We start from the raw sequence: 114,997 nt of genomic DNA, 5'->3' as shown, positions 1-114,997 counted from the left end.
GCTATTGTAAAATCACGTTCCCATAAGTTTAATGCCTTCTGCATAATATCGGTATGATGAAAGATTTGTTCATAACCGAGTTTAGCAATAATACAAGTGAAAATCAGCAATGCACATAAAAAAATCTTGGTAATTCGCACCTTTACGCTCCCTCGTATCATTCGCTCACCTCATTACAGAATATGTTAGCTACATGAAATTCATGATAAAAGCTGGCACCCTTTCGCACCAGCTTTTATTTACTCCATTTTTAAACTTATTTGACTATTGGTATCAATCGCAGTTCCTTTCGCAACATTTTGCGAAACCACACGCCCGCTTCCTTCCATTTGAATAGAAATACCGGTTAACTCCCAAAAGGCAGTAATATCCTTCTTGGTCCAATTCGTCATATCTGGCATCGTAATAGCCGTGCCATCACTTAATAAGAAAATATTTTGATTCGATACAATTGTTTGATTTTCTTGCGGATATTGTTTAACAATACTTGTTCCGTTTCCGATCACAACTGTATTTACTGCCATTTCCGCCAATTTTTTCTGTGCGTAGCTTAATGAATGGTTGGTAAGCGATGGCATAGAATATTGCTTCCAATCACTATACGTTTTTTCATCTCCCGTATTTTCCTGCGAGGTAATATTGGCTGCCACTAAGGTCGTACGCATCAATTCCTTCATCGGTTCTCTTGAATAATTGGAAATATTGCTGCTTTGGAAACAATAATACACCATGACCTTTGGATCATCTGCCGGGGCAGCCAGCATGACCGAGTTGGTATATAGTGAGCCATCGTATCCGTTTTCGGTCGCAATTTCTCCGGTTCCGGTTTTCGCAATCACCTGCACGTCCTCCAATGCATAGCTATACCCGGTACCTCCCTGCTCAACAACCTTTGCCATCAGCTTACGCATATATTCACTTGTTTCCTTTTTAATCGGTGTTGCCACCTGTTTCGTATCATACTGCTTAATTATTTTATTGGAATTAGCATCAACTATACGTTCTACCACGTATGGCCGCACCATCTTTCCATCATTCAAAATTGCAGTATAAGCCTGTGCCATTTGCAAAGCGTTGATTGATATCCCCTGTCCGAATCCGGTAGAAAGCTTATCGGAAGCATATTCCCATGCCATGCTTCCGGCACTGTTTGGCACAAAGGGAATAGCAACCTCGCGTAAAAAGCCAAATTTTTTCACATATTCCCGATATACCTCCGGATTCATATAATTGGTTAATAATTCACAAATCGCAATATTACTTGATACCTTAAATCCTTCATCAAAGGTAATTTTTCCAAAATCCTTCCCTAAAGCATCACGAATCGGCGCCAAACCACTCACCGGAGTAGGTGATCGATAAATTTTCCCGCTTGCATCGACACCATAATAAAATACAGTACTGTTATAATAGCTGTCATAAGGATATACACCGCTGTCAATCGCTGCCGCATAGGTGATACCCTTCATAACAGAACCCGGCTCGTATAGAAAGTTAGCAGGAACATCTGTATAATCCTTAAGATTGTTACGGTTGTTTAAATCAAAGGAAGGATAGGAAGCATAGCCTAAAATTCTACCGGTTTCTACTTCCATTACGATTCCCCAGCCAACCTTGGCATTTTCCTGTGTAACGGTTTTTTCCAAGCTGCTCTGTAAGGTAAGCTGCACATTTCGATCTAAAGTCAGATACACATTGTTTCCGTTTTCTGCATATTTTTTAGTATAGCTTGTTCCCGGAAGCACTAAGCCATTCACGTCCTGCTGATAAAAAATTTCTCCGTCTTTACCTGTCAAATAATCATTTAAAGTCGCTTCCAATCCCATTTGACCTACTAACTGATCGCTTTTTTCATCATATTGTGCATACCCTACCAAATGGGAAGCAAACACTCCATTTGGATAATTGCGTCGTACGCTCTTGGTAAATTCAATTCCCGGAAGCTGCAAGATTTCAATTTTTTCCTTCTTAGCATTATTGATATTTTTGCCGATGATTCCAAGCTCCGTCTGATATTTTCCACTATCCTTTGCCTCCTGCAAGGTATTATAAATACTTTCTTCTTCCGCACCAAGCTCATTCGCCAAAAGACGCGCAGTTTTACGAATATCTTTTACATAAGCATCAACATCTCCGATTCCCTTGCGACTTTCATCTAAATAAGCAACAATCGTATAGGTATCCTCGTCTTGTGCAATTACTTCATTATTGCGATCATAAATCGTCCCTCGATTTGCTTTGATAACCTGTGTATTGGATATATCCGCATCTTTAAATTCCTTAATATTCACACCACTACGAAAATGTTTATGTGTAACCATAGTAAAAAGGACATTGGAAATAATAATTGCCCCAATGACCCCGATAATGATCATCATAAAAAACAACGTACGATTGCTTCTTCGAATATCCATATATCCTCACACCTTTTTATCGTTTACTCGCCTTCACCCACAACTACAACATTTTGATTTGTACTGATTCCTTCTCCTTCAACCATACTAAGTACACGATCACGACTTTGCAAAGTATTTACTTCATTTTGTAAGTTCGCCACCGCTTCCTTTAAAGTTTGCTCCTGCTGTTTGATTTGCTGAGCCTCTTTTTGAAGTACGATATTATAAGAATGCAATCCAAATTTTGCTCCCATAAACGCAAATGCGGAAATTGTAAATAATAATGCCGCAATTCCTTCAATTCTTAATTTTCTTTTTCTCTTTACAAGCTTTGCCTTCGTCATGATCTTCTCTCACCCTACTCTTTCAATTATTCGAAGCTTTGCGGAATGAGAACGATTATTCTCTTCCAATTCTTCTTCACTTGCTATAATCGGTTTACGATTTACCAACCGATAATCTACTGTTTCTATATCCTGCGGTAACATAGGAATACGTTTATCCACCTTTTTCGGTGTACTACGCTCATGAAATGCTTCCTTTACGATGCGATCCTCCAAGGACTGAAAGCTTATTACACACAATCTGCCTCCGACAGCGAGCATATCCATCGCATCTTGTAAAACCGTTTCGATTTCCTTAAGCTCATCATTGACCTCGATACGAATGGCTTGGAAAACCTTTTTCGCCGGGTGCCCTTTTTTATTCAATACTTTTGCCGGCAGAGAAGCTTTGATTACCTCCACCAATTCAAAGGTCGTTGCTATCGGCTTAATTGCTCGTTGCTTTTCGATATTTTTGGCAATCTGCTTAGCAAACTTCTCCTCACCATACTGATAAAAAATACGTACAAGCTCGTGATAATCATAAGAATTAACCACATCATAAGCATTTTTCTGTTGGCTTTGATCCATACGCATATCCAACGGCGCATCGTAACGATAGCTAAAACCACGCTCTCCATCATCAAATTGTGGTGAAGATACCCCTAAATCCAACAGCATACCGTCTATTTGATAAATTCCTCGATTACTCAGTTCTTCTTTTAACATGGAAAACTGATTATGTATCAATGTAAAATTACTTGCAATGGATAACAAACGTTCTTTACTTTCCTTAATTGCTGTTTCGTCCCGGTCAAAGGCATAAAGATGTCCTTTGGGAATACGTTGCAGGATTTGGGCACTGTGTCCACCACGCCCCAAGGTCCCATCAACATAAATACCGTCTGCACGTATCGCCAAACCTTCCAAGCACTCTGACAACAGCACACTGTAATGCTTACTCATAGCATAAACTCCGTCAGGCTTTCGGCAATCGTTTCGAAGGCTTCATTGGACTCTGCGTCCATCGCCTCATATTTATCTTTTGCCCAAATTTCCACATAATTCAAAACTCCCACGACCATACATTCCTTTTCCAGATGAGCAAGGGCAATTAAATTCAAAGGAAGCTTAATTCTTCCCTGTGCATCAATTTCAACATGCGCCGTTTTAGCTCCCATTGCACGTACAAATTTACGAGCATCTGCCTTTGTGCTCGGAAGCTTTGTCAGCTGTTCAAGTAATGTATTCCATTGCTCCTTTGTGTATATGTTCAAGCAGCAGTCCATTCCACGTGTTACGACAACCTCTTCACCCAATTCCTCACGGAATTTTGCCGGGATAATAATACGCCCTTTTGCATCTAGGTTATGAGCATATTCACCCATGAACATTGTCAACACCTCCACTTTCCACCACTTTCCGCTACACTACGCCACTATTATATCAATTTATGATTTCTTTGTATAGTTTTTTTAAAGATTTTTCCGTTCTTCCTTCGACCTTTTTTTACAGAAAATATCCCCTCTCTTTCATTTCTTACAAAAAGCCTTTTCTCTTTCCTATTCTTATACAAATTCTTCGAAAACACTAAAAAAACAGACCCTTCGATCTGTTTTTATCTAATAATTATGAATCAACCAAACAAAGACATTTGATTTTCATCTTGCAGTCCTTCCAATACCCCCATAGACTCCAAGGTCTTTATTAGTGTTCCACTTAAACTGGTACGTCGTTGCAAATCTTCTTTCGATAAGAAAGCCCCATGCTTACGGGCTTCAACGACCGTATCCGCAACGTTTTCCCCCAATCCGTCAATACTTGTAAAAGGCGGAATCAGATAATGATCATTATCCGGATCGACAATAAACTCACTGGAAGCGGAACGATTTAAATCAATATTACGGAAGAAATAACCACGCAGCACCATTTCAAGTGCCAGTTCTAAGGTATTGTAAATATCCTTATCCTTCTTTGAAACATCTCTTTTCGTCTCATTGTTACGTAAGCGCTCATCAATATCGTTCATACGACGGCGAATCGCCTGCTCTCCTTGAATCATCGTTTGAATGTCGTAAGCATCGCAACGAATAGAAAAGAACATACAATAATAATATTGTGGCAAATGAACCTTAAACCATGCAATACGAATTGCCATCATAACATAGGCAGTAGCATGTGCTTTGGGGAACATATATTTGATTTTTTTACATGATTCAATATACCAATCCTCAACCCCATGCTTTTTCATCTCCGGTATCCATTCATCACGAAGTCCTTTTCCCTTACGAACCGATTCCATGATTGTGAAGGCTAGTTTCGGTTCTAAGCCTTTATGCAGCAAATACACCATAATGTCATCACGACAACCGATAACACTCTTTAAGGTACAAATATTTTGATCGATCAAATCCTTGGCATTTCCAAGCCATACATCGGTACCATGCGACAAACCGGAAATTTTCAACAATTCATCAAATGTCGTTGGTTCCGTAAGCTCCAAAATACCGCGTACGAATTTTGTACCAAACTCCGGCAACCCGGCAGCTCCGGTTTTATCACATGCTTTTGAAGTATCGATTTTCAAAGCATCTACTTTACTGAAAATACTCATTGTTTCCGGATCATTCATCGGAATCGTAACCGGATCGACCCCGCTGATACGTTGCAGCATACGCATGGCTGTCGGATCGACATGTCCTAAAATATCAAACTTCAATACATTATCATGAATATCATGAAATTCAAAATGGGTGGTTTTCCAATCGGCGTTCGGATTATTGGCAGGATATTGCACCGGTGTAAAATCATGTACGTCCAAATCCAACGGAATAACAATGATTCCTCCCGGGTGCTGTCCGGTAGTACGTTTCACTCCTTCACACCCTTTCGCAAGGCGCAATACCTGAGCGTTTCGCATACCTCCCTCGATCCCCATTTCCTCTTGATACCCTTTCACATAACCAAAAGCAGTCTGTGTTGCAACCGTACCGATCGTTCCGGCACGATAAACATGATCCTCACCAAATACCTCCTTGGTATACGCATGGGCAGTTGGCTGATAATCGCCCGAGAAGTTTAAGTCGATATCCGGAACCTTGTCTCCCTCAAAGCCAAGAAAGGTTTCAAAAGGAATATCATGTCCGTCTCCACGAATCGTTTCCCCACAATTCGGGCATTGAATATCCGGTAAATCAAAGCCATCAGCTACACTTCCATCAGTGAAAAACTTAACATAATGACATTTTGGACAAACATAATGCGGTGCTAACGGATTTACTTCCGTAATCTCTGCCATAGTCGCAACAAAACTCGATCCTACCGAACCTCGTGAGCCGACCAAATAGCCGTCATTCAAGCTTTTCTTCACGAGTAAGTGAGAAATATAATAAACAACATAAAATCCATGTCCGATGATACTGTCCAATTCACGTTTCAAGCGCTCTTCCACGATATCCGGCAAATTAGGTCCATACTTTTTATGTGCATTTTCATAACAAATATCAATCAGCTTTTGATCACTGCCCTCAATATCCGGTGGATATAGGCGATCCTTTACCGGCTTTACAACCTCAATCATATCCGCAATCGCATTGGTATTGGTTACTACATAGGTATATGCCTCTTTCTCTCCTAACCAAGCAAATTCCTTCAGCATTTCCTTCGTTGTCAATAAATGCTGATCCGGAGATTTAAACTTGCGGCGTTTTTCTTGATTGTATATGTATAAAGGGTGTCGGATTCCGCCAATGGCTTGAGAAGAAATATAAATATCACGAATCATTTTCTCATTCGGGTGAGCATAATGCACATCTCCGCTTGCGATGATCCGTTTCCCGCATTTTTTTGCTGCTTCGACTATCGAACGCAAAATTTCCTTTAAACGATCCATGCTCTCAATGGAATCACGTTCGACCAAATGACGATAATTTCCTAATGGCTGCAACTCGATATAATCATAAAACTGCATGACCTTTAACAGCTCTTCCTCCCCGCGAGTCTGTGCAATATCAAAGACCTCACCATTCAAACAGCTTGAGCCAATTAAAAGATTTCCATTTCTTCGACGCTTTTCGATTTCTTCACGTAAAATACGTGGCTCGGCAACAATATTACCGGTACTTTTATCACTATAAGATAAATATTTCGTATGGGATAGGGTAACAAGCTCAAACAATTCCTTCAAACCGGCAGCATTCTTCACCAAAATAGTAACATGTTTCGCTCTGACCTTCGTAAAGCTGCGGGCATTTTGCATATCCTGCAAAGCAGCGAGATTTTGAATATGCTTTAGATCATTCAGCATATTCATATACGTGTTTGCTAAAACTTCCGCATCGTAATCCGCACGATGGGCTACGTCCTCATCATAACGAATTCCATAGCTACGGGCAATCTGTCCCAAGCGATATCCCTTACGATCCTGCATACTACGTGCCAAATCCAAGGTATCAATGACCGGATTATCAAGTGGCTTTCTGCCGATACGAACAAGTTCACTATTTAAAAAGTTATAGTCAAAATCAGCATTATGCGCAACTAAGATACTATCGCCAATAAAATCCAAAATTTGATCCGCACACTCCGCAAACGATTTGGCATTGCGCACATGTTCTTCACTAATTCCCGTCAATTCGACAATATGCGCAGGAATCGGAACTGGAGGCTTAATAAACAGCTGTAAGCTTTTGATGCAAGTACGATCTTTTACAATCTGTCCACCGAATTCAATGATATGATCAAAACGAGAAGAAAGTCCGGTTGTTTCCAAGTCAAATACACAATAGGTGCCTTCCTCTAATCCGATTTCCTTTACATTACGTACAATTTGTAAATATGGATCGACCATATTCATTTCAATACCATAGATCATTTTAAATGGTGTTTCCCTTTTCTTGTTAATGGCAGCTACTTTATGCTGTGCCTTTGGGAAGGCTTGTACAACCAAATGATCGGTACAGGCAATCGCATTCATGCCCCATTCGTTTGCCGTTTCAATATATTCTTCAATACCGCAAACACCGTCCATTTCCGAAAGCTTGGTATGCACATGAAGCTCTACTCTTTTTTCCTCCGCATCGTCAATTCGTTTTACCTCCGCAACCTTTTCAATTACGTCCGGCATAAATACTAAATCCCGTGTAAAATTATCATACTCCACCTTACCATAGGCAACCACATAATCTCCGGTTTGAATTTCTCGCAAAACCTCTTTGGTAATCGCTCCGCGTTCAAAGCGCTTCATGACAATGGCATCTTGCTCATCGGCAATCCAAAGCATTTGAATATCCTTTTCATTACGCAAGGTACGAATCTCTGTTTCAAAAATCTTTCCCTTGATACGAATGTCATGGCATTCCTCTGTAATATCATGAATAGCAAAAGGCACATACTGATCCAAGCCTTTTTTCTTAGGCTTAAAGCTCATAGCCTTTTTTTCTTCATATACCTTTACCGGCTTTGGTTCTTCTTTCACAGCAACCGTTTGGATACTCATAGTGGGCTTGCGCTCCTCGACAAGAATTTCCAAGCAAAACCCACAGCGTTTTAAAAAGCCCTGTACCTCATGCTTATTTTGAATCGCAAATTCACGCAGATGATCATCACCGATGGAATAAATCAAATACTTGTTTTCTTCTAAACGTGGTAAGAAATCCCGAAAAACCTTAAAAGTAGGGTGTAAAGAAACATAATGATGAACATATTTACTGACATTCAAAATATCACTGGCAGATTGCTTTGCACTTATCGTCATATCTAAACGACATTTTGTCAAGGTTGTTAATCGTGTGCAAAAAATATCCCACACCCCATAAGGCAAAATCGCTTCCAGTGAGAGATCTATTTCCAGTTTATTTTCACGTCCTTTATACACCGGCTTTTGTGTAAATACTCCACCCTCAAAATATTCCTTATCCGGATAATTCTCTTGGATACGTTCTAATAAATCAATCAGCTTTAATTCCATCATATCCCTCATTTCTAGCTCTTATAATGATACCATATTTTCAAATTGATGCAGTATGAAATTCACAGAAAATAATAATCCCTTTTTCTTCTTTATGATATAGCTAAAAAAGACTTCACATACTGCAATCCATTCCCCCTGTTCTTTCTAGCTGTTTATTTAAAAGTACAACAAATATTTCTTTTTTTTGAAGATTGATATGCCAAATTAACAATTTATACAAAAAAATCATAAATTCCTATTGCTTTTTTCCGCCTTTATGTTAGAATATTATAGCACCGTGTTAAAAAAAGAACCGGTTCCGTAGCCAAGTGGTAAGGCAATAGACTGCAACTCTGTGATCACCGGTTCAAATCCGGTCGGAACCTCCAATTTTTTATGGGGTCGTGGCGAAATAGGCAGACGCAACGGACTTAAAATCCGTTGGGAGTTAATCCCGTGTGGGTTCAAGTCCCACCGTCCCCACCATTTGAAATAGAAAGAGCTATGCATTGTATAGCTCTTTTTGTTATTTACTATATCGTTTCCCATTATCTTTATTCGGTTATTGTATAAGGTGTCATCTCTGGCACCTTACCGTTGATGATCTGTACCACCAAAGGCAGCTCACTTGTAACCTGTAAGGGTGTTGTACTCAAATATGTCAAGACCTCCGCATTGACCGAAATTTCCAATACAATTTTCATTAACGTGCTATTAACCCCGTAAGCTTCATTTTCAATCCGTATTTCTCCGTTCACATCATTGATTATTTTCATACGCACCGGTATTGTAGGACCTTTATCATGCAGAAAAAACAAATGACTCAAATATCCCAACGGTATTTCAAAGACAATACCTTCTTTATAAAAAACCGCTTCGGTTGTCGGATCTTCTTTTCCATCTTGTGCCGCTAACAAAGAAGCATCTATTGTATTTAATGCCGTATATAAGATTTGATTCAGTTCATACGAATCATATTCCACATCTACAAACTGCTCCCCTACATGCTTTACTTCTATTAGATCCTCTTGTCGATACTCCATATCCGCTAATACCTCTTTTACAATATTATTGATGGCAAAGCTGACCTTCTGCTTGGCAACTGCTTGTAGCTGCGGCTCCACATAATGATAAACATATTGTGCACCCAAATAAATAGATGCTATCGCTATCAAAAGAATCAACAGCAGGCGAAGCTTTTTCAATCGCTTGATCTTTATTTTTCTCATGTTACAGTATATGTAAAATATTGAAAAGAGATACCCTCTATTCAAACATCTGCAAGAGCTGTCATCACCGGTTTCAATGGAGCGTGCTTTATAAAAACATATTGTTTTCTCAACCTTCAAATGATAAAATGGTACTAGAAATTGATAAAATATATTCGGATATCAGGAGGGTAAGAACCATGCTAAAAGAACAGGATATTCAACAATACCTTTATGCAAAAAATATCTCATATAAGGAGCATACATCTATCATCGGTGTTATCTATCCCAATAAGTTCACCTATGCTCTCGGAGCGATTGCCACTGCCTTTTCTATGCAATATTTTGCATTGCATTTTAATGACAATGGCTTATCCGTTATCGGTTTAAATAATACTACCGGAAAACCAGAGGAAAATGCACTCCTATTTTTGCCCAAGGAAGAAATAAGCAGTGTACAATTTCATAAAAAGCTAATGTCTTATGAATTGGAAATCGTTACTTCCAAAGGAGTTCTGACATTCAAAGTAAACAAAACGATGGTTGGGGCTTCTTGGCATAAACAAAATCTAGCAACACTTTTGGATAACTTATCCATGTAAAGCGATGAAGTACGTTTTTCGTATTCGGATTTATCAATAATAGAGAATATATTTTTCTTCAATCAAGCAGTTTATCTTTAAGATTGACTGCTTTTTGTCTTATAAAATAGCACTGCGTCGAATCTACTTTATTCTGGTTCACAATTACCGGTGTTAATAAATTTAATAGTATTTTGAGTACCTCTGTTCATTATTAACAGTAATTAGAGTATCAATCTTACTGTTTAGTTCAAATCGTCGGTTTTTCTTTGTGAAGCCAATGCAAAAGGTAAATCCTGCATGATTATCTTTCTTTCACAATGTTTATTAGTGCAGTCATATTTATAAGCAATAATATCAAGATATGTGGTTTTATTTCTTATAGGGATTGATTGGATTTTTCTATGATAAGTATTACGGAGTTCAGTAACTTTACTTTCACAAACAGGACACTTATCCTCATGTACAGTTGATTTTAGATAAATAATGATTTCATTAAATTAAAACAGTACAATTTCTTGTGCTGCCATTTCATCATTTACCCAATTTCGAGTAAGATCCCCATTAAGCAATCCTGTCCTCTTATGCAGTTTCTTTTTCTTTAAAATACATGCTCATACGAATTTTTCCTTTTCAAATAACAAAAAATTAGAGCGTCCACAGATCTTAATTAGATAAGCAAACACTCTATGTATTCATAATATTTACTTTTAGATAAGAATAAGCGTACCACTGTTTAATGATACGCTTACCAAATCAAGATTCTTCAAACGCCTAACGATAGTATCTTTCCATTGATTTTTACGAACATAACAACTATTTGTTCTTCTAAAAGCAATAGCTTGTTCATAATTAATTTAAATCAAGGGTTAGAGAATTTCTATCTATTTTTGATAGCAGCCTGTGCTGCCGCTAAACGAGCAATCGGAACACGGAACGGACTGCAAGAAACATACGTCAATCCCATACGATGACAGAATTCAATGGAGCTAGGATCACCACCATGCTCACCGCAAATACCCAGTTTAATATCAGGACGTGTACTGCGTCCTCCCTCAGCTGCCAACTGAATCAATTTACCGACACCCTTCTGATCGATTCTTGCGAAAGGATCCTGTTCAAAGATTTTCTTTTCATAATAATCATTCAAAAAGCCTCCGGCATCATCACGTGAAAAACCAAATGTCATTTGTGTCAAATCATTTGTACCGAAGCTAAAGAATTCCGCTTCCTTAGCAATTTCATCTGCCAATAGGGCAGCTCGTGGGATTTCAATCATCGTACCGACATGATACTTCATATCTACCTTTTCACGTGCCAAGATTTCATCTGCGGTACGCACAACCACATTTTTAACATATTTCAGCTCTGCTTTATCACCAACAAGCGGGATCATAATTTCCGGTTCCATTGTCCAATCCGAATGCTTACGCATGACATTGATTGCAGCTTCCATGACGGCAGTTGTCTGCATTTCCGCAATTTCCGGATAGGAAATAGCCAATCGACAACCACGATGTCCCATCATCGGATTGAATTCATGAAGGCTGGTAATCACAGCACGCAGCTCATTCAAATCAATTTTCATATCCTTTGCCAGCTGTGTAATATCGTAAGAGCTAGTTGGTAAAAACTCATGCAAAGGCGGATCTAAATAACGAATCGTTACCGGACGTCCCTCCATTGCTTCATAAATGCCTTCGAAATCACTTCGCTGCATAGGAAGCAGTTTGGCTAATGCCTTACGACGCTGTCCTTCAGTTTTCGAAACAATCATTTCACGTACTGCTTTAATGCGATCTCCTTCAAAGAACATGTGCTCCGTACGAACCAAACCAATACCTTCCGCTCCGAATTTCACTGCCTGTTGTGCGTCTTTCGGAGTGTCCGCATTGGTACGCACCTTTAATACACGTACCTCATCAGCCCATGTCATGAAGCGTTCAAAATCTCCGCTGATCTCTGCCGGAACGGTCTTAATCTGACGTCCATACACATTTCCCGTTGAACCATCTAAAGAAATATAATCTCCCTTATTATAGCGTTGTCCGCCTACCTCAAAGTATTTTTCTTCTTCGTTGATCTTAATTTCTCCACAACCGGATACACAGCAAGCACCCATTCCTCTGGCAACGACCGCCGCATGACTGGTCATACCGCCACGTACCGTTAAGATGCCCTCGGAAACATGCATTCCTTCAATATCTTCCGGTGAGGTTTCTAAGCGTACCAAAATAACCTTATTTCCAACTGCTGTTTCAGCAATTGCTTCTTCAGCAGAGAAAACAATATGTCCGCAAGCAGCACCTGGAGATGCCGGCAATGCAGAAGCAATTGGCTTAGCACTTTTTAAGTCCTCGTCATCAAAGCGTGGGTGCAGCAAAGAATCTAGTTGCTTAGGCTCTACCATCATCAATGCTTCTTCCTTCGTAATCATGCCTTCATCTACCATATCACATGCAATCTTTAATGCCGAAGCAGCCGTACGTTTACCATTGCGTGTTTGAAGCATAAACAATTTACCTTTTTCAATCGTAAATTCCATATCCTGCATATTTTTGTAATGCTTTTCCAAAATCGAACAAATTTCCACAAATCGTTCATATGCCTCTGGAGCAACCTCTTTTAACTGATCGATCTTTTGTGGTGTACGAATACCGGCAACGACATCTTCTCCCTGTGCATTCATTAAAAATTCACCATACAGCTTATTTTCTCCGGTGCTTGGATTACGCGTAAAGGCAACACCGGTACCGCAATCATTCCCCATATTACCGAAAACCATCATCTGCACATTTACAGCTGTTCCCCAATCGCTTGGAATATCATTCATTTTGCGATAGAAGATTGCACGCTGATTATTCCATGAGCGGAATACTGCCTCAATTGCCCGATAGAGCTGTTCTCTTGGATCTTGTGGAAAATCTTCATGCAAACAATCCTGATAAAATGCCTTAAAACGTTTTACAAGCTCCTTCATATCCTCGGCATCTAAATCCAAGTCCTCTTTAATTTTTTTCTTTTCTTTAATTTCGTCTATGATTTCTTCAAATTTTGCTTTATTTAATCCCATAACAACATCTGCGAACATCTGAATAAAGCGGCGATAAGAATCATAAGCAAAGCGTGGATTATCCGTAAGAGCAGCGACTCCCTCAACCACTTCATCATTCATTCCCAAATTTAAAATAGTATCCATCATACCGGGCATAGATGCACGTGCTCCGGAGCGTACGGAAACAAGTAATGGATTTTTCGGATCTCCGAATTGTTTATTTGATAGTTCCTCCAATTTCATCAAATATTCAAAGATCTGCTTACGAATTTCATCGTTAATTTTTTCTTCGTCCGCATAATATTGGTTACAGACCTCGGTTGTTACCGTAAAGCCATAAGGTACAGGCATTCCAAGCGTCATCATCTCCGCAAGATTTGCTCCTTTTCCACCAAGAAGCTCACGCATGGTCTCATTACCTTCTGAAAAAAGATAAACATATTTCTTAGACATGAAACATTCCTCCTCTTTGCAATCGTTTACATTTCATATTTTATATTATACATGAAAACGCTATACTTTTCTATCAAAACATTGAAAAAGCGACTGTAAAGTGCACAGTCGCTTATTTGATTACCTCATAATTGCATATTTCTATGCTTTTTCATTTATCAAAGAAGCTATTACGATTATTTCGTCGCATAGCGTTTCTTTCTGATATATACTATACAGCCGGCAATCATAGATACCATCATCAAAACAATCCAACCGTTCATGGCAGTAGTATCACCTGTATGAACGTTCCCCACTTCATCTTTTTCCTGCTCATTAGGATTCGCCTTTTTAACCAATCCACTGGCAGCAGCTTCGATTCTTTTAATCTGTGATGCAATATCATTTTCGCTTGCATTGCCTTCTAAAATCATAAATCGACCGATTTCTAATTCCGCTAACAATGCATTTCTGCTATCCTCTGTATAAGCGTTTAAATCCATATTTGAATATTTGTCAATAAGAGCTTGTAGCTTATCCACACTTGCTTGTTCTACCAACACTTCTTTCGCAGCCCTTAAATCCTGCAAAGCATCTTGAATTTCGGTAACACTGCCATTAATTAACAGCTTCTCGATATCGTTTATAATAGCTGTATATTTTTCAAAGGAAGAAGCTGTGTATAGTTCACTGTCAATGTTTTTTGCTTCCTCTAATGCATGCAACAATTCCGTTGTATCCACCAGCATCGCTTTCGCTTTTTCCAGCTTCTCTACATAAGACTGCAACAAATCCATTGTCATTTGATCCTGCTTACTTTCAATTTCTTCCAACAGCTTCTGCATTTCCTTTTTACTGTTTTCAGTATAGTTTCCATTTAACAATACAGCAAAATCTTTTATCTGTGCTTGAACGTAGTCGGCATTCAAATACATACGGTTTACTTCTTCAGAAATAGTCTTTATCATCTCAGCAATTGCTTTTTCACTGCCATCTACATAAAGCTCTTTTGCTTCTTTCAACAGAGCATGTAACGCATCAATGCTATCTTGAGCATACATTTGCATATCCATCGCTTCCGTTGTTTGAATGACGTTACGCAATTCTACAATGCTTACTAAGTTCTTTTCTGCCTCTCGCAATGCCTTTAAATACGCATCATAATCTGTACCATTGTTTCGTAATGCTTCTTCTACTCGATTGATTTCCTTTTGCATAGCTTGATAAGAAGCCTCTGTATAATCTTCTTGTGCTAAATTCTTCAAACGATCGATTTCTGCACGTACGCCTTCCAATTCTTCCAATGGCAATAACTGTTCGATTGCTTTTTGTAAATTTTCCATTGCACTTACAACATCTTGTTTTACTGCCTTGGTATTTGCTGCAATTTCCTTTGCCTTAGAAATCGCATCACGAAGAATTTGTGCCGTTGCAGGAGTATAAGCACCTAGATCTATTTTTTCTGCCGCAAGAATCGCATCTTCCAATTTCTTTACTTCTGCCTTTGACAACAATGTATTCTTACTGTAAGAAGATAGCTTCTCTGTCATTGCTTTCACAACTGAAGGCAATTGGCGATCTAATGCATCTTTTTCAATCAATGCTTTAGCATCAGATAAAAGACTCTTCAATTGTTCGAAAGTATAAACAGTGTAGTCATCTGCATGTAATTTACTTAACTTTTCATATAAAACTTGCAGCTCTTCGATACTGTTAATTTCATATTCCAACTGTACAACACCGTTTTCCAGTTTTTCCAACAAAGCATCTAATTCGGCTTGTGAAATATTTTCATCACTTTTCGCTGCCTGTGCATTTGCTAAACGTTCTTCATAAACTCGCCATGTTCTATACAAATAATTTTCTTGTGGTAAAACGTCTTTGATGATCTCCTCTAGTTTTGCTGCATAAGCATTCAGATCCGGTTTTACGACCTTATGTTCCATTGCTGCCTTTAATTGCGCAACAGCAGAATCTACCATTGTTTGTGTGGCATAGATATTGTCCTTGATTTCCTTACCTAAAGCAATCGCATCATTTAATGCCTGCACGCTTGCCGGTGTAAGATTATCAAGTTCTATCTTTTGTGCATTTTCCAACGTTGCAATTAACGCAGTCTTATCTACCTTTGTCATAACAGACTTCGCTGTGATGATTTCATGAATAACCGGTGGCATATTCTCATTCCATTTTACCGTAACAGACAATAAATGATCAAATGCCGATACATCGAATTCATTTAGGCTGCTCATTAAACGTCCTACGGATACCTTTTCTACTTTACCATCTTTCTCAACCTCAACAATGACTTCGGCATTCGATAATGTAGAAGGACTTTGCAAAATAGAAACTTTCGTAACATCTGTATTTTCTGATAAATAGTAGGTGAAAGAACCTGCTTTTTTAGATGTAGGTTGGAAGGTTGTGGAAACATTGCCATCAATCATTTGCAGCATCGTGTTATGATTGCTTTCAATCAATTCCTTGCTGTCGCTGAGAATGGTCGGATCATTGCTAGATGGCAAGTACATATTACCGCCATTCAATTCGATTTCTCGAATTCTCACCCATTTATCCGCACCGGCTTTATTTCTTGTTATTTCAAACTTAATATAACGCGCCTTTGTATTTAAGTCTTTGGCTTCCAGCGTATTATAAGAGATTTCATGATTTGGGAATAAATCCGTAATACTGTCTGTGTTTTCAGCTTCTCCCTTATTATCGGCTTCTTGATTTCCGATCATCATGATACCCTTCCATGCTTTACCATCTGTCGATACGGATACTTTCGCATGACGAGGGAAATCCGTCGTTCCATCATGTAATACAAGCTTTAAGGATTGTAAATCAATTTCCTGTCCCAAATCATAAGTAATATAGCTTCCTTTCACTTGACTTCCCTGCCATACAGCTTCTGTCGTACGATCTTTATCAAAGGCATTCAAATGTGAAGCTTCATCTTTAAAATTGGTGCTTACTACCGAAATCGGTTCTATTTCATGTGAGGATACGATAAATTTATCAAATGTGCATGTTATATCACGATCAGAGGTATTGATTGCTCGAACATAACGCGCATCATCTAAATCAGTCTTAGCGGAAACATCGTTCCAAACAATGGCATTTTTAGAGCTTTGAATTTTTAAACCGTCAACAGCGGAAACATCAATATTTGTAATATCCTTAATACGACTTAGTTTAACTCCGATATAATCATTTGGCTTTAAGATTACATCTTTTACACCTTTTAATTCCGTTTTATCATTTTCGGCATTCACAAATACTTGTGTTAGCATATCTACATTCAAGTTTGTAAATAAATTTTCCAATCCGCGATACATCTCGGTTGCTCCCGTTACCTGAAATTCATTAACCTTCAACCATGCTTTTTTGGTCTTTTTATTTACCATGCGAACATAGCGTGCTTTAATATTCTGCTTTGTCAAATCAAGATTGTTCTTTTGACCGTTCAAAGTTTGAATTTTCTTATATGTTTGTCCGTCCAATGAATATTCCAAATCATAGGTATCCCAGAAATCACTTCCCATACTGAAATAAACAGTATGCAAATACACTTCTTTTCCAAGATCCAAACCTACATAATCATCTACCTGTGCTGTATCACCGGAATAGCTAAACCAAGCAAAAGTTCCTTCATTGCCATCTAACATATTCTCTTTTACATTAGAGCCGTAAATTTGGAAACGATCTGAAACAAATACGCTTGGCGAAATAGCGTTTGCTTTTAAGCTTGCGGTAATTTCTCTGACGCGCCACCAAATATTCTTCGCTTGTTTGTTCACAAGGCGAATCTTTTTCGCTGTTACCGTACCGAAGGATACTTCTACTTTCGCTCCTAAATTCGAAAGCTCACGAATGGTTTTCCATTCCGTACCATCTTCACTATATTCTAAAGTAGCTATATCAATACGATCGTTGGAAGCATCTGGTGTTGCCTGCTCAATAACGATATGGTTCACTTTCGTTGGCTGATCAAACTCAATTCCTACCCATGCACCTTCCAATGTAGTATCCTTATCATTTCCTTCGTATGGTGCTTTCGCAAACCCTACATATTCACTTGTATTTCCATCGGTTAATTGAGAAATCTGACCATTACGAATTGTCATATTTTCAGTATTATAAATACCTTTTCCCGTTAATATTTGATCTTGATCGGAAGGCTGATCTTTCTTATTTACAATAATATCTTTGCAACCCAACCACATATTCGTTTGTTTCTGTGTAGAAATCAAACGAATTCCTTTAACCTGAAGATCTAAACCTTCTACGCTAACAACTGCTCTTCGATCCGTATATGCACTGCCTTCAATGTCCTTCCATGTTTTCCCATCTTCACTGTACTGAATTTTTGCACTTTGGAATGTATCGCTGGCATTTCCGGATTGTCCCATTTTAAACGTAATATCACTCACATGAATAGGCTTATTATAGGATAACCCAATATACGTACCATCTTCCACAGAATTTGGATTTGACCAAATAACTTCGCTCTTTTCATTATTATCTGTCAAGTTTTCCAAGGCATTGTTTGGTGTATCCGTACGATTTGTAATCAAAGAGGTTACTATTTTTGTATCATCAATCACAGAATTTACCTTCGGTGCTAATAATTCATTTAGCTTGGTAATGAAAGGTGTAATTCTTTTAGAGCCCGGCATTGCTACCTTATTGCCATCTAATACCGGTCTTTGGTATGTTTGAGAAGATGCAATTTTGGCAGTCGCCTGTGAATAATTGCTCCAAACATCGAATGAATTGTTAGCATCTAATGCCATTTGCGTTTGGATTAAATATATAGCTGCGTCCATTTGATCCGATAAAGCATTGGTAAACGGCAATAATTCCTCTTTTAAATCTTCATTCTTTGATTTCTTATGGAAATCTGCACAGGCTTGTTTGATAACAGTAAATTCATTTAATAAACGCTCATAATCCGTCTGCTGCAATCCTCCATTATTAAATTTATCTAGGAAATCATCTAACAGTGGAGCAAGTTCTTCACTTTCTTCCAATACTAACCCATGTCCGTTCGGACTTGGATCAGACATGTGTTTGGCAAGTGTATAAAGTTCTTCATAAGCATCTTCATCAATATACTTGAAGCTATCCTTCCAACTCTTATCGGCATCAAAAGCAGAAACATTCCATGCAAAATCAGCAACTGCAAACAAGGCTACCTTGGAAGCATGTGCATCTTGCATCGGATTGGTAACGACTCCGGACAAATCCTTTGGTTTTACATTGTTATGTAATAAGCTGCCCTTTCCCATCAGCAATCTATTCATGTTAATGTCATTTACCGGCCAATTCAACCAAAACAGCGGTGCACGACGGGATTGCTTACCTGATGGAAGATTATGTTTACGGAAATGATCTAAGGTTTTTTGTTCTACCGGCTGACAAACAGCTTCTCCCGTCCAAAATATTTGCACATTTTGCGGGAAGCCTTCATCATACGCATTTAATTCACTATAATCCCCTTGCCAGCTATGATTATATCCGGCAGGACAGAATACAGGATCATAAACATCTCCTTTTGCTTCTCCCCACTCGCTGACAGCATTCATCATTTTAATCACAACATTGCGATCCAAATTACCGACATCATCGCCAAGCACACCGAATTGACGTACTCCGGCAGCATACAGCTGTTCAAATTTGTTTAATAAGGCTGCGATTTCTTCATCAACTCGATTGGCATCAAAGCCTCCCATAAACGGGTGAGCTGTCCATACAAAGCGACATTTAGAAGCCAATCCCACTTCAACCATTTTTTTGATTTCGTTCAATTCCGCTTGCGGATATTCCTCTCTCCACAAGTTTTTATGATAAGGATCATCTTTCGGTGCAAAAATATACGATGTCATTTTGAAATTACCACCGAATTCCATCAACGCCATACGATCCTCATTGCTCCAAGGAATACCATAATATCCTTCGATAAAACCACGAGTCTGCGTATCGGCATAATCGTTGATTGTTAAATTACGTACACGTTTTCCATCAATTTGATTCAAAATATGCATCAAGGATACGATACCGTAATAAGCACCATCAGAAGATTCACCTAAAATTGTGATAACACCATCTTGAATATCCAATACATAAGGATCAAATGTGCCCTCAAAAGTACTGGCATCAAATGCAACATTGTTTTTTGCATAGGTATCCACGTATTTTCCTGAATCCTTAATTCCTACAAGAATATTTGTTGTAGCATCTGTTTTTTCGCTACCTACATTCATCTGGATTCCTTTGTTTTTCAATACATCGGTAAGTTTTTGCTGCGTATAGGTATCAATACCTTCCTCAAAAACTACATTTACACTATTTTGGATAATAAAGTTTCCTTCTTTATAATCCAATTTCTGTACTGTCGGATAAATTTCATATTCTTCCGATGTAGTGGCTTTTACAGAAACAACATTAGGAAATATCGTTGTAATTAGCATCGCTACCGACAGTATAATTTTTGCCCATTTGTTTTTCATACGTTTCCTCCTCATTTTCCTTGTGTATGAATCTTTAGCATTTAAATACTTCTTCTTATCTGTGTTTTATCTTTTCCTACGTTCCACACCTCAATCCTTTCATTGAAACCGTTTTCCTACTGCGACATAGTATATCATGAAAGCGCTGTAATTAACAATATCCTTGCTTCTTTTTTTACAAATTTTGATATTTTAAAAACTAAAATCCTGAGCAACTAAAAAAGCAATCGAAAAAAATACAATGATGATTTGCAACTGATCGCATACTATTTCTAATACATATAAGTATAATAAAAAGTGTCTATAATCGACACTTTTATACTATATTTATGATTGTTAGTTCTTACCAAGCAAGCGAAACATGTTTTTCTTATACACTTCAACACCCGGTTGATCAAATGGATTGATATCCAACATATAACAGGTAATTCCACAAGCCTTGAAGAAGAAATAGCACATGTATCCAAAACTTTCCGCACTCATGTCCTCCATGGTGATAATCAAATTAGGAACCTGTCCCGTAACTTCATGTGCTTCCAAAGTCCCCTGACAAGCCATCTTATTTACCCAATCAACTGATTTTCCGGCTAGATAATTCATACCGTCCAAATTATGTTCATCACTTGGGAAAGTTACGTCCAATGTCGGCTTATCTACCAACAGCAAGGTTTCATAAAGCAGCTTCTTACCTTCCTGCACAAATTGTCCTAACGAATGCAGATCGGTTGAAAAGGTTCCACTTGTCGGAAGGTTCCCTTTGCCTTCCTTACCTTCACTTTCCCCAAACAGCTGCTTCCACCATTCCGCAACCATCGTCATCTGCATTTCATAGGTTACTAACATTTCAACATCTTTGCCTTGCTTTTCTAAAATTCTTCTTGCGACCGCATACTGATAAGCCGGATTATAATGCAAATCAGGGTTTTGTAAATCATCACTGGCTTTCTTCAAGCCACGCATCAAGGCATCGACATCAATACCGGCAACAGCCATCGGAAATAAGCCAACCGGTGTAATAACCGAATAGCGTCCTCCGATATCATCGGGAATCACAAAGGTTTCATAACCTTCCTGAAGCGCGATCGTTTTTAAGGTTCCTCTCGCCTTATCGGTAGTTGCGACAATACGCTTTGCCGCTTCCTGCTTACCATACTTTTCTTCCATAAACTGCTTCAACAAACGGAAAGCCAAAGCCGTTTCCGTAGTCGTACCGGATTTGGAAATAACATTGACCGCTACCTCCTTATCCTTGATATATTCCATCACCTGCGCAATATAGGTTGAGGAAAAAGTATTTCCGAAAAAGATGATTTCCGGTTTATTTTTTCCATATAAACCGTTGATCATTTCGATTGCCGCTCTTGCCCCTAAGTAAGAGCCGCCAATACCACATACCACAAGTACATCGCAAATCTTACGAAGCTCACTTGCCTTTGCCTTCAAGCGAGCAAATTCCTCTCTATCGTAAGTATTTGCCCAATCAACCCAGCCGACATAGTCGTTTCCTCGACCGGTTTTATGATGAAGCATTTCATGACATTGATTTACAACGTCTTGATAAGACAAAATGTCTTCTTTCAAAAAAGCATGAGAAGCATCAAATTTAATCATAATTCATATCTCCTTTTCATTCTATCGCTTCTTTGATCCAAGTATCCAGCTTTGCCGCAAGCGAAGAAAACCCCTTTTTCATTTCCGGAAGCTCTTGAATCATCTTACGTTTTCGCAAAGAACGAGCTTTATTTGCCTCTACGGCCTTTAGCGAAAGCTTAAAGTGAATGCCATCTTCATCAATATCCAATATTTTTACCTTTACACGTTCATTGATTTTCACATACGTATGCACATCTCTTACGAAACGTTCACTAATTTCCGAAATATGAATCAATCCATTATGCTTGCTGTCCAAATAAACAAAGGCTCCGTACGGCTGAATCCCGGTGATGACACCCTCTACGACTTCACCAACCATATAACGCATCTGCTCACCTCGCTTAATCGATTTTATTATAGCATATCTTCCATAAATTTGTGCTATAATAATACGTACAGAAAGAGAAAAACAAATTTTGATGTTTGAGGTGAAAATATATGGACTCTTTTTATCCCTTAGTAGCTGCGCTGCTATCGAACTTTGTAGCACAGGTACTAAAGCCCTTTGTACTCTATATGCGTACACAGAAATTTGATATCCATCAATGCATCGCCTGCGGTGGATTTCCCAGCTCGCATAGCTCTACCGTTACCGGCTTGACCATTGCGATCGGAATTAGCGAAGGCTTTGATTCAACCTTTTTCGCTATTACCTGCGTATTCAGCTTTATCGTTATTTACGATGCCATCAATGTCCGCTATTATGCCGGAAAAAATATCCAGCTTACAAAACAGCTAATCAGCGATTTAGAAGCCATGAAGGGATTAAAGTTTTCCGATCCCATCTATCAGGAAAAAATCAAAAGCGTACTTGGACATAAGTTTGTCGAAGTTATCGGCGGTATGATCCTAGGCGCTTTGGTAGCAGTCATACTGTATGAAATCTTTTTATTATTTTAAGGAGCATAACATTTATGGAAACTAAAATCGAAGAAATTAAACATGTAATCAATAAGATTCGTCCCTATATCCAAAGAGATGGCGGTGATGTCGAATTCGTATCCTTTGACAACGGCATTGTAGCTGTTCGCTTACTTGGTGCCTGCATCGGCTGTGCATCGGTTGATGAAACCATCTCCGGTGGAATCGAAGCTATTTTACTTGATGAAGTGGCAGGGGTCAGTAAAGTTATTCTAGTTGAATAAGAACAATTTAGTTTTGAGCTTTAAAAAGAATGGTGAAGTAAGCAAGTCTTACCAACCATTCTTTTTCGCTTTTATAAGACTACATCGGATAGACTTTCACCATTTGTTTCGATAACCTTCTTGTACCAATAAAAGCTATCCTTCTTATAAAGTGCTCCACTTCCCTTTCCATAATCATCATAATCGACATAAATATAACCATAGCGTTTGGAAATCTCGGCCGTTCCTGCACTGATAATATCAAATGGCGCCCATGAGCAATATGCGAAAATATCCGCACCATCTTCAATCGCCATTTGAAGTGCTCGAATATGCTTACCTAGATAATCAATGCGATAATCATCATGAACGCTATGATCTTCTTCGAGCACATCGACATACCCGAATCCGTTTTCTCCAATCATCATCGGAATATGATAACGATCCCAATACTGCGACATCGTACAATATAAGCCTTGTGGATTGATTGCCCAACCCCATTCATTTGCTTTCAAATATGGATTATCTACCGTATCTGCGGCGTCCATACCGTTTTTCTCATGGGAAACACATCTTGAATAATAATAGCTAACACATAGGAAATCAACCGTATGCTTCTTGATCAGTTCTAAATCCGTTGCTTGAATATCTAAATGAATGTTATTTTCATTAAAATACTGAATTGCAAATTGCGGATATTCTCCTAGAATCTGCACATCACCAAAGAAATACTGCATACGATTTCTGCGCATTGCCAGCTCTACATCTTTTGGGTGGCAGGTAAACGGATTGATGATACAGTCCGCAAGCATCGTTCCCATCTTAAAGTTCGGATTGATGGTACGTGCCAATTCTACGACCTTGGCAGAAGCAACAAATTGATGGTGAATCCCTTGATACTGTGCTTGCAGATAGTTTTCTGTTTTATCCTTTAAAATACCAAGCGATCCAAAGCATTCATATTGAATCAAATTGATTTGATTGATAACGATCCAATATGTAACATCATCTTTATATTCCTTTAACAGCACTTCGCAATATTTCACAAATAAATCAACCAATTCCCGACTGCTCCAACCGTTGTATTTTTCTACTAAATGCAGTGGCATTTCATAATGACTCATCGTTACGATCGGCTCGATGCCATATTTTTTTAGCTCTTGGAATACTTCATGATAATGCTTTAAGCCTTCAACATTCGGTTCCTTTTCATCTCCGTTGGGAAAAATTCGTGTCCAAGCAATTGACATACGGAAGCATGTAAATCCCATTTCATGAAGCAGAGCAAAATATTCCTTGTAGCGATGATAAAACTCTACTCCCTTATGATTAGGGTAATAGTATTCTTCATTGTCTTTAAAACGATAGAAAGTTTCACTATCCAAATGATTAAAGTCAAGCTCTTTACGATTTAAGTTTGGCAGATAAGGGTGAATATCTGCTGTACTCATACCCTTACCGGCCTCCTTCCATGCTCCTTCACACTGGTTAGCCGCTACTGCGCCCCCCCATAAAAAGTCCTTTGGAAAACCTTTTCTTACCTGCTTCATACTAGTTTTCCTCCACCTTCTTTAAACGCTGATCGAATGCTTGAGCAATATCAATCAGTTGGCGAGCAAGCTCATACTCGCTTTTAATCGTCATCAAAGTGTCCTGTGCATGAATGAATAAGATGTGCAGCTCATGCTTAACGCCACCGGCTTCCTCTTGAATCACATTGGTTTGAAACTGATGTGCCTGCTGAAGTTCTTTTTCCGCTTGCTTCATTTTCTCAGCAGCAGCTTCAAAATCAAATTGCTTAACATTCTTCAATGCCTCGGAAATATGCAGTCTTGCATCTCCTGCATGTAAAATCATTTGCATAGCTACGCCTGTCATTTCGTTATCCATTATTTTTACCTCCGTAATCACATAATCGTTTCTTTATTCTAATGATAAATCAAAATCATCTTGCTGCTGTGCTTCTTCCTCAAGACATTGATGCTCATAAGCCTTAAAGAATGGGAACCAAATCAAAGAATTGATTACGACCACAACCGCAAATAAAATCAAGCCCTGTACCTCCGGACATACTAGCCATGTTGCAATTGGTAATGGCATTTGATAAATGCTGAATAAGGTATCCGGAATAGAAACCCAACCTGCACTTAGCACCAAATAAACAATAATCGGAATAATCAGGGAATTCAATAGGAATGGAATAATCAATGTAAAATTCCATGCAATCGGTGTACCGAAGATAACCGGTTCGTTGATATTGAAAATAGATGGTACTAGTGTTGCTTTTCCAACTGCTTTTAAACGCTGCGATTTAGAACGCGACATCATAAGCACCAACGGCAAAGTACCTCCCTGTCCGCCGATAAATACCCAACCACAGTAAATAACCTCAAAGGTCGTGATATTGGTTGCCGGAAGTCCTGCTTCAACAGCTGCGGTATTTGCCGCAATCGCACCTAAGCAGATAGTAAAGGTAATCGGTGTAATAATCCAACTGCTGATACCAAAGGAGTATAAAAGCACCGGCAAGAAGCAAATCAACACAAAGCCCGGTAATGTTTGGGCAATATCTGTAATCGGACTGAAGATCCAAATAACCATTGCAAAGAAGTCAAAATTGAATACATAAATCAAAATATAACCGATAAACAAAGTAATGGAAATCGGAATCATATTGTCAAACCACTGCTGAACGAAATCCGGAATCGGACTGTTTTTTCCAAACAACGAAATCTTCGCAAATAGATTCATAAGGATTGCCGATACCATACCGGAAAATAATGCAACTAGCATACCGGCAGCACCGAAACGGTTAAAATCGAATACGGCACCGGCATCTGTAAATTCCGGACGAATCAGCATCATGAACAAACAGATAGAACTAAAACCGGCTAATACCTTTTTCTTTGATAATCCTTTTTTATCCATAATCTGATATGGTAATAAAAAGGCTACAAAGATTGAGAACAAACCAAAGGAGAATTGGTTGATTGGATTCAAATCCGGCATTGATGGCCAAATATTTTTCAATAAGGAAATTACCGAAATTAAGGAACCGACAAAAATCATCGGTAAAGATAGCATAATCGCATTTTGAATGGATTGGATCCAGACATTTTTGCTAAGTTTATTTACCCTTGGCGTTAAACCGTTGTTTAACCAATCAATGAGTTTATTCATCATTGCTGCTCACCCGCCTTAGAAGCCTTGTATAGCTTGATGGTTTCCGATAATGCTCGTTTTCCATCTAAGATTCCATACGCCTGTTGAGAAATACATGCCACCGGAACACCATAAACAGCAGCTTTTTTCTTTAGCTCTTCTTCTAAATACTTCACATGAGGACCTAACATAATAACATCAACCTTGTCAATGTATTCTGGTATTTCCGAATCGCTGACTGCATGAATGTCCGCATCTACATTGTTTTCTGCGGCCGCCTTTCGCATGTTGCTAGCCATAAAACCACTGCTTGCTCCAGAACCGCAAGCCAATAAAACCTTTAATTGTTTCATAAAACTTTCCGCCTTTCTGCACCCTTCGTTTTTTTCGGTGCACTTTTTACACACCTACTATCTCATAAACATGCATTTTCGACAATTATTGCTGTGCACTGCTAAGGTGAAGCTAAATCCGTTTATCTGTTTTCACCGTTAGGGTGAAAGCGGATAAAACAATTTATATTGGATATATGCTATAATTAAGTTAAATATTTTCATTCTTTCTTTTCTAAAGGCCATACTAATCTATGAATAATGAGAGGTGATTCTAAATGAATGAAATTGCAACAAGTATCTTATCCACCCTTGAAGAAACCGATGCATGGATAACCAGCAGTGAAATCGCACATCGCTTAAATCTTTCTACAAGAACTATAAAAAAGTATATTGCCGAGCTTAACGAAGAAGCAGAAAATTTAATCGAAGCCTCTCGGAAAGGCTATAAGCTTAATAAAGATTGCTTGGCACAATTTCGCTCTCAACTATTAACGCAGCACGATATTCCACAGACACCGGAAGAACGTATTCACTATATCCTCATTCGCCTATTATTTGAAAAGCATAGTTCTAAGCTTTCTGCCTATGAACTGATTGATGAGCTATACATCAGTGAATCAACCTTTCGCTCTGACTGTCAAAAAATCAACACGATCTGTATGGACTTCCACTGTACCCTAGAAGTCGCAAAAGATATGCTTTGGATTTCCGGCACTGAAAAAAACAAGCGTAAAATTCTGAACTCCTTTATCTTCCAAGAGTATCAAAAGCATTTCGGCGATGATTTTTTTATTGATGAGCTATTCCCTGAACTCGATTTTTCTTTTATCAAAAATACGGTAAAGCAGACCTTTGAACAATTTCATTATTTTGCGAACGATTTCTCTCTCAATAATTTTGTCCGTCATGTTGCTATTGCGATTCATCGTATCCAAAACGGCTGCAACGAAGCTTTAACGGAAACTGATGAAATTACCAAGGATACGCTTGAATATCAAATGGCCATTCAACTAACTAAAACATTTGAAGAACATTTCAAAATCACCTTTTCAACAACGGAAATTTATGAACTGACCCTACTGATCATTTGTCGTGGCAATCATTTTAATACCAATCACGTGAATAGCACTGAAATCAGCACTTTTGTCGGGGCAGAACTAATTGATTTTGTACGTGGTATGATTCAAAACACCAAACAAATGTTTGGCATTGATTTAGAATCAGAAGAATTTATCAGCCGTTTTTGTGTGCATTTGCATAACCTGCTGATTCGTAATACCAACAATTTATTAAACAGCAATCCTCTTAAAAACAGTATTAAGCTACAATGTCCATTCATTTATGAAATGGCTGTCTATATGGCAAATCAGATTCAGGAGCACTACCACATTCATTTGAATGATGATGAAATTACGTATATTACCTTTCATATCGGAGGCATTTTAGAAATGCAAAAGCTCATTCAATCTAAGCTTACGGCAGTATTGGTATTGCCGGAATACTATAATCTTACAGCCTCCTTAACCTCTAAAATAGAAGCACAATTTCAAGAGGAACTATTGATTTTAGAGGTTTTTGCGACCATGGAGGAATACCATGCCTCCGGTATTGTTGCCGATTTATTATTAACATCAATTTCTCATAAAAGCTATCACGATACACAGCTTGTTAGTATCACTCCATTTTTAACACAAAACGATATTGTCAAGATACGCCAAAGTATCACGAGCATCAAGGCACAAAAAATGGAGGAACATCGGCAAAGAAATATACGCAAAATCTTCAAAAAAGAGTTTTTTTCCCATAAAAACAGTTATGCAACCGGTGAAGAAGCAATTTTAGATATTTGTTCAAAGCTTCAGCAAAAGCATTGTGTGAACGAAAGTTATGCACAAGAAGTCATGGAAAGAGAAGCACTTTCTTCTACCGCATTTGGCGGCTTTGCCCTTCCCCATTCACTTCACATGAATTGCTTAAGAACAACCATTTATGTGCATATTCAAGAAAAAGGAATCATTTGGGGAAAGCAAACCATTCATGTTATTTTTCTTTTATCGGTATCGAAGCAGGAGCGCAAAATGTTTCGTGAAATTTTTGAATACATCACCGATATTATCAATGATGCCGAAAAGTTTTCCAAGATACGCAAGGCAAAGACCTATGAAGAGTTTATCCATTTATTTCTTGCAAAAGAAAGCTAAATGCTATGCTTGAAAGAGGACTATCTAACACAGACAGTCCTCGATATTTATGCACTCTTTAACATGTTCAATTCCTTCAATCGCTCTTCCATAAACTGGCAAAAGCCTCGCTCATCGGCATCTTGCATACCCATGAAATGCACTTGCTCAATATCCTCATGCATAAACAAAAACAATTCATGTGGATCTAAAATACCTTCCGGATAATAACAAGCACAATAATCGTACACCTTTTGTGTATCCTTATGAACCTGAATACGTCCGGTAATCATTACCTTCTTATTACCGTCTTTCAATGTAACCACGCTGCCAATCGGCAGTATTTTTTTTATGTTTTCTTCTCTCATCGTTTCTTTCTCCTTATCAGTAATTTACGCGAACCTTAAATCCTAAACCTGCTAACAATGACGCACTGGTACCAAAAGTAAACTCTCCTTTCTTACTGGAAAATTCAGCACTTGCGCCTACGGATCCAACCTCTCCGATACCGGTTAATGTAATCTTGATACCGAAAAGTTGAATACTTCCTTCCACCTCACCACGTATTGCACTAGCTCCTACATCAGCCTTTAAGGTAACCTCATCTTTGCGAATGACGGCTTTGGCTTCCCCACGTACACTGCCAACATAAACATCTCCTTTGGCAGCAGCAGATAGCCATGAATTGCCGATATTAGCAAACATACCGACACTGCCAATCGCTGCTTTAAAGCTTGCTTCCAGCTTTGCACTTGGTGAAAAGTGTTTACCGTCAAACAGCATTCCCTTCGCATCAAAGCTGGCATCTACACTTCCAAGTGCTCCTTTTATGCCGCCTCCGACATATTTGCTATGTCCCTCCTTGCGAAAGGATACTACATCTAAACCACCAAAAACACCGACACATACACCGTTTTTTATAAAATCAACCAAACTGCGATCACGATCCAATGTTGAATGCACACGCACATCACTTTTCATAAATTGATATGGTTTTTTTGACATGCGCTCTATCTTTTGTGCCTGCTTTGTTAATCGTCTTTCAGTTTCCATATAAGACTTGATGCTATCCTGCACATAGCAAAGACTTTCATTAACTTGCTTTATCAATTCATGCAATTCACTTTGCAGGCTTTTGGCAAGCGGAAGTTTTTGATGTAGTGAGCATTGCAAATACTGTATGTGTTGTAATGTTTGTTTACATTGCTTAAGGGTTGCAGCAGCCGCTTCTAATTTTCCAGTCTGCACACAAATCATGTGCTAAAGCATGGATAAACAACACCGTCTTTGATTTTGAATATGCTCTTTCATGTAACGAATGTGTAATTTCATATAGGAGAGTTCTTCTTTTTCCATTCCCTGTGCGATCAGCTGTTCCACTTTCGAAAGCTGCTGATCCAATGTCCTTAAATCCGCTTCATAACTTTGAAGCAGCGCTTTGGTTTCAGCGGAAAGAGTCAGCATGCTGATTTAATTTTTGTTCCATATCCTGATAAGTTGCTGCCGTAGTATCTAAAAATTTCGCATAATTATCAATGATCTGTTCGTAATTATCAAAAATCGGTAATAGACTTTGAAAACGTTCGCGAATGGTTGTCGCTGCCGGACTCTGCCACTCATTTGTCAGCTGATTCATACATACGTGGATCTCCATTAAACATTTGCGTAATGTTTGATTCTCCTGACGAATACCACCGGCGGTTTGTGTTAAATCCTCAATGGTTACGGATAATGCTTCCATGCTCAATTCCTCCTAATTTGCAAGACGACGCGCTTGCATCGTTCTTTCTTCCTGTGTTTTACGATATAAATTCGCACCTAGTCTTAGAAAAGCCGCATATTCCAACATCAAATCATGCATTTGGATAAAATCCTTGCGAAAGCCTTCGATTTGTGCGGTAAATGCTTGATTGTCCTTTCCTTGCCACCCTTTTTGCATGGCTTCAACATTTTGCAATAAGCGTTGATAGCTTTTCTCATATAAGCTGCTTTGCTGTTCGATACGCAACGCTCCCTGCTCTAGCTTTTGCGGTTCTACTTGAATGATCATATCCTTTTCTCCTTTTACCAAATCGCAATGATATCTCCATTGCATATACCATATTCCGATAAACTGCTTTCTGCCCTTAACACACAACACAAACGCTTAGCATACAAAACAGAATCAACATCTAAGATACATATATTCTGCATCTGCTTTTGTAATAAGCGAAATAGCGGAATTCGTATCTCCTTAATGGGAATGTGTGTGGGCAATAAAGTTTCTATTGCAAGCGACGCCGCAGGGACGAGCACCACCACAAGTACGCAATCAGACATCGTTTTCTACCTCCCAAATTTGAAATATCTCCCATTTGCTTCCCTCCATATACATTCCTTGATTATGCTTCAGTCGAATAGCTCCGACTTCTAAACACATTTCATAACTATACCTATCCAACATCTCACCAATCCATAAAATACGTTTGTCCTCCAACTGCCAAAACGGCTGTACTGCCAAGTGCGATTCACTCATTTCAAAAAATATATAGTGGCTATGCGAATCTTGCATGCTCTTTTGAAGAATATATTGATATAAGCTTTCTTTACTAAACATATCTTTATCCCATATACAAAGTTTGCTTTTCTCATCAAAAAGCTCACTTTCCTTCTCTACCATGATGGCATCTTGCTTCATCAGCTGCTTTATAAAGAGCTGCTTAAAAGCGCTTGGAAGTTGCTTAGCAGCACATATAAGCGTGTATTTCGTTCCCCTTGTATCAAGATAGAAATCTTCCACATCTTCTATCAGCTTCCCTAAATAAATACCCTCACTTAATACACAATGCGCTACCTTATCCGGTAACATACGTAAACAAAAGTTTTGCTGCCAAGGAGCTTGTGGCAAACAGTTTGCAATATCCTCTGCCTCTAGCGCTAGCGTTTGAAACAGGACAAGATGTTCCTTATACAGCATAATTCCATTTCCTAGCTGCTTACTTGGATAAAGCATATCCTCTTGTTCAAAAAGATGTGATAGACTTCTTTCCTCCTGCATAAAGAATGCAATCGTACGGGCAAAAAAAGGAAGGTAGCGATAGCTTACATTTTCTACACTGCGAACACTGATATAGCAAATTATCTTCAGCTGTTGTCCATCACGTAAATAGCGAACAAAATCATCGCTATATTGAGGATAGCGTTCACAAAACAATTCGAAATTATGAATAACTAAAATAATATAAGAAAAATCTTGTTCGCTTCTTTGCGCTAAACGTTTATTCAGCTGATGAAAAAACATAGCAATGCGCTCATCATCTGCTTCTGTAAAGACTTCACAAACAAGTCGCTTATCCTTCCATGCCAAAAGCTTGTGATCCGCAAAATCAAAAAGATATACAACCATAGCAGCGTCAGCATAGCAGTTGATTAAAGCATAAAGAAAGCTATTAAGATACATCGTTTTAGAGGCTGTAACATCACCACACAAAAGGGTATGGCAAAAATCCTTTTCTTCAATACAGCCATCTTCTTGCTGTTGAAATAAAACATCATCAATCCTCACAATAGCCCCGATTTTATGATCGGTACAAAAATCAATAGATAATGGCTGTTTCCATAATGCTTTGCCAAAGCAGTGATGCTCCTTGGCAGTCTTTGCTATTTGTGCCATAACGGCTTCCATTTGTGTTTTCTTAACTGTTTCCTGTTTTTGCAATGAGCATGTTTCAACAATACTTGCATCACTGCCAAGCAAGCATATTTCACGAAACCTTGGATATATATATTCCTCATGCTTTTCATACGCTGCCTGTGCCCATGCAATTTGCCCATGCTCATAAATTTCATTATGTCCTACTTGTAAAATACAGCTGCCTGTTTCCTTTAAATGCAAGGCATCGCTGTTTTTCAACATATCCTGACTATCTTGCGCACTTTGTACTTTCATGCACAAATGAAAGCGCGCATTGCTCCATATTTGCTCATCAATAACACCGTATGGCTTCTGTGTTGCCAACAGTAAATGAATACCCAAGCTTCTGCCAATACGTGCCATCTGTTTCAATTGTTCCATAAACTGTGGCTGTTGTTGCTTCATTTCCGCAAACTCATCGGCAACAATAAACAGATGCGACAAGATTTCCATATCCGAATGCTCTTTTACAAACCGATTATAACTGTCGATATTCATATTTCCGATATGAAATTGCTTACTGGCATTCATGAAAAGCTGCTGACGATAGATAAGCTCATGCTTTAACGCATATAAACTGCGCTGCAAAAGTGCGGCATCTAAATTTGTAATAATACCAACAACATGAGGAAGATTTGACAAAGTCTGCGCCATAACACCGCCCTTATAGTCAATCAACAAAAAATTGACAGCCTGTGGTGAATATTCTACACACATACTTAAAATATAAGTAAGCAAACATTCCGTTTTTCCCGATCCCGTCATACCGGCAAAAAGACCATGCGGACCATGTCCTTTCTCATGGGCATCTAAAACTAATGGCTGATGATGACTATTATAACCAATGGTACAAGCAAGGCTAAGGGAAGCATCACTTTTTTGCCAACGCTGCCATATCTGAAGTGCATTCGTATTCCCACATTGAAACATATCCAAAAAGCTACATGCTGTTTGCTTTTTCCAAGCAAATGACCAATGCTGATTGGCAATAAATTGCGGTATACAAGTCTGCCATTGCTTACTTGTTACACAGCGATAACGAAACTTCTCACATTGCCTTCCATGATAAAAAATACCAACATCATCATGTACCACAAGACGTGTTTTAGCATATTTCGAAGGATACAATGAAAGACAGCTTACTTTTTCACTTGTTAGTAAATAGCGGTCCAACACATGAAATTCTTCCTTCAATTTCACATAGAGAAATTGTCGATCATCTTTCTCTAATGCACTTGCCAGCTGAGGCAGCTTATGCTGCTCACTTAGCAAATAGCGAATTCCCTCGGTTTGATTATAAAGATGAGCAAGTCCTGTAATCTGCAGGCGTTTCGCTTCTTCATAATCCATGTGAACGATCAACCCAAATTCCTGTTCCTGATGCGTGATCACATATTGCATCAACAGCCCCAATAAATAAACCTTACTCTGCTTACCCTCTACAACGATATACGGGTATTGCTTTCGCCTCCATACAAACGGCATATCCTCCATCGTATAGATCGCTTGTACCAACTTTTCTCGTTCCTTTTCAAGCTCCTCCTTATCCATCACGAAGCCTATTTTTTCTTCTTCAAACTGTATATCATAAATCTCTTGATAAAAGCCTAGAAGCAAATCCTCCTTTTGATGATCAATAAGCATTCGCTTTCCTTTCATTAGCATTTCGCAAAGTGAACAGGCATCGAAATACTGTGCACGTTGCTGTCGATACGTTTGCATTTCTTTTTGTATTCGTTGTTTCATCATTTGCAGATAACCCCGATATTCCTTTTCCACTCGTTGCAGCTGTTGCTTTTGCTTACGCTGTTCATAAAAGTGTAAAACCAAAGGCCAAATCATAGAAGAAAATGCCATCGTAACAGACATCAACACCGTAGGTAACACCTGATAGAGAGTTCCCTGTTGCATACGTATCTGTAACAGCGAAAGCAACCCCATTGATAAAGAAGAAATTCCCATTGTCATAGATGGCGCAAGCACAAGAAAGGCCGGTGTTTGCGGCATTTGCCTGCTTCGAGGCGGGTGGTCGATCGAAACGATTTGTTTCGGTGGAATGGAAGGCGTTAACCAGATCATCTCCAACAATGGCTGTTCTTGCCGCTTCCAATCATACTTTACAATCGCTTTCCAAGCATCTTTTGCCAAAGCCAATCCAAAAGGAACATTCATACACAGTCCATTGGGTGTTACTACAATTCGTAATTCCATAATTTGAATGCAATCCAGTATTTCCAGCTCCTGCCTATCTACACGCTTTGCATTCACATAGGTTTTATTGGTGCTTTTTAAATCCTCGATATACCACGTACCGTTTTGATGATACAAGCGAGCATGATATTGTGAAATCACGTCCTGCCCATATACGATTTCACAATCCGCTGCCCTGCCAATCGTAATTTGCGACTTCTTACAAGCATAGGATTGGAAGCAATGAGTACCCGCTCGATAAAACTTTGCCCATACGACAGCTTTTACATTTCCCTTGTGCAGTTCGTAAAGGTTATTTACCTGCAAAAGAAACCTCTCATTCATGTTCCATTTCCAACCATCAAAGATCAATACATGCCACTTTTCAGAACGTGCTACAATTTGTATTTCTATTTTTTCTTGTTTGACATAAAGTGGATAGCTTCCCTCACAGCATGCAGGAAGGACGATATGAAAAAGCTCATCAGCCCCTAGGAAGAATACTTCGATTCTTTCGTCGAATGACATAGCCTACACCCAATATAAGCAACATTCCTACAATCAATATACTCCACCACCAAACGCCTTGATACTTTTCTTGCTTTGCTGCTTGGCTTTTAGCTTGAATCTCTACCTGTTTATGTACCTTTTTCCCCTCCTTATTGATTCCCTCTATTTCAATATGGTAGGTACCTTCCTTTTTGGGCTGTAATCGGTAGCTTCTTGGATTTGATACCCTGACTCCATTAACACGCACAACCATATCACTTAACTCCATATATGGAATTGTATAAGAATCTCCGATTGCTAATTCAACCTGATCATCGGCTGATACAAGTGTAAATGCAAATGGCTTTTGTAATCGACGCTGATTATGAAACATATCCTCAACAACCAGCTCCAACTGATAGCTTCCTGGTAAACAAATCGGTTCTCGCCAATGATAATCCACACGCTTATGATTGCGATACAACGCTGCATGAATCACTCGATAATTCTCTCCTTCATACAAAATTTCCGGTGTCCATGTACTTAGTGCACCTTGTTGAAAGGCATCTTTAACAATCACAATATCCGGCATTGCAGTATGAATGGCAATCGCAAAATGCTGCTCACTGTAATTTCCTGCCTCATCTTCCGCAAATAAAATAAGCTCATAATCATTATTTTGATTTTTCTCAGCCTTTAATTCAATCGTTTGCATGCCTAGCTTTTGCGGTATTTGATTGTTTTTACGTATGTATAGCTGGGCGAATCGCAAGTGCTCATCTTCAATATGTGGCTGCAAATGTAAGGTATGATTGCTACGCAATATTTGCTTAAGCGGTTTATTTTGATAATATAGCATTAGCTTTGGAGGCGTACGATCTACATGTAAGGAAAGCGTATCGCTGCTTTGATGTGCTAACTCATCTTGTGCATAAGCCGTAATTTGATAATCCCCCTCTTGCTCTGCTTCAAGCATATAAAAATATCTGTTATCACGTTGCTGCCAATCCGGATAAAGCTTTCGCAAAACCCCGTTACGCTCTATCATCAAATAGCTCTCTTCACGATTTAGATTACAATCTTCCATTTGAATTTCAACCTGAAGCTTTTGATCGATCGGCTTACTAAAAGCCTTTAATTGTGCCTTTGGCTTTTGCGTATCCAATAAAATATCATGATAATCGGCAGCTGCCTGATGCTTTGCCAAATCAACAATCGTATAGGACAATTTATAGGTTCCATCTTGCCAAGCGATTTCCGAAACATATTTATCTTTTTCCTTTGTCCACTGAACAGAAATCGGTTGGTCATTTATCATTATTTTGCTGTTTTCAACATCTAGGTTTTGCTCCATGACCTCAAAGCGCAAAACGACCTCTTGATCAAAACGATCAGCAGTATGCAGTGCCTTTCCATTCGCAAACACTTGAACCTGTGGCTTATCAAAATCCAACAGCAGCGTTGTAGACATTTCACCTTTTGCTGTTACCCCCTGACTACTCTCTAGTTCATATTGCAAACGATACATACCTTGCTTAGAAAGCGATATGCGTGCCTGATCTTTATTCTCATTCCACAACAGCTCTACTTTTTCATTTTGATGATAAAAATTTGTTTTTTCAATATTCATTTGTGTAGGAAAATGTACCTGCAATTCTATCGCATGATCATAAACCTGCATTTCTTCTCTTAAGGGTTGCCCATCAACCGAAAACTGTACTTTAGGAGTTGGCAAATGAATTGAAAAAGCTTCACTCTCATACAGCATGGTATCCGCTCGCCAAATCTGCAGCCTCATAAAAGAGCCTTCCTTAACAATCATCGTATCCCATGACCAGCTGTCCTCCTCATTTGTTTTCCATTGTCCTTCCAAAAGACTTTCCTCTTCTCCACATACAAGTAGGATACGCAAATCCTCTACTTGCGTACCACTATCGACTTGGATATGAACCTGCGGAAACTGCTCATAGCTTTCCTGTATAGGTGCTTGATCAAGCAATACCTCAAAACTATCCTCTTGCTTAGCAGCTAACATATTCGAAAACAGAAAACTGCATATCCCCATCGCCAAGAACAGGCTAACTAACACTCTCTTGATTTTCACGTTCTTTCCTCCTCACATCGTTTTTGTTTTTTCACTTGATTGCTTCCAAATCTCATCGGTATACGTAACTTTCTTTTTTCTATGTATATCCACAAAGCGATACAGCACATAAAGCATTATCAATAGAAAGACCACACTTAAAAAGAAGCTGATGATAGCTGCATATTTCCAAAAAATTACTGCCAAAATTCTTGCTCCTGTTTAATTTTTCGTAAAAAATAAGCTTTTTCTTCCGGAATCTCGATTTTTTGCGCATAATACAATGCCTCTTGTAAAAGCGATACATGCGAAGCCTTATGCTCATCGCTTACCCCATAGTAAAAGCAGCTATAAAGCATATCACTTATTCGCTGATACCGGTCCTCACGCGATATCTGTTTCATAAAGTGAACCGATTTTGCATAAGCCTTATTCATTTCTTCATAATTCCCTTTTTCATATTCGCGATATCCGATTTCATACCATGCAAAAGCCTCGCTTTCATCAAGAAATTCTCGCTCCTTCCATGCCAAATGTTCATCATATTCTTGCAGTTCCTTACGCATGATGGCACATAGAGCAAGTACCTTCGATGGTGCTTCTTTATGATTGCGTTCCTGCTGATATAGACTTACCAATAGCTTTTGATAAGCAAAACGAAGCTGAATATCCTTTAATTTCGCACAATGCTTTTCCGCTTGCAGCAGTTGCTGAAACAAGGGCTTTCCATGCACATCTTTTTGCAGCATTTCTAAAATCGTTTTCATTGCCTGTATCACCTCTTTTTCATCTTTCCTTTGTTCCTCAACATATTGAAAATAGTTATAAGCTTTGAATACTCCTTCCTCCTTTTCTAAAAGCAGTGCTTGGGAAGCTAAATAAAATGCAATATCACTATGTCGATACGCTTTGTTTTCCAATGCCAAAGCCTCCACCTGCTGAAAGCCAAAGGAACAAGAAGCTTTTAAACAGCCTTGCTCCATCAAGCCTTTATATGGCTCTAATGCATACGGCTGATACAAAAGCGCTTCTTCAAAGCTTTCCTTTCGCATAGCAGCTAGATATGCCTGCTGCTTGGCAACAGATAGTTTGCTTAAAGAATATATACCAAGCAAAAAACATACAACTGCCGCTATACCTAAAAATAGCAAACTTTTACAAATACGCCGAGCATTTCGCTGCAAAAGGGAAAAGGCTTTCGCAACAGCTGCAAAATCAGAGAAACGCAAAGCAATATCCTCTTGGCAACAAGTCAATAAAAAGCGATCCAATCCATCTTTTGTCTGTGCTTCTTTTGTAGGAAACGATCCATGATACAACACATAAAAGCAGCGTCCAAACGCATAAACATCGCTTTGAACAACACCTCTTTTTTCTTGTATAACCTCGAATGGGGCATAACCTCTTGTTGCACTTTCCACCGGCTCATGAAATGCCGTTACAGAACCAAAGTCCAAAACATACAGCCTATGATCTTTTCCAAGCATTAAATTTTGCGGTTTCATATCAATATATAACAGCCTTTGTTGATGCAAATACCCCATGACATCAATTACCTGTGCAATCCATTGATATAATTGCTGCTGTGAAATCACTGCTCGTTGCTGTATATACTCCATCAACGAAACTCCTTGTAAATATTCCATTACGATATAAGCTATTCCTTGCTCCTCAAACGCATCATAGATATGTGGAATTGCCGAGTGTGACAGCTTTGCCATACATCTTGCTTCCTTTTGGGCATGCTCTTTTGCCTGTGCAATGCATTTTATTGCCACCTCGATATGCAAGCTTTCATCAAGAGCACGATAAACAACGGAATTCCCCCCTTTGCCTATAATCTCAAAAAGCTGATAGCGTTCCTGCAATTTCATAAGTTTAACGCTTTATAAACTGAAAGCTATCCTGTGCAAAGGTTACCTGATCCCCGTCCTGCAGCACCTGCTTATGAATGCGTACACCATTCACAAAGGTTCCATTACTGCTAGATAGATCCTCCAGCTCCATCGTATTCTTATAAAAGCAAGCATGATGTGAAGAAATATACACACTGTCAATACACAATTCATTATCCTTTGTTCTGCCAATGCGATAACATTCACTTTTCACCTGATACCTTTGTTCACCTTGGACAAAAAAGCATTGTTCATCAGCACAAAGTACCATAGTTTCACCGTAAATCGCTGTTTGCGTGCGATATTCTTCACTCGGCTCTCTGATTTGCAGTTGTGGATATGCTTTAGGAAACGGAATATCTTTAGGAACATAAGGAGCTTCTTCCTTTTCCAAATGCAACAAGCGTTGAAAAAGTGTCGGCTTCTTTTTCCCATGCTCATGCAAATCATGTAATCCTTGTAATACCATCGGTAACGTCATTTCTTCATATTTCTGCATATAAGCCAAATAGCCAAATGCTTCATATCCCTCCTGCAAGCGCATCGCTTCCATCAATTGACCTAAAAAAGCAACACTTTCCGCCTTTTGAAAAGCCCATTTATCAACACAAAGCGGAAGTACCAAAAAACGCAATAAACCTCCCTCATGATGCATATACATATATTCGATATTCATCATAACCGGCTTACTTGTATTCACACTCAGCATACTTTCCAATACATAAATCAAAAACTCACAGCTCTCTTGTGCTTCAAAAATATGTGAATGCATATAGGTACAAAGGCTCACATACCCCTTTGTATCATAATAAAGCTTTTTGGTATTATGATGATCTCGCACACAAGGCAGACACCCGTTATCCTTCTGCATCTTCTGATAAATATAATCATCAAAATCATCTGCACTTTTTAACTCAATCTCCAAAAAGCCATCTTCACGCAGCTTTATGTCCTGAAATCGCTCTTCCATGCCCACACCTCCCTTTTCGCGCTTAGGTATTACACAAGGAACTACATAAATAATAAAAATAGTAAAAAATGTATCAAAATAGTACAAAAATAAGGCACTTTTCATTAATTTTTAACATTCGAAAAATAAATTTACACCAAATTTACACCAAAAAAGATCCTTAAGATATTTTATAACGCTTAAGGATCTCAATCATATTATTCAATTTCAAAGCCTTTGAATTTCAGTTGATGAACCAAGGCATAATTAAGAGAATGGGATATGAATAATATCTATATTATTAAAACGTCAAAATAAAAAAACTATTCTCTGTCAAAAGAATAGCAAATTTGAAAAAACATGTCATCTATCATACAACTTATTTTGCATAAAATCAACAAATTATGTGATTTTACACAAAATTGTTGATTTTTTTAAGAAATTACATATAATATGAGTAGAAAGGATAATGCTATCCTTATTGGGCTCGTAACTGCGCGGGCGGAAAAGCTGTTGTTTAACAGCTTTTTTTATGGGAATCGTTTTATTCCATAATTTAAATGTTCTGGATACCCATAAATCTTCGACTTTATTATTTCAAATGCTTTATCCTCTTTATGATTTCTACAATATTTAAAAATCGGATACGCACACAAATCAGCGATCTCTAATCCAAAGTAACTTTTTTTACAATCACTTTGGCATCTTTTTGGATTAAAATATACTCCTATAATTTTTTTAAACTGTTTCTCACTAACATATCGAGTCCCATACTTAATCAAGCGCACTATAGTATCTAAAATAATTGCATCTTCTTTCCTGCCTCGAGATTCCAAAATTATTATTACTTTGTCTGTATCTTTTAATTGCCTTTCGGCTAATCTTTCTAAGATAAATGTAACTGAAATATTATATGGTGATTGAGCATAGCTACCATATCTTTGTTCTAATCTCTCCTTATCAATAAAACTAGAAGTAATTGACATTGGTAGCGAACCCATTAAACTATTTAAATCTTCCATGAAATTTGTAGCACCTATAATATTTTTACTAAATGGACCTGTTTGTTTCCTTATTTCCCTAGAATGTAAACATACTTTTTGATACTTACCATTAAAATCATAACACCCATTGTCAGGCCAATATTTTTCTTTAAATGCATTAATACTGAACATTATATCAATAAAATTATTTTGTTCAAGTAAAACAGAAGTTAATCCAAAGTATTTTGAAAATTCATCAATTTTTTTCCCTTTCAATTTACATTTAGTTATATAACTCATATCAGCATCACCATTTTCATCAAAAAAGGCTACATGGGTCGCTCCTTCTATCCACTCTTCTATAACAGTGGGCCTATCTCTCCACATTATTATTCCCCCGAAGTTTATTTAAAAAAATATACATTGATATCTATACCTCCAATATTTTTTATAAATATAATTATAAAGTAATTTGTTTATTTTTGGTATTGTAAATATATTTTTTATTTACATGAAAAAAACTGTGAAATCTACACCAAAAAAAATTCCTACCCTCGTAATGAGAGTAGGGATAAATTTTTATTTAAATGTTCCGTAAGGTTTTGTGTTATATCCGTTCTTGTTCAGTTCGCCAACTGCCATCCAATGACGTCTCTTAGTTTTGGAGCTAATCCAGCTAATCCATACATATCCTTCACGTTTTACATATCCATCGTATTTAACTGACATTCCATTCTCGTACCAATCCCCTGTCAGCTGTCCTTTCAAGCTTGGAGCAAGTCTAATATTGATTTTATCGACATTACAATAGAATGTTGCGCTTTCTTTGATAAAGTCGCTAGGAATTTCATTCAAAACAGTGCCATTTGATGCACCTCCTACTTGAACATCAGCAAGTTTCTTCCATTTCATACCATTCGCATTCAAGATAGTAGTGCCATCAACAAAACATGCTTGATCCGCGCTAATGCTTCTTGGCAAATGATAAATACCAAATTTATTAAGGTCATATTTATGTGTAAATTTGCCTTTTGCAATTTCAAAGTGATTATGATTTCCTGTTGCATTTCCTGCAGTTCCTTCTTGTCCAATTTGTGCGCCTTGTTTATATGTCGCACCCGGATAAATTCCATTCAAGCTGTTATCATGAAGCACCATAATTGTTGCATAATCTACTGTACCATCGGCAAAACGCACCTGATTAACGGATTGCCAAAACGCAGCATTTCCCTCTGTATTACGATCACCTGTCGCAACGCAGCGTACATCGAAAGGAGCATAGAATAAATCTCTACCTGTATCTTTACCGGCTAGATCTAACGCATTGGCTCCTTGATGGCTATACTGCCCATTATTTCCTTGTGTAATGTTCATATATTCCATTGGGAATAAAATATCTTGAATTCCTCCACGTTTACTTGTCTGTCCTTTTTTCATGTTAATTTCCTCCTACATTCCAATTTGTTTAAAAATAAATCCAATTACAATACCTATGATAGCAGTAGCTATATATCCTACAACTTTACGCCACATTTCACCATCTAGGCTTTCTAATTTTTGCAGTCGCTCACCTTGCGATTTCTGCTCACGTAGCATACTTTCCATAATATTCGACAATCGTTCAATAGAAACGGCTGTTTTCTTCAATTCTTCGACTTGTTGTTCAAGCAATGATAATCGTTTATCTTGACGATCATTCTTCTCCTCAAGTCGTTTTTTAAATTCTTCATGTTCTGCTCTTGTGATAGTCATTTGCATATCCATGATGAGCACCTACTTTGGCAAAGAAGTATCTTTATTCTTTAAGTTTTTAACTACTTCATACGCACCGGTAGCAGCTAATCCGCTAGCTAGTCCACCTAATAGAATTTCGGGAGTAAATGTAAATCCATTCAACCATGTATTCAATAAAACTCCTAAAACACCCATAATTAGCGGAATGTATTTGTTAGGAATAAAATCTAAAGAAGATTTGATGATGTACCCACTCCCAAAACAAATAGCCATTACCGTTACTACAATAAATTCACTTAACATTTCCATTTCTTTTCCTCTTTTCTAGCTAAGTTTAAAGTCATTCTAGGACATAAAAAGACGTACTTTGAAGTACGCCTTATCACTTTGTTCTTAACCACATATTGAACACCGAGGTAAGTTTAACTAACCTCCTTTCCTAGTAATTGTTTAACTAGTTCTTTTAATTCAGATACTTCTTGCTTTAGAGTGTCGATCTCTTCTTGCTGCTTCTTAACAACTTGTGCGGTCATCATGAAATAATGGTCATAAGATAGTGAGAAGTATTCAGTAATATCTTTTGTTATATCGCTATTCTCTTTAACCTCGTCTTCATTATCAGGTGTGCCTATTTTGAACTGTGTTATTAGACTATAATCTCTATAATCTAAATTGTGTTTTTCAAAAGCGGCTATAACATCTTGAGCGATTAGACCAAATTCATTTTTATCTGTTCCGTAGTTAATATCGTTCCATTTAAATGTTTTTGGATTTAATTCTTTCCAAATATCAACATAAACATCGGCAATGTCTTTTATGTCTTTTTTTAAACGCTTATCAGATCCCACTGACCAAGCCTTGTTAACAATACAGCTTCCTCCAGCTTCGTTCTGAATATAGAAATTAGTTGTTCCATTAGGTCCGATATATGTTTTTCGTTTGGTGTTAGTATAAGCATTAGCATTGCTAGAATAAAATCCAATCCATTCTGCTCCGGTTGGATGCAATATAGTACCAGCAGCTAATTTTCCTTCAACTTGTAATGCTCCTGCAATATAGACTTGTGTATTGAACCAATGTGTACTAGCAGTAGTAATATAATGGCAATACGAAGCATTTTCAGATCCTATTTTGATTTCTTTACCGTTTGCTCGTGAATACAAATATCCGCCGTTAGATATAACATGAGAGGCTGCATGTAAAGTAGATGGGATTTCTACAACCCCATTGCTATACACATATACCGATTTTCTATTAGCAGGATCTTGAAGTCCTGTAATAATACGTAAATCGTCATCGCATAATACATAGGCACTTTTTTTTGTTACATCTATAGCTCCTACATTATTAATATAACTGTTGTAAGCTTTGCCCGATGATAAAACGACTACGCCTCCAGAGTTACCTAATACTACTCCATCACCATTTGCGCTACCTGAAACCATAAATAATGGCTGTCTAATACGTCCGCTGGTAAGCATACAAAATGTATTTTCCAATAACATTTTATATGCAACTTCTAAATATCCATCTCTTTCTGCAAACTTGCCAAACGCAATACCTTTTTTATTAGCCTTAACATTCATAACTCGCTCTGCAGTTTGAATTTCGATAGTCGCAGTTGCAGTTTTACCTAAAGCATCTTTAATCGTGGCGGTTAGGGTGTATTTAGATTCTATCGAACATTTAGCCGCTAATACAAACGCTGCGCCACTAGAGAATGTAGTATTTGACACACCATTACATGTAACAGAACGAGAAGCTACTGAATTCTTACCGGATACACTTGCTATCGAGTAGTTGCATGTAACTTTAAGATAAGTACCATTAGAAGATACAGTTCCATCGCTGTTGCATCTTATAGCCGATACACTAATTGATGGGTTACTGTAATCTACGACTATAACAGATACACTCTTTGTAGCACTTCGCCCACGACTATCTGTCGTCTTACAGGTATAAGTTTTAGTGCCGGCTACTGTAAACGTACTAGAAGTCGCACTATTTGAGTTTGCAATTATGCCCGGTCCGCTAATCGAATTTGATTCAATTGTCGAACCAGACGCCCCGGAAGCCGAAAACGTTATTTCGACTTGTGAGAAGCCTACAACATAAACACCCCAATCCGAAGGAACACCGTTATCTACTCGTGCGGCGGTAGCTGAACCAATAGTCGGAACAATGCTAGTCGGAATACTCAAATTTATAGACTTAGTTACCGCACTCCCTACTTGAGTAGACCCATTCATAGTGATCACACGAACCGTTAAAGATCCAGTAGTAGCATTAGGAACTCGGCTTGCTAAACTAACGGGCGGGGTAAAAGACGCTGAAGTAGCAGCTGATGTGCTTACTGAAGTCCATCCACTTTCAGCATACGAATACTCTACTTCATGAGTAAAGCTGCTAATCGCTCTAGATATACCGACTGTTACAGCACTGCCAAGAACACTACCTTGAAGCGAACTAATGCTCGATGCTCTGGCTATAGACGTCAATGCGATTGATGCTGTTTGTAGCCATGTCGATGGCGGAGACCACCCGCCGGAAGTTGAACCGGCTCTAAATTGTATTGCAGCAAAACCTGATAATTTACCATCAGCATTATGAGTTACGGTTATAGATTTAGAGACACTTCTGGTCTGCCCCATAGCATTTCCAGTAAACGCGTCAGATGTAGCTACTAATATGTTTTTATTGGTTCGGTTATCATGCCAATAAATATCCAAATATGAATTGTAATTTGAAGACCAACTTACATATTGACCGTATAAAGAACCGCTAATAGAAATGACTGATGTGTTATTAGCCACACTGGTAGCAGTTTCTTTGAAACTTACTTTTAATACATACGGATAAGACGAAGCAGTACCATATATATTTTTACTTGCGCTAGCACCTGGCATCTAACCATCTCCTTTCTAAATCAATGAGAAACCTAAAGAACCTTCATCGATTAATGTGAAGTTGCCACATTTGATGGAGGTTAGAATTACTGCGGTTAGAATATAAAGTTCGTTATTTGAAATACGTGCAACTTTTATATCACCCTGATAGAATGCCAATTCGGTGTTAGATAAGACTGCTTTGAATGGACTATTAGAAGCTCCTAACTCCAAAGAAGCACCGTCGAATCTTGCCCATTCTTTAACTTCTTCCGCACTAAGTTTACCGTCTACAACTGACTGCAATTTCTCGGTTGTTGTTTTAACAAACTGAGCCATTTCAGTAGTTATCTGCAATTGGTTAGAAACGGCGGTTATAGATTCTGTATTAGCATCAGTCTCTGTTCTAACACTTTCTATCATCATTTCTATTTGTTTACTTGTCTGATCGATTGCAGATCTATATTCTTCTGTGATTGCCGAAGTCGCATCGTCGATAGAGTCTTTAATATCCTCTTGAACATCTTCGGGAGCAGGAGACCAGTCAGTTGCTTTATTACCTTTTTCAAGTTTAACGTTAGCTAATTGATACGTTCCTGCAGTTTTAAGATAAAACGTTAACGAACCAGTAACTGTTCCGCTGTCAAAGATTCTAGTAAATTTTGTCCAATTTGTTGTTAAATTAAATTCTTTTGGATTATTAGTACCGCCCGTTGCTTGAACCAAGGTTAAATTACTATCTGCTTTGGCATAAAAACTTAAACTGTATGTCGTATGTGCTACAACAAACATATTAGGTCTAATTTGATATATTCTTTCAGAGTTAATTCCATAATCTCCTTTAGTGTGAGTTATGGCTAACGTATTGTTATAAATTTCATCATGAATAACACTTGCTGTTACATTTTCTAAAGCCCAGTTCCTATTAGCGTTTTTGAAATTTGAATTTAGTAACAAATTCCTTCCGCCTATTTCTACACTATCCAGCGTACTACTTACTGAATACGAAGTGCTTGTAGTGTTGTCTGTGTAAGTTATTACGGTACGAGTCCATAAATATGGTAGAGCTGGAGTTGTTTTGGGTATTGATGTAGACCATGAACCAGTTGGAGCAGAAGTTTGCGATGCTCCTGCTTGATAAGTAATAGCGGTGGATTTAACACCTTTACCATCAGCTCCTGGTTTACCAGCAGCACCAGGACTACCATTCACTCCATTTTGACCCATTCGACCAACCGAATAAGATGTCGTAGTCTTGTTATTGGTATAAGTGATAATAGTTCTCGTCCATAGATATTGACCTGCGGCAACGGTAGGAATAGTCGATACCCAACTACCAGTCGGAATAGTAGTTCCTGAAGTACTTGCCTGATATGTTACGGTTGAGGACTTAACTCCAATACCTTGAGGACCAGTGGCGCCTGTATTCCCCTTATCTCCATATACACCAATAACGCGTTTCGCTGTTTCTTTAGACGTACCGTTCGTATAGGTTATTTTTTCATAGTTCCAAAGATATTTGTTAGTTGCGGTTAACGTTGGAACAGTTGTACCCCATGACGTTGGAGCAGTTGTATTAGATGTCGATACTTGATAATATTCAGTAATACCGGAAATACCAACGCCAGCTGCACCCGCAGCCCCTGCATCTCCAGTTTGACCCTTGTCGCCATAAGTTCCGATAATACATGGTGTAGTCTTTGTCGTGCTATTATCAGTGTAGGTTATGAGCTCGTAATTCCATAAATATTTCTTACTAGCAGATATGGATTGAATTGTTGTCGTCCATCCTGATGTAGCATCAGTTACCCCACTACCGCTTGCACTAGCTAAATAGTAGTTAGCTATGGTTTTAATTCCTTTACCCGTCGCACCGGTAGCACCTGTTTCACCTTTAATTTTTGTCCAACTATATTTTGTTGGATCAGTGGAATCAGCTTGGGTAAAGTCTGTGTATTGTCCTATATACAATTTACCTGCTGAATCAGATACACTGAAGCCCGTTTTACCATCAGCACTATTAGCGTAAGCGATATGCAAATATGAGGTTTTACCGTTAGCGCCATTCGTTCCCGGTATACCTTGTTCTCCCTTAGCCCCTTGAGAACCTTTAAATTGTGCCCAAGTATATTTCGATGGGTCTGTGCTATCAGTAGGTTCGAAGTCGACATAAGTACCAATATAAGTCGATGGCGTTTCAGTCATTTGGCTAGATGTTGTAGGATTTGCTACTGAAGAATATTTAATATGGAAATATGAAGTCTTACCTGAAGCACCGTCTGCACCATCTTCACCTTTCGGTCCTTGTATACCTTGTTCCCCTTTTGGTCCTTGAAGACCTTGAAGACCTTGAAGCCCAGGTTCTCCTTTAGGACCTTGTGGTCCAGTCTCACCCTTAATTTTAGTCCATGAGTACTTCTTAGGGTCAGTAGAATCTGCTTTAACAAAATCGGTATATTGTCCGATATATAACTTATTTGTGGAATCCGTAGTACTAAAACCAGTTACACCATCTGATGAGTTGGCATAAGCGATATGAAGATATGAAGTTTTAACATCTTCTACCTTCGTTTTAATGCCATCTAAGGTTACTTCGATTTCACTAATTTTATTGTTAAGTCCTTCTTGCTTTTGAGCTAAAATTTTAAGTGAAGTCTCATTTTGATCTACAAGCACCTTTAATCGTTTTATTTTCACATCAGATGGTACAGTCGTTTGCATCGTTTCAAGATTTTTGGTATTTATCCTACCGTTCATTTCTTGAATGTTATACTCTCCATTCAAATAAGTAGTTTTAAAATCAAGAACCATATAACGAAAATATCCATCAAATTCAATAATATCTCCAAGTCTTGCATCATTAACCGCCGCAATCTTTAAGTCTTGTACGGAATAAATGCTTAATCCGTTAATCACACTATATATATAATCGACAGTTTTTTGATCATCAATATACATATTATCTTGTGTTAGGTAAAGAGTATTCTTTTCGTTTGTGCCAGCTTCTAAAAGTAAAACTGTATCATCAAACGTAACTTTTGATATTGTGAATTCTTCCAACATTTCTTTATCAAACTGCTCTACGTCATTCTCTGTAATATGATGCTTTGTTTTGGAAGAAATCTTTTTGAATATCAATCCACCCGTTTCTTTAGCGTACACATTACAAGCATAAGCTTCTGCGATCATCGACAAATGATTGCGTATTGATAGCGTATTGTCGTACATACCAACAGTTCGTGTTACCATATCTTGTGGAATAGCAGTATAGTCAATTGGCATTTTCAACAGTCTTGACATTTCGTCTAATTGATCTCTTAATGTAGTCGGATATTTTAATTTACTTTCGTATCGAATATCAGTCAATGACATACTATCGTACATTTCTAAATAAAGTTGATTTGTCATACGTTCCGGAGCTTCAACTACGAAGAAAGAACCAATAACTTTTTCTTCATCTTTTATAACAAAAGGAAAGTCTAATAAATTGTCAAAAATCTTATCCGTATTATCAAGTGTCAAATTCAAAGCAAGTGAAGGTGTGTTACCTATAATTGTATCTTCCACAAATTGTCCTGATATTTCGGGATTTGAAACAATATAATCGGTATATTCTTCGTTATTGATGAATAGACGAAACATAAGAAAACACCTCCCTAGCATTCAATTAGGGAAAAAGAAAGGAAGGCGACATACCCTCCTACATATTTTTCTTCCCTATATGTAACATCTGCGCTACGATACATTGTTTTATTTACACGCTTTTTCTGTGTCCTATCATACACATTCACACTAAATGTTTGTTCATCGACTAAAGCAAGGATATTCTCCGCTGTTTTAGGACTGATATTTTCCCAACTTAAGCCGATGGACATAATATTCTTACGTATTCTGTTTCTTCTCAAAACTCCTGTTTTGAAAGGTCGAATACCCTCGTTATCTAAATCTGAAAACTGATAATCAGGAGGTGCGCTTGTGTATGGTAACGGAGTTCCTTTTACTTGGATTTTACGTTCTTCGTCATTAAAATCATTTGTAATCCCTCTTACGTCATTCATTTACGACACCTCCTATTATTTCTTGAACAACGGTTTTCCTGTTTTACGTGAATGTTTTTCATCAGCTTTAGTTACTTGCTTCTGTATGATTTTTCCATCAACAACAATGTAGTTCTCAAGGTTTATGCTCTGTGAATTATTGCCACCCATCGCTTGCATAGCTGCTAATACAGCGTTATACACACCGGAGCTAATACCTGCAATAATTTGATCGTTGTTTGCAACCGCTGAACGTCCACGAATAGTGCCGACCAATTCAGGACCTCGTTCACGAGCAATAAACATTTGCCCCACATCAGGAAAACCACCGGTAGCAAAAGCTACTTGTCTCCCAAATAGCGAACCTATGGCATTCGTTGCAATACTTACACCATTCATAACTCCATGTAAAGTTACTTTTATGGTATTATTTCTAAAAATTTCATTAACCTTACTCCATGCACTCCATGCCTTACCAGAAACATCGGGAATATCCACATTGATTTTAGGTTTTTTACTCTCAATAATCCTCTTAGCATTTTTCGATACATCATCGGCTTTTTTGGATACCTTACCTGTCTTATCTCCTAAAGCGGTTGATAATGACGCAATATACGCCTCTCCACTCTCGTTACCGTTCTTTTGATAATCAAGAAATGTCTTAAGGTACTGTTCTCCGTTCTTTGAATTGACATCAATGTTGTGTTGTGCTAACAAAGTTAAGAATTTTTGATACTGTCCTTGTTGTTCAGCATTCATATTCTTTCCATGCTCTGTATAAGCACTATACAAATTCATATACAGATCGGAATTTTCTTTTTTAATCTTAACATTGTTATTTTGCAAAGTGTTCAAGAACGCTGTGAAATCTGCTTTCTGTTGTTCGTTCAACATAAGTCCTTGTTTTCTTGCAATCTCAAGAATTTCTTTACTGTTTTTCTCATGGTTCTTGTATGATTTTTCGAGCAGCGCTTTTTCATTTTCTGTCAACGTTACACCTTGTTGATTTAAAATGACAAGCAACTCATCATACGTTTTCCCATACGCCACAGCCTGTTGAGTATATTCATCAATAATGAGTTTTCGTGAAGATTGAATATCCTTTAGCTCTTTACTGTTATTATCAAGTCCTTTTGCAACATATTCATCATGTTGTCTTTGGAATTCCTGCATCTTAGTACCTAAATCATTGAATGCTTGGTTACCTGCATCAGAAAGTCCTTGATAAGATAACTTAAGAGATGCAGTATACTCGTCTGTTTTTCCCGCTAAGCCTTCCATTCCTGCAATATATTCATCTTGCAATTTAGATGTTTTATCAAGGATTTCATTCTGCTTACCGATGGTATCGTTCAATCCTGAAATATCAGCATTAAGTTGTCCAATTTCTTCTATTTCGTCCTCAGAAATACCATCGGCTTTTAATTCATTTAACCGTTGAACTTTCTTATTCAATTCTTCTGTTGTCATAGTAAGGTCTGTACGTGCCTTTATCTCATCACGAACAGCTTGTGTGTACAGTTCTTGATAAGCTTTCACTCTTGCTTCTTCTTTGAGTGCTGCGATTTCTTGATAAATAGCATCTGTATTTTTCAACCACTCTACTCTACCATCAGCAGTTAATTGTACTGTTTCCGGTAATAATGAATTGATTTCCTCGACATACATTTTTGCAAGATTAACATTGTCTACATAACCTGTTTCGCCTGACATTTCACGTAGCTTTTGAAGATATTTCTCGACTGTTCCAATATCTCCTATTTTATCTGCATACGAATTTTTAGCAGCTTCTTCGGCATCATTTAATGATTTCGCTAATTCGTCCGCTGCTTCTGCTTGTTTTTGGACACTTTCGGTATAATCTTCCATTTCATACTTCTGTTCTTTTTGTGTGCTACCAAGCAATGCAATACCCGCCACAAGAGTAGCTATACCCGCAGCAACTGCGACCATTGGGTTTAATGCCAACCAATTCAAAGCACTTCCTAGACCGGATTTTATTGTTCCTGCCAATCCACCTACTGCTTCACCACTAACTGTAAGAGATACTCCAAACTCACCTATTTTTTTAGCCACAATCTGCCACATTTTCGTGTTCATTAAAGCTCCATTTAGTGCTCCATACACATCTTTAAATGAGGTTATATTTTTCTTCCCACCGGTGAAAATTTCAAAGAATTTCTGTGCAATTTTGCTGTTATCAGTAAGTAATACGATTAGTTTTTCAAATACAGTAAAAGAGGAACCAAGTGTTTGGAAATCTTTTACCAACTTTCCTATTTTCCATGCAGCATAAAAGCCTCCGGCAATAGACATTAAAGCAATCGTAGCACCTTCCGTTTCTGCAAGCCAATCAATCAAATTAGCTAATACATCTACGATTTTTCCTACACCTGCAAGAACAGCACCAACAAGGCTTGCGAATATCGGTGTAATTGAACCTTTTAGCCAAGTTATTACCGGTTTAACAAAGTTGTCGTTTATACTATTTGCTAACTTTAAGAATGCTTCAGCTAAATCCCAAAGTTTCTCAAACAGATAACTTCCACCATTATCCCAAACTACCTTAAAAAAGTATGTTACATTGTCAGCCCACATACTAGCAGTGTCTAATAATCCAAAAAATAAATCCGTTGCTTCTTGAAAGAATGAACCCCATTTTTCTCCGACAATATCGAATGCTCCACCAAGAATATGATTGATGTTTTCACTCGAATTTAATAGGTTATCAATAACAGACTGTCCATATTTATTCCAACTATTTGAAAACTTCTCAAATATGTTTACATCTAAGAATTTCTTAGCAGCATCTACCCATTGCAACAGATTATCTCGAATATCCATTGCTTTCATACGGATACTGCCAAACAAATAATCATATTTGTTTAAAGCTTCTAAAAGGCGTGGGTCAACAGTCATTCCTCCTAAACCACCGGCACCTCCACCACCGGAAGAACCAGTATCAGTTGGTGGTTTAATGACATTCAGTTTATCGAAAGATGCTAGACTACCAACCGCTTCTTTTAACTTCTTGTTTGTTTCATCTAAACCGCTATTGATATCTCCTACACTGTCCGAAACGCCACCCATTCCTTCCTCTAGTCCATCAAGAATAGTTCCGGTTTGTCCTGTTGAATTTGGTAACTCATAACCTAAGAAAAGAGCAAATGTTCGCACTAATTCTTTGATAGCCATGACAAACCCGTTGATGTATGGAAGGACAGAACCAATAACACCGTAGAATACCGAACCAATCCAACGCCCTACCTCTGCTAATTGCTGTTGTAAAACACGTAATTGGTTGGCAGGTTGTTCAATTGTCCTAGCAAAATCCCCCATCGCAGCAGAACGAGCCATCTGACTTTGTAATGTCAAGATAATCAATAAACGCTTTTCGATTTCGTTCATTTGAGAAATCTTAACATCGTTCATTCCAATTTCTTGCATCGTTGCCTGTAATACATTCTGTGTAATGTCATAACCCGATACAGACCTGATTGGACGCACTTGTTTGGATAAAGCTGCTTGAAATTTTGTAGATGCCTGTTCAATTGAAGTGTTGTATAAAGAAGAAAAGTCAATCGCCATCTTTGTAACACGTTCTGATAACATATAAGACATTTCTTCACTAATCCCACCAAGAGATCCAAGCATGTTTTTAAATGTTGCTTGCATCTGCATGGTATCAGGCATTGCTAAACCGAAGGTTTCAGAAAGCTGTTCTTGGAATTTCATAGCTTCACCACGCATATTTCCCATAGCACGTGAGAAGTAGTTTTCAACTTCGGTAAAATCTATTGCTTTCCCGATAATTTCTCCGATGCCACGAAAAATCTGCTTAGACATATTATAGAAATAAATCAAATTTCCAACTGTGAATATTTGATTGATTCTTTTTCTAGTCTTAGAAGCTTCATTTCCTACATCTTTAACTTTTTTCTTAGATGTTTCTAAGTCCTTGTTTAAGTTTGATATATTTGTTTTCGCGCCAAAGTTATCTAACTTCGACTTCGCTTCGTTTAAGTGTTGTATGAATGGTGAAATCTGTGTATCAAGTGTACTAAATACTCTTCCGACTTTCGAAGCATCAACAGCTTCAATAGAGCGCATAATAGATGGTATCTCTTGCATTTTCTCAAAGCTAGATACATTAAATGCTTTAAAGCTATCCAAAAACGATTTTAAAGAATTCATATTAGGTGTCTTTAATTGACTTAATCGCTTTTCAAGCTTTTCGACAGTTGATACCATTTTGTTAATTTGATTATCGATATTGCTAAAATCCATATTATTGATTTTGCTTAATGCTTCAAAAGTAGTTGATAATCTTTGAATTCCATTTGTTATAGTATTAACACGTTTCCTCAAAATATCTATTTTACTCAATAAAACATCAAGGGCAGCGGAGGCTTCATCGAAATTATCTTGCATTTGTACCCCTATCGTCCTATCATAGTCAGCCATTCATTTACCCTCCCTTCGTCTAAAATAAAAAGACCATCAATATAAAGTTAGCCATAAATCTCTATATTCTTGGTCTTTCTGCAATGCTATATCATCATATTTTTTATTGCTAGGTTGTAAAGTTTCTTTTTTCTGCTTTGCCTTTTCTGTTAATGGCATGTCAGGGTAATCAATATAATTGTCTTTGTTCATGACTGCCGATAATGCACTTATTAGTGCTAAATGCACATACTGCCCATTTACCCATGCTTGATTATCCAAACGTCTCTCATACGCCTTACAACGCATTTCTACAAGTTGTATATCATCATACCAAAATTCATCCGCTGTTAATCCAGCCTCTAAAGCAAAAGGTAATAATACTTCCCAACAAAATTGTTCGTAAGAATTGTACTTATCTAATTTAATAGCTTGGTTTCTGGAATTGCTTTCTGACGAGGTGCTGCCATCTTCTCCAGTAAAGTAAAAACCTTATCACGAATTTCATAAAATATATCCATCAATTCTTCGTAACCAATTTCTTCTTCCATTGTAAACTCGATATTATCCCATTCTTCTTTTGTAATATCTTTAAATTTAGGGTTGCAATGAAGTAATACATACATCATATCAACAGGGTCAATATCATCCATTGAATTCATAACTTTGGATAGAACTGATGCATGTTTGACAATTAGTTTCTTCTTTTCTTCGCAATCTTCTTTGCTTTTTTCTTCTGCGTCTCCTTGGTTGACATTCGCAAAATCCATAACATCTAATGTTGCTCCTAATACTTCTTGATCTTCAAATATTTTCTGTTTTTCTTTAGAAATCTTTTCTAGCTCAACCTTCGCTTTATGAGACATGCGGAATTCTAACTTTTTGCCTTCATAATCAAATTCAAATAATAACATTTGCTTTCCTCCTTATATTATGAAATCGCACCCCTTTTTTTATTAGGGGTGCGTAGATTTATTTAGTTGTTTTAGATTTAGTTTTTTCTTCTTCTAAAGCCAAATTAGCTGCCGCTACACTGTTACTTGGAACAATTACTAAAGTAGTTGTCTCTGCTGATGCATAACCATCTTTAGTAGCTTTATAGCGAATAATAGTAGAACCCTCTTTTACACCTGTAATTGTTACTGTTCCACTTTCGTTTTTGACAGTTGCAATAGCATCTGAATCACTCTTTACTTCTAATGTTGCATCTTTAGGGTCGGTAGTAATCAACTGTTTTGCAGTACCTGTAGTTGTTTCCAAAGTAATGCTTGGAGAAACCGCATCGACATATTTAATAGTAGGCTTTAACAAAGAAAAACAATTTTCAATATACTGTGGTTTGTTTTTAGGTGTGATTTTAATAGTACCCATCCAAGCTGCGTCCATTTCTACCTCATTAGGTGTATAGGTAATGGTTGCGTCATATTTATAGCCTGTGAAATCCGGTGCTACTGACATCAAATGAAGTAGTTTACCGTTGATTTCTTCCAATTTATTGATTGCATCTCGATGCATATAAGCCTCTGTCTCGGAAGCTTCAAGTGTTTCTACACCATCAATTTTACCAATAATAGTTGAATTGACTACTTTAATATCAATATCGCTCATGGATGAAGTGATAAAAGGTAATTTTGTTGTTGCAATGAGTGCAGCATATTTGCCATCGGTTTCATCTAATTTATAAACTCCACCGCCTGCACCTTTCATAGCTCTTTGCTCTGAAACTTCATATTTGTTCATCAGTTATTCCTCCTCTTTTAAAAAAAATACCCTTTTGTATCAATTTGTGTGCATTCATAAATAATCGTATGCTTATATACATCTCTATCTAAGTTAGGTGTCGGTTTACTTGTGATAACCCTAAGATTGTATCGATCTGTGCATACTTTATCTACAATTTCTTCTATATCACGGTAAACAGAATATCGAGAATACATTTGCCCTTCGATTTCTGTATCTTTCGTATAGATATCAAATTGAATAAACACCTTACTTTCACGAATGATATTAAAACTGTCTCGTTTATGTAAGGTATTGTCTTTTTCTGTGATGATAACCTCATTTTGAAATGTTTTAGGATATGACAAAACAGTTGGCTTGAACATACATTCGTTTGCCATTTTTTCCGTGATTTTCTTTTTAATCAGATCATACGCAAAATGTTTCATATCATAACCCTCCGAAAACTTCATTCATCACTTCATTAACGATAGTATCAAATCCGCCACGATATAGATAATCATTCACTGCATCAAATAAAAAAGCATGTGCCTCCATACCTTTTGTCCAATGCAAATTATGGTCCTTATCATAAAAGAACCACCCATCATCTCCATGTCCTTTTACATCATAACTATAATTTCTACTATCCGGGTGCGTTCCTTTTCCGATACTTCCTGTACCATATTCAACGAATGCTGCATGGCTACAATAATTTATCAATGACTTCTCTAATATGTTGATTACCCAACTATTCTCAAGTTCATGCGTTAGTACATACCAACTAGAATTACCGGTTGTTGTTTGTATATGTTCATTTGCTTTATCTTGAATATATGATAAAGATTTTTCGATGAATTTAGGCTTCATTTTTTTAAACATTTCCGATGCTTTTTTAAGTCTTTTATAATAATCATTCAATCCATTAACAGATAATTCAACAATCATTTTATACGTTCAAAATAAACCAATAGCTTAACACCTTGTGGACGCACTGTATCAATACGGTAATTAGCTTTACTTCCATAAATTTCTTCATCATTAGGATTTGTACCGTATAAATAAGCTTTGTCTTTTTCATTTATTACTCCATGATAAGCATACATGGGTAACAGTGCTTTTGCCATGTGTTTAATCCTTTCGCCAAACTCATAAAACTCAACGGAACCATTCAATGAATTAAGCTTAACCCCACTAATTTTATATGGTTCTCCATACTCATTAACAGGGTTATCGAAATTGTCTTTACCTTCTTTTAAAAGAGGTGCAATCCATATATCTTGCATCATTTTGGAAAACCTACCTTAGCTATTTCAAAAGCAAGAGCATTTGAAATTTCTGTGCCATCAAGTGTGAATTGGTATCCATTTTCTGAATATTGTTTCACACCTCCCGCAACGCCTAACACATACTTTCGGTCAAGTAATTCAAAACATGCACGTCTTATCCAATCCATAAAAACAAGATTTTGAATATCATAAGTATCTTCGTGTGTTAATTTAAGATACTGTGTAACAGCGTAGGTTATCGCTTCTTCTCTATCTTGTTCGGTTGTAGTTGGGTATTTTTCTTCCAACCTATTCATTAGATCGGGAAAATCGGTCCGAATTTTCATGACTGCACCTCCTAACATTTATTACTTTGCAGTATTTTTTTCTTCCTTCAACAAGTTGGCACTTAGTTCCGGATCAATAGTCAACTTAACTGCTTCGCGTTCATCTGCAAAATAAAAGACACCATATTTGCGTGAGTACATCGTATTCAAACGTTTATTTTCGTCTGTACGTTCCTGTACAATCTCAGTGCCTTTCTTATTCAAATATTTAACTGCTTTCTTCGTTGCAAGAATAATTGTTCCTTTTGTTGCGATTTTTGTAATATAAATATTTACACCAGCAACAGTACCAATATACCCTTGACGTACAAACGCTTCAACATATTTCAAATCGTCTTTTAAATTTTTACGCAAACTTGCAACATCTTCTTTATGACATAATGCAAAAACATTAGGTTTATCATTTTCGGTGTTAAACATTGTTGCTCCATCTACAAATGCGTTAAAATCAAATTTTCCAACCTTCACTTCGAGCGTAGCTTTTTGGAATTCTGCCATAGCTTTTGCGTTTGCAGTGTTAAACATATCAACAGACATGTGATTCAAACCATCTTTAATAATATTAGGGTCATTCATCAATTCTTCATCGTACCAAGGGAAACGGTTCTGTAGCAATTCAATTTCCTTTTCGCTCGTTTCCATAGACACTTCAATATTTTTGGTGTTTCCTTCACCCATTTTTAATGTTTCAGTACCATCAGTAGCTTTGTATGTATGAATTACAATTTTACTTCCCGGCACCCCTACCAAAGAATTATCTACTGTACAAAATTGCATCAGATCAAGATAACTTTTGTACTGATCTTCAAATTTCGTTTGTAACACAAAATTGCTATATCCACTATGTGTGTGATTTAATGACATTTTTATTTACCTCCTTATTATTTGTATTTTTCTGCTAATTCAGGGTGTTCCTTGAATGCTTTCTCTAATTCATCTAAAGACATTTTTGAAACATCAAGCGTAATCTCTTGATTGTTGCTATTGCTTCCATTTGCCGGGTGTTCGGTATTTTCAAGTTCTAAAGTAGCAATTTTGTCTTGTAACTCTTTAGTTACTTCTTTTGCACCATCGGTAATTGCTTTTGCTAAGGCATCAGCATCGCCCTCTACCGCACTTTTCACAATGTCTTTGATTACTTTTTCGCTAAACCCCGAATTTACAAGTGCATTGTTCATTTTCAATGACTTATTTTCTTTCTCAATTTCAAGCATTCTTTCTTCCTTTTCTTTTGCTTCTAATTCTTTTTGTGCTTGTTCACTCAATAATGCTTTCCATTTCTTTTTGTAGTCCGCTGCTTCACTAGTTGCTTTATCAAGCAATTCTTTAGCTACAACTTCTTCCTCTTTCGTTGTATCTGGTGTGTTCGCATTTGCACTGTTATCAGTTGTACTTGTTGTTTGTGTATTTACTTCACTCATTTTATTACTCCTTGCGTTTTATACGACTTCTCTGTCCTTTGCGATTTAAGACTTCTCTGTCCATGTTTGCGAAATTTATCTACCCTTTCTCTAGGGCAAAAGAAAAACACCCAAATGGGTGTCATTCTTTGGTTACTTCTATTTCATCTTCTACTTCCGTAGTTTCTTCCTTTTGAGTAACTACAACATTATTCTTCGCCTCCTTGTCCGCTTTATCCCATGCCTGCGCATCTTCATGGGAATTTGCCGATATACCAACATAATTCAACGAAATTTCTTTTGGAACATTCATTGAATATAAATTTTGTAGTGATTGCGTTTTAACCAGCAAGTTATCATTTCTATTTCTATTGAAGTTAATTTCAATATCAGTGATATCCAATGTTTTGATAGGACACGATGGGTGTTTGATGCAAATAGCCAAACATATTTCAAGCATATTCTTTTCGGATTCCTTAAGCATGATTTCTTCATTATCCGCAACTACACTAGCACTCGCCCAACCTCCACCGAGGTTTCTAGCTTCTCCTGTATCTCCACCTGATGTAGATTGTGTTGTAGGTTGCGGTACTCCGACAATGCTATAAGCTACTTTGATAAGTGCTTCATATTTTTGCATTACATCTCCATGATTAAGGGCATTTACTAAATATTTAGCGTCTGCGGGTCGTGATGGATCTGTAGTATTTAACTGCATCGCTCTGTTTTCTAATACACCGTCCATTGATTGTTTTGATATTTTTTGGTTATAAACCAATAAAATGCTATTTACATAATCAATAACATTATCTACTTCGTTAGACGATATCATATTGGCTGCATCTAAAATAGATTCAACAACTTCCACTATACCAATTCTAGCGGAATTTATTTTCCATTCACTAAAAGGTACATAACCAATATAATGTCGTTGCTTACTTAAAAATTTTGCACCGTTTATGCTCGGAAATAGTGTGTTACATGAAAAACGATAAGAATACTTATGATCGTATATCATAATTTCATACTTCGGTATTTCCGGTATATCTGATGGAATTTCTGTAATAATGCCACCAAATAACATTTCATGTGTATAATTCGAGGAATATACGATAAACGATCTAGTATATTCAAGATTAAAAATTTCAAATGGCGCTTTCTTGGTAACATCCATACCAGCATAATTTTTTCTTGGCAAAATCATACGATTACCTGCACCTGCGATATATACATCTTCTGAAATATCAATATTTTTACGTGGCTTTTTCTGTTCGGTCATATATTTTGATAAAAATGTTAATTCATCGGTACAACTTCCACTTTCTGCACAAGAATACTTCGTATCATTGCCATATAAATACCCTTTTTTAAATTCAACCATAAAAAACGGATGCCTTTCATCAACGATACTGTTTTCTTTATCCGGATTAGCTTTTCGTTCTTTCTTTTGAATGTTTGATTTGCCTGCATAAACATTAAATAGATGCTTATAGTCATAAATATTACTACTCAAATCATTAAAAACCTTTGGTAGATATCGCTCAATAATGTGTTCATTTAACATTTCTTTTGATACAGGTATTTCTAACTTTTTCCTTCCCGTCATAATCTTAAAACCGGAATAGTCGATATCCCCGTAAGTTCGTGATGGATTTGGATTACCTGTATCAATAACATCATAAACACTATTATCAATACGTGTTGCTTGTTTTTCATTTTCTGACATTTTTCCACCTCCTCACAAAATTAAAGGTAACCACGTTTGAATGTGCCAACCTCGGGGAATTCAACTCCACTATCTATAAACTGCATTGCATAAATAACAAGCGCATCAATACCATCATCAAATTTATTAGGGTAGTTAAAAGAATATGCGGTTATTTCTTCCATAGCTAACCCCATATCGCTATTCAAAGAGAACATTCCTTTACATGGAAAAACAATATAATTTCTAACATCTGATTGATGGTCCTTAATACGTTGCTCTTTGTTCTGCGTTGAATATTTCTCGATAATGGTGCAATGCAGATAGTTTTTAAACCGAAGTCTTTCTTCCAAAACCTCTTTTAAACTTGTATCGGTATTGTTTTCTAACACCAAGATATTGATGCGATGCTCAATAATCTTATCTACAATCACATCGTACATTTCTTTCATCGCCTTTTTACGATATAAGAAATCTACAAGATAATGCTTATCTTCGATTTTGTAACATATCGGCATAGAAACATAGTTTTTACCACGTCTCGCAGGGTCAAGTGAAGCGTAGCGAGATTGCGCTTGCTCAAATAGCGGTTTTGTTTCGTAGGTTTGAAGTACATTGTAATTAAACTCAAGACCTTCCGGTGCGATTGGGTTCTGCTGATAAACAGCTTGCCACAAAAAGCGTGTCATTCCTCTCTTTATATCAAGCAAATACTTTGTCGCATATCTTCGATGACAAGTTGATTGATTATTACGGTCAAGAGCAGGAATTCGTATAAAGCAACCGGAACGATCACTTGTAATCTCGACATAAGGATACTTCTTATCCTCGCTCAAACCTTTCGATTTCGCCACATCATATAAAACATTAAGTAAATCCGTATCTGCCCACATCGTACCTAAAAGCATCGTCTTTTGCTTATCATCATCGGCACGTGATGACCAATCCGAATAATATCGCTGTGTTAATTGATTGTGTAGCTGCACATTATTACATTCGATTTGTCCTTTCAACAAATCATCAATAACAACAATCTTTCCACGCTTACCCGTTGCTTGCGCTTTGTTCGCAGTGTGTCGTTAATACACTACCGTTCATTTAAGAACTGCTTGTACTTTCATACAAGATCAGACTATATCTTTATCTGTCGTAAAACAGATACCCACCATTTCCACCCACTTGGGTGTACGGAATAATTCCTAGTCGTTGAACTTTATTTTGTTAATTGAGAATAACTCCAAATATATGGATTTTTAGGTTTAATATTCCTATTTTGACACCATACTTGAATAGAACTTTTACAATATTTAGTTTTTCTTGCGCATTCCCTAGTAGATTTGTATATTGCTATCAAATTTAAATCTTTATCATATTGATATACCTTTCTACATGATGGATTTCGGTTTTGCTTCTCTCTATGCTCCGCATTCATTTTAGGAGTACACCATTCTAAATTTTCTACTTTATTGTTTGTTCTATTATTATCTATATGGTTTATGTCGGGATAATTGTTAGGATTTTGTATAAAATGCTTAGCTACCATTCTATGTGCTATAAACCGATACGTTATGCCTTCTTTTGATAGCGTGTATCTTAGGTAGCCTCCGTTAATCACATCAGGTTTTAAAATTTTTGTTGTTCCCTTTTTGTAGTTTTTTCTTAATCTTCCTAAATTGCTTATCTCGTACATGTTAAAATTTTCCACTTTTTTCCAAATTTCCATTTTCCATTTCCTCCTTTATCGCAAAATAAAAGAGAAATGGTTGGTTGTTATCCAACAAATTTCTCAAAATCTTAGCTGCTGATTGCCATGCCACATAGTGGTTTAGGTTTCCAGCAATTAGATGGGATTCACTGTAATATCACTACTACAGTGAGCCAACTGACCATCACGGGTAAAACCGAATAGATTGTATTCATCTTCGCAATCACATAAGCAATACGAATACTTATCTTCTTGTTTAAATATATTTTTGACATTTTGATAGCGAGGGAATATTTCTGCAAAGGCTTTTGACTTGATAATTGCTTTTGTTTGTCTCGTTGTAATCTTAACTAAGTCATCAGAATATGTAATTCGCAATATTTGCAAGTTTGGGTCATTGCCATGCGCATTAGCTACAAATAAATTACCAAAATATGACTTTCCAAGACCGGGCATACAAGAAGTACGCATAATATTCATATTATCCGATATCGCAAACTCATCAGCGTACGAAAACACACACTCCATTGTATCCATTGTCTTGTCCCACACCTTTTTACGTTTATATTGCTCAATATATAAAGCAAAATTCCTTAAGATGCGTCTTGCAGATAATGCGAAGAACAACTTTAATAAATCCACTATATTCGTAGCTAAGCGATTTCCACTTTTACAGTCTTTGGTATGTACAATAGCTTCTTTTAGTTTTGGTAAAACTTCTTGATCTATCAACTGACATATTCGATATTGCTGTCTTAAATCATTGTTTTCATAAGCGTAATCATATTGAAGTATCATCGCATCGTACATAACTTTCGCTACTTTATACAGCTTTGGTATATCGTTAAAATTACAAGTCCTTAATGCATCTCTTGAAACTCGAACGACACTTGATAAATCTTCCATTAACTTTTTTATCTTCCTTTACGATATTCTTCTAACCATTTTCGATACTTCTCGCAACGATTTCCCAAATCACAATTTCTTGACCTAGGGCAAGCTTCTTTTTTGCCAGCATGACAAGGTGCAGCTTTAATACCCATATACGCCCTCCTCACTAACTTCGCTATCGTCTACAACCAATTCACCGGGCATTGTTTCTTCGATTTTGATATGAATGATCGTATCTTTGTATTTTTTAATAATCGCTAAAATTTCTTTTACAGTAACGTAATCGCCAACTTTCAATGGAACATTCGTGAATGCTCTAACGTAGGCATACCCGGTATTCACTTTTCCATTCAATCCTTGATTAACGTCTTGTACTTGAAATTGTTGATATTTACCATTTCTCGTTTCCCCAAGTAAGATATCAACATTCTTCTCGGGGTGATTTTTATAATGATAGTTAGCCAAAACTCTTAGCTTTGAACCTTTTGAAATCACAAGACCACCTCCTGAAATAAAAAAAAAGACCCTCTATAGGTCTAACAAATAATTTAATGAATTGATGTATCAACAAGGCGATAAGTACGATACATCTGCTTTTGTATTTTCGGTCAATACCAAACTGTAAAGATTTTATAAAATTTTTAGAAAGTGAAAGGAGAACAACAAATATGAAAATATGCTTATTGACCGCACATCGATTTTATTATGTAATCGAAACCAAACATAGAAAAAGCACGCATCAACCTTTCAGTATCAACGTGCCATGAGTTGCAGTTTTTTTATCTGCTAACTTCATACTATATCCAATTTTATTTTTTTGTCAAGTTGACAAGTCAAGTAAAAGTTTTCCACACTGTATTGGAAATTATGCAGTCTAAAATATGCATGATTATTCTTGAGTATGGCTATTTCGAATGAATACAAAAGAGTGAAATTGAAAAAATTCTTCGTGTGGGAGATTGGGGTAACTAAGGTGCTATATTGATAAAAAAATAGGGAGGGGGTTATATATATGCCTTATTTAAAGGGTTTTGGTGTTAAAAAAAGGTTCGTTTTTATTACACTATCATATACATACTATATTTTTTGAACAATTTTTAAATACACTAGGACCATCACGGATATAGAAACTATTCTATTTTCATATATGCGCGAAAAACTGCTTTTATTTCCTCTCCTCTTTGCCCTCATGCCTCTCTCATTCTCCTGTATATTATATAATAATAGTATATATAATACTTAATACATAATAAAAATAAAAGAAAGAATAAAAATAATTATATATAGATTATTAAATATACATAGTAGATATATATAATACTACCTACTACACTAGCAGCACAACCATACTCATATATGCTATCTTATTCTATTAGATCATGAATATACTGCGCCATACTATTATATATACATATTACATATAATACATATTATAAATAAACATATAATAAATAATAAAAAGAGTAAGTATATTACATACTACATATACATAGTGCATATATATACTAAGAAGCAGCAATATACTACCACTGTACTACCTCTCCATAACTGCCCTTTTTAGACGTTCTAAGCGTTGTTTCATCTTATATACTATCTATATATACAAATACATAAAAATACATCATATACAATTAAAAATAAGAAATAATATAAATATATGCTTACATCATTCATCTTTATTCCTTTGTATCGCTTATTTTAACCCACCTAGAAACGTTATTTCATGTTTTCGTAGCTTCTTATATACCGAAACTAAAAAAAGCGCTCTAAAGCGCTGAAATAAAGCCATACTGAAACAGTAATAAAAAAAGCACTTGCATATAATCGCAAATGCTCAATCTACATTAGTCAATTTCAAATCCTTCTACTTCTTCAAATTGTTCACAATCTTCATTTTTAGAAAGATAACAATTCCCTATATCATCTTGTGAAAAATACAAGTTATTTTCCTTTGCGTATTTTTCAATTTGCAATGGTGTTGATCCGTTTAAATCATCACCAATTAATTCTACGCTTTCTATATACAATTTTCTTCCCATTTCATTTAACCTCTTCTTTCAATTGCAATTCCATCAAATCATTATAATTCACATTAAATAAGAGTTCGCCCAATTCCTCCGCATTTATTTTTCCATCGCAATATTTATCTAATGCAGCCGTCAAGTACTTAACCGCTAAAATATATGTTTCTTCGTCTCTCGCGTCATAGAAAAATTTATGTTCATAAGTTGCGTATCCATCAATTACTGGAGGTCTTTCGTGATCTGAAAGTCTTATCAAATATTGACTTACATATCCAACCTCTGTTTCGAATTCATCTTTTAATGCTTTATCGATAAAATCCCAATTGAAATAAATTGACCTTGATGCGCTTTCTTCTGTCCACGTTTTGTACTTTTTCATTTTTTAAACCTCTCTTTTTTTTATGTTATAATTTCAATATTACTTATGCCCAAGTAAAGCTCCAAACAATCCTATAATCGCTCCTACGATAGAAGCTAATGCCCTCAATATAAACATGTCTTATTTTCCCTCCTTTGCTGCGTTCTCGTCTTTCTCTTCTTCCCATATTGTAAACGGATTAACGCCTTTTTTCAAGCTCCATATAACATATATAAACCACAAAATAACGCCGATAGTAAATATAATCAATTCTAGTTTAGTCATGTTTCATGTTCCTTTCAATCTCAAACGCTGCTAATCTATAAGCTTCCGCTTTCCCTCTCCAATTCGCAGCGGTTTCTTTATCGTTGCATCTATGCGCTTCTCCTTCGAAGTGATATGCGTAGTTTTTAAATAATTCGATTGTTTCCTTAATAGTTCTTTTATCGCTCATTTTCTTTTCCTCCACATTCCCTATAATTTGTAAAAATCCTCTTTACACCACATTCTATCAAACCACTGCGCAACACTCTTATAGCGTTTTGCGCCAAGTTCCCAAGCAAAGTTACTACCGTTTCTTTCTGCCTTTTGGATACTTTCTAGATCGATTGTTATAACCGTTGGATCTATTCTATCTTGTCCTTTCCCCTTACATGAACAACCGTCGCCGCAACCATCAGTTGGGATATACTCAAAGCTTACATCATATCCATAAAAGTGGTTTTCTTCGATGTATAAAATGTTGTTACTAGACGTAATAATATAAGCCCATGTATATTTATCACTAACATATATTTTATACCCATATTTCTTAAGTTCTTCTAATTGTGTTCTCATGTCCTTATTCCTCCTCGTTTTCTAAATATTCATCGAATAATTCCTCTAATTCGCCATATAAAGTGATATTTCCGTCTTTGTATAATTCTAGTGATTTTTCTACTATTTCATTTATATTGTCCTTTAACTCCATTTCGTATTCATCCTCGTCTATGCTTTCCAAATTCCCGTAGCCGTTAAACCTGATATAAGGATCTAGCCAATTTTGGATATTACCGAAAAACGTAGCCCTTGCTGCTTCCATAGGATCATTGAAATGAATATTGAAAAATTCATCATCAAATTCATATACTTTTAATCTTCCGAAATAGCTATTATATCTGTAGCATCTGTAGCAAGCATCTACCAATTCCATTAAATTATCACAAGTTAGCTTTTCCTTTAATTGTTCTAGTTTCATTCCCTTTTCCTCCTCTATTTATATAAACTAACGATCATTTTATGAACGCTTGAACATTCTCTATATTGGTGTTTATTGGATCTATTCAACTTGATCCACACAGCCGAATACAAGCAATTTGATTTAACTAATAAGTAATTTCTTAATCCCATTCTTTTAATTGTTTTCATGTCTTTTTATCCTCCTGCCTCTTGGCTTCGTTAGGTACCTTACGCATACATAGTACACTTTTTACGTTATATTGTCAATAAAAAAAGTAAACTTTTGAAATTATCTTATAAAGTTTTAAAGTTATAAACATAACTTTTTATATTTACTTTCCATTGACAAAAAACGGATAAAACCTTATCATATTCTAGAAAGGGTATGTGCCATATCAAAACTGTTTGGAGGTTAAATATGATAAAAAATAAAATAAAAATAATGTTGCAATTCAAAAATAAGTTACAACTGGATCTAATGGATATTTGGGAAATGTCTAGTAAACAATCATTAAACAATAAAGTAAGTCAAGAGCGCATTACTTTACAAGATATGATCAAGTTGTGCGATTATTTAGGTTATGAAATAGAAATAAAGGATAAAACAACAAATAAACCATTGCTCTCATTCGATCTATCAGACTTGCAAAAAGACGATAAAAAGAGCACGTAATTTTTTTTGAAAACGTGCTTTTTTTGAGGGGGTATGTGTGGGTTGCAATCTGTTTGCAACTTTTTTTGTATTGTATTTTTTTTCAAATGGGGGTATGTGTCATATCAAAACTGTTTTTTTATTTTCTTTTTATTTATTATCGTTTTTTACCACTTTATATATGTTTTTAACAATATTTTGCATGTATCAGTAGAAAAATACGACACATTATAATATAATCATGATGAAAGGAAGGTGTTATGTATGTTAAAAGCTGTTGATTATGCAAACTTTTTTATTGATTTAGCTAATTCTTCCGATGATGATTATATTTCAAATTTACGTCTTAACAAACTCCTTTATTTTGCACAAGGGTATAGCCTTTACAAACGAGGAATGCCTTTGTTTGATGATGAAATTGAAGCATGGAAATATGGCCCTGTTGTTCCATCTGTGTATAGAACATTTAAAGTTTGTGGCAGAGGAAATATCGATGAAACATACGGAGACTACAATGTAGAAAATTTTTCTTCTGATGAATTAGAAATTTTATTGAATGTCGCAGAAGAATTTGGAAAATATTCCTCTCCAAAACTTGTAGATATCACTCATGCACAAGGTTCTCCTTGGCAACAAGTTTTCAATGTAGATGCAAAACATACAATCATCAGTAAAAAATCCATTGCTGATTACTTTCGTGATAAAATGAAATTATCTCCATTCAACTATGATGATGTATTAGCATTAGATGTCATAGGATATCGCAACGAAGATGGAAATTACGTTCTTCCTAAGGAGTATGATGAAGCCTAGTAGTTGGGAAATATGGGATGCAAAGGTAGCTTTTGAAGATGATCCACACACTTTAAAAAGGCGTCCTGTACTTGTTATTTCACCTAAAGATATATTTATCTTATCGCTAAAAATCACTTCTCATGAACCTAGAAAGATGTATCCCGGAGAATATCAAATAAAGAAATGGAGAGAAGCTGGACTAAATAAGCCATCTACAGTTAGATGTAGTAAACGTCTCAATTTGATAGAAAGCGATTTTATTAAAAAACGTGGAAAATTACAAGTTATAGATATGATTGAAGTACGTAATATATTGCACGAAATAAAATCAAAGAAGCTGTGAAAAGATCTAAGTTATCTAACTAGGACTTCACAGTTTTTTTATACCCTATGTGCCTATGCAAAACTGTCCACAAAAAAAGACAAACCCTAAAGCCTGTCTTACATCAAATGATTTCTTTTCAATATGGTATATACTTGTGGTCTTGAAACACCTGCATAAAAGGCAATATCTGACTTATTCATACCCTGTGCGTATAATTCACAAACTGTTTTATCTACTTCTGTATTTACCGGTCTGCCAAGCTTAATGCCCTCCGCTTTCATAGCTTGCAGCTTTTCCGATGTTCTTCTGCTGTTCTTTTGGCGTTCAAGTTCTGCGTTGTAACAAAGCGTTTCAAATACGATTGCCTTTAAAAACTTGATATTCAAATCAATATTTCCGTCTTTGTCATAAATTGCTTGTGAAAGTAAAGGCATATCAATTACAACGATGTTAATATCTTTATCATCAAAATATTTCCACTCTTCTTTTATTCCGTCCCAATCACGACCCAAGCGATCAAGCTCTTTTATGATAATTGTATCACCACTAACTGCTGCCTGTTTCATACGATTATACCCATCACGATTAAATGTTTTTCCTGTAATGGTATCGGAAAATGACACATCAATCTCCACGTTGTTATCTGCGCACCATTTCTTGATTGCTTCGTCTTGTCTTAGATAATCTTGTTTGTTTGTTGATACTCGAGTGTATGAATAAATCATGTATATATACCTCCTGTTATCTGTTCTCGCTTATTTTAAGCTGCTCCCATTTGACTGATTACAACCATTGTTGCTTTCGATGGTTCCCACGTCTTAACGAAGTCTAATACTTTGTCGAAATCTTTATATCGAATTTGAGAACGGCATCGCACATTTGTGATTGTTTTAATATCTCTGCCAATTGCCTTGAACAATTCACTGTTTTGTCTGCGGTTTAGCTGCATTTGGTGTACGTCTTTTACTTCACGAATGCGTGATGATACTTGTGTATTCAAATACCCGTATTCATTTGGATTAAGAAATCTATTGTCCTCCAAGTTTGATACACGTTCCTCAACTTTCTCAATCTTGGTATTTGCACTTTGATTAGCTTCTAATAATAATCGGATTTTTTCTTCAGGTGTTTGTGGAAGTCGATAACCACCTGTTCTTCTCACTTGTGGTAAAACGTCAGTCGCAACCCAAATTTGAAATTTCTTTGCTGTATCGTTATTTGCTTTCATCGCTAAAAGATAGAAAATTGGTTCAGGGATAAAATCATCACGTCCACAAGTGGGTACATTAAATTCTTTTAAATATTGATTGACCCTGTTCCATCTAACAACCACGTTGCCACTTGTGGCAACGGTCGTAAACCCTAACCCTCTCGCAGCATCTTCCAAGTTTACCGAAATGCTACCATCTTCATTTTCCATTGCTCTAATTTTTAAATTTAATTCATCGTTTCTAAATGTTGATAATTTGTTCATTATAAATTTCCTCCTAAAAATAATTGTCTTGCTATTTCAAAGCCTCCCATGAAGCCTTGTTTTTGAGATACTGATGCAAAGTTAAAAATTGCACAATCTAAATCAAAGCAGTTATCTTTCATTGCATCTTTTAATTCTTCGTCAAATTTGCTTAATTCATTTGCAGCTTCTTCGACTTCTCTATTGTCTTGAAGATTGCTGCACCATTCATGATAAAGCGTTTCTAATACATTCATTAAAGTGCAACTCCCTTCTGTTTCATTTCTGCCTTTAAGGCTTTCATTCCTTGTGCATAACCAAACACAAACGCATTACATATACTTTCGCATGCACCTTTTTCTTGAAGGGCGACAACTTCATCAACTTTCATGTCATACCCTGTTTTTACTATTGTTTCTTCAATAGTTTTCTCAATGTTTCGCATATATAAAAAACCTCCTGTGTACTTTTTGCACTTTTGTGCGTGTGTCCTCAAGAGGTTGCAATGTCTATTTGAAAATGTATATCATTATGTGATATACTTGTTATGCAATCTCTTGAGGTTGTGTGTTGGGTAACTGTACTCGTTCGACCAAAAACTAACAGTTACCCTTTTTTTATTTCATTTTTTCGATACCTTGCAGGATTAACTCTGTTATTGTTAATCCTTTTTTTTGAGCCAATGTCTTTAATTCCTCTTTTTCTTCTTTAGTTACTCTGAAAGCCATTCTCTCGGTACGAGCGTTGTCGATTGGTGGTCTACCCACCTTTTTTTTATCTGACATAGTCCTCCTTTCTTTCTCGTTCGACATAAATTATTATATTTTATGTTCGACAAGAATGCAAGAGGTTTTTTATATTTCTGCAAAAACATATTAAAACCCACTCGTTAGAGCGGGTTGTGTTATATCATTAAAGTCCAATTGCATTTACTGCCTGTTCAGCTTGTGATTGAGTAAATCCCTCGTGAATTAGTTGATTTATTAGTTCTTGACGAGAAAATCCCATTCCTATATCCATGTAACTTTGTGCGGATTTAATTGCTTGTGCATTCCAATCTGCTCCACAGTTATTAACCCCATATACAGCTTCTTCATAAGTAAATTCTTCGCTTTGCAATTGTTCTATTAAGCCGTTGTATGAAAATGCCATATTTGTGTTCAAATAACTACGCGCAGATTTTAACGCTTGATTATTCCAATTTGCACCACAATTATTGACTGCATAAGTAGCATCTGCATCAGAGAAACCCTCATGTTTAAGTTGTTCTAATAACCCTTTATATGAAAATGCCATATTTGTGTTTAAGTAACTTTTAGCACTTCTTAAAGCTTCTCTTTGTCCTTGAGAAATAGATTGTTGGCTACTGTTTGTTTGATTGTTATTACTGGACTGACCGGTTGGTTTGCTTTCATTGGAATTATCAGTTGTTAAATTTTCATTATTATCGCTATTTTCTTCACTTGAACCATCTTCGGTAGGATACATTAAAACTTGTGTTTTCGCATACCACTTCATAAATTCAATTATATCTTCAATTGATAAATCGTACTTCTTTAAACAATCTTTTGCATCTGCTGTAATTAAATCATTGATAACTTCTCCAGTATCGTAAGTAAAACCGTTTTCATCATATATATAACCATTATATTTAAGAATTTCATCATCAATATTAAATTCAAAAATATCATCATTTTCATCGTTTTCTAATTCAACTAAGTTTTTATCTATCATTTCAAGAGTCCAACCATCTTCTTCTAACTCATCTTTAATATTACCGTTACTCCTAAATGATGTCTCTGCTTCTTCCTCACTCCCACACCCTGCAAGTCCGACACATAACAACAGTGCCATAAAAATGGTTAAAAATTTTTTCATACTCATATTCTCCTTCTTCTTTCAACAATATTCTACCACCTCCGTATGCTTTTATCAATCTCACGAACCCTATTCAATTTTCAAAGAACGAGTGCTTTAATCATGTATTATATATCCATAATTTGCTGGCTATTAACTGCCTCTATTTTGTCTGACAAAGAAATAGGCAATTTATATCCATGTATAACTTCAATGGCTGTTTCTACATTCTTTCTAGGTATTGCTTTGTATGTATCAACATCAAATTCACGCCGTATTTGACAATGAATATCACTATATACCTTCCCTCTGATAGAATTATCAGTATAAGCCTTCGATTCTTTTCCTCCTAGACATGAAATAACTTTCACATTAATTGCGTGTCTTATCTCGTCTTGATCTACTCCAAATAAGGGCATTTCATCAAACTTCTGCTCTACTTTAGTTTCAAGTGCAACTATTTTTTTATCAGTTTCATCAATAGCACTTACTGCTAATTTCAATAGTTCCAAATCTGATGTAGGTAATTTAGATTTTAGGTTCATATTAGTTTCCATTTCGTTAAACGCCTCGACATATTGAGCAGTAAATAAAATACCTTTTTCACCGGTTAATTTGTTAGCTACCATTTCACAGCCTTTCTTGGTTAAAAGATAGCATTTTAAATTACGCCCTGTACTATCTTTATATTCGCTTGGGATAAAAAATTCTACTGAGCTGAATTTTGAGCTCAGTAAAATTTCCTCATATCCCTTAATTTTTTGTAGTAGATTCTTATGCTGCACTCCTATCATCTCCGCCACTATTCTACTGTCAGTAACTTTCTTACCTCGAAAGTCATAAACCTTTAATTCGTTCATTGTTAGTCCTCCTTTAGCTTAATTTAATTGTTCGTCAATACGTTTTATTTTTGCGCCGCCGTACCCCAACGCCGTTCCGAAACCAACAGAAAAGCCATTTATTCTTGCACTTTTAACGTTTTCGACTAGCATTTCAACCAATATATCATTTTGTTTAACACTAAGTGGTAATTCTCTAATAAAATCTCCTGTTTCTTTAAAAAGTTTTTTCAAATCGTCAGGATAATCCGGCAATTCAAACGCTAAGTTTTCAATATCATCGTAAGTTTTTTTCATTCTTCATCACTCCTCTTTCTTGTCAGAACCCTCAATAAAATCAATTACATCTCTCGCACACTCATTGCACAATTCGAATTGTTGATCTACAGAGAACATATCTTTCCAACTACAACCATTAAAATCATCGTTTGTTTCAAAATTGACTTTGATTTCACGCTTAACCTCTTTACCGCATTTATCACAATACTTTCTAATCATTTCCAATCACTCCGTACTTTTTTTACTTCTTATTCGGTAATTCAATCATAAACCCGAGATTTTCTAAGTCCGCCAATAGTTCATCACGTTTTTTGGTTTGACCTTCAACATGCTTCTTTGATTGTTCTTCTTTTGCTGTCATTAAACCTTGCCCATGTTCACCACTCACTTGTGTTCTGAATTTTGTAATAGATGCCCGTACAAAACCACTTTGCCCTGCTGTAAGCTGTGAATCAACAATATAATCTTCCACCAAATCCAACACTGCTTGTATATCTTGTGAAGCGTTATTAGCAACTATTTTCATCGTAGCAGCAGTCCAACCCATGAACATACAGAATGTTTCAATAGACGGAATAAGAATTGTATATAAGTTAATTTCAGCAATTACATCTTGATATTTACGAAAACAGTATTCCAAATCATCGGGATCATTAAACTTTCTACGTTTTGCCTGTTCAATAGATGGATTATCCATACTCAATATTTTGCAGATAATCGGGTGTTTAAATGCTCCGCTCTTAATTTTCTTATCGGACTGTTCTTCAAATAATCGTTTTAATTCAGCGTATATATTTTCAACTTTTACGTCTATCCAACATACCAATTCACTTTTCATACTACAGCTCAACCTCCAACATCTTGCGTACAATGTCATCAATTTTTTGTGCTGCCCATTGCTTTGATTTCTTATTGAATTTGAAAGCAATTTGTTCCAATGTCATTCCGTCCACAAAGTAATCATCATAGATTTCAAGTTCCTTTTCTTTCAACACTTCTAATCTATCTTCGATTTTTTCTTCTTCCAAAATATTGTTTGCTTTTTTAAGCTCGTTTTGAGCCATCTGTGCATAGCTTGCTTCTGTTATGATAAGTTCATTCTCGTATGTAGAAACACCCCTAGAACCACTCGGAAGGCTGTCATAAGATATCCCTCGCCCTTTGATTTCTTCGTCCAATAGTTTCGCAGCTGTTTTTTGTTCTTTTTTAAAGAAATTTGCTTTTTCGTAATGATAGCGTAGATTTGATAAAACTCTTTTCATATAGTCGATATCTTCTTTTGTTACCAATAATTTTTTCATAGTTTGATTTTCCTCCTCGAATATGATATATTCATATCAGACGTTGAGAGTGGACATGCACTTTGGTGAGAGCATGTCCTTTTTTTATTTATCTCTTATCTCGCTTCTTTACGATTTCACATTCACTTGGCGAAACAGCGATGATATGACCGCAACATTCAATCATTTTTAAATTATTCTCGCATGGTTTATATAAACCGCATTTAATATCCAACACATCAAATACATATCCAACTCTCGGACGATACCTTTCCGGAATATCCAACAAATTCTTTGTAACCTTAATCTTCATCAGTATCCTCATTTGGTTTTTCTTTACCAATTATATTGTCATAATAATCAATAATCCTCTGCTTCTTCTCAAGTTGTTTTTTCAACTCTCGTATATCGTCTTTTAATAATTGATTTTTAGATATGATTTCTTCATTTTTATTAAGTAATTGTATGTATCTTTCTTTTTCTTTGTTTGTCGGAATACCTTTTTGTGTCATAACCTGCCCGTACATACAAGAGTGTGCTTGCATATCATGTAACTTTTTTTGAACACGCTTGATTATTCTTTGTGCAACATTTTGATCTTCAAGGATATTGAGAATATTTAATTCATCGCCTTTCACAAATGACATCAATTCACTAGCTGTTGACATCTTCCACCTCTCAATTCTCTATTTTCTGCTTTTAATTTAGCTATTTCATCACACTTCATTTCATTATCATCAGATAATGCTTTATTTTCACGTTTTAGCAACGCTATTTCCTCTTGCGCTTGTTTATACGCATCTTTGAAAGTTTCGATTTGCTGACGCACTCCATGAAGGCATGTATCAATCATTTCTTTATCCGCAGCGTTGCACTTCGAATAAATCTTGTCATTGTATATGAATTTTTCGATATCAGCTAGCATTATTAAACACCTCTTTATACTGATTAAGTTCTGCCTGCAATCCATAAATAATCTTAATCAAATGCTTTTTTGAAAAGCTTTTTAGATTGACTTTTGTAAAATCATATTCTTTTCTATTTGGTTTTGGTTTTTCAATAACTTTTGCTTTTATTTTTTCTTGTTCAAGAATTGCTTTTATTTTTTCTTGTTCAAGAATTGGTTTTATTTTCTCTAATTGTTCATAAATTAAGTTTGTATCATCTGTTTTAAACATCACTCACACCTCACATTCGCCATTTGCACAGGATAGAAACGATTTTTTTCAAATATCATCAATGTTAAACTATCATCATAGTTTTTGACCTTAAACATTTTCAAATTTTCATAACCTTTAATTTCTACTTTACAAATTGCAATTTCAAAACACCATTTTAATTGGTTATCCCAAACCCACATACCTTTTTTCAAATCTTCAAATTTGTATGGTTGTGATAACGCATTGCAGGGTGTTAGCAGCGTGTTATATTCTTCAACAAGTTCAAAGTGTTCTTTGATTAGTTGATTTAATTCATAAATGTTTTTCATAAATCTTGGAGAATGATATGTTACAAATCTTGGTGTATGTAGAAAAAAATCATCTTCGAATTCCTTTATAATTTCTAAATATTTTCCTTTAGTCAGCATCTTCACTCACTCCTTTACGTATCAATTTCACTATCAAGCCATTTTTCTTTGCATTTAAAACACATTTCTCTATTTACCTTATCCATTTTTTTATGACACAACGCTCTTTCATCGACACAAAAATATGGACAAGCGATATTGTAATAAATTGTTGCTTCATAGCTTGCACCACTATCATCAATGAAGTTAGGATCTTCTAATTGTTCTATTAGATATTGTCTATTTGTTATATTCATTTTTTTCATCACTCCAATCTAACGCTTTTCCGCAATAATGACAGTAGTTCAAGTCATTTATTATATTCTTGTTTGCAACAACCACTTTGCAGTTAGGGCAATAACTTGCACCTTCAATATTTTTTTCTACTTTCTTCGGTGTAGCCTTATCGACTAGTTCCTTTAATACATCTAAATATTCATGTGCTTCTTCTGCCGTATCTGTACATAAACAACATAAACTTGCTTTTTCTAACGCATTCTGATACTTATTCATTTCAATTCCACCAACCTTTTAATCTCATCAAGTTTTGATGTAAATTCATCATTTAGTTGCTTCAACAAAGCTAATGCTTCGCCGATAGACATATCACAGCCACTCAATTTATCTGCGTATATATGCCTTTTTATAGCGTTCAATGCGCCCCATAAATCACGTGGGAAACATACTGAATTATAATAATGTTCCTGTCTCTTTTCGCTCCATAACCGCTCATAAACAGTGCAACAATCCGCTTCTACTTCGATGTAGTATTTTTCTGTAACCTTGACCATCTTTTCTTATAAACCTCCAAGTCTTTTTCAAGTTCCTTTATCTTCTTTTTTTGCGTATAGATTTCATTTTCCTGTAATGCTAATTTCTCATATAATTTTTCTGTTCCAACAATCACTCCATACTCAACTGATAAATTGCGTATCACTTCAATCTTTTTCATAATTCGATTGATAAAATCTTGAGAATGATGCATTTTCAATTGCCTATTGATATACTCATTCACTCCATTTATGTTACTTTCAATTTCTTCTCTGTATTTGTCCATTTCTTTCTTCCTTTGTTGCAATAATTAAATTTCATTAGAATGGCAAATCATCACTGGCGATATCTAAACCATCGTTACCATAACCATAATTCTCGCTATAACCACTCTGTTGTTCCTGTGGTAATGAATTTGTAGTGTCAGTCGTATATTTATACCCTCCAACACTTTCATCGCTCTGCAACGCTGTATTGCGATTATCTTTTTGTTCCAAGAATGCAGTGGACTCTGCCACTAACTCACAAATAATCTGTTTCTTTCCGTCCTTATTCTCATAACTCCTTGTCTGCAATCTTCCTTCAACGCCGATAAGAAATCCTTTCTTCATGTACTTAGCAACATTATCAGCGACCTTGTTCCACGAAGTACACTGAATAAAATCCGCAGTTGGCTGTCCTTCCGCTTTAAACTTTCTATCCACCGCAACCGTAAAGGAAGTAACACTTGCTCCACTTGTTGTTTTGCGTAAAACCGGATCTCTTACCAATCGTCCAACAATTACTGCTCTGTTAATCACTTGAATCCAACCTCTCTTTCAATCTGTTAATTTTGAAGTTAAACATTTCGTTTAATTCTCTGTATTTCACATCGTGCATAATTTTTAGTTGTTCAATCATAATCAGTACATCGGCAATTTCTTCAACAATTTCATCGTGGTTATTATTACCTCTCAAGCTCTTACATACTTCTTTTTGAAGTTCTGCCATTTCTTCAAGCACCATCATGCTTTGATTTTCTTTGCCATACGTTTCAATGGCTTGTTTTAAAACTTTTGTCATATTTACAGTTTCAATCATTCTTTTTATCCTCCAAAATGTATTGTTTAATAAATCTTCTTGCGTATTGTGGGTGTATCAATGACCTTTCGACTTTTCTACTACACCCATCATTTTTTTTACATTTTTTTACCTTTTTCTTCTCAATAATTTCAAGTGGTTCAAAACATAAATTGTTTTGTACTTCACAGTTGATAAACCAATATTGAGTAGGTTTTTTATAGTAATCTCCATCATCTTGTCTGTTTTTATCAACCAAACTTGGTTTCATGCACCAATAAGTTGTTAAGTAATGCGGTGGCATACTTGGATTTTCAATTATCATTTTTAAGTCTTTGCGGATAACAACTACACATATCATACAAAGCAATTCATACAACTCATGTAATTCATTGTGAAGTTTCATATCATATTCTAGTTTTTGAATATCCGTCCAATTCCTTTGCTGCCTTGCTTCTCCTTTAAAATGTAATGGTATTTGTGTTTCAAACTTTGTGCAAGGAAAGAAAGCAAGAATTAAATCATCATTTTTGAAATTATCAAATATTGATTCTTCCTCTTGGTATGCTTTACGTATCTCATCGAATAAATCAACTTTGAAATCTGTTTGTCCAAAATCATTCAAAACATCATAGTCAAAAGCTTCATACCCTAGCTTTTTAAATTCATTCTTGAATGTTCCTGATTGTTCAAATAAGCAATGTACTTTCATCTTCCACCTCTCAACTGATTTTGCAATTCAATCATTTCTGCTTCGTTAAAATCTTCGGTATCAATTTTTATGTTCGATTGATCGTGATACCAAGATGGCAATTCTTTCGATTTTGATATTTGTTGTTTGCTGTATCCGTCATTCTTGATTTTGTAGAACGATTTCCAAGAATGTTCGATTGTTTGGTTCACGATTTCAATTTTCGTTTTATCATCTCCTGCAAGTGAATCTAACGTTTTGAGGTTTAACTCTAAAGCGTGTGTGGTAAAACCTTTCATTTTGTTCCGCATATCGACATACGATAGCAAAACTTTTTTAAGTTCATCGTTTTGGGTGTAGCCATCAAGAATCGAAGAAAAACTCACGGTCTTTTTTTCTTTGGTATTTTCTTTTTTTCTAATATTCTTATCATTCTTTACATTCTTTTCTTTCTTAGTTGTTGTTACTTGAATGTTATTTGAATGTTGCTCGTTTGTTTCTTCAATGTTATTTGTTTGTTCTTCTGTTTGTTGCACCGATTGATACAAATCGTAATTTGGTACGATAATTACAGTGTTTTTATTACTTGTTACCTTTGTTATATCGTTTGTTGATAATAACTTTTTTATTGATGTTCTTACTTGTTGCATTGTAAGACCTGTTTGTGTTGCTAAAGTTTGATAAGAAGTAAGAAAACTACCTCTTTTTACAGTCTCGCCGTGCCACTTTCTATCTTCAAAATTAGCCATCAGTAAAATGTGAATGAACAAAGTTTTTGTGTTAATATCATCGTACCATTCCCAATCTATGATCTTTCTGTGCAACTTAATAAATCCATCATTCATCATTCACCGCTCCTTCAATCAGTACCTCGACCCTCGGAACATCTGAATAAAACTTAGCACACCGCATTGCAATAATGTGCGAATCATCTGTATATGCAATACCGTTTAAAGCATCATAAATTACCTTTTGTATATTATCTAAATCAGGCTTAACCATTGGTTTTATTTCTCCGTTTAGCATGCGTTCCTTTACTTTTTTTGATTTTGATTGTGGGATTTGGTAAAAGGCACGAATCGTACCTCTTACCTCTCCATCAATCGGTTTATCTAATGGATATTTTTGTTTGAACATCGCCACTACAAGATTTTCATAATTAACTGTTTCTTTAGGTGTATATACTGATGCATGCACTCCTCTACGCGTTGCTTTAGGTCTCTGTTTTCCAAATGGTTTTCCCGGTACTGTGAAACTAAAAGTAGTCATGGGTATCATCGTTGATATTTGGGAAATCTTCTATCTCTGCGTCAACATAACTGTCAATCGCTTCATTTTCTGCTTTATCGCTTCGTTCTGCTTCATTGTAGAGGTTTTCTTCATTTTCCAATGTTTCTGTATCTCCTACATTTTTCTTATCTGTATCGCCCTGTAATTCGTCCGTTTCTTTCTCTGTGAATTCAGCTTCAACTGCATTTGCGTGGTAAGGGATTTTAACTGTTTCTCTTTGTGTTTCATTGCCGTCAATATCCTGTTGTCCTTCCGCTTCTTCTGCTTCCTGTTGGAGTGTATAAGATAATAAATGTCCATCATCATCAACAGCTTTCTCTAAGTTCATGTTCATTTGCATAACACCACGTTTCGCAAGTTGAACAGCAATAACGACTTCCATATTAATGGCAGTTCTACTTGCATTAGCCGAAATAATCAGCTCCGGTTTAATTTTTCTTTTTTCCTTTGGGTTAGTGGAGATATCTTCAATATCATCTAATACTTTCAGCATCTCTTTATCAATCGCTTCAATCAATGCGCCATTTTGCAATAATGCAATAGATCCTTTTTCTCTTAATTCCTTTGTATCAATAAACAACATTTTATTTGTCCTCCTCAATTATGTTTATAATAGTTGAATGTTTTGTGCTGATTCTTTCGTATCGAATGCAGCTTGTGGCGTTACTTCTTCGTGAACCTGTGTTACTTCAATATCCGGATTAATGAGTGGTTCATTAGTTTCCTCCACGTATGTACTATTACCACTTGCGTCTTTAAACGTATAATCACCCTCAAACGCTGCCTGCAATTCGATGGACATAATGCCCCATTTAGAAATCAATTGACGTAGCATTGTCTTAAATGCCATGCCATCAAAATCTTTATACCAAAAGCTACTGTACTTCCACTTATCTTTATCCAGTATTTTTCCTGTCATTAGATCGTTATAGCTTTTTGCATTGAATGCAGCACTATATTTATCTGCATGAGATAACATTTTTTCTTTGCTCCAATAAAGCGCTTTTTTAAATCCATTCACTAATTCAAACATTGCGTAATAACCGATGGTTTCAGCTTTCTCACGTTCCAATTCGTCTTGAATTAGATTGATTTCAAGTTCTTCATTTAATGGATCGAAGTTAATCAATTCGCCTTTTTTGATTTCCAGCACGTTAATCTTTTTATACTGTCCGGAACGAATAGCCAATTGGAGATATCCTTTGTAGCCGAGCTCGAACGTTGCCACTTTACCTTTGTTCTTATCATTGAACGGCACCATGTAGTAATGTCCTAACTGCGGACTTGGAGATAACTGTAATGTTTCGCCTAGCAACGCTGCATTAACAATTGAGAATCCATCACATTCTTGTAACTGTGGATTAACTGCAACTGCGCTTGAAATCGCTGTAACGAATTTCTGTGATTTCTTAGTATCTCCTAGTGTATTATTGATTAACTTTTGAATACTCTCACTTTGAATAACAACACTAAATTTTCTTTTCCCTGTTCCTTGTGCTGATAAATTATTTTGTAACGCCATCTTCTATTTCCTCCTTTGAAATGACTACTAAATTTTTGATAAGATGCTTATTTTCTGCGACTATTCTATTTAACAAATCGAAGAATTCTCTTTCTGCAGTAATAGCAAAATTGATTTTTTGAATTGTTGGTTTTCCCATTATTGTTTGTTCAACAATCTGTGGCTGCGGCATAGCTTTTTTAGGTTCTGCAATAACACGTTGTTCGCTAACGGATTGCCTAATTTTATTCAATTCATCAGCTTTTGCTTTCGCTAAACCAATATCAAGTGTATTTGCAAAAACTACTTTCACTTGTTCTATATCTGCAGGATCCGTAGGAAGATAAGCTTCAAGCATTTTCCAATCGGTAATAAGCTTGTTTACCTTTACTTGCATATCTTCCAAAATCTTTTTAACAGTCATAGAATTCTTGTCATATTCTTTTCTGATATACAAAGCTTCAAAAGCTACCTTTACCGGTAAAGCATCTAAGATTGTTTCAAATAATTGCCTTACTTCTTCCATTTTGCTTATTTTTTCTTCTTCTTCAATTTTCTTAATACCATCACCTAGTTTATTGGAAGCTTCATCAATCATTTTTTCTAGCTCCATAATTGATTTTTTAGCATTTAACCAACTTTCCATCTCATTTTTTTCAAACTGCATTCGTTTGTTTTTAATAATATCTCGCGTGGTATTAAGCTTCGTTCTATCAGCTTTAGCATCTTTGATATTGTTTACTGATACAACGTAATCGTACGGTTTAAGTAAATTGGGAAGCATTGTTTTTAAAGCTTCTACATTGCTTAAAATTCCTGTTTCCGTCATACGTAAATCTAATTCAAAACTTTGCTTCCTTGCTTCTGTTTGTTCCATGTTGTCCTCCTCATTTTTATAACATCGGTAAGATTGTAGGCGGCTCTATGTTTTTGATATAGTATGTTTCGTACTGCTCAATTTCTTTTTGTTTCAACCACTCCAAATCTTCTAAAACTCCATCACGATAAATAATGTAATGCTTTGTAACCAATGTAATATTTCCATCTTTATATTCCGTTTTAAGTTGAGCCTTTAAAATAACAAAATCAAACCCGGTAACTAGCAATCCATGTAAGACCTGCACATAATAGTTATCCGGTATTCGATTGTTCCACTTCTCTTTTTGCATTGATTGAAGAATGTTTGTTGTTTTACATTCAAAGATGCCTTTCATACTAGTACGTTTATCAATTAACAAGCCATCGGGCGAATACAACAACCAAGGTATCTCTTTCGATTGAAGCGTTACATTATCAATGTATTGCACATCGTAATATGGAAAATCCAAAGCAAACAATTTTCTTAATAAGTCCTCTGCTTCAATTCCATATTGAATATATGGACGATCAGATATATCCACAGCTTCAATAACACCTTTCTTTTCTTTCCAAAGAGTATTGTTATCTTTCCAAGGATTAAGACCAACTAAAGTGCTAGCATCGCTTCCACCTATCCCTTGAATGCGTTTTTCTTTCCATTCATCACGATTTTTATATTTATGACATATATACTGTTCCGTATCTTGATATAAAGTTTCCATACAACACCTACATAAAGTCCTCGGCATCAAACGCTTCTTCTTTTACTCTTTGCACAATACAATCTAAATGAACCAATGTACCATCGTGCTGCTGAATAATTTTCTGATTAAGTGAAATATGCTCACCACATAAATCACAAACTAAATAGGATCTTGTTTCCTGTTCCATTTCGTATTTCTTTTCAAGTTGGAAATCCAAGTTTTCCATAACATCGTTTTGCTCCATTTTTTATTACTCCTTTACAAATACTTCTGCAAAGAACACTCCACGCTCAACACTCTCTGCCTCTGTTCCTGCGAACATATCAATCACATTTCCTTGAATTGCACCTCCACGATCTTCTACGATATAGGTATTTCCATTTATCATCACTTCGCTACCGGCAGGAATGATGCTCCAATCCGTTGCAATGGTTCTACCCTCTTGCGGCGTTGTTCCCGTTGCTGTAATACCGCTGCACCCGACACAGTCTGCTCCGTAATGTGTGATTTTGAAAGTACCTAGTGAAGTTCATTTAGCTTCTAATTGTTGTACTTCTTGCTTGGCTTTCAAATCTTCAATATCATGTTGAATATCACTTACTTTTTGTTGAGCGATAGCTAGATCATCGAATGCTTTAGATGCCGTATTGCTCATATCATTGCATATAATCGCAAACGCTACATTCAATACTAACGAGCAACCTAAAGCACATTTTGCATACTTATTCATTAAATTTCCTCCTCTTGTTTTTTGTTTGGAAATCCCTTATAATTTGATTGGTCTTTTTATAAGGGATTAGATGCGTTGGTCGGTCAAACTTGGCGCATCTTTTTTATATCCATTTCTTTCAATTTCAATTTTTGCCATGCGATGAACATCTTTCTCGTTGATTCCGACAATTTCGAGAAAGTTTTTGTAATATGCTTTCCGTGGTAGATTTTTTTTGCCTTGTTTTTCACATAATTCACGTGCTTGCTCATAGATAGCACTAGCTTCCGGACAACCGCAGCGTAAGAAATTTCTTATATCCGTTTTTGTTAGATATATTTTTAACAATATTTGTTCTCGTTCAATCGCAAGACCATCTACGTAGTTAATTCTTGACATTTCGCTCCCTCCTTTCTTTTTTTAGCTATTACCCTGTGTGAGCTAGACCACATAAGCGGTATGTATGAATCAAAAAAGGAGATATTTATAAATGACATAATTTATGTAGTGGTCTAACTCATACAAGGTAATAACTATTTGATAAAACATTTGTTTTACCATCTATTTTTAGAGTACAAATAAATAGCTATCCAACAAATGACTGTTGTAATTGCCCATACAATAAAATATGTATGTTCTTCCATTTCCCACCTCTCCTATTCTGTTTTGAATAATTCATTAACTTCGATCCACAATTTGTTTTATAAAATAAATTTTCTTAAAATACCCCTTTGTTAATGAATAAAATTTGATTACTCCATTATCCCCAATTACCTATCCTGTGCTATAATTCATCTAATAAAGAAAGGAGGATAGAAAATGACTGATAACGAAAAAAGAGCCCACGATTTAACGCTTTTTCTTTTAAAAGATGTAATGAAATTAAAGCAAGAAGCGATAAATCAAGAAACAATAGCAAATGCTACTGAAGAAGAGTTAGCCAGTGGGTGTATCGAAACGAAATCTTCAGTAGATGCCTATGTCGAATATATGGAAATATATAAGACCGCTCTTAACGCTTTTAATCGTGATTTCCCTGATGGTAAATAGACCTGGATATTTCTTTACCATCGAGTATTAATCGTGTGATTATTTTTGGCTTTTTCAAATTGACAGATTTGAGTAAAGCCTTTTTCTTTTTTCTTTTTTTCACAGGATTCTCTCCTTACTCCGTTTTGAATAATTCATTGACCTTTTTTTAAACCCATAATTAGATAAATAGATGAAATAACATCTGTTAAAACCTTGATTTTCAAACAATTTCTAATTGATGCTTTTTCATTCGAAATTTTTGCTATTTCATTTAAAAAGTATAATAAGTGTTCTTCGTAATTTATTTTCATAAGTCCTCCTTTCATTTTGTCCTCTGTTTCCCCGCATGTTCCGTTTTTATGGCACATCGTGTTTAAAAAAAATAATTCTTTCAAGTGGCATTTCTACTACCTCACAAAATTTACATGCTTCATCAATATAGAACTTTGTTTCCCCTTTTTCTTTATTGATATATGTATTTTCCGACATTCCTATTAAAGCTGCCATTTTAACTTGAGAAATATTTCTTAGTTTTCTAGCCTGCTCAGGTGTATATCTATCCATGTTCTCACCGTCCTTTCTTTTTGTGCCGTATATTTGGCACACCAATAATATACACCATGTTTCATAAAAATGCAACACTATTTTATGATTTTTTTATGTTTTGTTATTGAAAATTCCCATTTTTTTGGTACAATATAGTTGCAATAAGGAAGTAGGTGAGAGAATGCCAGAAAAAAACTTAATTGATATGGAATTATATGCAATTATAGGAAAACAAATCAAAAACGCTCGAAACCTTAAAGGAATTAGTTTAGATACATTATCAGAACTAATAAATGGAGAAAAGACAAAATCCACACTTAAAAGGTATGAGGACGGTTCATCACGAATTGAAATGGATATGCTGGAAAAAATATGTAATCAAATCGGACTAAATTATGTAGATGTAATCAATAACGCAAAAGACGAATTAAATAAATCGGGGCTTGTAGAAATTCCAATAGTATATAACGATTACTTCCCTTTACATTACTCAACTAACCTATCCGCAGGAACGCTCGAAGAATTGCTCGATAGCGAACCCGATGCAATCGTGTATGTGCCTATCAAATATCAAATGATAAAGAAAAAACTTCATGCCTTTAAAGTGAATGGTACAAGTATGAATAACATTATTGCTGATAATTCGATTGTTGTTGCAGAAGATGTGCAATCTGCGCTTAATTTAAAAGATGGACAGATTGTTGTGGCTTGGGTAAATGGTTTAGCAACTGTAAAACGTCTGTATGTAAATGGAAATCAAATAACTTTAATGCCTGATAGTAGTGATAAATCGCATCAACCAATCATGATAAATACGGATATAGATACTGTTAGCATTATAGGTAGAGTGATATGGCACATGAACCCCGATGATATTGAAAAGTATTATTAGGAAGATTATTATGTTCAACGAAAAGTTAAAAGCTGTACGCAAGCAAAAGGGTTTATCTCAAGCAGCACTTGGAAAGTTACTCGGTGTCCAAACACAGACAATCAGTAATTGGGAAAACGGCAAAAGCGAGCCAAATTTAAAAACAATCAATAAACTGTGTGAGGCACTAGATGTTCCGTTACGTTATTTCATCAACGAAGAACGCGTAGATTATCAACTAACTTTAGAGGAAGCGTTCGTTATTAACAAATATCGAGAACTTAATGACGATGGTAAACAAATGATTATAAACTTACTAAACATGATATAAAAAAACACCCCCTGCGCCAACAGGGAGTGCATGAGTGATACGCCAATATCACTTGCATAGAAAAAATTTAACCTAGCACGTTAATACTTTTTCTATACCCTATTTTACACGAAATGGAGGTATAAGGCAATGGCAGTTAAAAAAGATGAAAGAATGGTAAAGAGCAAAAAGAGGAAAGATAAGCTAGTTAAAAAGATTACCTATAAATGCGAAGGTTCATATATAGATGCAAACGGAAGCCAAAAGAGATACCACAAACGTGGATTTGCTACTGCCGATGAAGCGAAGGAATGGGAACGCGTATTCTTATTGGAGTCTACAACTGGTGTATCTTCGAATATGACTGTAAATGATCTGTATATAAAATTCATGGATCAAAAAAAGTTAGTTATAAGAGAAAGAACATTTTATCAAACAGATCTTAGTTTCAAAAAACATATACTACCAGTTCTAGGAAATATAAAATTATCCAATTTAACACTAGAAAAAATAGAAAAATATCAACATGATTTATTAACCGTTAATAAACAAAATGGTGAAGTTTTAAAAAATTCAACATTAGAATTAATACAAAAAGAATTAAAATCTTTGCTTGCCTTTGCATATGAAAAATCATATATAAAAAACATGCATATTCTATCATTTAAAAAAGTTATAAACATAGATGAATCGAAAAAGGAAGTTGATTTTTGGCAGCCGGAAGAATTTTATAAGTTTATCGAAGTTGTAGATGATATAGTATATCTAACACTTTTTAATGTTTTATATTGGTGTGGATTACGAATAGGAGAAGCTCTTGCTCTAAATTGGAATGATATTGACTTTAATAAAAAAACTATCAGAATTAACAAATCATACTCTGACTATAAACATAGAATAACAAATCCTAAGACACAAAACAGTTACAGAACTGTAATAATGCCTGATAAATGTTTTGACGCAGTGAGCAAGCTATTTGAGCATGATAAACAGATAATAGGATTTGATAATCAAAAATATATTTTCCATTTTGAAAAGCCATTAAATCAAGACACTATTAAAATAAGAAAAGATAGATGGATTGCTAAAGCTCATGTAAAACGAATTCGTATACACGATCTAAGACATTCTCATGTTTCATTATTGATCAATTTAGGCTTTAGTGCATTTGACATAGCTAAAAGGCTAGGACATTCAGTTGATATGGTTAATAATGTTTATGGGCATTGGTTTCAAAATGCACAAAACAAAATGGTAGATAAACTTAATAATATGTAATTTATTTATAAATTTACACCAAATTTACACCAAATTATAAATGATATTCATAAAAATACCTTTAATAAAGGGTTTTAATAACATGTATATATTACACAAGGTAATACGTAAAATGAAAGAAAAAAAACGAAACTTTTTCGATTTTCACATATTTTCACATAATTAAAATGCTATAATACTACCGGAAAAGAGGGATTACTTTGTCATTCATATCAACCAAAAAGCTTCTATTTCTTGCTCTTATCATAGGTAACCTCAGCACCCTTATATGGATTTCTCCACTACAGGAAAACCTTTCCTTGCTTGCGAATGGCACCCCCACACAGCTTTTTTTGATCGTATGGGGAACAAGCGCTGCCATGTTTTTTTATTGCTATACACATCAGCTGATGAAACAGTTTCACTATCCTTACCGTTTTCTTCGCTACTGTCTCCTACTTAGCTGCCTAAGCATGGCATTATCGGTTTTCTTACCCTATGATGCAGCCGATTTTCCCATACTATCCAAATGGCACGTACGCTTGGCAATGCTAGGTGTTGCTTCCTATCTCTTATTATTTTTTCATTTGCTAACGGACATTATGAAAAAGGACTATACCTTTTATATAAAAAGTATGTCCTATTACACAACGCTAGTAATTTTAGAAGCACTCTTTTTCCTGCTTTACGGCAGCGTTACTGCCTTATTAGAGGTATCTTTCATCACCATCATGGCTACTCTTTTATACGCTATGAGTGAAAACTTTTTTATGTCCTCCTAGTCTATATTAACAAGCAATTCATAATCAAGTGTAAAAAATCAAACCCATAAAATAGATTAAATTCTCTTACATATCGTAATAAAAATAGCATTTTAATCCAAACTAAGTAAATTTTTCGTAAATTTTTAACAGAGAATTAACAAAACTTTACAATTTCCACGCTATACTATGAATGGTTATTTTATGGAGGACTATTATGATATTATCGTTACTTGGAGGATTAGCCCTATTCTTATACGGTATGCACATGATGAGCACCGGTTTGGAATCCGCTGCCGGCGACCGTATGAAAACTATTTTGGAAAAACTTACCAGCAATCCTATTTTAGGTGTTGTTGTAGGAGCCTTAATTACTGCCGTCATTCAAAGCTCCAGTGCCACAACCGTCATGGTTGTCGGCTTTGTAAACTCACAACTGATGACACTTCAGCAGGCTGTATGGATCATTATGGGTGCCAACATCGGTACAACCATAACCGGACAATTGGTTGCTCTAAACGCCAGTGAGATCGCACCGGTGCTTGCTATTATCGGTGTAATTATGGTAACCTTCTTAAAAAATAAAAAAGTAAATGCCATTGGTGAAATTCTTGCCGGACTCGGTATTCTATTCATCGGTATGGGAACCATGAGCAGTGCCATGGAGCCACTTCGTGAATCTCCGATATTCCTTGATTTAATTACAACGATTTCAAACCCAGTGCTTGCTATATTGGTCGGTGCCGGATTCACTGCCCTTATTCAAAGTTCCAGTGCATCAGTTGGTATTTTGCAAGCACTTGCCTTAAGCGGTTTGATTCCGTTAAGCAGCTCTATTTATATTATCTTCGGACAAAATATCGGTACCTGCATCACCTCTGCACTTGCATCTTTAAATGCCAACCGCAATGCAAAGCGTACAACGATTATTCATTTATCGTTTAATATTATCGGTACGATTCTGTTCATGATCTTTACAAGCATTACACCGTTTGTAGATTTCATGGTTTCCATAACCGACAATCCTGCGGCACAAATTGCCAATACACATACGATCTTTAATATCGTAACTACCTTATTGCTGCTACCGTTTGGAAAGAAGCTGGCACGTCTTGCGGAAATCATCTTACCGATTAAGGAAGAAGAATTGGACAAGGACAAATTCGATGTACCGCTAACCTTCATTGATATGGATAATATCGGTTCTGTTCCGATTGCAATTTCTTCTCTTCGCAAGGAAGCATTAGCAACACTACATCTTGCTCAAGCAAATATTAACGAAAGCATCGAAGCACTTTATGGACACCCATACAATGCTGAAAAAATCATGAAGCGTGAAAAGCGTATCAACTTTATCAATTACGAAATCACAAACTACATGACCATGGTAAGTCAGCTACATATGAACGATCGTGATTCCATAACCTGCAATGCCTTATATAAGTGCTTTGCGGATATTGAACGTATCGGCGATCATGCCATTAACATTTTGAAATATACAAAAGACGAAGCAACTAAGCTAAAATCCAGCGAACCGGTACAAGCAGAGCTGGAAAAGCTAAACGAACTGTTATCCATGAATTTCTCCCTATTATTAAACTATGGAATGGATAATGAGGAAGATAGCTTCACGAAGTTTGAACATATTGAACAGCGAATTGATGAACTTACCGCAAATTATCGCGATGCCCAAATCAAGCGTTTAAAAGAAAAGCAAGTAGATGCAAAAGATACCGTATTCTACAGTGCTATTATGAGCGACATTGAACGTGTCGGCGATCATTTGATGAATATTATAGAGGAATTTAAGCGTTGCAGCTTCACCTTAATCGAAGAACAGGCTTAATCACAAAAGCAGCTTTTACAAAAAAAGCTGTTTTTTAATATACTTTTTGCATTGCATATCACGAAAATATACTTTAGTTAATCAAAAATTCACAAATTCTTAACAGAAAATTCATAATTATATTGTTACCAAGGGATATTTACTATATACTTATTTTAATGGAATTTTCATGGAGGTTAGCTTTATGTCCTTTGATATTGTTCTCGGTCTGCTAGGCGGACTTGCTCTATTCCTTTACGGTATGCAAATGATGAGCAGCGGCTTGGAGGGTGCTGCCGGTGATAAAATGCGCGGAATTCTTGAACGTCTCACAAGCAATCGGATTCTCGGTGTACTTGTCGGAGCCGGTATTACAACGGTTATTCAAAGTTCCAGTGCTACGACTGTCATGGTCGTTGGCTTTGTAAATGCCAATATGATGCGCTTATCGCAAGCGGTATGGGTAATTATGGGAGCGAATATCGGCGCAACAACAACCGGACTCTTGGTGGCTCTTGATGTGGGGGCCTTAGCTCCACTGTTTGCTGCCATCGGTGTCTTTATGACCGTATTCTCGAAAAAGCCGAAAGTCGGCTACTATGGCAGCTGTATTGCCGGATTAGGAATTCTTTTTATCGGTATGAATATGATGTCCGATTCCATGATGCCTCTAAGAGATTGGCCATTATTTACAGAAATAATTACGCATTTCTCAAATCCGCTCATCGGTATCATAGTCGGTGCCGGATTTACCGCTCTTATTCAATCCTCCGGTGCATCAGTTGGTATTTTACAAGCGCTTGCGATGACAGGTGCAATTGGACTAAGCGATGCTGTCTATGTATTATTCGGACAAAATATTGGTACCTGCATTACCTCTATCATGGCATCTATCGGAACCAGTCGGCAAGCAAAGCAAACAACCATTTTACATTTAAGCTTTAATCTTATCGGAACAGTGATTTTTACCCTTATTTGTATGTTTACCCCGTTAACAGAGATAGTTGCTAGCTGGACTCCTGGAAATGCCGCCGGACAAATCGCCAATATGCACGTATTATTCAATATTTCCACAACCCTGCTACTGCTTCCATTTGGCAATCAACTCGCAAAAATGGCACAAAGAATTTTGCCTGAAACACATGAAGAAGCACCTGTTTCTTCTGAGAATCTTCCCCTTATTTTCGTTGATGTCCACAATATCAGCTCCATTCCGATTGCGATATCCAATTTGCGTAAGGAAGCCCTTATTATGCTGAAGATGTGTGAAACAAATCTCTTAAATGCGATTGAAATGTTGGTAGGTGCTAATCACGATCAAGAAAAGATTAGAAGTCGGGAAAAACGCATCAACTTCATTACTATGGAAATGACAAATTATATGACGCAGGTTAGTCAATTAAACATGAATGATATAGATACTACTACCTGCAACGCATTATATAAATCCTATGCGGATATTGAACGTATCGGTGATCATGCCATCAATATCCTGCAATACAGTGATTCTAAAAGCGATCAATATCTAACCTCTACCGAGTTGGTAAAAGATGAACTTATGCAACTAAAAGAACTATTAGAAAAAAGCTTCTCTTTATTATTAAGAAGCCGCTTTGACGATAGTGAGTATGCTTTTGAAAAAATATCCCGAATCGAGGATCGAATTGATGAATTGACCTTTGCTTATCGACAAGCACAAATCGATCGTTTGAAAAACAGAAAAGTCAGCGCAAACGATTGTGTCGTTTACAGTGAAATCATGACAGATATCGAACGTGTATCCGACCACATTATGAATATTGTCGAGGAATGTCAACGATGTAATTTCGCATTATTCAATGATGAAACAATGAAAGAACAAATCGCTTAAAGATGCCTTATGCATCTTTTTTTCATGTAAAAGCAAAAAAAACAGCCAATCCAAACGATTGACTGCTCCTCATAATGGCTATTTTTAACTATCCTGTTTTATTACGTTTGCTTTTAAATCAGCAAGCACCTCTGTTAAATCATTATAAATAGGCACTTGTTTTTCTAATATTTCTTTTGTAGGTGATACCTTATCTAAAACCATATACGTTTCACAGCCTGTACGTATTCCTGCAAGTACACCATGTATACCATCTTCTAAAACCAAACAGTTTTGCGGCTTTTGACATAATCGCTTTGCTGTCAATAAGAAAATATCCGGTTCCGGCTTTCCACTCGAAACCTCATCTCCACTGCTAATCACTTGAAAATAATGAATGAGTCCTGAAACCTTTAAATTACTTAAAACCAAATCCTTGAAAGAACCACTTGCTACTGCCATTGGCATTTTATGCTGCCATAAAAAATCAATCAATTCACATACACCAGGTTTTAAAGGAACCTTTTGACTTAAATATGCTTTCGCATTCGCAAAAAATTCATCAATAATCAAAAAGCCATCTGCATCTTTCCAATAGCTTTCAATGATATTTGCCATTTGTTTTCCACTTGTTCCTCGTAAATTATTCAACATTTGCTACTGAATTACATATCCATATTTTTTCGCAAGCATTGTCCAAATCTGATCAAATACCAATTCTGTATCAAACAGCACCCCGTCCATATCAAAAATAACTGCATTAATCATGAAGATACCTCAAATGCATGCAAAAAATATATCAAATTATGTTTATGCCATGGTGCTCCTAGCGTTGTTTTTCTAATATTGTATTCCAAATCTCCTTGCTTTGTTCGTATAACCAATCGAAATGCGAAAGACTTAGGTATGATCTCAACCTGTTGTATATCTTCTAATGGTAAAAGAACAATCGAATCTTCTAAAATAGTTCCTGACATCTCATCTAGCACAAGAATAATAATTCCCTTTTCATTTACATGTAATAAATGCTCTTTATTACTAAACATTGTTTGCTTTAAACCAATTTGATAAGCAGCTACACCTGGTTTAATTGTTGCATAAATCGTTGCATGCTCTTGAAAAACATACCCATGACGGTGAAGTATGCCCTCTACATCACTTTCCTTCATAACTCTTGACTACGCTGCTTATGAAGCTCATTAAAATCAACAATTCCACACTTTCCGGTATCTATGATTTCACTTGGTTTCATTCCATTATCACGCATTCCTATATATTCTAACAGCATCGCTAAATTCATACCGGTAATAACCTGAACTCTTTCTTTATATTCTTTTTTTCCAAGCAAGGCTCCACTACAATTGCATGGTGTTCCAAATAAAAGGTCGCAGAAAACTAAGACACCATCTCCTGTATCTACTTCATCAATTGCATCGCATAGATCACCTAAGAATTTTGCCATATCATCTCCCGGCATTAAGCAAAGAGCTTTTATTTGCGAAGGTTCTCCTGAAAATATTTTAATAGTATCCAGCATTCCATCTGCTAACAACCCATGACTCGTTAAAACAATACCTTTCATATAATTCTTTCGTATAGCGAATAAGTAAATCGCTATATCCTCCTCTCTATCAGCCTTCTTCCACGCTGATTACGGTTACAACAATTTGTAAAAATCAGTAAAGGGCATCTTTGTAAGATACCCTACTCATACTTCTAAAACAATCCGATAAATGCAGTTACAATACCTAGTACCAAAGTTGCTAAAACAAGCTTAGCTATGCTGACACCCTTTTTACTAATTAGATAGTAATAGATAAACAAAACACTTAACGGAAGAATCCCGGGCATAATACCATCAATTTTTTCTTGTACACTGAAAACAGATTCACCGAAATTAGCCGTAAAAGCAATGCTTAGATTTACCATGGAAGCAGATAAAACACCCATCATCGCCATACCTAGAATATTAGCCCCTTCAATGACATCTTTCATCAACTTACTTGACATAATTCCTTTAATTGCAGAACGTCCTTTTGTATAAGTCAGCTTTGTCGTAAGAATCAATTCTACAAGCGTAACCATTGATCCTAAGAATAGGATAAACAATCCCATCATAGAGCCTTCTTGAGCAACAGAACAAGCCGCTAAAATAAATAAGGTCGTTAAGGTTCCTGCACTAAACGAATCACCAAAGGCTGCTACCGGACCCATAAGACCGGTTTTTACGGCAATTACTGCTTCCCCAGGCATTGATTCGGGATTATTCGCAATTTCTTCTTCCATTGCTAATGTAGTCCCTAAAATAAGACCTCCGGCAGTTGCATTGGTATTAAACAATTCCATGTGTCTTTGTAATACCGGTATCATATCTTCTTTATTAGGATATAGTTTTTTTAATGCCGGAACCAGTGAATAAGTAAAGGCAATGGATTGCATACGCTCAAAGTTCAATGCCATTTCATTTGAAACATACCATCTGGTAATAACCTTATTAACGTCTTTTTTAGTAAGTACAATTTTCTTTTCCTCAGACATACCCCTAAACTCCTTCCTTTTCTTTACGTGCAAAACCCATCACAACTAAGAAAGCGATAGAACCAGCTACTAAGCCTGCTGTAACATTATTAAGTCCTAATGATTTTACTAAGATAAATCCGATAATAGTATAAGGAATCATACGAGGTTTGCCAATCATGTTCATAATCAAGGCAAATCCGATTGCAGGCATCACACCACCGGCAACCTCCATACCATGCATTACCCATGTAGGCACATTATTCATAAATGCTGTCATAGCATCTTGACCAAACATTACAACTAAAAATACCGGTAAAAATAACAGTGGCAGTTCAACCAAAGGAGGATATATCACTGCGCAATTACGTAATCCCTTCAAGTCTCCTTTTGCAGCGCATTCATCAGCCTTATGAACGAAAACAACATTCAGCATTTTACGTAAATTTGTTACAAATGCACCGATTAACCCCATTGGAACCGCAAAGGCAATCGCCTGTTCAACGGAAAGACTGGTGGCAAGCGCAATCGGTATAACCGTAGTTGCTGCTAAAGCAGAATCTGTTGGTAAATTACCACCCGGTGCAATAATACCGGCAAAGACTGCCGCAATTCCACCACCCAAAATCAAACCATTTGTAACATCACCATAAATAAGTCCTGCAACTACTCCAATTGCAATCGGACTTGCTATAAAGAACAATGCAAAATATCCCCCAATCATGCCTCGCGCCAACCAATACATAATCCCCATTGCGATAGCCATGATAAACAATTGTGTGCCTTCCATAATCTTAATTCTCCTTATTTAAATTTTTTCTCAATTGATTTCAATCCGACAGGATCATTTTCAGGAATCGGCTGTAAATAAACATCAACTCCCTGATCTTTTAGTTCTGTTAACAAATTGTACTCCTCTGGTGATAATGAAACACCTTGAATAACAGATTTGCGATCCGCTTTATTTTGTAGCGCGCCTACATTCAATTCGGTAAGTTTAAGTCCGGCTTGTACAGCTGCATAAGCACTTGATACATCTTTAAAAATCAACATAATAGAATCATCAGTTTTATCCAAAGTACTTTGAACATCAGCCATTTTACAAATATCTACCGGACGATCGGGAACAGCCATACGATAAATATCTGCCATAAATTCATCGTCTACAAGTAAATCATCTACCAAGATCAAACGATCTACCGGACGAAACTTAATCCATTTTGCTACAATTTGTCCATGTACCATACGATAATCTACACGCGACATTTTAATCTTTGCCATAGTCAGCTTCCTTCTTTCTTTTTTTGAATAACGCTATTTTTTAATATTTTTTCTTTCAATTTTAACGATTTGATGTATATCCGCACTCTTATGAACAGCTTCGGCAATCAATTCCGCTTCTAAGCCATCGTACATATCTGCCATAAACGGTAAATCTTTTTGAATGCAATTAACAAAATCATTTAATGGATCAATACCAAATCCCATAGAGCGTCCTTGATAATTCTGAATAAAGCAAACATTCGGTGTGCTTAGTTTATTTTCATCAAAGAACTCTACGCCTCGTTTTTGTGAATCAACGCGAATCATTTCATTTTCACAAAGAATCTCGGTACACCCATCATCAGCCTTTGCAAAGCCATTAGGAAGAATCCAAGCATTCTCAACTGTCCAAGTACAGCCATTTTCAAATGTTAAATTAGCAGTAATGGAATCATAGGTATCTACTCCTTTTGATTGTAAAATTCCTTTATGCCCTACTGCATACACTTCTGTAACTTCACACCCCATGTACCAACGAATCAAATCATAGCAATGTGTTCCAACAAAATGAACAGGACTCGATTTCGATGACCAATTCAACCAATTTAAAGCAACATCATAAATGTTATCCATTCGCATATACCCACGAACCGGTTTTCCGGTAGTAGCTTCATTGAGTTTGTTCTTAACTGCAATAGAAGCCGGATCCCAACGTTTATGATAATCAACCATAACACGAACTCCTGCGGTATTGGCAGCTTCAATAATTTCATAAGCGTCTTGAGATGTAGTAGCTAATGGCTTTTCAACCAAAACGTCCTTACCATAACGAATTGCCGCTAATACAGGCTCCTTATGAAAAGGATCAGGAGTAGCAATCGAAACGACATCAATTTCCTCTTTTTCCAACATAACTTCAATATCGTTGTATGTTTTCACGTGATACTCTTCCTCTACTCTTTTCGTAATTTCAGGATTCCTATCGCATACAGCAACAAGATCTGCATTGGGATTCCAAGTATAGGCGTTCAAATGGTTTTGTCCATATATACCTGCCCCTACAACTGCAACTTTTAGTTTTTCCATATCGTTATCCACCTTTCTTGTAGTTTTGCTACAAAAAATATAACATAAAAGTAGTATTACTACAATAGTATTTTTCAAAAAAATTAGTTTTACTACATATTTAGGTAAAAGATTGAGAAATCCACATATTTCTGCTATCATAAAAATAGAGAAAAGAAGGGCTGTTTTCATGGAAAATAATGAAATTTTAACACGAATCGAATCCTTAATGCCTTTTCTGTCTAAAAGTGAACAAAAATTAGGAAACTACATCTTAACTCACCCTAAAGATGTTACTGATATGTCCACAAGTGCGCTCTCGCAAGCCTGTGATATCAGTGAACCTACATTGATTCGCTTTACAAGACGATTGGGTTTTCAAGGCTATAAGGATTTCAAACTACATTTATCTGCAAATTTTATTTCGAATCAAATCGATTCTACACCAGTTAAGGTAAACCTTAACGATAGTGCTATTGAGATTTATCGCAAACTTGCATCTTTTACGATCAACAGCTTAAATAGTACACTGAATACATTAGATGCAAATGATTTAGAAAATGCTACAAATTACATTTATGTAGCGGCTAAGCAAAATAGAAAAATCTTCTTATCCGGTATGGGTGCCAGCACTGTTTTAATACATGAATTTCAAATCAAAATGATGCGATTGAATATTCAAACAATCTTTTTTGAGGATATTCACCTGCGTCTTGAAGCATGCGCAAATCTAAAAAAGAACGATCTTTTTATTTGTTTTACCACCCTTGGAGCATCTAAGGAAAACTATGAGCTTATAGATATCGCACATGAAAGAAAAGCAAAAATTATTGTAATTACACAATTCGGTAATTCACAAATTGCTGAAAAAGCAGATATTGCTCTTTATACATCGATTATCGAGAATAATCTGCGATTGGCTTCTCAAACCTCAATTATTCTTCAATCTATGGTTATTGATGTTTTATTTTTAACAATCGCATGTAAAGACTATGCTTCTATCACCAACAGTGTCAAAGATTTTCGCGAGAAATTTAAACAGCTGGGTCATTTGATATAAACGAGAACTCGATTTCGATTATTTACAAGATGCCTTGTGCATCTTTTTTTTCATGTAAAGGCACAAAAAAAACAGCCAATCCAAGCGATTGACTGCCTATTCCTTAATCCACCATTTCTACGTGCATAGCATCATGTACACTTTGACTTGATGCATCTAAATCAACATGTCTTTTTTCTAAACGATAATGTGTCCACTCTCTAACTGCCATATAAATGACCGCAAAGCAAGGAACACCGATAAACATTCCGACAACATTAAATAAACCGCCTCCGATTACAACGGAAAACAAAATTCCGATACTTGGAAGCCCCAGCTTATCTCCTAGGATCAACGGTCCGAGGATATTACCATCAAATTGCTGTAACACTAGGATAAACAAAGCATAATATACAGCTGTGATTGGGTGAATGATAAACAGCAATACAATTCCCGGAATTGCTCCGATAAAAGGACCGAAAACCGGAATCATATTGGTAACACCGACAACTACCGATAATAGAATTGCATAAGGAAATCCTAATAATATACTCCCTACATAGCATAAAATACCGATGATCAAAGAATCAATTGCTTTTCCGATAATAAAATTATTAAAAATCTGACTGCTTGACAGCATTAAGCGATGTGTATATTCTGCTACATTTTTAGGAAAAATCGCATAATTTAGTTTTTTAAAATATCGCAGCAAACGCTCCTTGTCCATCATCATATACAATCCGGATATAATTCCAAGCAGTACATTTAAAAGCGTGCTGCCTAATTGATATGTCAGCTTTGCCATTTGCGGTAAAGCGGAAGTTACAAATTCTGTTAGCTTCCCAACAATATTATAATCACTGATAAACTTATTGATGATTTCCACATTGATATCATGCTCTTTCATAAAATCAATCGCAAACACCTGAAAGTCAGCAGCATAGCCGGGAAATGATTTTACCAACGAAGCAATGCTTTCTACAAGCTGTGGAATCAATAAAGCCAAAAGGAAGCAAACAATTGCAATAAACAATACAAGCGATAAAAGAGCTGATAAATTTCGCTTTACCTGTTTCGAGCAACGCAGCTTGCCAAATAGCTTAGCTTCAAAAAACATCATCGGTCCATTCAAAATAAACGCAATGGCAAAACCTAAAATAAAGGGCATCAGCAAGGAAAAGAAAGAGCTGAAAAAAGAAGCTAACTGTTGAAAACGATAAAGTGCAAAATACAGCAAAATACCAACTGCTACAATAATGCTATACATCCACACCTTCTTATGAATTTCATCTGTCATTTTAAATCGCATATCTATTCACCCCTGTTGTCAATATTTTATCATGCTTTTCCATATCTGCACCTTACAATATAGAAAGATTTTACATTGCCAAGATACGTTGCTTTAATTGCTCATATTGCGTGCGATCCACCTGCATTTGCGCATCAATTTGGGAAGCTAAGCTACGCTTATGAACACATAGCATCGGTGGTGTCTGCAAACGCTTGAAGCCATTGCGGCTTGCTGTATTCAAAAACCAATCCATATCCTCTATAAAGCTTTGTGGCTCATCAAGCTGATAGTATTTTATCCATTTCATAAGTTCTTCCTCAAGTGTATGATTAAGATACCCCTCCATCAAAGATAAAACATCAAGATCTCTTCCCAAATGATCCACTAAATAATCATGATAAAACCATTTCATCGGATCATATTGATCCTCTTTTAATTCCGCACTTGGAGCCATTTCCCAATGCAGCTTGTTTTCTTCAAGCACCGGTAATAAGTTCATTGGTACAACTTCTTTTGCAAAGCGTTTATTCAATTCCTCAGCCAATGCAAACAGCTGCACCTTGGTTAAATCTCCAATTAGTGAAAGCGCACCGACGCTATCTCCGTAAAGTGTGCAATAGCCTAGCATATATTCAACCTTGTTTCCGTTATTCGCAATCACACCACCCAAAATACCGGCAAATCCTCCAAGCAAATACCCACGAGCACGTGCTTGGATATTTTCCATAACTAAGGTAGAATCCTTTTGCGCATCAAAGCCATACTCCTTTAAAAAGGTATCACGACTAGCATCTACAAGCATCTGAATCGAACCGTCATGATAATGGATTCCTAAAGCAGCTGCTTCCTTTTGCGCATTGGATATCGTCGTATCTCGATTGTATTTCGTTGCCATATTAAAGCCATGCACACGCTTCGCACCTAAAGCATACGCAAGCAATGCACAGCTCACACTGGAATCAAGTCCTCCGGATAATCCGATGATCCAAGGCATTTTAGCATTGAAAATTTGCTTATCAAATTCCCGAATTCCCAATGTCAAAGCATCTAATAGATGCTTTTTCTGTGGCTGTACCTCTTTTTGAGCATGAATATCCACCACCGCATAATCCGCTTGAAAATATGATGCCTGATACAGCAATTTGCGCTGGTTATGCACATAGCTTCCTCCCTGCATCACCATCACATTTTTCCCCTGATTTTGCATTCCGACAGCATTCACATAAACCACATTGCCATACAAGCCATTAGCCTCCTCCATATCGTATGGGTGGGCATCAATGTTAATATTCAAATCTGCCAAGGTAATTTCATTTTGAAAATTTAAAGCTAAGACATAATTTTTAAATTCAATCGCACTGTTGATAGAGCTTTCTTCAAAATAGCGTGCATCACATTGATAATCCGCATTGACATTCTTCTTCACACGCATGTGCGTTTTCTTTTGATAGGCAAAAAAAGCAGCATTGAATCTGCGTTGATTGCGATAGCGGATATTCCCCCAAACAATCGCAATATCTTCACTTTCCTCAACCAATCGATCATTAAAGCTATCTACATAGCGACACCATGCATCATCTAACCACTGATCCCCCAGCAAATAACCGCTGATTGCATTTTGCGGAAATACAATCATATCCACATGATCTTTTTTTGCCTGCTGAATCTTATCCATCATAAAAGAAAAATTTTCTTCACATTTTCCCTGCAATACATTCATTGTAACAAGAGCTACCTTCATATTGATCTCTTGACCTCCTATTGACTTTGTAGTAATCATAACATTTTTTCAAGACGTTGTTAAGAAGGGTGCATATAATATCCCTAGTAAAGCCATAGAATTGCATTGTCTTTTTCCTACCTCTAGCGTATAATATCAACAGAAAGCTAGAGGTTATTATGGAAACATATATCGTAGAAGGTAACATATCGGTAAAAGCCGTTTTACAAGCAAAGCGTAGAGTCGTTCAGCGCATTGTTGTCGATGCTAAAAAAAAGGATAAAGACACATCTTATATCCTTCGATTAGCAAAAAAACAAGGAATTACAATTCAAGCTGCCCAAAGAGCAGAAATCGACACCTTAGCACAAGGAAAAACACATGGAGGTATTCTTGCCTATTGCGGAGAACGTAGATATCAAAGCATAGAAGATATTATATCCAAAGAAAATGTTTTTTTAGCACTTGTGGAAGGAGTTGAGGATCCTTTCAATTTCGGTTATGTCTTACGTACACTTTATGCAGCAGGCTGTGATGGTATCATTGTAGGAAAGCGGAATTGGACAAGTGCGGTAAATACGGTAACACGTGCCAGTGCCGGTGCCAGTGAATACATCAATATTTTTGTAAGTGAAGATATGGAGGCTACCATTCAACAAATGAAGAAGCAGCAAATCACATTTCTATGTGCTCAACGCAAAGATGCCATATCCCTATATGATTATCACTTTCCGAAAAAATGCTGTATTGCGATTGGCGGTGAAATGCGTGGCTTAAGCAAAGCTGTGATGGCACAAAGCGATCAAAACCTATTTATCCCCTACCGCAGTGAATTTCGCAATGCAATGACCGCCGCTGCCTCAACAGCCATCTTTGCCTTTGAACTTGTACGTCAAAAAAATACTTTTTAAAAAGGTAATCCGCACAGGATTACCTTTATTCTATTAGAAGGAAAATCTCCTTCTATTATGTTTAGTAGCTATATCGTTATCATTGGAAATTTCTTTCTTTATCAATTTTAATCGGCAAATAAAAATCCGAAATAAATAAACAGCATACTAAGCAAATATGGATTGATGGAAAAAGCCGTTTGTAAGGTTTCTACCCAAGGCATAGAAACAACGCCTAATTGAATAAACACCAAAATAATAGCACATACAAGCGCAATCACCTTACGATACACTCCACGTGAATTTCGTTTGGCATTCAATGCCATACCAAATAAAAACAAAGCAATATCACACATCAGTGTAATACATGTATAAGCAATGCTATTAGGAAGCAGCTTATTCATCAAATAAAACAGCAGCGTGGAAACCGCCATCACAAGCAGCGGCATACCCAAACGCTTGGTATCACTCATGCTATTCTTCCTCGATGATGACATGTGTCATCACATCGCCGTTTTGCATATTACGAACCGCACCCATATTGTCTGTAACACGACCGAATACCGTATGCACTCCATCTAAATGCGGCTGTGGCTCATGACAAATAAAGAACTGACAGCAGCCGGTATCCTTTCCACGATGCGCCATAGACAAGCTTCCTTCTATATGACGATGAGGATTGTTCTTGGTTTCACATGGAATCGTGTAGCCTAAATCGCCACTGCCGTTTCCATAAGGACAGCCACCCTGTGATACAAAATGCGGTATTACACGATGAAAGGTTTTCCCATCATAATAGCCTTCCTTTACTAGCTTCACAAAGTTTTCTACCGTAATCGGCGCATCGTCCGGATACAACTCAAATGGCAGCTCTGCACCATTCTCTAATACAATTTTTCCATGTAATATCATAAAACATCTTCCTTTCCTACAAATCTATGATTTCTTTTTCAGAAACATCTCTATTATAGCATTGAACAGCCATAACTAGAAAGCCTTAGTCGTATGATTTTATTTAAGCCAGCAAAACCATACACCTGCTGTTTATAAAACGAATTCTTCGCCCGGCAAAGATTTCATTGCCTAACACACCATCAAATACAAAGTTTGGAAATATTTGAACCGGTCCGCTCATAATATGCTTCAGCTCCAAGCTTGCCTTATCCAAATAAAGACGACAGCTCTTGGCAATGCTCATATCCAACTTTTCTAAGCCATGAACTCCCATACCAAGCACCTTTTGTCTTGCCTCTAAGCGACAATGCTTACGCATCGCAGCTTCCCCAAACCAACTGTGCTTTGATCCGCTGTCAAAGCCAAACAGACCATAGCTTTGATCCTCATACTGCATGATCAAGCATGGAAAGCCTCCCAACAACATATTGGGATTAGGAAGCTTCCAATGATTATCAATGACCTTAAAACGCTTTGCAATATCATCTAGCTCAAAATCCAACTGACTTAATATATCCCAACCAAGAATACCGTCAAAGCCAAGCATATCCATACCTGCAAAACGCAAAGCGAAGTCTTTATCACTTAACACAACCAAAGCTCGCTGTAAATATTCGATTCCTCCTAGATGCAAGCTTTCGACCATACAACCAAAAAGCTCTTTTTTCGTTCCTCCGATACTGCCGACAGTTAGGCTTCCATCAGTCTTGGGCAAAGCAAGCTCTTTTGCCTTATATGCACGAATGCCGCTGATCTGTGCACCACTATCCAAAAGAAAGCGACATCGACGATGATTGAGCGCAACCTCAATCGTATATAAGCCAAACACGTTACGCTTCATAGGTAAAGAAAAGCTTGAAGCATAGACCCGCTTTTCCATGATACTTCCTTTGGATAGCTGTTTTGCGGCATTGGATATAGCATCACGAAAGCTTCTATGCTCTACGATATCCGCAAAATGTGCATAGATTTCCTCATCAATTCGTGTTGCCTCCTTACTCTTTACTTTACATGCCATAGCATTCACCTCTTATCTGTCTGTATTATAGCATACGAAAAGAAAAACCATAGCAAAATAAACAAATGCAATGTTATAATATGCGTAGTTAGTAGGAGGTTATGCAAATGAAAACGAACAAAGAGCATTTAGTAATGATGAGCGTACAAGCTAGTGTCGATCACCCGACGATGAGTGGCAGCGGCTATCGTGTCGGTTATGATGGTTATGGAAGAATCACAATGGCGACCGGCGGTATTGTTTATAACTATAAAATCGGTGATTGCTGCATGGGAATCGAAGGAGATCACATCGAACCGGGTGTGAGTATGAAAAATCCCAATGAACGGGAAAACAAAGCATTTCTTGCTTTTTCCTGCATCGGAAATAAAGCCAAAATTATTAGTGGAGAAGCAAAAGGACGATGTGGTTATGTAACCGGAAAGCATGGTGGTATCGATCATGTCATGGCTTATTTTGATCGTGAAACCTTAGAAATGATGACCTGTGATGATAAAATTCTTGTACAGGCTTGCGGGCTTGGCTTAAAGCTTTTAAATCATCGTGAAATTCAGGTTATGAATATCGATCCCGAGCTGTTGGATAAGCTTGACATCACAGAAGAGCAGGACGGTATTCATGTACCGGTCGCAGCCTGTGTTCCTGCTCATCTGATGGGAAGTGGCTTGGGAAGCTCAGAGATGATGCTTGGAGATTACGATATCATGACACAGGATAAAGAAGCAAATAAGCTTCATGGCATTGATAAGCTTCGCTTTGGTGATCTAGTGGCGGTAATGGATCATGACAATCATAACGGACCACATTATTTAAAAGGTGCAATATCTATCGGAGTTGTTGTTCATTCTGATTCCTTTACCAGTGGGCATGGTCCCGGTTTAACCATTATTTTAACATCACGAGAATCGACCATTCACCCGGTTCTTGATTCTAATGCCAATATTGCAAATTATCTGAATATCAAATAATTATAAAAATTGAAAGACAAGAAAACATTTTTTCAACAAAACATTTTAAAAGAGATTTCAAATTTGATATGCTATCATTCAAATAAGAAATCTCCTTTTTTATCATTTGTTTAAATGAAGAAATAAGCAATCATTTTTGATGTGTTTCATCATAATATAAGCTCATTCTTAGCTGTCATCGTATACGCCAGCTGTCTTGTTGCCTTCTCATCATATTCCTTCACCTTCACAAAACCGACTCGCTCATAAAATCGAATTGCCGCTTTGTTTTCGGCATAAACATCAAGTGTCAGCTGGGCATGCTTTTGAAAAGCAAAGTGTAAAAGTTTTCTTCCAATCCCTTTTTCGCGATATTCACGTTCCACAAAAAGACCGGCAATATACGTATCCATAAGTCCTAAAAAGGCTTTGATTCCTTGCTCCTCCCATACATAGATGTCTGCCTCTAGCATCATCGCTGCCACCGTATCCCGATGCTCTAACCAATAGCTTTCTTTCACAAAGCTATGTACTTCCAAATTAACACTCAGCCACAGTTGCAGGACTTCACAGAGATCTTCTTTTTCAAAGCTTCGAATCATCGTACCCTCTTCAGCTTCGCAATGTAAAAGCCATCACTATGATGCGTATAAGGAAAAATCGTTTGCTGCTGTAAACATTCAAATTCTTCATGCTGTGCAAGAAAAGCAGCTACTTGCTTTTCATTCTCTTTCTTATTCAACGTACAGGTCGAATAAACCAAAATACCATCTTTTACAACATGTTTGCTTGCACTTTGTAAAATTTGTTGCTGCAAAGGTATGAGCGTATCCATATCGGTCGATTTTGCATGATACTTAATATCACTTTTTCGTGCCAAGACTCCATAGCCGCTGCAAGGAACATCACATAAGACACGATCAAACATTTCGCCTTCGATTTCTTTCAGGCTCGTTGCGTCCATCACCTGTGCTTGAATGGATTGAAGCTGCAAACGCCTTGCCCCGTTTTTAATCAGCTCTACACGATGTGCATGAATATCCCCACATACAATACTACCTTTATCCCCCATTCGCTCGGCTATATGGCAAGCCTTTGTCCCAGGAGCACTGCAAACATCTAAAATGCGCTCCTGCGGCTGTGGATCGACATACTGTGCAACCAGCTGACTCGCCTCATCTTGAATAGAAACCAAGCCCTGCTTGTAATAATTGCTGTGAATAATATCATTTCCCAAATAATATAAAGCATGCTCGGCTAAGTTTCCCTTTACAAATTCCCCGCTTGCCAGCAATTCCTCAACACTTGCCTTCATCGTATTGACACGCACGCATTGCTTACGGATTTCAAGATCACTATGGCATATCTTTTCACATTCCTGCCAACCATACTGTGCCTTCCACATAGCCACCAGCCATGTAGGGTGAGAGGTTTCCAAGGCTAACTGCTCGATTGCATTTCCTTCAAGCTCTCGCTTACCATTTCGTTCAACCTGACGCAAAACAGCATTAACCAATGCCGAAAAGCGTGGGTGAATATTTTTCTTGGTTATTCTTACCGCTTCATCAATGACCGCATAAGCCGGCATTTTATCCATGTAAAGCAACTGATAAACACTCATGTCCAATAGCAACGCAACCTCCTTACAAGGCTCTTTTTTCACATAGCTTTGCCATTGATAGCGCACCAAGCGATAGTTTTGCAATGTACCATAAACAATCTGGGTAACCAACGCCTTATCCTTAGGATCAACACTTTGCAGCTTGTTGCGTAAAAGTAAGTTGCTATATCCCTCATCAATACAAATCTCCTTTAACAGTGCAAAGGCGTATGCTCGTGCATTCATAAAATTCCTCGCTTTCGAAAATGATACTTCCAAATAAGATACAATGTATAAGTAATTAAAAAGCCTGCTATCGTATCACTTAAAAAGTGTGCCCCCATCATCATACGGGAAATTGCCATCAAGGCAATACCACCGGCAACAAGAACATAGCGCAAAAGCGATACTCTTTCATAAGGATTATGCTTCCATTGCAAGAAACATAGAATCACCGAAATTGCTGCCGTATGCCCACTTGGAAAGGAATAATTGCTGATTCTTCCACATGGCTTATACCACACGCAAAACTCTGCCATACTATGTAGATCACGATAACGAATTCTTCCCCATACACTTTTTAAAAGTGTAGTTATCAACATAGAGGACAACAAAACACATGTAAAAAACAGAAAAAAGCTGCGATGCTTCTGAATCCAAGCAATCGGCAAATGATTTAATACTGCAAGCATGCTACACAACAAAACGATGGAAACCAAAATCGCCGCTACACACAAAGCAATATCTATGGTAAACCAATAATGCATCGCATCAATAACGGCATACATACTGGCAATAAAAGCACATAACAGCTTCCACAGCTGCTTTTTCTCCACATACAACAAACAAAAGGTCCAAATAATAACTCCCTGAATCGGAACTAAAATCAAGCGTTCAAAAAAGATTCCTACACTTGGTAAGCTGCCATATAAACGATCTGTTATCGTATAGTCATAATAGCTGCCAAACAGTAGCAATGCACAAGCTAACACATACGGTATCCATTCCTTTTTTGTCATATACCTACCTCCTAATCTAAATACAATGGGGAAAGATCAATATCCAAACGTGCTTTTTGTTTCTTATAAAGATGCTGCTCATATACATCTTTTGCATAGGCTGTCAAAAGTTCTTCTTGCTTTCCCTTCAATAAGATGCGTATGCGGCATTCTCCACGCAGCTTATGCAAAGCAGTTGGTCCAAGTACACGTACCTCACTCTTGGCTTTCAAAAGAGAAAAGGCAAGCTGTGCTCCCTGATAAGCCAATTCTTCTTGCTTATGAGAAAACGTGAGCGATATCAAATATGTATAAGGAGGATAGCCTGCCAAATGACGATAGTTCATTTCGTTTTTAAAAAAGGTCTTGTAATCATGATGAGCGGCACATTGAATCGCATAATGTTTGGTATCATACGCTTGAATGATGACCTCCCCTTGCTTTTCTCCTCGCCCGCTTCTTCCACAGGCTTGTTCAAGCAAATCATAACAAAGCTCTGCACTACGATAATCGCTGCGATTTAACAAAGCATCACCATTTAAGATTCCCACCAAGGTTACATTTTCAAAATCCAAGCCCTTGGCAATCATCTGTGTGCCTAGCAAAATATCGGCTTTATGCTTACCGAAATCTCGCAAATAGTTTTCATGCGCATGCTTTTTGTGTGTCGTATCGGCGTCCATACGAATAATTTTGGCTTGCGGAAATTTAATCTGAATAAACTCCTCCAGCTTTTGCGTTCCCATTCCCATATAACGCCAAGCAGCACTATGACAGCTTGGACAATGGGTTGGCACAGGCATCACGCTATCACAAATATGGCATTTCAGCACACCCTCTTCTTTATGATAGCTCATAGCTGTTTCACAGTTTGGACACATCTGCACATAGCCACATTCCATGCAGCGTAAAATCGGTGTATAGCCACGTCGATTTAACAATAAAATTACTTGTTCCTTACGCTGTAATCGTGTATAAATAGCATCTAACAAAGCATTCGACATCAGATAGCTTTCTTTCTTTTTAACCGCCTCACGCATTTCCACCAACTTTACCTGTGGAAATTGTTCATTGATACGCTTGGGCATCTCCACCAGCTGATAAATTCCTTTATGCGCTCGTGCATAGGATTCCAAGGACGGCGTGGCACTTGCCAAAACAAGCTTTGCCTGATGTATCTTTGCCCTTTGCAAAGCAATATCACGGCAATGATAACGCACCCCTCGATCCTGCTTATAGCTTGTATCATGCTCCTCATCCATCACGATCAAGCCGAGATGATCAAAAGGCATAAACACCGCACTGCGTGTTCCTACTACAATATCCACCTGATGTTTTTTAACTAACTGATACTGTTCATATTTTTCCTGTTCATTCAAAGCCGAATGATAAATAGCTACCTGCGCACCAAAGCGCTGCTTAACACGTGCAATCATTTGCGGGGTTAAGGAAATCTCCGGTACTAAAATCAACACCTGCTTATCACGCTCTCGCATTGCCTTTGCCAAATGCAAAAAAACTTCCGTTTTTCCACTTCCGGTAACTCCATGCAGCAAGGTTACCATTGCCGAATGGTGTAAGACTGCATCAACTGCATGTTGCTGCTGGGCATTCAAATCGAAAACCGGACCCGATGGCTCCTCACACCCAAGTACTGCCTGTGCTTCCCTTTCAAATACCGTTACACAACCTAAAGAAATTAACTTTTTTCCTACGGATTTATACATTTGATAATAAGTAGTACGAAGCATCTCCTTAGCTTCCTTCATCGCTTCTAAAACCACCTGCTGCTTTTTGGTCAAAGATGCAATATCCTTTTCATATCGAACCCATGTCTCTAATTTTCTGCATTTTGCCGTAGAGCGAGGTTTCAGCTTAGCCGGCAAAATACATTGAAAACAAGCAATACGTGGCACAATGTATCGCTTCGCCATCATATTTGCAAGTTCAAACAATTCCTCATTTAACAAAGGTTCTTCATCTAGCACACGTATGATCCTTTTTATTTCAAAGTCATAAGCTGCTGCCTCTTGCGCACTGATTTCTTCAACACGCTCCACAAAGCCGACAATTATCTTTGCGCCAAAGGGGACAACAACACGCATTCCACGACATACAGTAAAGCCATCGCAGCCATAGCTGAAGGTGCGATCTAAGTGCATGGTAGAATGTTCGATAAAGACGTGTGCAAGCTTCATAAAGATCCTCCGCATTCTAAGATACATTCTATCATAGACTTCCTTGTTTCTCAATCACTACCGATTTGAAGCAGAAGTGGATTGCAGCTTTAAAATAACATACTCACTATGATGATCGCTGCGAATCGCAAAGCCCCAGCCCCCTGCTCCTGAAGTATTGATGGCTTCCATTTGCGCAATGGTTTCTTTTCCATAGTTTAGTTCATTGAGATGGAAACATTCAAATATATAATAAAGAGGAAAAAGCTGTCCGGCATGCGTATGTCCGGAAATATGTAAATCCACCTTTAATTCCGCACTTTTTTCCAATTCCCGTGGTTGATGATCCACCACAATCTTGTAGCAGTTATCCGGCATCATTGACAACAATGTGGCGACGCTCTTTCGATTATGCATGCGATAATCATCTCTTCCCACAAGGCACAGCTTGTCATCAACACAAGCAACTTCATCTTCTAACACCCGAATATGATGTGCCTCGATAAGTGAACGTAATTCTTCTTTTGATATAGCATTTTGAAAGGAATACTGTCCGGTATCGTGATTTCCGAATACATAAAATACATCGGACTTCGTGCATAAGCCTTCCAAGAGTGAAAAAACCTCCTCTCGCTTTTTCATGGAAGTATATTCATCAACAATATCCCCACAAAGCAAAACAATATCTGCTTGCTCACGTTGGATTTGCTGTACTAGTTCAGCAAGTTCTTGCTTATTCATCGTGGTTGGATAGTGAAGATCCGATAATACGGCAATCGTATAATTATGATTCAGTTGCTTCTCACTTTGAATGACATATTCTCTACGCACGATATGCTTCATATTATAGAAACCATATCCTACCCAAGCACCGGCTAACAACAAAGACAATGCTCCAATAGCAAGCACTCTTGTTTTACCGCCCTTCAACCATATCGTAAACAGCTTGGCAATTTCATAAAAGATGATAAAATGAATTTCAAAAGCAAATACGATGCTATGAATATCCCAAGCCGGAAGTGCCAGTAGCATGGCTATACACACATACGTTTTTGGCTTGATCCTTAACTTATGCAATTCATAAGCAAAGCATAAGAAAAAGCAAACAAAGCAAACACTCGACAATAACAATGCAAGCATGTCGATCCCTCCCTATGAAAACAGCATATCAAACATATCTTAACAAAGCGAAAGTAAAAATCTAAACAATTTCTAAACACACAAAGGACAGCTTAGCTGTCCTTTGGAAATACAATACGTACTTTAAACAAATCACAATCAATCGTAATTTTGAAGTTAGCCCCCTGTGCCTCACTAAAACTGCGAGCAATCGCCAAGCCCAAACCACTGCCCTGCTTCGATCTTGATTTATCACCGCGAACAAAGCGTTCCGTAATTTCCTCGGCTGAAAAATCCATAGCGACTTCTGAAATATTACTAAATTCGATTTCCACAGCTTCTGCACTCTCATTGACTGTAAGATAAACACGACTGTTGGAAAGAGCATATTTTCCGATGTTGGTAAACAGATTTTCAAAAATGCGATAGGTCTTATCACTATCTAATTCCAACAAGATCTTATCACTGCTGTATTTTTTCATTACCTGTAAATGTTTCGGCTCTAGTAAGTCCTCATTTTGCATATAGGCTTGATCCAATAGTGCCACAATATCCAATTCTTGTTTTTTCAAGGTGATATTACCGCTATCCACCTTACTGATTTCAAATAAATCGTCAATAAGATTTTTCAAGCGATTGGTATATAAAACCAACTGTTCCAAATAATGATGACGATTTTCTAAGGATAATTCATCGTCCTTTAATAAAGCAATATAGTTTTTGATACAGGTCAATGGGGTTTTTAAATCATGGGAAACATTGCTGATTAGCTCGGTTTTCAATTTCTGCGATTTTACCTTTTCCTGAATCGCTATTTTGAAATTCTCACTTAACTGATTCAATTCGGACTTACTAGCTTCGAAAACACCGAAGTCCTGCTCGCTGATTTTGTCGAAATCCTCGGAAATAATATGCTGAATAGAAGATAACAGTGTATTATAATCCGCTTGTAACTGCACCATTCGCTTTTTTGCTACTAAGAATAACGCAAAGGAATATAGCATTGCCAAAAGAATAGCAACCGATATATGCCATACTGCAATCAATACGATGATCAAACCGTTAAGAGCAGCATACTTCAATATGGTTTTATCCATTGAGGAGGTCAAATCAATCTCACTTAAGGCATAAAGCTTACGCTTACAGCTGCGGAAAAATCCAATAATTAAGGAATGCTCCTTGATATATTTCCAAGGACCGCAAACAATGAGCCACTTTAATAAGAAGCATATAATCGCAATTGCCAATAAGGAAATCAGCCATACAAAGAAATTAAATCCCATTACCAGCTGCTGCGACATTCCGATTCCATAATCACTTAACAAGCTTGGCAGTAAACCATTGACGGAATTTCCCGCTAAGGTAATAATACCTACAAAAAGCAAGCAAGCAATTGAAGTCCATACTGCCAGATTGATCTCGAACGGCCATTCCTTAACCAATGCAAACGGTTTGCTTTGTGCTACATAGCGAATCGGATATACAAGGATAAAAAAAGCAAGAGCACATGTAAAGATCATAAGTAGCATACAAGAAAAAGCGGAATAATGTGTCCAATCATTCGCATAGCCGGAAATACCCGAATAGGTAGTAATTATTTTCGGCAACATATATTGAATATCTATATTTTTAGGCGTATCAACAAGGATATCGCTTATATTCTCAATCGCATACATTTCTCGATAATGATCAAAATCCAACGCAGAGAAAATATCCTCCTTCAGATTCCCCTCAAGCATGCACTTTCCGTTTTCATCATAGCTGATATGAATATAATAGCTATAATCCAACGGTTGAAAAGTTTCGTTTGAATAATTTTTTAAATTGGTAAGCACTTCACCGGTTTTCGTATTTTTTGCGACATAGTAAAACTGGCGGTCATTGCGTACAAAGTTATTCACTTCATCAAGCATAGAATGAAATTGTTGCGATAAATATCCTTGTTCCTCTTGAGGAAGCGAAGCGGGGAAGTGAAAAGGCTGATACGTAGAATCCAACTGCATTGCCAAATTCATCGTAAAGAGCTGAAATTCATCTTCATAATAGTATTCGATATCTTTAAACCTATTTACTCCCTGCGTCTTTGCATTGTCATAAAGACTTACAGCAATCAAGCTCATAACCGTAATCATAACGGTAAATAACACGATAAATATATTTTTACGCTTTTTCTTTTCCATCTTATCACCTACATTTTCTCAATTTTATATCCGATTCCCCAAACAACCTTAATATATTCGGGGTTGCGTGGATCGGCTTCAATCTTCTTTCTCAGCTTACGAATATGCACCATGATCGTATCGGTATTGACCGCTTCCTCCTCCCAAACATTCTCATAAATCTGTTCAGCAGAAAAAATCCGTCCCGGCTGCCCCATAAGCAGCTCCAGGATTTTAAATTCCTTAGAGGTCAGATGCACACTCTTTTTACGAATCGATACCTCTTTGGTTTCTTGATTAAGCATAAGATCTCCAACTTGTAACAGCACACCTTGTTCCTCTTCCTTTTTCCCTTGCTTCAAACGTAATATCTGTTGATATCTTCGAAGATTGGAATTTACCCTGGCAATCAATTCCATAGGCTCAAAGGGCTTTGTAACATAATCATCTGCCCCCACATTCAAGCCGGTAATCTTATCTATATCCTCCGATTTGGCACTCAAGAAAATAACCGGTATATCATAGTTTTCACGCAGCTTCATCGTCATCGTGATACCGTCCATGACCGGCATCATGATATCCACGATTGCTAAATGAATATCTTCCTTTTGTAACAACTCAAGTCCTGCCATTCCATTTTCAGCAACATAGACATGATAGCCTTGATTTTTCATAAACACCGAAATCGTTTCGCGTATTCCCACTTCATCTTCTACGATCAATATATTATATTCCATACATACATGCCTCCCCATTTTATGTAAGTCTTATTATCTTACGAATTTCTATCAAATGCAACCATCGTTAAAGTACAGCTGCAAGATACGTAATCAATTCCTTCACGCCCCAAGAATACGCCAACAGACCAAAAGGTTTGCAAAGAACATTGATCCAAACATATTTTTGAAAGCTGATTTTCGTTAATCCGGCAATCATACAAATGATATCGTCCGGTAAACCGGGAACAAAAATTGCAATCGCAAACAGTTTATCAAAGCGTTTCCCTTTATCCAACCAACCGATGTATTTATCAAAAGTTTGCTGACTGGCAAATTTTAAAATAAACTGCCTCCCGTATTTTCGAACCAATAGAAAAGCAATAACCGATCCGATCAAGGAACCGACATAATTATAAACAAAGCCCCAAAACGAACCAAATAAAAGCACACCGATACCGCTGCTCATACCTCCGGGAATAATCGGAATAACGACCTGTACGATCTGTAACAATAAAAATACCAATGGTGCAAAAACACCATAATCGGAAAGTAACAGCTTCATTTTTTGCGGATCACTGATACAACCACTTTGAATAAGATAAAAAACCAAAAAACATAAAAATAACAGTTCCGCCGATCGTTGCATATTTTGATGCCTTGTATGTCATAGCTATCACCTCTATTATTAGAATAAAGGATATTTATAAAGGATAAATGTATATAAATCTTAACAATTTCTAAACAAATGAAAAGGGTGCCTTACACACCCTATTCGACAACCTCATAGCCAACCTCTTCAATTATCGCTTGAAGCTGCTTTTCATTGATGCTTGCTTCATCGTATTCCACACATACCTGTCCTTTCGCTGCACTGGCCTCAACCTGCAACACACCGACAGCCTCCTTCAGCGCTTGTGCAACACGACGCTCACAATTCGCACACATCATTCCTTTTACATGAAGTATCGTTTTCATCATCTGCCTCCTTTATAAATATTTTAGCATATCTATAAATAAATTTCAGAAGATTTGCCTCCCTGATTGTCAGCTGTGAATACTTTTTCGTACATGAATCGCTTTTCAAATGCATATCCTAGCAACAAAGAGGTGTATATGATGCGTATTAAAAAAAGTTTGCTTTTGCTTCTACTGCTGTTTACCTTTCTATTGCCGCTGCAAGCCAAACAAGAAAACAAAAGTATTTTTATTGCCAGCAAGCAGCTGCCTTTTGTCCTTCATGTTCAAACAAAGAACGATAAGCAGATGGAAATTCGCTTTATTCCAACCGATATGCTCCTTCCTATCCGCTGTCAAAATGAACCAAGCACTCTAAAACAATTAAATCTTTTAGAGGATATCGCATGTGCCAGAAATAGCGTAGAAGCGTTTTTTTCACTGCCCACTTGCGACAATACACTATATCTGCATTTGGATCGACTTGCAAAGGATCTAAAAGTTCCTTATCAAAATGTTGATTTTTACAATTTAAAAGACATTACCTCTTATTTCTCTAAGCTGCTCAAGAAAATG

At 36.7% G+C, this 114,997-nt stretch carries 129 protein-coding genes and 2 tRNA genes (2 of these 131 only partly in view); 20 read left to right on the top strand and 111 right to left on the bottom strand.

From position 1 onward, the window contains the following. The 6 genes from EUBDOL_RS07305 to EUBDOL_RS07280 all read right to left on the bottom strand — a co-directional run. Nucleotides 1–161, bottom strand: partial view of a penicillin-binding transpeptidase domain-containing protein gene (locus tag EUBDOL_RS07305; protein WP_004800156.1) — the 5' portion only. Its footprint begins 1,759 nt before the window's first position; 161 of the gene's 1,920 nt are visible here — the first part of the coding sequence; it begins with the start codon at nt 159–161; its stop codon lies off the left edge, out of view. A 78-nt stretch (nt 162–239) separates the two neighbouring features. Further along, complete coding sequence (locus EUBDOL_RS07300) at nt 240–2,414, bottom strand: penicillin-binding protein (RefSeq protein WP_040463513.1); 2,175 nt, start codon at nt 2,412–2,414, stop codon at nt 240–242. 23 nt (nt 2,415–2,437) lie between these two features. Then, nucleotides 2,438–2,740, bottom strand: coding sequence for a cell division protein FtsL (locus tag EUBDOL_RS07295; protein ID WP_004800153.1), 303 nt, complete (start codon nt 2,738–2,740; stop codon nt 2,438–2,440). Nucleotides 2,741–2,749: 9 nt separating this feature from the next. Then, a complete protein-coding gene (gene rsmH / locus EUBDOL_RS07290) occupies nt 2,750–3,685 on the bottom strand; it encodes a 16S rRNA (cytosine(1402)-N(4))-methyltransferase RsmH (RefSeq protein ID WP_004800151.1) in 936 nt (311 codons plus the stop codon). Then, complete coding sequence (gene mraZ / locus EUBDOL_RS07285) at nt 3,682–4,113, bottom strand: division/cell wall cluster transcriptional repressor MraZ (protein ID WP_004800149.1); 432 nt, start codon at nt 4,111–4,113, stop codon at nt 3,682–3,684. The genes rsmH and mraZ overlap by 4 nt, the downstream gene beginning before the upstream one ends. A gap of 242 nt (nt 4,114–4,355) precedes the next feature. Continuing rightward, a complete protein-coding gene (locus EUBDOL_RS07280) occupies nt 4,356–8,687 on the bottom strand; it encodes a PolC-type DNA polymerase III (RefSeq protein WP_040463510.1) in 4,332 nt (1,443 codons plus the stop codon). 297 nt (nt 8,688–8,984) lie between these two features. Here EUBDOL_RS07280 and EUBDOL_RS07275 point away from each other — a divergent pair. Further along, a tRNA-Cys gene (locus tag EUBDOL_RS07275) sits at nt 8,985–9,058 on the top strand. Between the two features lie 9 nt (nt 9,059–9,067). Continuing rightward, nucleotides 9,068–9,155, top strand: a tRNA-Leu gene (locus EUBDOL_RS07270). Nucleotides 9,156–9,223: 68 nt separating this feature from the next. On the opposite strand, the gene EUBDOL_RS07265 is transcribed toward EUBDOL_RS07270, so the two are convergent. Then, nucleotides 9,224–9,898 (bottom strand): sporulation protein YunB, encoded by a 675-nt coding sequence (locus EUBDOL_RS07265; RefSeq protein ID WP_004800141.1) that lies wholly within the window; start codon nt 9,896–9,898, stop codon nt 9,224–9,226. 179 nt (nt 9,899–10,077) lie between these two features. Here EUBDOL_RS07265 and EUBDOL_RS07260 point away from each other — a divergent pair, with 179 nt between their 5' ends. Further along, a complete protein-coding gene (locus EUBDOL_RS07260) occupies nt 10,078–10,479 on the top strand; it encodes a hypothetical protein (RefSeq protein WP_040463506.1) in 402 nt (133 codons plus the stop codon). A 224-nt stretch (nt 10,480–10,703) separates the two neighbouring features. Here EUBDOL_RS07260 and EUBDOL_RS11945 read toward each other — a convergent pair whose 3' ends face one another. From EUBDOL_RS11945 to EUBDOL_RS07240, 5 genes are all read right to left on the bottom strand, one after another. Further along, nucleotides 10,704–10,943 (bottom strand): transposase family protein, encoded by a 240-nt coding sequence (locus EUBDOL_RS11945; protein WP_226812030.1) that lies wholly within the window; start codon nt 10,941–10,943, stop codon nt 10,704–10,706. Nucleotides 10,944–11,338: 395 nt separating this feature from the next. After that, nucleotides 11,339–13,966 (bottom strand): pyruvate, phosphate dikinase, encoded by a 2,628-nt coding sequence (ppdK, locus tag EUBDOL_RS07255; RefSeq protein ID WP_004800138.1) that lies wholly within the window; start codon nt 13,964–13,966, stop codon nt 11,339–11,341. Nucleotides 13,967–14,142: 176 nt separating this feature from the next. Next, nucleotides 14,143–20,460, bottom strand: coding sequence for a beta-N-acetylglucosaminidase domain-containing protein (locus EUBDOL_RS07250; RefSeq protein ID WP_050750087.1), 6,318 nt, complete (start codon nt 20,458–20,460; stop codon nt 14,143–14,145). A 336-nt stretch (nt 20,461–20,796) separates the two neighbouring features. After that, a complete protein-coding gene (locus tag EUBDOL_RS07245) occupies nt 20,797–22,071 on the bottom strand; it encodes a glucose-6-phosphate isomerase (RefSeq protein ID WP_004800133.1) in 1,275 nt (424 codons plus the stop codon). Between the two features lie 16 nt (nt 22,072–22,087). Next, the gene (locus EUBDOL_RS07240) at nt 22,088–22,441 is read right to left on the bottom strand and encodes a CvfD/Ygs/GSP13 family RNA-binding post-transcriptional regulator (protein WP_022420577.1); all 354 of its coding nucleotides are present in this window, start codon (nt 22,439–22,441) and stop codon (nt 22,088–22,090) included. Between the two features lie 110 nt (nt 22,442–22,551). On the opposite strand from EUBDOL_RS07240, the gene EUBDOL_RS07235 reads away from it, so the two are divergent. Further along, entirely contained in the window at nt 22,552–23,013 is a 462-nt protein-coding gene (locus EUBDOL_RS07235; protein ID WP_004800131.1) for a divergent PAP2 family protein, read from the top strand. Nucleotides 23,014–23,027: 14 nt separating this feature from the next. After that, nucleotides 23,028–23,258, top strand: a complete 231-nt coding sequence (locus tag EUBDOL_RS07230; protein ID WP_004800130.1) for a NifU family protein — start codon at nt 23,028–23,030, stop codon at nt 23,256–23,258. A 71-nt stretch (nt 23,259–23,329) separates the two neighbouring features. Here EUBDOL_RS07230 and EUBDOL_RS07225 read toward each other — a convergent pair whose 3' ends face one another. The 4 genes from EUBDOL_RS07225 to EUBDOL_RS07210 are packed head-to-tail and all read right to left on the bottom strand — an operon-like array spanning nt 23,330 to nt 26,752. Then, nucleotides 23,330–24,787: a glycoside hydrolase family 1 protein gene (locus tag EUBDOL_RS07225; RefSeq protein ID WP_004800129.1), complete on the bottom strand. Its 1,458-nt coding sequence runs from the start codon at nt 24,785–24,787 to the stop codon at nt 23,330–23,332. Nucleotide 24,788: 1 nt separating this feature from the next. Further along, nucleotides 24,789–25,127, bottom strand: a complete 339-nt coding sequence (locus EUBDOL_RS07220) for a PTS lactose/cellobiose transporter subunit IIA (RefSeq protein ID WP_022420575.1) — start codon at nt 25,125–25,127, stop codon at nt 24,789–24,791. A gap of 33 nt (nt 25,128–25,160) precedes the next feature. Then, complete coding sequence (locus EUBDOL_RS07215; RefSeq protein ID WP_004800126.1) at nt 25,161–26,420, bottom strand: PTS sugar transporter subunit IIC; 1,260 nt, start codon at nt 26,418–26,420, stop codon at nt 25,161–25,163. Then, entirely contained in the window at nt 26,417–26,752 is a 336-nt protein-coding gene (locus EUBDOL_RS07210) for a PTS sugar transporter subunit IIB (protein ID WP_022420573.1), read from the bottom strand. Before EUBDOL_RS07210 ends, EUBDOL_RS07215 begins: the two co-directional genes overlap by 4 nt. Before the next feature lie 257 nt (nt 26,753–27,009). Here EUBDOL_RS07210 and EUBDOL_RS07205 point away from each other — a divergent pair, with 257 nt between their 5' ends. Continuing rightward, entirely contained in the window at nt 27,010–28,935 is a 1,926-nt protein-coding gene (locus EUBDOL_RS07205; RefSeq protein WP_004800123.1) for a BglG family transcription antiterminator, read from the top strand. A 47-nt stretch (nt 28,936–28,982) separates the two neighbouring features. Here EUBDOL_RS07205 and EUBDOL_RS07200 read toward each other — a convergent pair whose 3' ends face one another. From EUBDOL_RS07200 to EUBDOL_RS07025, 38 genes are all read right to left on the bottom strand, one after another. Continuing rightward, nucleotides 28,983–29,282: a DUF4176 domain-containing protein gene (locus EUBDOL_RS07200; protein WP_004800122.1), complete on the bottom strand. Its 300-nt coding sequence runs from the start codon at nt 29,280–29,282 to the stop codon at nt 28,983–28,985. 16 nt (nt 29,283–29,298) lie between these two features. After that, complete coding sequence (locus EUBDOL_RS07195; protein WP_148495285.1) at nt 29,299–30,162, bottom strand: hypothetical protein; 864 nt, start codon at nt 30,160–30,162, stop codon at nt 29,299–29,301. 196 nt (nt 30,163–30,358) lie between these two features. Beyond that, complete coding sequence (locus tag EUBDOL_RS07185; RefSeq protein WP_004800117.1) at nt 30,359–30,655, bottom strand: pore-forming ESAT-6 family protein; 297 nt, start codon at nt 30,653–30,655, stop codon at nt 30,359–30,361. Between the two features lie 12 nt (nt 30,656–30,667). Beyond that, nucleotides 30,668–30,964 carry a WXG100 family type VII secretion target gene (locus EUBDOL_RS07180; RefSeq protein WP_022420568.1) on the bottom strand — a complete coding sequence of 99 codons (297 nt, stop codon included), beginning with the start codon at nt 30,962–30,964 and terminating at the stop codon, nt 30,668–30,670. Between the two features lie 14 nt (nt 30,965–30,978). Continuing rightward, nucleotides 30,979–31,233 (bottom strand): hypothetical protein, encoded by a 255-nt coding sequence (locus EUBDOL_RS07175; RefSeq protein WP_022420567.1) that lies wholly within the window; start codon nt 31,231–31,233, stop codon nt 30,979–30,981. After that, nucleotides 31,226–35,305 carry an FtsK/SpoIIIE domain-containing protein gene (locus EUBDOL_RS07170; protein WP_083781350.1) on the bottom strand — a complete coding sequence of 1,360 codons (4,080 nt, stop codon included), beginning with the start codon at nt 35,303–35,305 and terminating at the stop codon, nt 31,226–31,228. Before EUBDOL_RS07170 ends, EUBDOL_RS07175 begins: the two co-directional genes overlap by 8 nt. Continuing rightward, nucleotides 35,262–37,370: a hypothetical protein gene (locus tag EUBDOL_RS11485; protein ID WP_040463501.1), complete on the bottom strand. Its 2,109-nt coding sequence runs from the start codon at nt 37,368–37,370 to the stop codon at nt 35,262–35,264. Before EUBDOL_RS11485 ends, EUBDOL_RS07170 begins: the two co-directional genes overlap by 44 nt. Nucleotides 37,371–37,382: 12 nt before the next feature. Beyond that, nucleotides 37,383–37,556, bottom strand: a complete 174-nt coding sequence (locus tag EUBDOL_RS11480; protein WP_004800107.1) for a hypothetical protein — start codon at nt 37,554–37,556, stop codon at nt 37,383–37,385. After that, complete coding sequence (locus EUBDOL_RS07160; protein WP_004800105.1) at nt 37,547–39,223, bottom strand: serine/threonine-protein kinase; 1,677 nt, start codon at nt 39,221–39,223, stop codon at nt 37,547–37,549. Before EUBDOL_RS07160 ends, EUBDOL_RS11480 begins: the two co-directional genes overlap by 10 nt. A gap of 4 nt (nt 39,224–39,227) precedes the next feature. Then, nucleotides 39,228–40,214, bottom strand: a complete 987-nt coding sequence (locus EUBDOL_RS07155; RefSeq protein ID WP_040463498.1) for an FHA domain-containing protein — start codon at nt 40,212–40,214, stop codon at nt 39,228–39,230. A 509-nt stretch (nt 40,215–40,723) separates the two neighbouring features. After that, nucleotides 40,724–41,563 carry a DUF3800 domain-containing protein gene (locus EUBDOL_RS07150; protein WP_004800101.1) on the bottom strand — a complete coding sequence of 280 codons (840 nt, stop codon included), beginning with the start codon at nt 41,561–41,563 and terminating at the stop codon, nt 40,724–40,726. Nucleotides 41,564–41,755: 192 nt separating this feature from the next. Then, a complete protein-coding gene (locus EUBDOL_RS11570) occupies nt 41,756–42,613 on the bottom strand; it encodes an SH3 domain-containing protein (RefSeq protein ID WP_004800100.1) in 858 nt (285 codons plus the stop codon). A gap of 12 nt (nt 42,614–42,625) precedes the next feature. After that, on the bottom strand, nt 42,626–42,940 hold the full coding sequence (locus tag EUBDOL_RS07140) for a hypothetical protein (protein ID WP_004800098.1): 315 nt from the start codon (nt 42,938–42,940) through the stop codon (nt 42,626–42,628). Nucleotides 42,941–42,949: 9 nt separating this feature from the next. Further along, nucleotides 42,950–43,219: a phage holin family protein gene (locus EUBDOL_RS07135; protein WP_004800096.1), complete on the bottom strand. Its 270-nt coding sequence runs from the start codon at nt 43,217–43,219 to the stop codon at nt 42,950–42,952. 113 nt (nt 43,220–43,332) lie between these two features. After that, on the bottom strand, nt 43,333–45,816 hold the full coding sequence (locus EUBDOL_RS07130) for a DUF859 family phage minor structural protein (RefSeq protein WP_004800093.1): 2,484 nt from the start codon (nt 45,814–45,816) through the stop codon (nt 43,333–43,335). A 15-nt stretch (nt 45,817–45,831) separates the two neighbouring features. Continuing rightward, nucleotides 45,832–49,437 (bottom strand): collagen-like protein, encoded by a 3,606-nt coding sequence (locus EUBDOL_RS11630; RefSeq protein ID WP_218915106.1) that lies wholly within the window; start codon nt 49,435–49,437, stop codon nt 45,832–45,834. Nucleotides 49,438–49,451: 14 nt separating this feature from the next. Then, nucleotides 49,452–49,853 carry a hypothetical protein gene (locus tag EUBDOL_RS07120; RefSeq protein WP_004800089.1) on the bottom strand — a complete coding sequence of 134 codons (402 nt, stop codon included), beginning with the start codon at nt 49,851–49,853 and terminating at the stop codon, nt 49,452–49,454. A 15-nt stretch (nt 49,854–49,868) separates the two neighbouring features. Then, complete coding sequence (locus tag EUBDOL_RS07115; RefSeq protein ID WP_004800088.1) at nt 49,869–54,296, bottom strand: coiled-coil domain-containing protein; 4,428 nt, start codon at nt 54,294–54,296, stop codon at nt 49,869–49,871. Between the two features lie 36 nt (nt 54,297–54,332). Next, nucleotides 54,333–54,557, bottom strand: a complete 225-nt coding sequence (locus EUBDOL_RS07110; protein ID WP_040463495.1) for a hypothetical protein — start codon at nt 54,555–54,557, stop codon at nt 54,333–54,335. A gap of 137 nt (nt 54,558–54,694) precedes the next feature. Continuing rightward, nucleotides 54,695–55,189, bottom strand: a complete 495-nt coding sequence (locus EUBDOL_RS07105) for a hypothetical protein (RefSeq protein WP_004800085.1) — start codon at nt 55,187–55,189, stop codon at nt 54,695–54,697. Between the two features lie 58 nt (nt 55,190–55,247). Beyond that, the gene (locus tag EUBDOL_RS07100; protein ID WP_004800083.1) at nt 55,248–56,015 is read right to left on the bottom strand and encodes a hypothetical protein; all 768 of its coding nucleotides are present in this window, start codon (nt 56,013–56,015) and stop codon (nt 55,248–55,250) included. Between the two features lie 17 nt (nt 56,016–56,032). Beyond that, nucleotides 56,033–56,443 (bottom strand): hypothetical protein, encoded by a 411-nt coding sequence (locus tag EUBDOL_RS07095; RefSeq protein WP_040463491.1) that lies wholly within the window; start codon nt 56,441–56,443, stop codon nt 56,033–56,035. Between the two features lies 1 nt (nt 56,444). Continuing rightward, nucleotides 56,445–56,942 (bottom strand): hypothetical protein, encoded by a 498-nt coding sequence (locus tag EUBDOL_RS07090; protein ID WP_004800079.1) that lies wholly within the window; start codon nt 56,940–56,942, stop codon nt 56,445–56,447. Beyond that, nucleotides 56,939–57,283 (bottom strand): hypothetical protein, encoded by a 345-nt coding sequence (locus tag EUBDOL_RS07085; RefSeq protein ID WP_004800077.1) that lies wholly within the window; start codon nt 57,281–57,283, stop codon nt 56,939–56,941. Before EUBDOL_RS07085 ends, EUBDOL_RS07090 begins: the two co-directional genes overlap by 4 nt. Then, complete coding sequence (locus EUBDOL_RS07080) at nt 57,280–57,609, bottom strand: hypothetical protein (protein WP_022419826.1); 330 nt, start codon at nt 57,607–57,609, stop codon at nt 57,280–57,282. Before EUBDOL_RS07080 ends, EUBDOL_RS07085 begins: the two co-directional genes overlap by 4 nt. Before the next feature lie 21 nt (nt 57,610–57,630). Beyond that, nucleotides 57,631–58,473, bottom strand: coding sequence for a hypothetical protein (locus EUBDOL_RS07075; protein ID WP_004800073.1), 843 nt, complete (start codon nt 58,471–58,473; stop codon nt 57,631–57,633). A 17-nt stretch (nt 58,474–58,490) separates the two neighbouring features. Beyond that, nucleotides 58,491–59,030: a hypothetical protein gene (locus EUBDOL_RS07070; protein ID WP_004800071.1), complete on the bottom strand. Its 540-nt coding sequence runs from the start codon at nt 59,028–59,030 to the stop codon at nt 58,491–58,493. A 121-nt stretch (nt 59,031–59,151) separates the two neighbouring features. Continuing rightward, complete coding sequence (locus EUBDOL_RS07065; RefSeq protein WP_004800068.1) at nt 59,152–60,735, bottom strand: phage portal protein; 1,584 nt, start codon at nt 60,733–60,735, stop codon at nt 59,152–59,154. 20 nt (nt 60,736–60,755) lie between these two features. Beyond that, nucleotides 60,756–61,727 (bottom strand): hypothetical protein, encoded by a 972-nt coding sequence (locus EUBDOL_RS07060; RefSeq protein WP_004800066.1) that lies wholly within the window; start codon nt 61,725–61,727, stop codon nt 60,756–60,758. Between the two features lie 200 nt (nt 61,728–61,927). After that, nucleotides 61,928–62,437 carry an NUMOD4 domain-containing protein gene (locus EUBDOL_RS11030; RefSeq protein ID WP_004800064.1) on the bottom strand — a complete coding sequence of 170 codons (510 nt, stop codon included), beginning with the start codon at nt 62,435–62,437 and terminating at the stop codon, nt 61,928–61,930. A 117-nt stretch (nt 62,438–62,554) separates the two neighbouring features. Continuing rightward, nucleotides 62,555–63,325: a hypothetical protein gene (locus EUBDOL_RS07050; protein ID WP_004800061.1), complete on the bottom strand. Its 771-nt coding sequence runs from the start codon at nt 63,323–63,325 to the stop codon at nt 62,555–62,557. Between the two features lie 8 nt (nt 63,326–63,333). Continuing rightward, nucleotides 63,334–63,462 (bottom strand): hypothetical protein, encoded by a 129-nt coding sequence (locus EUBDOL_RS11815; protein WP_004800059.1) that lies wholly within the window; start codon nt 63,460–63,462, stop codon nt 63,334–63,336. Next, nucleotides 63,452–63,805 carry a hypothetical protein gene (locus EUBDOL_RS07045; RefSeq protein ID WP_004800058.1) on the bottom strand — a complete coding sequence of 118 codons (354 nt, stop codon included), beginning with the start codon at nt 63,803–63,805 and terminating at the stop codon, nt 63,452–63,454. Before EUBDOL_RS07045 ends, EUBDOL_RS11815 begins: the two co-directional genes overlap by 11 nt. Nucleotides 63,806–65,154: 1,349 nt before the next feature. After that, nucleotides 65,155–65,349, bottom strand: coding sequence for a hypothetical protein (locus EUBDOL_RS07040; RefSeq protein WP_004800056.1), 195 nt, complete (start codon nt 65,347–65,349; stop codon nt 65,155–65,157). 1 nt (nt 65,350) lies between these two features. Then, nucleotides 65,351–65,713, bottom strand: a complete 363-nt coding sequence (locus EUBDOL_RS07035) for a hypothetical protein (protein ID WP_004800055.1) — start codon at nt 65,711–65,713, stop codon at nt 65,351–65,353. A gap of 256 nt (nt 65,714–65,969) precedes the next feature. Continuing rightward, nucleotides 65,970–66,146, bottom strand: a complete 177-nt coding sequence (locus EUBDOL_RS11470) for a hypothetical protein (protein ID WP_154645860.1) — start codon at nt 66,144–66,146, stop codon at nt 65,970–65,972. Nucleotides 66,147–66,166: 20 nt separating this feature from the next. Beyond that, nucleotides 66,167–66,529 (bottom strand): hypothetical protein, encoded by a 363-nt coding sequence (locus EUBDOL_RS07030; protein ID WP_004800047.1) that lies wholly within the window; start codon nt 66,527–66,529, stop codon nt 66,167–66,169. Nucleotides 66,530–66,533: 4 nt separating this feature from the next. Beyond that, on the bottom strand, nt 66,534–66,929 hold the full coding sequence (locus tag EUBDOL_RS07025; protein WP_004800046.1) for a hypothetical protein: 396 nt from the start codon (nt 66,927–66,929) through the stop codon (nt 66,534–66,536). A 399-nt stretch (nt 66,930–67,328) separates the two neighbouring features. Between EUBDOL_RS07025 and EUBDOL_RS07020 the strand changes: the two genes are divergently transcribed. The 3 genes from EUBDOL_RS07020 to EUBDOL_RS07010 all read left to right on the top strand — a co-directional run bounded on the left by EUBDOL_RS07020 (nt 67,329) and on the right by EUBDOL_RS07010 (nt 68,700). Further along, nucleotides 67,329–67,583 carry a hypothetical protein gene (locus tag EUBDOL_RS07020; RefSeq protein ID WP_040463486.1) on the top strand — a complete coding sequence of 85 codons (255 nt, stop codon included), beginning with the start codon at nt 67,329–67,331 and terminating at the stop codon, nt 67,581–67,583. A 243-nt stretch (nt 67,584–67,826) separates the two neighbouring features. Beyond that, entirely contained in the window at nt 67,827–68,375 is a 549-nt protein-coding gene (locus EUBDOL_RS07015; protein WP_004800040.1) for a Panacea domain-containing protein, read from the top strand. After that, on the top strand, nt 68,362–68,700 hold the full coding sequence (locus tag EUBDOL_RS07010; RefSeq protein ID WP_004800038.1) for a type II toxin-antitoxin system PemK/MazF family toxin: 339 nt from the start codon (nt 68,362–68,364) through the stop codon (nt 68,698–68,700). The genes EUBDOL_RS07015 and EUBDOL_RS07010 overlap by 14 nt, the downstream gene beginning before the upstream one ends. 98 nt (nt 68,701–68,798) lie before the next feature. On the opposite strand, the gene EUBDOL_RS07005 is transcribed toward EUBDOL_RS07010, so the two are convergent. The 33 genes from EUBDOL_RS07005 to EUBDOL_RS06850 form a co-directional block, all read right to left on the bottom strand. Further along, the gene (locus EUBDOL_RS07005) at nt 68,799–69,407 is read right to left on the bottom strand and encodes a recombinase family protein (RefSeq protein ID WP_004800036.1); all 609 of its coding nucleotides are present in this window, start codon (nt 69,405–69,407) and stop codon (nt 68,799–68,801) included. A 35-nt stretch (nt 69,408–69,442) separates the two neighbouring features. Beyond that, nucleotides 69,443–70,156 carry an ORF6C domain-containing protein gene (locus tag EUBDOL_RS11025; protein ID WP_004800035.1) on the bottom strand — a complete coding sequence of 238 codons (714 nt, stop codon included), beginning with the start codon at nt 70,154–70,156 and terminating at the stop codon, nt 69,443–69,445. Next, entirely contained in the window at nt 70,156–70,392 is a 237-nt protein-coding gene (locus EUBDOL_RS06990) for a hypothetical protein (protein WP_004800032.1), read from the bottom strand. Before EUBDOL_RS06990 ends, EUBDOL_RS11025 begins: the two co-directional genes overlap by 1 nt. Beyond that, nucleotides 70,392–70,580 (bottom strand): hypothetical protein, encoded by a 189-nt coding sequence (locus EUBDOL_RS06985; RefSeq protein ID WP_004800030.1) that lies wholly within the window; start codon nt 70,578–70,580, stop codon nt 70,392–70,394. Before EUBDOL_RS06985 ends, EUBDOL_RS06990 begins: the two co-directional genes overlap by 1 nt. A 172-nt stretch (nt 70,581–70,752) precedes the next feature. Continuing rightward, the gene (locus EUBDOL_RS11465; RefSeq protein WP_154645859.1) at nt 70,753–70,920 is read right to left on the bottom strand and encodes a plasmid mobilization protein; all 168 of its coding nucleotides are present in this window, start codon (nt 70,918–70,920) and stop codon (nt 70,753–70,755) included. A 127-nt stretch (nt 70,921–71,047) separates the two neighbouring features. After that, nucleotides 71,048–72,013 carry an Ltp family lipoprotein gene (locus EUBDOL_RS11020; RefSeq protein ID WP_050750085.1) on the bottom strand — a complete coding sequence of 322 codons (966 nt, stop codon included), beginning with the start codon at nt 72,011–72,013 and terminating at the stop codon, nt 71,048–71,050. A gap of 107 nt (nt 72,014–72,120) precedes the next feature. Next, nucleotides 72,121–72,852, bottom strand: coding sequence for a Rha family transcriptional regulator (locus tag EUBDOL_RS06975; protein WP_004800027.1), 732 nt, complete (start codon nt 72,850–72,852; stop codon nt 72,121–72,123). An 18-nt stretch (nt 72,853–72,870) separates the two neighbouring features. Further along, entirely contained in the window at nt 72,871–73,128 is a 258-nt protein-coding gene (locus tag EUBDOL_RS06970; protein WP_004800026.1) for a hypothetical protein, read from the bottom strand. A 6-nt stretch (nt 73,129–73,134) separates the two neighbouring features. Next, nucleotides 73,135–73,329 carry a hypothetical protein gene (locus EUBDOL_RS06965; protein WP_004800024.1) on the bottom strand — a complete coding sequence of 65 codons (195 nt, stop codon included), beginning with the start codon at nt 73,327–73,329 and terminating at the stop codon, nt 73,135–73,137. Nucleotides 73,330–73,351: 22 nt separating this feature from the next. After that, nucleotides 73,352–73,948: a hypothetical protein gene (locus EUBDOL_RS06960; RefSeq protein WP_004800022.1), complete on the bottom strand. Its 597-nt coding sequence runs from the start codon at nt 73,946–73,948 to the stop codon at nt 73,352–73,354. Between the two features lies 1 nt (nt 73,949). After that, nucleotides 73,950–74,411 (bottom strand): hypothetical protein, encoded by a 462-nt coding sequence (locus tag EUBDOL_RS06955; RefSeq protein WP_004800021.1) that lies wholly within the window; start codon nt 74,409–74,411, stop codon nt 73,950–73,952. 88 nt (nt 74,412–74,499) lie between these two features. After that, nucleotides 74,500–74,703: a hypothetical protein gene (locus EUBDOL_RS06950; RefSeq protein WP_004800018.1), complete on the bottom strand. Its 204-nt coding sequence runs from the start codon at nt 74,701–74,703 to the stop codon at nt 74,500–74,502. Next, the gene (locus EUBDOL_RS06945) at nt 74,693–75,058 is read right to left on the bottom strand and encodes a hypothetical protein (RefSeq protein WP_040463482.1); all 366 of its coding nucleotides are present in this window, start codon (nt 75,056–75,058) and stop codon (nt 74,693–74,695) included. Before EUBDOL_RS06945 ends, EUBDOL_RS06950 begins: the two co-directional genes overlap by 11 nt. Continuing rightward, nucleotides 75,037–75,315 carry a hypothetical protein gene (locus EUBDOL_RS06940; RefSeq protein WP_004800013.1) on the bottom strand — a complete coding sequence of 93 codons (279 nt, stop codon included), beginning with the start codon at nt 75,313–75,315 and terminating at the stop codon, nt 75,037–75,039. Before EUBDOL_RS06940 ends, EUBDOL_RS06945 begins: the two co-directional genes overlap by 22 nt. Next, on the bottom strand, nt 75,305–75,568 hold the full coding sequence (locus EUBDOL_RS06935) for a hypothetical protein (RefSeq protein ID WP_004800011.1): 264 nt from the start codon (nt 75,566–75,568) through the stop codon (nt 75,305–75,307). The genes EUBDOL_RS06940 and EUBDOL_RS06935 overlap by 11 nt, the downstream gene beginning before the upstream one ends. Next, entirely contained in the window at nt 75,568–75,978 is a 411-nt protein-coding gene (locus tag EUBDOL_RS11015) for a hypothetical protein (protein ID WP_004800009.1), read from the bottom strand. The genes EUBDOL_RS06935 and EUBDOL_RS11015 overlap by 1 nt, the downstream gene beginning before the upstream one ends. A gap of 14 nt (nt 75,979–75,992) precedes the next feature. Continuing rightward, nucleotides 75,993–76,214, bottom strand: a complete 222-nt coding sequence (locus EUBDOL_RS06925) for a hypothetical protein (protein WP_040463479.1) — start codon at nt 76,212–76,214, stop codon at nt 75,993–75,995. After that, a complete protein-coding gene (locus EUBDOL_RS06920; RefSeq protein ID WP_004800005.1) occupies nt 76,198–76,470 on the bottom strand; it encodes a hypothetical protein in 273 nt (90 codons plus the stop codon). Before EUBDOL_RS06920 ends, EUBDOL_RS06925 begins: the two co-directional genes overlap by 17 nt. Continuing rightward, the gene (locus tag EUBDOL_RS06915; protein ID WP_004800004.1) at nt 76,467–76,748 is read right to left on the bottom strand and encodes a hypothetical protein; all 282 of its coding nucleotides are present in this window, start codon (nt 76,746–76,748) and stop codon (nt 76,467–76,469) included. Before EUBDOL_RS06915 ends, EUBDOL_RS06920 begins: the two co-directional genes overlap by 4 nt. Then, nucleotides 76,712–77,014, bottom strand: coding sequence for a hypothetical protein (locus EUBDOL_RS06910; RefSeq protein WP_040463475.1), 303 nt, complete (start codon nt 77,012–77,014; stop codon nt 76,712–76,714). The genes EUBDOL_RS06915 and EUBDOL_RS06910 overlap by 37 nt, the downstream gene beginning before the upstream one ends. A 34-nt stretch (nt 77,015–77,048) precedes the next feature. After that, nucleotides 77,049–77,528: a single-stranded DNA-binding protein gene (ssb, locus tag EUBDOL_RS06905; RefSeq protein WP_004800000.1), complete on the bottom strand. Its 480-nt coding sequence runs from the start codon at nt 77,526–77,528 to the stop codon at nt 77,049–77,051. Next, the gene (locus tag EUBDOL_RS11010; RefSeq protein WP_004799998.1) at nt 77,521–77,808 is read right to left on the bottom strand and encodes a nucleoside triphosphate pyrophosphohydrolase family protein; all 288 of its coding nucleotides are present in this window, start codon (nt 77,806–77,808) and stop codon (nt 77,521–77,523) included. Before EUBDOL_RS11010 ends, ssb begins: the two co-directional genes overlap by 8 nt. Beyond that, entirely contained in the window at nt 77,801–78,499 is a 699-nt protein-coding gene (locus tag EUBDOL_RS06895) for a hypothetical protein (protein WP_004799996.1), read from the bottom strand. The genes EUBDOL_RS11010 and EUBDOL_RS06895 overlap by 8 nt, the downstream gene beginning before the upstream one ends. Beyond that, nucleotides 78,496–79,323: a hypothetical protein gene (locus tag EUBDOL_RS11005; protein WP_050750084.1), complete on the bottom strand. Its 828-nt coding sequence runs from the start codon at nt 79,321–79,323 to the stop codon at nt 78,496–78,498. The genes EUBDOL_RS06895 and EUBDOL_RS11005 overlap by 4 nt, the downstream gene beginning before the upstream one ends. Next, nucleotides 79,316–79,747: a RusA family crossover junction endodeoxyribonuclease gene (locus EUBDOL_RS06885; RefSeq protein ID WP_004799993.1), complete on the bottom strand. Its 432-nt coding sequence runs from the start codon at nt 79,745–79,747 to the stop codon at nt 79,316–79,318. Before EUBDOL_RS06885 ends, EUBDOL_RS11005 begins: the two co-directional genes overlap by 8 nt. Further along, nucleotides 79,734–80,351 (bottom strand): hypothetical protein, encoded by a 618-nt coding sequence (locus EUBDOL_RS06880; protein ID WP_004799992.1) that lies wholly within the window; start codon nt 80,349–80,351, stop codon nt 79,734–79,736. Before EUBDOL_RS06880 ends, EUBDOL_RS06885 begins: the two co-directional genes overlap by 14 nt. A gap of 24 nt (nt 80,352–80,375) precedes the next feature. Next, entirely contained in the window at nt 80,376–81,290 is a 915-nt protein-coding gene (locus EUBDOL_RS06875; RefSeq protein WP_004799991.1) for a recombinase RecT, read from the bottom strand. Then, the gene (locus EUBDOL_RS06870; protein ID WP_004799990.1) at nt 81,274–82,146 is read right to left on the bottom strand and encodes a DUF1351 domain-containing protein; all 873 of its coding nucleotides are present in this window, start codon (nt 82,144–82,146) and stop codon (nt 81,274–81,276) included. The genes EUBDOL_RS06875 and EUBDOL_RS06870 overlap by 17 nt, the downstream gene beginning before the upstream one ends. 16 nt (nt 82,147–82,162) lie before the next feature. Further along, nucleotides 82,163–82,849 carry a YqaJ viral recombinase family protein gene (locus EUBDOL_RS06865; RefSeq protein WP_004799989.1) on the bottom strand — a complete coding sequence of 229 codons (687 nt, stop codon included), beginning with the start codon at nt 82,847–82,849 and terminating at the stop codon, nt 82,163–82,165. A gap of 7 nt (nt 82,850–82,856) precedes the next feature. Then, on the bottom strand, nt 82,857–83,075 hold the full coding sequence (locus EUBDOL_RS06860) for a hypothetical protein (protein ID WP_004799987.1): 219 nt from the start codon (nt 83,073–83,075) through the stop codon (nt 82,857–82,859). Between the two features lie 6 nt (nt 83,076–83,081). Beyond that, complete coding sequence (locus tag EUBDOL_RS11730; protein ID WP_268869320.1) at nt 83,082–83,261, bottom strand: 3D domain-containing protein; 180 nt, start codon at nt 83,259–83,261, stop codon at nt 83,082–83,084. A 99-nt stretch (nt 83,262–83,360) separates the two neighbouring features. Continuing rightward, nucleotides 83,361–83,561, bottom strand: a complete 201-nt coding sequence (locus EUBDOL_RS06855; RefSeq protein WP_004799983.1) for a hypothetical protein — start codon at nt 83,559–83,561, stop codon at nt 83,361–83,363. 66 nt (nt 83,562–83,627) lie between these two features. Then, nucleotides 83,628–83,939, bottom strand: a complete 312-nt coding sequence (locus EUBDOL_RS06850; RefSeq protein ID WP_004799981.1) for a hypothetical protein — start codon at nt 83,937–83,939, stop codon at nt 83,628–83,630. Between the two features lie 420 nt (nt 83,940–84,359). Here EUBDOL_RS06850 and EUBDOL_RS06845 point away from each other — a divergent pair, with 420 nt between their 5' ends. Next, the gene (locus EUBDOL_RS06845) at nt 84,360–84,590 is read left to right on the top strand and encodes a hypothetical protein (protein ID WP_004799977.1); all 231 of its coding nucleotides are present in this window, start codon (nt 84,360–84,362) and stop codon (nt 84,588–84,590) included. Nucleotides 84,591–84,724: 134 nt separating this feature from the next. Here EUBDOL_RS06845 and EUBDOL_RS11460 read toward each other — a convergent pair whose 3' ends face one another. After that, entirely contained in the window at nt 84,725–84,883 is a 159-nt protein-coding gene (locus tag EUBDOL_RS11460; RefSeq protein ID WP_154645858.1) for a hypothetical protein, read from the bottom strand. Nucleotides 84,884–84,929: 46 nt separating this feature from the next. Then, nucleotides 84,930–85,136: a helix-turn-helix transcriptional regulator gene (locus EUBDOL_RS06840; protein ID WP_040463468.1), complete on the bottom strand. Its 207-nt coding sequence runs from the start codon at nt 85,134–85,136 to the stop codon at nt 84,930–84,932. 163 nt (nt 85,137–85,299) lie between these two features. On the opposite strand from EUBDOL_RS06840, the gene EUBDOL_RS06835 reads away from it, so the two are divergent. The 6 genes from EUBDOL_RS06835 to EUBDOL_RS06810 all read left to right on the top strand — a co-directional run bounded on the left by EUBDOL_RS06835 (nt 85,300) and on the right by EUBDOL_RS06810 (nt 92,012). Then, nucleotides 85,300–86,010, top strand: a complete 711-nt coding sequence (locus tag EUBDOL_RS06835; protein ID WP_004799971.1) for a helix-turn-helix domain-containing protein — start codon at nt 85,300–85,302, stop codon at nt 86,008–86,010. 10 nt (nt 86,011–86,020) lie between these two features. Continuing rightward, nucleotides 86,021–86,320, top strand: coding sequence for a helix-turn-helix domain-containing protein (locus EUBDOL_RS11000; RefSeq protein ID WP_050750083.1), 300 nt, complete (start codon nt 86,021–86,023; stop codon nt 86,318–86,320). A gap of 129 nt (nt 86,321–86,449) precedes the next feature. Beyond that, nucleotides 86,450–87,577: a site-specific integrase gene (locus EUBDOL_RS06825; RefSeq protein WP_004799966.1), complete on the top strand. Its 1,128-nt coding sequence runs from the start codon at nt 86,450–86,452 to the stop codon at nt 87,575–87,577. A 452-nt stretch (nt 87,578–88,029) separates the two neighbouring features. Then, nucleotides 88,030–88,338 (top strand): hypothetical protein, encoded by a 309-nt coding sequence (locus EUBDOL_RS11455; RefSeq protein WP_004799965.1) that lies wholly within the window; start codon nt 88,030–88,032, stop codon nt 88,336–88,338. 196 nt (nt 88,339–88,534) lie between these two features. Then, the gene (locus EUBDOL_RS06815) at nt 88,535–90,163 is read left to right on the top strand and encodes a Na/Pi cotransporter family protein (protein ID WP_106381520.1); all 1,629 of its coding nucleotides are present in this window, start codon (nt 88,535–88,537) and stop codon (nt 90,161–90,163) included. 184 nt (nt 90,164–90,347) lie between these two features. Further along, complete coding sequence (locus EUBDOL_RS06810; protein WP_040463465.1) at nt 90,348–92,012, top strand: Na/Pi cotransporter family protein; 1,665 nt, start codon at nt 90,348–90,350, stop codon at nt 92,010–92,012. Nucleotides 92,013–92,096: 84 nt separating this feature from the next. Here EUBDOL_RS06810 and EUBDOL_RS06805 read toward each other — a convergent pair whose 3' ends face one another. The 8 genes from EUBDOL_RS06805 to EUBDOL_RS06775 form a co-directional block, all read right to left on the bottom strand. Next, a complete protein-coding gene (locus EUBDOL_RS06805) occupies nt 92,097–92,645 on the bottom strand; it encodes an HAD family hydrolase (protein ID WP_004799954.1) in 549 nt (182 codons plus the stop codon). Nucleotides 92,646–92,648: 3 nt separating this feature from the next. Next, nucleotides 92,649–92,759, bottom strand: coding sequence for an HAD family phosphatase (locus tag EUBDOL_RS11565; RefSeq protein WP_004799953.1), 111 nt, complete (start codon nt 92,757–92,759; stop codon nt 92,649–92,651). Continuing rightward, entirely contained in the window at nt 92,756–93,160 is a 405-nt protein-coding gene (locus tag EUBDOL_RS06800) for a hypothetical protein (protein ID WP_004799951.1), read from the bottom strand. The genes EUBDOL_RS11565 and EUBDOL_RS06800 overlap by 4 nt, the downstream gene beginning before the upstream one ends. Next, nucleotides 93,157–93,573, bottom strand: coding sequence for a PTS sugar transporter subunit IIA (locus tag EUBDOL_RS06795; protein ID WP_004799950.1), 417 nt, complete (start codon nt 93,571–93,573; stop codon nt 93,157–93,159). The genes EUBDOL_RS06800 and EUBDOL_RS06795 overlap by 4 nt, the downstream gene beginning before the upstream one ends. 134 nt (nt 93,574–93,707) lie before the next feature. Next, nucleotides 93,708–94,529: a PTS system mannose/fructose/sorbose family transporter subunit IID gene (locus EUBDOL_RS06790; protein WP_004799938.1), complete on the bottom strand. Its 822-nt coding sequence runs from the start codon at nt 94,527–94,529 to the stop codon at nt 93,708–93,710. Nucleotides 94,530–94,533: 4 nt separating this feature from the next. Next, on the bottom strand, nt 94,534–95,298 hold the full coding sequence (locus EUBDOL_RS06785) for a PTS mannose/fructose/sorbose/N-acetylgalactosamine transporter subunit IIC (RefSeq protein WP_004799937.1): 765 nt from the start codon (nt 95,296–95,298) through the stop codon (nt 94,534–94,536). A gap of 14 nt (nt 95,299–95,312) precedes the next feature. Next, a complete protein-coding gene (locus EUBDOL_RS06780) occupies nt 95,313–95,789 on the bottom strand; it encodes a PTS sugar transporter subunit IIB (RefSeq protein WP_004799934.1) in 477 nt (158 codons plus the stop codon). 33 nt (nt 95,790–95,822) lie between these two features. After that, nucleotides 95,823–96,857: a Gfo/Idh/MocA family protein gene (locus EUBDOL_RS06775; RefSeq protein ID WP_040463462.1), complete on the bottom strand. Its 1,035-nt coding sequence runs from the start codon at nt 96,855–96,857 to the stop codon at nt 95,823–95,825. A 169-nt stretch (nt 96,858–97,026) separates the two neighbouring features. Here EUBDOL_RS06775 and EUBDOL_RS06770 point away from each other — a divergent pair, with 169 nt between their 5' ends. Next, on the top strand, nt 97,027–97,896 hold the full coding sequence (locus tag EUBDOL_RS06770) for a MurR/RpiR family transcriptional regulator (protein WP_004799930.1): 870 nt from the start codon (nt 97,027–97,029) through the stop codon (nt 97,894–97,896). Nucleotides 97,897–97,999: 103 nt separating this feature from the next. On the opposite strand, the gene EUBDOL_RS06765 is transcribed toward EUBDOL_RS06770, so the two are convergent. Together EUBDOL_RS06765 and nadE are read right to left on the bottom strand one after the other, a co-directional pair. Next, complete coding sequence (locus tag EUBDOL_RS06765; RefSeq protein ID WP_040463458.1) at nt 98,000–99,184, bottom strand: AI-2E family transporter; 1,185 nt, start codon at nt 99,182–99,184, stop codon at nt 98,000–98,002. Nucleotides 99,185–99,254: 70 nt separating this feature from the next. Next, complete coding sequence (nadE, locus tag EUBDOL_RS06760; RefSeq protein ID WP_040463456.1) at nt 99,255–100,907, bottom strand: NAD(+) synthase; 1,653 nt, start codon at nt 100,905–100,907, stop codon at nt 99,255–99,257. Nucleotides 100,908–101,065: 158 nt separating this feature from the next. Here nadE and EUBDOL_RS06755 point away from each other — a divergent pair, with 158 nt between their 5' ends. Then, the gene (locus EUBDOL_RS06755) at nt 101,066–101,797 is read left to right on the top strand and encodes a TrmH family RNA methyltransferase (protein ID WP_004799925.1); all 732 of its coding nucleotides are present in this window, start codon (nt 101,066–101,068) and stop codon (nt 101,795–101,797) included. Nucleotides 101,798–101,904: 107 nt separating this feature from the next. On the opposite strand, the gene EUBDOL_RS06750 is transcribed toward EUBDOL_RS06755, so the two are convergent. The 3 genes from EUBDOL_RS06750 to EUBDOL_RS06740 all read right to left on the bottom strand — a co-directional run bounded on the left by EUBDOL_RS06750 (nt 101,905) and on the right by EUBDOL_RS06740 (nt 103,748). Further along, nucleotides 101,905–102,249, bottom strand: a complete 345-nt coding sequence (locus EUBDOL_RS06750) for a hypothetical protein (protein ID WP_004799923.1) — start codon at nt 102,247–102,249, stop codon at nt 101,905–101,907. A 1-nt stretch (nt 102,250) separates the two neighbouring features. Then, nucleotides 102,251–102,688, bottom strand: coding sequence for a peptidylprolyl isomerase (locus tag EUBDOL_RS06745; protein WP_004799922.1), 438 nt, complete (start codon nt 102,686–102,688; stop codon nt 102,251–102,253). 103 nt (nt 102,689–102,791) lie between these two features. After that, nucleotides 102,792–103,748, bottom strand: coding sequence for a retropepsin-like aspartic protease (locus EUBDOL_RS06740; protein ID WP_004799920.1), 957 nt, complete (start codon nt 103,746–103,748; stop codon nt 102,792–102,794). A 107-nt stretch (nt 103,749–103,855) separates the two neighbouring features. Here EUBDOL_RS06740 and EUBDOL_RS06735 point away from each other — a divergent pair, with 107 nt between their 5' ends. Beyond that, nucleotides 103,856–104,716: a DUF4438 domain-containing protein gene (locus EUBDOL_RS06735; protein ID WP_040463452.1), complete on the top strand. Its 861-nt coding sequence runs from the start codon at nt 103,856–103,858 to the stop codon at nt 104,714–104,716. Nucleotides 104,717–104,865: 149 nt separating this feature from the next. On the opposite strand, the gene EUBDOL_RS06730 is transcribed toward EUBDOL_RS06735, so the two are convergent. The 9 genes from EUBDOL_RS06730 to EUBDOL_RS06690 form a co-directional block, all read right to left on the bottom strand. After that, complete coding sequence (locus EUBDOL_RS06730; protein ID WP_004799916.1) at nt 104,866–105,297, bottom strand: GNAT family N-acetyltransferase; 432 nt, start codon at nt 105,295–105,297, stop codon at nt 104,866–104,868. Continuing rightward, entirely contained in the window at nt 105,294–106,541 is a 1,248-nt protein-coding gene (gene rsmB / locus EUBDOL_RS06725) for a 16S rRNA (cytosine(967)-C(5))-methyltransferase RsmB (RefSeq protein ID WP_004799914.1), read from the bottom strand. Before rsmB ends, EUBDOL_RS06730 begins: the two co-directional genes overlap by 4 nt. After that, nucleotides 106,538–107,314, bottom strand: a complete 777-nt coding sequence (locus tag EUBDOL_RS06720) for a phosphatase PAP2 family protein (protein WP_004799911.1) — start codon at nt 107,312–107,314, stop codon at nt 106,538–106,540. Before EUBDOL_RS06720 ends, rsmB begins: the two co-directional genes overlap by 4 nt. Nucleotides 107,315–107,325: 11 nt before the next feature. Next, nucleotides 107,326–109,491: a replication restart helicase PriA gene (gene priA, locus EUBDOL_RS06715; protein WP_004799909.1), complete on the bottom strand. Its 2,166-nt coding sequence runs from the start codon at nt 109,489–109,491 to the stop codon at nt 107,326–107,328. 57 nt (nt 109,492–109,548) lie between these two features. Then, entirely contained in the window at nt 109,549–110,610 is a 1,062-nt protein-coding gene (locus EUBDOL_RS06710) for a metallophosphoesterase (RefSeq protein ID WP_040463449.1), read from the bottom strand. A gap of 92 nt (nt 110,611–110,702) precedes the next feature. After that, on the bottom strand, nt 110,703–112,769 hold the full coding sequence (locus tag EUBDOL_RS06705; protein ID WP_004799906.1) for a histidine kinase dimerization/phospho-acceptor domain-containing protein: 2,067 nt from the start codon (nt 112,767–112,769) through the stop codon (nt 110,703–110,705). A gap of 8 nt (nt 112,770–112,777) precedes the next feature. Further along, a complete protein-coding gene (locus tag EUBDOL_RS06700; RefSeq protein ID WP_004799904.1) occupies nt 112,778–113,485 on the bottom strand; it encodes a response regulator transcription factor in 708 nt (235 codons plus the stop codon). A gap of 67 nt (nt 113,486–113,552) precedes the next feature. Beyond that, entirely contained in the window at nt 113,553–114,113 is a 561-nt protein-coding gene (locus EUBDOL_RS06695; RefSeq protein WP_004799902.1) for a TVP38/TMEM64 family protein, read from the bottom strand. A gap of 122 nt (nt 114,114–114,235) precedes the next feature. Next, the gene (locus EUBDOL_RS06690; RefSeq protein ID WP_004799900.1) at nt 114,236–114,442 is read right to left on the bottom strand and encodes a heavy-metal-associated domain-containing protein; all 207 of its coding nucleotides are present in this window, start codon (nt 114,440–114,442) and stop codon (nt 114,236–114,238) included. A gap of 138 nt (nt 114,443–114,580) precedes the next feature. Here EUBDOL_RS06690 and EUBDOL_RS06685 point away from each other — a divergent pair, with 138 nt between their 5' ends. Next, a protein-coding gene (locus tag EUBDOL_RS06685; RefSeq protein ID WP_148495284.1) for a hypothetical protein crosses the window boundary here: on the top strand, nt 114,581–114,997 show its 5' portion. It continues 189 nt past the right edge of the window; only the first 417 of its 606 coding nucleotides appear in the window; the start codon lies at nt 114,581–114,583; its stop codon lies beyond the right edge, outside the window.

It is taken from the genome of Amedibacillus dolichus DSM 3991 (genome assembly GCF_000154285.1).
In the GTDB taxonomy this organism is placed as follows: Bacteria; Bacillota_I; Bacilli_A; order Erysipelotrichales; family Erysipelotrichaceae; genus Amedibacillus; species Amedibacillus dolichus.
Note: the sequence above shows the minus strand (reverse complement) of the source record. Positions and strands in the feature narration are given on the sequence as shown.

Excerpts from the sequence above, each read along its gene's own strand:
- EUBDOL_RS06880 (WP_004799992.1), bottom strand. The coding sequence starts at position 80,351 with ATGTTGTTTATTGATACAAAGGAATTAAGAGAAAAAGGATCTATTGCA.
- EUBDOL_RS11630 (WP_218915106.1), bottom strand. The coding sequence starts at position 49,437 with ATGTTTCGTCTATTCATCAATAACGAAGAATATACCGATTATATTGTT.
- EUBDOL_RS07005 (WP_004800036.1), bottom strand. The coding sequence starts at position 69,407 with ATGATTTATTCATACACTCGAGTATCAACAAACAAACAAGATTATCTA.
- EUBDOL_RS06950 (WP_004800018.1), bottom strand. The coding sequence starts at position 74,703 with ATGAAGATTAAGGTTACAAAGAATTTGTTGGATATTCCGGAAAGGTAT.
- EUBDOL_RS07245 (WP_004800133.1), bottom strand. The coding sequence starts at position 22,071 with ATGATTAAATTTGATGCTTCTCATGCTTTTTTGAAAGAAGACATTTTG.
- EUBDOL_RS07230 (WP_004800130.1), top strand. The coding sequence starts at position 23,028 with ATGGAAACTAAAATCGAAGAAATTAAACATGTAATCAATAAGATTCGT.
- EUBDOL_RS11815 (WP_004800059.1), bottom strand. The coding sequence starts at position 63,462 with ATGGGTATTAAAGCTGCACCTTGTCATGCTGGCAAAAAAGAAGCTTGC.
- EUBDOL_RS07250 (WP_050750087.1), bottom strand. The coding sequence starts at position 20,460 with ATGAAAAACAAATGGGCAAAAATTATACTGTCGGTAGCGATGCTAATT.
- EUBDOL_RS06825 (WP_004799966.1), top strand. The coding sequence starts at position 86,450 with ATGGCAGTTAAAAAAGATGAAAGAATGGTAAAGAGCAAAAAGAGGAAA.
- EUBDOL_RS07215 (WP_004800126.1), bottom strand. The coding sequence starts at position 26,420 with ATGATGAATAAACTCATTGATTGGTTAAACAACGGTTTAACGCCAAGG.
- EUBDOL_RS07040 (WP_004800056.1), bottom strand. The coding sequence starts at position 65,349 with ATGGGAAGAAAATTGTATATAGAAAGCGTAGAATTAATTGGTGATGAT.
- EUBDOL_RS06730 (WP_004799916.1), bottom strand. The coding sequence starts at position 105,297 with ATGATTCGAAGCTTTGAAAAAGAAGATCTCTGTGAAGTCCTGCAACTG.
- EUBDOL_RS11005 (WP_050750084.1), bottom strand. The coding sequence starts at position 79,323 with ATGAATGATGGATTTATTAAGTTGCACAGAAAGATCATAGATTGGGAA.
- EUBDOL_RS06690 (WP_004799900.1), bottom strand. The coding sequence starts at position 114,442 with ATGAAAACGATACTTCATGTAAAAGGAATGATGTGTGCGAATTGTGAG.
- EUBDOL_RS07090 (WP_004800079.1), bottom strand. The coding sequence starts at position 56,942 with ATGATTGTTGAATTATCTGTTAATGGATTGAATGATTATTATAAAAGA.
- EUBDOL_RS06815 (WP_106381520.1), top strand. The coding sequence starts at position 88,535 with ATGATATTATCGTTACTTGGAGGATTAGCCCTATTCTTATACGGTATG.
- EUBDOL_RS06765 (WP_040463458.1), bottom strand. The coding sequence starts at position 99,184 with ATGCGATTTAAAATGACAGATGAAATTCATAAGAAGGTGTGGATGTAT.
- EUBDOL_RS06910 (WP_040463475.1), bottom strand. The coding sequence starts at position 77,014 with ATGGACAAATACAGAGAAGAAATTGAAAGTAACATAAATGGAGTGAAT.
- EUBDOL_RS07160 (WP_004800105.1), bottom strand. The coding sequence starts at position 39,223 with ATGAAATTGCAGGAACGCTATCAGCTTTTTGAGATTATAGGCAAAGGG.
- EUBDOL_RS07280 (WP_040463510.1), bottom strand. The coding sequence starts at position 8,687 with ATGGAATTAAAGCTGATTGATTTATTAGAACGTATCCAAGAGAATTAT.
- EUBDOL_RS06805 (WP_004799954.1), bottom strand. The coding sequence starts at position 92,645 with ATGTTGAATAATTTACGAGGAACAAGTGGAAAACAAATGGCAAATATC.
- EUBDOL_RS06780 (WP_004799934.1), bottom strand. The coding sequence starts at position 95,789 with ATGGCAAAGATTAAAATGTCGCGTGTAGATTATCGTATGGTACATGGA.
- EUBDOL_RS11015 (WP_004800009.1), bottom strand. The coding sequence starts at position 75,978 with ATGCTGACTAAAGGAAAATATTTAGAAATTATAAAGGAATTCGAAGAT.
- rsmB (WP_004799914.1), bottom strand. The coding sequence starts at position 106,541 with ATGAATGCACGAGCATACGCCTTTGCACTGTTAAAGGAGATTTGTATT.
- EUBDOL_RS06750 (WP_004799923.1), bottom strand. The coding sequence starts at position 102,249 with ATGAGTGATACCAAGCGTTTGGGTATGCCGCTGCTTGTGATGGCGGTT.
- EUBDOL_RS06740 (WP_004799920.1), bottom strand. The coding sequence starts at position 103,748 with ATGGCATGTAAAGTAAAGAGTAAGGAGGCAACACGAATTGATGAGGAA.
- EUBDOL_RS07080 (WP_022419826.1), bottom strand. The coding sequence starts at position 57,609 with ATGAAAATTCGGACCGATTTTCCCGATCTAATGAATAGGTTGGAAGAA.
- EUBDOL_RS06840 (WP_040463468.1), bottom strand. The coding sequence starts at position 85,136 with ATGGATAGATATACACCTGAGCAGGCTAGAAAACTAAGAAATATTTCT.
- EUBDOL_RS07035 (WP_004800055.1), bottom strand. The coding sequence starts at position 65,713 with ATGAAAAAGTACAAAACGTGGACAGAAGAAAGCGCATCAAGGTCAATT.
- EUBDOL_RS06945 (WP_040463482.1), bottom strand. The coding sequence starts at position 75,058 with ATGTCAACAGCTAGTGAATTGATGTCATTTGTGAAAGGCGATGAATTA.
- EUBDOL_RS06860 (WP_004799987.1), bottom strand. The coding sequence starts at position 83,075 with ATGGAGCAAAACGATGTTATGGAAAACTTGGATTTCCAACTTGAAAAG.
- EUBDOL_RS06870 (WP_004799990.1), bottom strand. The coding sequence starts at position 82,146 with ATGGAACAAACAGAAGCAAGGAAGCAAAGTTTTGAATTAGATTTACGT.
- EUBDOL_RS06985 (WP_004800030.1), bottom strand. The coding sequence starts at position 70,580 with ATGCGAAACATTGAGAAAACTATTGAAGAAACAATAGTAAAAACAGGG.
- EUBDOL_RS07210 (WP_022420573.1), bottom strand. The coding sequence starts at position 26,752 with ATGAAACAATTAAAGGTTTTATTGGCTTGCGGTTCTGGAGCAAGCAGT.
- EUBDOL_RS07225 (WP_004800129.1), bottom strand. The coding sequence starts at position 24,787 with ATGAAGCAGGTAAGAAAAGGTTTTCCAAAGGACTTTTTATGGGGGGGC.
- EUBDOL_RS07075 (WP_004800073.1), bottom strand. The coding sequence starts at position 58,473 with ATGTCATTAAATCACACACATAGTGGATATAGCAATTTTGTGTTACAA.
- EUBDOL_RS06695 (WP_004799902.1), bottom strand. The coding sequence starts at position 114,113 with ATGCAACGATCGGCGGAACTGTTATTTTTATGTTTTTTGGTTTTTTAT.
- EUBDOL_RS07155 (WP_040463498.1), bottom strand. The coding sequence starts at position 40,214 with ATGGAAGAGCGATTTCAGGACATAAAGCTGCGTGAAGATGGCTTTTTG.
- EUBDOL_RS07205 (WP_004800123.1), top strand. The coding sequence starts at position 27,010 with ATGAATGAAATTGCAACAAGTATCTTATCCACCCTTGAAGAAACCGAT.
- EUBDOL_RS06800 (WP_004799951.1), bottom strand. The coding sequence starts at position 93,160 with ATGAAGGAAAGTGATGTAGAGGGCATACTTCACCGTCATGGGTATGTT.
- EUBDOL_RS11565 (WP_004799953.1), bottom strand. The coding sequence starts at position 92,759 with ATGATTAATGCAGTTATTTTTGATATGGACGGGGTGCTGTTTGATACA.
- EUBDOL_RS11570 (WP_004800100.1), bottom strand. The coding sequence starts at position 42,613 with ATGAAAAAAGGACAGACAAGTAAACGTGGAGGAATTCAAGATATTTTA.
- EUBDOL_RS06935 (WP_004800011.1), bottom strand. The coding sequence starts at position 75,568 with ATGTTTAAAACAGATGATACAAACTTAATTTATGAACAATTAGAGAAA.
- EUBDOL_RS07050 (WP_004800061.1), bottom strand. The coding sequence starts at position 63,325 with ATGGAAGATTTATCAAGTGTCGTTCGAGTTTCAAGAGATGCATTAAGG.
- EUBDOL_RS06960 (WP_004800022.1), bottom strand. The coding sequence starts at position 73,948 with ATGAAAAGTGAATTGGTATGTTGGATAGACGTAAAAGTTGAAAATATA.
- priA (WP_004799909.1), bottom strand. The coding sequence starts at position 109,491 with ATGAAGCTTGCACACGTCTTTATCGAACATTCTACCATGCACTTAGAT.
- EUBDOL_RS11465 (WP_154645859.1), bottom strand. The coding sequence starts at position 70,920 with ATGTCAGATAAAAAAAAGGTGGGTAGACCACCAATCGACAACGCTCGT.
- EUBDOL_RS06735 (WP_040463452.1), top strand. The coding sequence starts at position 103,856 with ATGAAAACGAACAAAGAGCATTTAGTAATGATGAGCGTACAAGCTAGT.
- EUBDOL_RS06790 (WP_004799938.1), bottom strand. The coding sequence starts at position 94,529 with ATGTCTGAGGAAAAGAAAATTGTACTTACTAAAAAAGACGTTAATAAG.
- EUBDOL_RS07150 (WP_004800101.1), bottom strand. The coding sequence starts at position 41,563 with ATGTGGAGAGATAGGCCCACTGTTATAGAAGAGTGGATAGAAGGAGCG.
- EUBDOL_RS07200 (WP_004800122.1), bottom strand. The coding sequence starts at position 29,282 with ATGAGAGAAGAAAACATAAAAAAAATACTGCCGATTGGCAGCGTGGTT.
- EUBDOL_RS07010 (WP_004800038.1), top strand. The coding sequence starts at position 68,362 with ATGATGAAGCCTAGTAGTTGGGAAATATGGGATGCAAAGGTAGCTTTT.
- EUBDOL_RS07065 (WP_004800068.1), bottom strand. The coding sequence starts at position 60,735 with ATGTCAGAAAATGAAAAACAAGCAACACGTATTGATAATAGTGTTTAT.
- EUBDOL_RS06810 (WP_040463465.1), top strand. The coding sequence starts at position 90,348 with ATGTCCTTTGATATTGTTCTCGGTCTGCTAGGCGGACTTGCTCTATTC.
- EUBDOL_RS06775 (WP_040463462.1), bottom strand. The coding sequence starts at position 96,857 with ATGGAAAAACTAAAAGTTGCAGTTGTAGGGGCAGGTATATATGGACAA.
- EUBDOL_RS06785 (WP_004799937.1), bottom strand. The coding sequence starts at position 95,298 with ATGGAAGGCACACAATTGTTTATCATGGCTATCGCAATGGGGATTATG.
- EUBDOL_RS07030 (WP_004800047.1), bottom strand. The coding sequence starts at position 66,529 with ATGAGAACACAATTAGAAGAACTTAAGAAATATGGGTATAAAATATAT.
- EUBDOL_RS07115 (WP_004800088.1), bottom strand. The coding sequence starts at position 54,296 with ATGGCTGACTATGATAGGACGATAGGGGTACAAATGCAAGATAATTTC.
- EUBDOL_RS06745 (WP_004799922.1), bottom strand. The coding sequence starts at position 102,688 with ATGATATTACATGGAAAAATTGTATTAGAGAATGGTGCAGAGCTGCCA.
- EUBDOL_RS11010 (WP_004799998.1), bottom strand. The coding sequence starts at position 77,808 with ATGATTGAAACTGTAAATATGACAAAAGTTTTAAAACAAGCCATTGAA.
- EUBDOL_RS07105 (WP_004800085.1), bottom strand. The coding sequence starts at position 55,189 with ATGTTATTATTTGAATTTGATTATGAAGGCAAAAAGTTAGAATTCCGC.
- EUBDOL_RS11470 (WP_154645860.1), bottom strand. The coding sequence starts at position 66,146 with ATGAGCGATAAAAGAACTATTAAGGAAACAATCGAATTATTTAAAAAC.
- EUBDOL_RS11455 (WP_004799965.1), top strand. The coding sequence starts at position 88,030 with ATGGCATTATCGGTTTTCTTACCCTATGATGCAGCCGATTTTCCCATA.
- EUBDOL_RS06875 (WP_004799991.1), bottom strand. The coding sequence starts at position 81,290 with ATGGCGTTACAAAATAATTTATCAGCACAAGGAACAGGGAAAAGAAAA.
- EUBDOL_RS06925 (WP_040463479.1), bottom strand. The coding sequence starts at position 76,214 with ATGAATATAACAAATAGACAATATCTAATAGAACAATTAGAAGATCCT.
- EUBDOL_RS07260 (WP_040463506.1), top strand. The coding sequence starts at position 10,078 with ATGCTAAAAGAACAGGATATTCAACAATACCTTTATGCAAAAAATATC.
- EUBDOL_RS07085 (WP_004800077.1), bottom strand. The coding sequence starts at position 57,283 with ATGATGCAAGATATATGGATTGCACCTCTTTTAAAAGAAGGTAAAGAC.
- nadE (WP_040463456.1), bottom strand. The coding sequence starts at position 100,907 with ATGAAGGTAGCTCTTGTTACAATGAATGTATTGCAGGGAAAATGTGAA.
- EUBDOL_RS07240 (WP_022420577.1), bottom strand. The coding sequence starts at position 22,441 with ATGCGTTATATGGTTGGTGAAGTCGTAGAGGGTGTCATCACCGGGATT.
- EUBDOL_RS06885 (WP_004799993.1), bottom strand. The coding sequence starts at position 79,747 with ATGACTACTTTTAGTTTCACAGTACCGGGAAAACCATTTGGAAAACAG.
- EUBDOL_RS06915 (WP_004800004.1), bottom strand. The coding sequence starts at position 76,748 with ATGGTCAAGGTTACAGAAAAATACTACATCGAAGTAGAAGCGGATTGT.
- EUBDOL_RS06705 (WP_004799906.1), bottom strand. The coding sequence starts at position 112,769 with ATGGAAAAGAAAAAGCGTAAAAATATATTTATCGTGTTATTTACCGTT.
- EUBDOL_RS06955 (WP_004800021.1), bottom strand. The coding sequence starts at position 74,411 with ATGAAAAAATTATTGGTAACAAAAGAAGATATCGACTATATGAAAAGA.
- mraZ (WP_004800149.1), bottom strand. The coding sequence starts at position 4,113 with ATGTTCATGGGTGAATATGCTCATAACCTAGATGCAAAAGGGCGTATT.
- EUBDOL_RS06700 (WP_004799904.1), bottom strand. The coding sequence starts at position 113,485 with ATGGAATATAATATATTGATCGTAGAAGATGAAGTGGGAATACGCGAA.
- EUBDOL_RS07120 (WP_004800089.1), bottom strand. The coding sequence starts at position 49,853 with ATGAATGACGTAAGAGGGATTACAAATGATTTTAATGACGAAGAACGT.
- EUBDOL_RS07265 (WP_004800141.1), bottom strand. The coding sequence starts at position 9,898 with ATGAGAAAAATAAAGATCAAGCGATTGAAAAAGCTTCGCCTGCTGTTG.
- EUBDOL_RS06970 (WP_004800026.1), bottom strand. The coding sequence starts at position 73,128 with ATGAAAAAAACTTACGATGATATTGAAAACTTAGCGTTTGAATTGCCG.
- EUBDOL_RS11030 (WP_004800064.1), bottom strand. The coding sequence starts at position 62,437 with ATGGAAATTTGGAAAAAAGTGGAAAATTTTAACATGTACGAGATAAGC.
- EUBDOL_RS07170 (WP_083781350.1), bottom strand. The coding sequence starts at position 35,305 with ATGTCATTCGACGAAAGAATCGAAGTATTCTTCCTAGGGGCTGATGAG.
- EUBDOL_RS07220 (WP_022420575.1), bottom strand. The coding sequence starts at position 25,127 with ATGGATAACGAAATGACAGGCGTAGCTATGCAAATGATTTTACATGCA.
- EUBDOL_RS07300 (WP_040463513.1), bottom strand. The coding sequence starts at position 2,414 with ATGGATATTCGAAGAAGCAATCGTACGTTGTTTTTTATGATGATCATT.
- EUBDOL_RS06795 (WP_004799950.1), bottom strand. The coding sequence starts at position 93,573 with ATGAAAGGTATTGTTTTAACGAGTCATGGGTTGTTAGCAGATGGAATG.
- EUBDOL_RS11025 (WP_004800035.1), bottom strand. The coding sequence starts at position 70,156 with ATGAACAAATTATCAACATTTAGAAACGATGAATTAAATTTAAAAATT.
- EUBDOL_RS07175 (WP_022420567.1), bottom strand. The coding sequence starts at position 31,233 with ATGTCTGATTGCGTACTTGTGGTGGTGCTCGTCCCTGCGGCGTCGCTT.
- EUBDOL_RS06920 (WP_004800005.1), bottom strand. The coding sequence starts at position 76,470 with ATGAATAAGTATCAGAATGCGTTAGAAAAAGCAAGTTTATGTTGTTTA.
- EUBDOL_RS06865 (WP_004799989.1), bottom strand. The coding sequence starts at position 82,849 with ATGGAAACTTTATATCAAGATACGGAACAGTATATATGTCATAAATAT.
- EUBDOL_RS11000 (WP_050750083.1), top strand. The coding sequence starts at position 86,021 with ATGTTCAACGAAAAGTTAAAAGCTGTACGCAAGCAAAAGGGTTTATCT.
- EUBDOL_RS06940 (WP_004800013.1), bottom strand. The coding sequence starts at position 75,315 with ATGCTAGCTGATATCGAAAAATTCATATACAATGACAAGATTTATTCG.
- EUBDOL_RS07185 (WP_004800117.1), bottom strand. The coding sequence starts at position 30,655 with ATGGAAGCATTATCCGTAACCATTGAGGATTTAACACAAACCGCCGGT.
- EUBDOL_RS07020 (WP_040463486.1), top strand. The coding sequence starts at position 67,329 with ATGATAAAAAATAAAATAAAAATAATGTTGCAATTCAAAAATAAGTTA.
- rsmH (WP_004800151.1), bottom strand. The coding sequence starts at position 3,685 with ATGAGTAAGCATTACAGTGTGCTGTTGTCAGAGTGCTTGGAAGGTTTG.
- EUBDOL_RS06720 (WP_004799911.1), bottom strand. The coding sequence starts at position 107,314 with ATGACAAAAAAGGAATGGATACCGTATGTGTTAGCTTGTGCATTGCTA.
- EUBDOL_RS07140 (WP_004800098.1), bottom strand. The coding sequence starts at position 42,940 with ATGGATATGCAAATGACTATCACAAGAGCAGAACATGAAGAATTTAAA.
- EUBDOL_RS07015 (WP_004800040.1), top strand. The coding sequence starts at position 67,827 with ATGTTAAAAGCTGTTGATTATGCAAACTTTTTTATTGATTTAGCTAAT.
- EUBDOL_RS06850 (WP_004799981.1), bottom strand. The coding sequence starts at position 83,939 with ATGTCAAGAATTAACTACGTAGATGGTCTTGCGATTGAACGAGAACAA.
- EUBDOL_RS06710 (WP_040463449.1), bottom strand. The coding sequence starts at position 110,610 with ATGCTTGCATTGTTATTGTCGAGTGTTTGCTTTGTTTGCTTTTTCTTA.
- EUBDOL_RS06835 (WP_004799971.1), top strand. The coding sequence starts at position 85,300 with ATGCCAGAAAAAAACTTAATTGATATGGAATTATATGCAATTATAGGA.
- EUBDOL_RS07100 (WP_004800083.1), bottom strand. The coding sequence starts at position 56,015 with ATGAACAAATATGAAGTTTCAGAGCAAAGAGCTATGAAAGGTGCAGGC.
- ppdK (WP_004800138.1), bottom strand. The coding sequence starts at position 13,966 with ATGTCTAAGAAATATGTTTATCTTTTTTCAGAAGGTAATGAGACCATG.
- EUBDOL_RS11460 (WP_154645858.1), bottom strand. The coding sequence starts at position 84,883 with ATGAAAATAAATTACGAAGAACACTTATTATACTTTTTAAATGAAATA.
- EUBDOL_RS07130 (WP_004800093.1), bottom strand. The coding sequence starts at position 45,816 with ATGCCAGGTGCTAGCGCAAGTAAAAATATATATGGTACTGCTTCGTCT.
- EUBDOL_RS06755 (WP_004799925.1), top strand. The coding sequence starts at position 101,066 with ATGGAAACATATATCGTAGAAGGTAACATATCGGTAAAAGCCGTTTTA.
- EUBDOL_RS07235 (WP_004800131.1), top strand. The coding sequence starts at position 22,552 with ATGGACTCTTTTTATCCCTTAGTAGCTGCGCTGCTATCGAACTTTGTA.
- EUBDOL_RS06845 (WP_004799977.1), top strand. The coding sequence starts at position 84,360 with ATGACTGATAACGAAAAAAGAGCCCACGATTTAACGCTTTTTCTTTTA.
- EUBDOL_RS06855 (WP_004799983.1), bottom strand. The coding sequence starts at position 83,561 with ATGAATAAGTATGCAAAATGTGCTTTAGGTTGCTCGTTAGTATTGAAT.
- EUBDOL_RS07180 (WP_022420568.1), bottom strand. The coding sequence starts at position 30,964 with ATGATCATTCAAGTAGAACCGCAAAAGCTAGAGCAGGGAGCGTTGCGT.
- EUBDOL_RS07070 (WP_004800071.1), bottom strand. The coding sequence starts at position 59,030 with ATGAGTGAAGTAAATACACAAACAACAAGTACAACTGATAACAGTGCA.
- EUBDOL_RS06770 (WP_004799930.1), top strand. The coding sequence starts at position 97,027 with ATGGAAAATAATGAAATTTTAACACGAATCGAATCCTTAATGCCTTTT.
- EUBDOL_RS06895 (WP_004799996.1), bottom strand. The coding sequence starts at position 78,499 with ATGAAAGTACATTGCTTATTTGAACAATCAGGAACATTCAAGAATGAA.
- EUBDOL_RS06990 (WP_004800032.1), bottom strand. The coding sequence starts at position 70,392 with ATGAATGTATTAGAAACGCTTTATCATGAATGGTGCAGCAATCTTCAA.
- EUBDOL_RS11020 (WP_050750085.1), bottom strand. The coding sequence starts at position 72,013 with ATGAAAAAATTTTTAACCATTTTTATGGCACTGTTGTTATGTGTCGGA.
- EUBDOL_RS06975 (WP_004800027.1), bottom strand. The coding sequence starts at position 72,852 with ATGAACGAATTAAAGGTTTATGACTTTCGAGGTAAGAAAGTTACTGAC.
- EUBDOL_RS07025 (WP_004800046.1), bottom strand. The coding sequence starts at position 66,929 with ATGAAACTAGAACAATTAAAGGAAAAGCTAACTTGTGATAATTTAATG.
- EUBDOL_RS07135 (WP_004800096.1), bottom strand. The coding sequence starts at position 43,219 with ATGGAAATGTTAAGTGAATTTATTGTAGTAACGGTAATGGCTATTTGT.
- EUBDOL_RS07095 (WP_040463491.1), bottom strand. The coding sequence starts at position 56,443 with ATGAAACATTTTGCGTATGATCTGATTAAAAAGAAAATCACGGAAAAA.
- EUBDOL_RS06965 (WP_004800024.1), bottom strand. The coding sequence starts at position 73,329 with ATGATTAGAAAGTATTGTGATAAATGCGGTAAAGAGGTTAAGCGTGAA.
- EUBDOL_RS07295 (WP_004800153.1), bottom strand. The coding sequence starts at position 2,740 with ATGACGAAGGCAAAGCTTGTAAAGAGAAAAAGAAAATTAAGAATTGAA.